Raw genomic sequence first — 112,907 nt, forward strand, 5'->3', positions numbered from 1 at the left:
ACTGGATGCAGTCGACGCACGCCGACGTGTATTTTCTGCAGGAAGCGATGGCGCGCCGCATGCCGCGCCCGGTGCTCGCGCCCGGCTTCGGCTCGCCGATGGACGACGCGGTCGACGACGTGTGGCACTGCCAGGCCACCGAGATCGCGCATGCGCTCGACTGGAAGATCGCACTGGGTCCGAATGTGTTCAAGCCGTCGTGGCGGCACGGCAATGCGATCCTGTCGCCGCACCCGCTCGACCTCGGCGGCCGCTGGGACATCTCCGCGCACCGCTTCGAGCGACGCGGACTGCTGGTCGCGCGCGCGACGCTCGCCGGCTCACGGCCCGTCACGCTGCTGTGCGCGCACCTCGCGCTCACGCGCGCGGCGCGACTGCGCCAGATGCACTGGATCGCACACTGGATCGTGCGCAACGCAGGCGACGGCCCGCTCGTGCTCGCCGGCGACTTCAACGACTGGCGCAACGATTCGGTCGCGCTGTTCGGCGAGATCGGGATGTCCGAGGTCGCGACGCTGCTCGGCCAGTCGGGCCGCACCTTCCCCGCGTTCTCGCCGGCGCTCGCGCTCGACAAGATGTTCGTGCGCGGGCTGACGCCGCTCGAATGGCAGGCGCCGTCCGGCGAAACCGCGTGGCTGTCGGATCACCTGCCGTATATCGCGCGCCTGCGCCTCGATCCGCAATAGCGCACAGCGCGCGCTACAGTAGCGGCTTGCCGTCTTCCGGCCTCGCCACCACGCCGCCATGACCTGCCTGCCGATCCTGCTGCAAATCGCCGTCGTCTATCTCGTCGCGGCGATCACGCCCGGCCCGAACTTCTTCATGATCTCGCAGCTGTCGCTCGCCGGGCGGCGCAGCCTGGGCGCCGCATCGGCGCTCGGTGTCGGCACCGCATCGGTTGCGTGGGCAACGCTCGCGATGCTCGGCCTCGCGGCCGTGCTGCACCAGGTCGAATGGCTGTACGAGACGACCCGGATCGGCGGCGCCGTGTATCTCGTGTATTTCGGCTTCAAGCTGCTGCGCTCGGGCGTGCGCCGCGATCCGGCGCCGGCCGACACGCCGGACGACGGCACGCCGCTGGCCGCGCCGCATGCGGGGGACTACCTGCGCGCGTATCGCAGCGGTCTGTTCACCTGCCTGACCAACCCGAAATCGTGCGCGTTCTGGACCAGCGTGTTCGCGGCGATGCTGCCCGCGCACGTGCCGCTGTGGTTCAACGGCGCGGTGCTGGTGACCATCGGCGTGCTGTCGGCGGGCTGGTATTCGTGCGTCGCGCTCCTGTTCGCGAGCCCCCGCGCGCAGCGCGGCTACCGGCGCGTGCGACGCCCGCTCGACGCGCTGTGCGGCGCCGCGCTCGTCGGCCTCGGCGCGAAGCTCGCAGCCGATCAATGAAAGGCTATTGAAATAATTCGTTGCGCCAAATCCGCGCAGCCGCGGGGGTCAAGCCCGCATCCGCCCCAAGCAGGGTAAAATAAGGGGTTCCTCAAACGTCTGTCATCGAGAAGGCGCGTGTCCGACGCGCCGGCCGGCCGATCCACGATCGGGCCGACGCACTCGGTTTTTTTGCCCGTTCTTGGGCCCGTTACACGCGTTCGCTACGCGCGTCCGTTTTCAAAGCCATGAGCAAATACGACACCGCCACCGTCCAATCCGTCCATCACTGGACCGACACGCTTTTCAGCTTCACCTGCACCCGTGAGCCGAGCCTGCGCTTCAACAACGGCGAATTCACGATGGTCGGCCTCGAGGTCGACGGCAAGCCGCTCGCGCGCGCCTACTCGATCGTCAGCCCGAACTACGAAGAGCATCTCGAATTCTTCAGCATCAAGGTCCAGAACGGCCCGCTGACGTCGCGCCTGCAGCACCTGAAGGTGGGCGACGCGGTGCTGATCGGCAAGAAGCCGACCGGCACGCTCGTCGCAGACAACCTGCTGCCCGGCAAGACGCTGTGGATGCTGTCGACCGGCACGGGCCTCGCGCCGTTCATGTCGATCATCCGCGACCCGGACATCTACGAACGCTTCGACAAGGTGATCCTGACGCACACTTGCCGCCTGAAGGGCGAACTGGCGTACATGGACTACATCAAGCACGACCTGCCGGGCCACGAGTACCTCGGCGACATCATCAAGGAAAAGCTCGTCTACTACCCGACGGTCACGCGCGAGGCGTTCGACAACGAGGGCCGGATCACCGACCTGATCGCGACGGGCAAGCTGTTCACCGATCTCGACGTGCCGCCGTTCTCGCCGGAAAACGATCGCGTGATGCTGTGCGGCAGCACCGCGATGCTGAAGGACACGACCGATCTGCTGAAGCAGGCCGGCCTGGTCGAAGGCAAGAACAGCGCGCCGGGCCACTACGTGATCGAGCGTGCATTCGTGGACTGATCGCCCCCCGAATTTGTGCCGCATCAAGAACCGGAGCGAAAGCTCCGGTTTTTTTTCGTCCCTGCTTGGCGAATTCGTAACAAACCGGGATCATTCCATCTCAAATAGTTACATTTGGATACGCGCAGGCACGCGCTTTCATGTCGGTTTTTTTCCTACACGACCTTCATTCCGATTATTCACATTTACCCTTAAATGTCCGCCCGACATGACTTTTTCCTAATTTTTGAGATATTATTCGGCCCGCGCGGTTGCTACCGGAACGACCATCCAAGGGTCGGAATCAAACGTTACGAGATGTAACTTTTGTTACCTGGACACAGGGCGATTCTCCGGCGGCGCCGTCATCGAAACGGCAGCCGACCCGCGCAGCCGGCCGGTGCCTGAACCGCTTTCCGACAACAGGGAGAGTCATGGATACGTCGCTCAACGCGCCCCCGGGCGCCCACGCCCCGTTGCCGTCGCGGCAGCTCGCGCATGGTTGCGCCGCGACTGTGCCCATGGCCGACGCCCTGCCCGAACACGATGCGTGCGACGCACGCATCGCGGCGCTGTCCGCACAACTCATGAACGCCGACGAAGCGGCCCGCCGCCATCTGGCCGGCGAATTGCACGACGGCCTCGGCGCCGAACTCACCGCTGCGCGTTTCGCGCTCGCCAACATTCACACGTGGCTACCGGCCGATGCGCCGGAAGGCTGCCTGCGCGCGCTCGAGCTTGCGCAGCGCGCGCTCGACTCCGCGACCGATGCGAATCGCCGGCTGATCGACGAACGCGGCACGCCCGCGCTCGACGGCGGGCTCGTCGGCGCGTTGTCGGCCTGGGTCGACAGCCACGCGGCACGCACCGGCCTGCGCACGAGCTTCGTGTGCTCGGCCGATGCACGGCTCACGCAACTCGCCGGCGCCAGCGCGCTCGCGATCTTCCGCGTCGCGCAGGAAGCGCTGTCGAACGTCGCGAGGCACGCGCGCGCCACGTCCGTCGATGTGAGGATCGAGACGAGCGGCACGTATCTGGCGCTGATCGTGACCGACGATGGGACCGGTTTCGCCCGCGGCCGCCGTGCCGGCCACGGCCTCGCCGGCATCCGCGCACGCTGCGAAGCGTTCTGCGGCAGCTTCGAAGCGGGCGCGCCGGCATCCGGCCGCGGCGCGCGCGTCGCCGCGCGCTTTGCATGGGAATCGCTGTTCGCGGTGCCAGCCGCGGCACGCCACGCGTCGCGTTCGTGAGGTCGTCATGAGCCTGAACATCCTGCTCGTGGACGATCATGCGATCGTCCGGCAAGGCATCCGCCACCTGTTGATCGACCGCGGCGTCGCGCGCGAGGTGATCGAGGCCGAAAACGGCAGCGACGCGATGGCCGCCGTCGATCGGCAGACGTTCGACGTGATCCTGCTCGACATCTCGCTGCCCGACACGAACGGCATCGAGGTGCTCAAGCGCATCAAGCGCAAGCTGCCGGGCACGCCGGTGCTGATGTTCTCGATGTACCGCGAGGATCAGTACGCGGTGCGCGCGCTGAAGGCCGGCGCAGCCGGCTACCTGTCGAAGACGGTGAACGCCGCGCAGATGATCGGCGCGATCCAGCAGGTCGCCGCGGGCCGCAAGTACGTGAGCCCGGCGATGGCCGAGGCGCTCGCCGAATACGTATCGTTCGAGAACGAGCCGCTGCCGCACGAGAAGCTGTCCGACCGCGAATACCAGACGCTCTGCATGCTGGCGTCGGGCAAGCGGCTCACCGACATCGCGAACACGCTGTCGCTGTCGGTGAAGACGGTCAGCGTGTACCGGTCGCGACTGCTCGAGAAGATGCGGCTGTCGAACAACGCGGAACTCACGTTCTACGTGATGAGCAACCATCTCGTCGACATGGCGCCCGCGTCGGGCGCCTGATTCGCCGAACCGCACGCCCCGGTATCGCGCGCCTCGCCGCCGGAACCGCATCGCGCCGGCCCCGGCCGCCGCGCGTTGCGCGCAAGCGCTTGTTTTATCTGACGATTCCATGCCGCGCCGCTGCGCCGCAGCGAGTCTTTCGCGCCAAATCGGCTAAAATTCCGGGTTTTCACTCAGTCAGCGTCCCGCGCTCGCGCGCGCTGGCGATCGATCCATCGCAATGTCCCTCTTCCGCAAGAAAAACGTCGATCGCATGATCGCCGGCGCGCACGGCGCCGGGCTCAAGAAAGCGCTCGGCGCGATCGACCTGACCTTCCTCGGCATCGGCGCGATCATCGGCACCGGCATCTTCGTGCTGACCGGCACGGGCGCCGTGCAGGCCGGCCCCGCGCTGATGCTGTCGTTCGTGATCGCCGCGATCGCGTGCGGGCTCGCGGCGCTGTCGTACGCCGAGTTCGCCTCGACGATCCCCGTCGCGGGCTCGATCTACACGTATTCGTACGCCACGCTCGGCGAGCTCGTCGCATGGATCATCGGCTGGGACCTGATGCTCGAGTACGGCCTCGCGGCATCGGCCGTGTCGGTCGGCTGGTCGGGCTACCTGCAGTCGCTGCTGCAGGGCTTCGGGCTCACGCTGCCGACCGTGCTGACCGCCGCCCCCGGCGCCGTGCCCGGCGTCGTCACGTGGTTCAACCTGCCCGCGTTCCTCGTGATGCTGGTGATCACGACGCTGCTGTCGATCGGCATCCGCGAGTCGACCCGCATCAACAACATCATGGTGTTCATCAAGGTGTCGGTGGTGCTGCTCGTGATCGCGGTAGGCGTGTTCCACGTGACGCCCGCGAACTGGAAGCCGTTCATGCCGCACGGCTGGAACGGCGTGTTCGGCGCGGCGGCCGTGATGTTCTTCGCGTTCATCGGCTTCGATGCGGTGTCGTCGGCCGCTGAAGAGGTGAAGAATCCGAAACGCGACCTGCCGATCGGCATCATCGCGTCGCTCGCGGTGTGCGCGGTGCTGTACGTGACGGTTGCCGCAATCGCGACCGGCATCGTGCCGTCGGCCCAGTACGCGAACGTGTCGCACCCGATCTCGTATGCGCTGCAGATCGCCGGCGAGAAGTGGGTCGCGGGCTTCATCGATCTCGGTGCGGTGCTCGGCATGCTGACCGTGATCCTCGTGATGAGCTACGGCCAGACGCGGATCATCTTCGCGATGTCGCGCGACGGGCTGCTGCCGGCGACGCTGTCGCGCGTGCATCCGCGCTACGCGACGCCGTTCCTGACGACCTGGCTCGTGGGCCTGTTCTTCGGCCTGATCGCCGCGCTCGTGCCGCTCAACGTGCTCGCCGAGCTGATCAACATCGGCACGCTCGCCGCGTTCTCGATGGTGTCGATCGCGGTGCTCGTGCTGCGCCGCACGCATCCGGACCTGCCGCGCGCGTTCCGCTGCCCGGGCGTGCCGGTGGTGCCGATCCTCGCGGTCGGCTCGTGCCTGTTCCTGATGCTGAACCTGCAGCCCGTCACATGGGCCGCGTTCGGCATCTGGCTCGTGATCGGACTCGTGATCTACTTCCTGTATTCGCGACACAACTCGAAGCTCGCCCGCGGTCACGCGGACTGACGCCCGGCGGCGACGCACGCTGCGTCGCCCCGCTCCCGCTCGACACGGCGCACCCGCCTCGCGGGCGCGCCGTTTGCTTTTTCGGCGCAGCGCACTACCCGCCCGCGCCGGCCGGACCCGCCGTCCGAACCGCCGCCGCCCGCTCCCCGGCGCCCGGCAAGCAGGGCCGCGGCAGGCGGTTCATAATGCGGCCAATCAATGAGGTAACGACGATGGAAAGTGTGGATCTCGACGTGTTGAAGTCGAGCGCGCGCTGGCTCGACGAAGGACGCCGCGTGCTGCTCGTGACGGTCGTGAAGACGTGGGGTTCGTCGCCGCGCCCCGAGGGCGCGATGCTCGCGGTGCGCGAGGACGGGCTCGTGGTCGGTTCCGTGTCCGGCGGGTGCATCGAGGATGACCTGATCGCCCGCGTGCATGCGAGCGGAATCGCGGCCGATGCGCGCCCGGAAGCCGTCAAATATGGCGTGACGGCCGAAGAGGCGCACCGCTTCGGGCTGCCGTGCGGCGGCACGATCCAGCTCGTGCTCGAGCCGCTCACGCGCGACAGCGGGATCGCCGCGCTCTGTGCGGAAGTCGAAGCCGGCCGCCTCGTCACGCGCACGATGACGCTCGCGACCGGCCGCGCATCGCTGTCGCCCGCGCAGGCGGCCGACGGCCTCGCGTTCGACGGCGAGCGGCTCGTGACGATCCACGGGCCGCGCTACCGGATGCTCGTGATCGGCGCGGGACAGTTGTCGCGCTATCTATGCCAGATCGCGGTCGGGCTCGACTACCAGGTGACGGTATGCGATCCGCGCGAGGAATACACCGACGCATGGGACGTGCCCGGCACGCGGGTCGTGCATACGATGCCCGACGATACGGTGCTCGACATGAAGCTGGATGCGCGTTCGGCCGTGATCGCGCTCACGCACGACCCGAAACTCGACGATCTCGCGCTGATGGAGGCGCTGAAGACGCCCGCGTTCTACGTCGGCGCGCTCGGCTCGCGGCGCAACAACGCGGCGCGGCGCGAGCGGCTGCTCGAATTCGACCTGAACGACGTGGAACTCGCGCGGCTGCACGGGCCGGCCGGCATCTACATCGGCAGCCGCACGCCGCCGGAAATCGCGATCTCGATCCTCGCCGAGGTGACGGCCGCGAAGAACAACGTATCGCTGCCGACGATCCTGCAGGTCGAGGGCGCGAAAGCCGCGCGCGAGATCGCGGCCAACAACGGCGCAACCTGCGGCCTCTGAGGTCGGCCGGCGCCGGCTTGCCGCCGCGCCGGACGCACGCTACGCGCCGGCAGTAAACCGGCGCGACTCATCCCGCGAACGAATCAGGCGAGGCCCGCGGCGAGTGCCGCGGCGACCGAACCGGCCACCAGCACGACGCCCACCGTGCGACGCTTGTTCAGCTCCGTCCACAGCAACACGCCCGTCAGCGACAACAGGATCAGCGACCCCGCGATCGTGTCCATCAGCAGCACCCAGCCGAGGCTCATCCCGACGCCGCGATGCAGGTTGTTCAGCGTCGTCAGGAACGTGTTGCCGGTGCGCTTCACCGACACATAGCCGTTACCGACCCAGTATTCGGCCTGCAGGTTCTGGTGCGGCCCGAACAGGCCCATCTGCCAGCGCTCCGGCTGCATCACGCGCTTGTCGCCCCACGCGACCGGCTGCGCCGGCTCCTTGCGCACCCGCCCCGGGCGGCCGTCGAAGCGCAGTTCTTGCTGCAACCACTTCGTCATCGCGGCGGGCGACTTCGGCACCGGGTCCGGCAACGCGATCTGCATCTGCTCGACCTGCGGCTCGCCGGTCGAGATCTTCATCGGCGGCGCGCGATGATTGAGCAGCACGCCCGTCACGCCGAATAGCAGCCCGAGCACCGCGCCCCATAGCCCAACCCAGCCGTGCACCTTGCGCAGCCATTTGATGAAGGTCGCCCGGCGCGAACGCTGGCGGCGGGCGGCCAGTTCGTCGTCGGTCAGCGGGCGTGCGGCGGGATGCAGCACGGTAATGCCCGCCTGCGGCGGGGCGATCGTTTCGGGCGCGTTCACGCGAAAGCTTCCATTCGTCCAAAGCAACGGGCGGCGCACGGAAATCGCGCACCGCCCGGGCAACATGAAAATGAGAATGGATATCATTACATAAACTGCGGCGGCACTCAATCCGCCCGAGCCGCTCGCGCGGGCGGGAAAATCCGGCGATAACCGATGAAGCGCGAAATTTTCACGCAGAACGCGAAAAATAGAAGAAAGATAGCAACAAAATACTTGCGAAAGACGAAGACAGCATTTCGCAAGAAATCGGGCCGCGCCGGGCGCTCAGCGGCGTAGCGGCGGCAGCGGAAAGCGTGGCGCGGCGTCACCCTGGCTGGCCTCGGGCCCGGCCTCGGCGCGATCGAGCGAATACAGCCACGCGAGCAGATCCGCGACGGCCTGGTAAAGCTGCGGCGGAATCCGGTCGTCGAGATCGACCTGCATCAGCAGCGACACCATCTCCGGCGCCGTATGCACGTACAGCCCTGCATCGTGCGCGCGCGCGACGATCATCTCGGCCAGCAGCCCATACCCCTTCGCGACCACGCGCGGGGCGGCATCGCCGCCTTTCGGATCGTAGACCAGCGCGGCTGCGCGCTTGCGGGACGTCATGCTCATCGCGGCAAGTCGTCGTCGAGGTCGGGCGTGCCGGCGGCCGCGCTGCGCGCATACGCGGCGGACGCCGCCTGTGCGATCAGCGGGTCGAAATCGTCCGGCTCGTCGTCGACCGCGCGGATCGACAGCCCGCCGAGTTGCAGCCCAGATCCCTCGAACCGTTGCCGCAGCGCGGCCTCGTTGCGCGTGAGACGGTCCGCGCCGGTCGAATTCGCGCGTAGCCGCGCGACGAGTTGCGCGCCGTTCAACACCAGTTCCGCATCGACGGTGCCGAGCGACGGCAACGTCAGCGTCAGCCGCGTGCGCCATGCGATGCCGTCGCCCGCGTCGTCGCCACGCGATGCGCGGCCGCCGTGCTCGTCGGGCTCGATCGTCCAGTCGAGGCGCGCGCCGGGCCATGCCTCGCCGCTCCAGCGGAATTGATCGGTCGCGAGCGCATCGAGCTGCTGCCTGACGATCGGCACGGCGTCCGGGTGCACGGAAGCCGCGGTCTGCGCCTGCGGGCCGGACGACGCGGCGGCCAGTTCGGCGCGCGCGGGCGTCCAGCGCAAGTCGGCATATTCGCCGAGCGGATCGGCGGCCATGCCGGCCGCGCCCGACGCCGCGTATTGCCGCGCGCCCGCGGCAGCGTTCTGCGCGGGTTCGTTCGGCATCGTGCCGCCCGGCTGTGCGGCGTTTCGGGTCGCGGCCGGCAGCGGCGAGCGCGCCGCGAGCAGTTCGTCGAGCACGTCGGACGCGTCGTGCTGCGCACCGTCCGCAACAGCCTGCCCGAGCGAGGCAAGCCGCGCCTGCGGTTCGCGCAGCAGCGCGGCGAGCGGACGCTGGCCGGCCAGCCATTGCGCGAGATGGGATTCGTAGAAGAGGCCGCTTTCGCTCACGGCCTGCGCGAGTGCGGCATGCAGCACTGCGACGGGCGGCGCCGCGGCGGTCGCGGCAGAAGTGGCAGCCGACGCGGCTGCACCGGACGCCGGCGGCGTTGCCGGATCGGTCAGCAGCACGGCAGGATCGGCCAGCAGCGGCGTTCGTCCGGCGACCACGGGGGTCGCGGCGCCACCCGCGCGCGAAATCGCATCGAGCACGAGCGCGACATCGGACAGCGCGGTTTGCGCGGAGGCCGGCGGCGCGGCAGGCGAGCCGTTCGCCGCGGACGTCGACGAGGCGCCGGTACCCGGCGTGCCGACCTGCGCGGTCGCGCCGCCGCCGGCGGGCGCCGACACGGTGCCGGTCAGCAGGCTGTCGAGGCGGCTCGCCAGCAGGGCGGCCGCAACGGAGTCGATACCGGTCATGATCGGAGCCTGCTCATCTCAGCCACCTCGTTGCGAATCCGGGCGCGCGGGAACCGCGGCCGCGGCCAACGAACGCTACCCGCGTGCGCGGTAGAGATCGGTCAATACCTTGGTCGAGCGCCGCGCCTCGAACAGCGCGGACAGCCGCGCGACTTCCGGGCTCGCGAGATCGCGGATCGCGGCGTCGTCGGCGAGGATGCGGCGGATCAGGCCGAGCTTGCGGCCGAGATCCGATTCGTCGAGCGTGACGCCCGGATCGGCCTCCTTCAGCCCGTCGACGAGTCGCAGGAATTCGGCCTGCAATTCCGGCAGCGCGCTCCAGTCCGCGCCGCGCGCGGCGCACAGCATCCGGCCCGACACGGCCGCGAGCGCCTCGTAACGCGCGAAATACTCGGCCTTGCGATTCATCGCGCCGCGCCCGCTGCCTGTTGCGCGGCCATGCGCGCGACTTCCGGCGCGATGCCCGTCCATGCTTCCTCGAGCGTCGCAAGCAGCCCGTCGACCTCGACCAGCATCGCGTCGCTCGCGTCCGCATTGGCCTGCAGCAGGCGCCGGCCGATATACGCGTACAGCGCGTCCAGACGCTCGGCGATCTCGCCACCCGCGTCGCGGTTCAGCGAAGCCTGCAGGCCGCTCTCGACGATCCCGATCGCCTTGCCGATCGCTTCGCCGCGGGCCGGCACATTGCCTTGCTGCAACTGCAGGCGCGCGAGCGCGATGGCCTGCCGCGCGCCCTGGTACAGCATCGCGATCAGCCGGTGCGGGGACGCGCCCATCACCCCCGTCTCGACGCCGACACGCGCGTACGCACTGGCTCCAGCGTGTCCTGGGGAAAACATGCGCTTCTCCTTTTGATGCGTTGACTATGCGGAGGCCGCCGCCCTGCATTGCACGGCGCGGCCATCTTCCGCAGTTATCGGAAGGAAATTGAAAAGCTTTAGGCGCACGGGCCGCCGGCCCGTCGACGCGGCCGGCCGGCGCGCGTCACACCGACATCTGCATGATGTCGTTGTAGGCGCTCACGAGCTTGTTGCGGACCTGGAGCCCGAACTGGAAGCCGATGTTGGCCTTCTGCATGTCGACCATCACGTCGTTCAGCGACACGTTCGGCGCGCCGACTTCGAACGCCTGCGCCTCGCCCAGCGCGTGCTGCTGGTCGCCGCTGATCTTGTCGAGCGATGCCTTCATCGCGCTCGCGAACGTGCCGGCGGTCGCGGCGCCGGAGCCGGCGAGCGCGGCCGTCGGGCTCGCGACCCCGCCTGACGCCTGCGCGGCCATCGCCTGCATCTGTTGCAACACCGATCCGATTCCGCTGACGTTGGCAGTCATGCTGTCCCCAGAATTAAGAGAAGAGACCCGGCGTGACCGGGCGATCCGCCGGCGCCGCACGACGCGCACCATGCCGGATCGCGAAAAAGGATAGCAGTGCACCGCGCGCCAAAGCCGCGAAAGTACGGGGGAAACCCCGCTCTTTTCGGTCGATCGGACGCCCCGCCGGATCACGATAATCGCATCGTGTCATTGTCCGTCCGCTCGTCCGAGCGGCTCAGTCGTCCCGCTCCGGAGAAACTCGTCGCATGGATTCGCAGGCCAATTCGCTGATCAACCCCGACGCCCGCGCAGGCCTCGCCAGCCCGGTGCCAGGCGCCACCGCGGCCGCCGCGCTGCCGGGGGCGGGCGGCGCTGGCGCGGACTTCGGGTTGGGCGGCTTCGCCGAACGCATCCCGGGCATCTCGCGGATGAAAGGCAACCCGAAGCTGCCGTTCGTGATCGCCGTCGCGTTCGCGGTCGCCGTGATCACCGCGCTCGTGCTGTGGAGCCGCGCGCCCGACTATCGCGTGCTGTACAGCAACCTGTCGGACCGCGACGGCGGCGCGATCATCACCGCGCTCCAGCAAGCCAACGTGCCGTACAAGTTCGCCGACGCCGGCGGCGCGATCCTCGTGCCGTCGAACCAGGTCCATGAAACGCGCCTGAAGCTCGCCGCGATGGGGCTGCCCAAGGGCGGCTCGGTCGGCTTCGAGCTGATGGACAACCAGAAATTCGGCATCAGCCAGTTCGCCGAGCAGGTGAACTACCAGCGCGCGCTCGAAGGCGAGCTGCAACGCACGATCGAGTCGATCAACGCGGTGCGCGGCGCGCGCGTGCATCTCGCGATCCCGAAGCCGTCGGTGTTCGTGCGCGACAAGGAAGCGCCGAGCGCGTCCGTGTTCGTCGACCTCTACCCGGGCCGCGTGCTCGACGACGGCCAGGTGCAGGCGATCACGCGGATGGTGTCGTCCGGCGTGCCCGACATGCCCGCGAAGAACGTGACGATCGTCGACCAGGACGGCAACCTGCTGACGCAGTCCGCATCGGCATCCGGCCTCGACGCGAGCCAGCTCAAGTACGTGCAGCAGGTCGAGGGCAATACGCAGAAGCGCATCGACGCGATCCTCGCGCCGATCTTCGGCGCCGGCAACGCGCGCTCGCAGGTCAGCGCGGACGTCGATTTCTCGAAGATCGAACAGACCTCGGAAAGCTACGGCCCGAACGGCACGCCGCAACAGGCCGCGATCCGCAGCCAGCAGACCAGCAGTGCGACCGAGCTCGCGCAGGGCGGCGCGTCGGGCGTGCCGGGCGCGCTGTCGAACACGCCGCCGCAGCCGGCTTCAGCGCCGATCGTCGCCGCCAACGGCCAAAGCGGGCCGCAGACGACGCCGGTCAGCGACCGCAAGGACCAGACGACCAACTACGAGCTCGACAAGACGATCCGTCATCTGGAACAGCCGATGGGCAACGTGAAGCGGCTGTCGGTCGCCGTCGTCGTCAACTACCAGCCGGTCGCCGACGCGAAGGGCCACGTGACGATGCAGCCGCTGCCGCCCGCGAAGCTCGCGCAGGTCGAACAGCTCGTCAAGGACGCGATGGGCTACGACGAGAAGCGCGGCGACTCCGTCAACGTCGTCAACAGTGCGTTCTCGAGCGCGAGCGACCCGTACGCCGACCTGCCGTGGTGGCGCCAGCCGGACATGATCGCGATGGCGAAGGAAGTCGCGAAGTGGCTCGGCATCGCGGTCGCCGCGGTGGCGCTCTATTTCATGTTCGTACGCCCGGCGATGCGCCGCGCGTTCCCGCCGCCGCAGCCGGTCGCGCCGGCGCTCGCGGCGCCGGACGATCCGGTCGCACTCGACGGCCTGCCCGCGCAGCTCGGCGCCGACGAAGCCGATCCGCTGCAGCTCGGCTTCGAGAACGAGAGGAACCGCCACGAACGCAACCTCGACTACGCGCGCACGATCGCCCGCCGGGATCCGAAGATCGTCGCCACCGTCGTGAAGAATTGGGTGTCCGATGAACGCTGAAGGTTTGACCAAGAGCGCGCTGCTGCTGATGTCGATCGGCGAGGAAGAAGCCGCCCAGGTATTCAGGTTCCTCGCGCCGCGCGAGGTCCAGAAGATCGGCGCCGCGATGGCCGCGCTGAAGAACGTCACGCGCGAGCAGGTCGACGACGTGCTGCAGGACTTCGTGAAGGAAGCCGAGGGGCACACCGCGCTGTCGCTCGACTCGAGCGACTACATCCGCTCGGTGCTGACCAAGGCGCTCGGCGAAGACAAGGCCGGCGTGCTGATCGACCGCATCCTGCAGGGCAGCGACACGAGCGGCATCGAGGGCCTGAAGTGGATGGACTCGGGCGCCGTCGCCGAGCTGATCAAGAACGAGCATCCGCAGATCATCGCGACGATCCTCGTGCACCTCGACCGCGACCAGGCGTCCGAGATCGCGTCGTGCTTCGCCGACCGGCTGCGCAACGACGTGATGCTGCGGATCGCGACGCTCGACGGCATCCAGCCGGCCGCGCTGCGCGAGCTCGACGACGTGCTGACCGGGCTGCTGTCCGGCAGCGACAACCTCAAGCGCAGCCCGATGGGCGGTATCCGCACCGCGGCCGAGATCCTGAACTTCATGACGAGCAACCATGAAGAAGGCGTGCTCGAAAGCGTGCGCCAGTACGACGCCGATCTCGCGCAGAAGATCATCGACCAGATGTTCGTGTTCGAGAATCTGCTCGACCTCGAGGACCGCGCGATCCAGATGGTGCTGAAGGAAGTCGAATCGGAAACGCTGATCGTCGCACTGAAGGGCGCGCCACCCGCGCTGCGCCAGAAGTTCCTCGCGAACATGTCGCAGCGTGCGGCCGAACTGCTCGCCGAGGATCTCGACGCGCGCGGCCCGGTGCGCGTGTCCGAAGTCGAGACGCAGCAGCGCCGCATCCTGCAGATCGTGCGCAATCTCGCCGAAAGCGGCCAGGTCGTGATCGGCGGCAAGGCGGAAGACGCGTATGTCTGATTCCAAGCGCGAGCGCGCCGGCACCCTCACCGCGTACCAGCGGTGGGAGATGACGTCGTTCGATCCACCGCCGCCCCCGCCGCCCGCCGACGATGCGGCAGCGGCGGCCGCCGCGCTCGCCGAGGAATTGCAGCGCGTGCGCGACGCCGCGCACGCCGAAGGCCATGCGACCGGTCACGTCGAAGGCCAGGCACGCGGCTACCAGGCCGGTTTCGAGCAGGGCCACGCGCAGGGTTTCGAGGCCGGCCAGGCCGAAGCGCGCGAACAGGCGGCGCAGCTCGCGGCCCTCGCCGCGTCGTTTCGCGAAGCCGTGTCGAACGCCGGGCACGATCTCGCGGCCGACCTCGCGCAGCTCGCACTCGACATCGCGCAGCAAGTCGTGCGCCAGCACGTGAAGCATGACCCCGCCGCACTCGTCGCGGCCGTGCGCGACGTGCTCGCCGCCGAGCCGGCACTGTCCGGCGCGCCGCATCTCGCGGTAAACCCGGCCGACCTGCCCGTCGTCGAAGCCTATCTGCAGGACGATCTCGATACGCTCGGCTGGAGCGTGCGTACCGATGCGTCGATCGAGCGCGGCGGCTGCCGCGCGCATGCGGCCACCGGCGAAGTCGACGCGACGCTGCCCACGCGCTGGCAGCGCGTCGCCGCCGCAATCGGCAAGGTGGGCGCGTGGTGACGCGTGTGCCCGAGTCGTTCGCGCACGACGGCATGACGCCGCTGGAGCGCGAACTCGCGCTCGCGTCGTTCGGCCCCGACGGCGCGCACGACCCCGCCCGCCATGCGAAGCCGCACGCGGGCAGCACGCCCGACGACGCGCCACGCGCACCGCACAATCCGCATCTCGCACAGTGGCGCTCGCACCTGAACGGGCTCGCCGAGCGTAGTCAGCGCGCGCTGCCGCTGCGCCCGTGCGGGCGCCTCACGCGTGCAGCCGGCCTCGTGCTGGAGGCGATCGGGCTGCGCCTGTCGGTCGGCGCCGAATGCACGATCGAATTGCCCCCAGGCAGCACGCTGCCGCACGCGGAAGCGGAAGTCGTCGGCTTCTCCGGCGACCGCCTGTTCCTGATGCCGACCACCGACGTCGCGGGCGTCTTGCCCGGCGCGCGCGTGTGGCCGCTCGAGAACGCGCCCGTCACCGACCCGCTCGCGGGCGCCAAGCGGCTGCCGGTCGGCTGGAAGATGCTCGGGCGCGTCGTCGACGCATCGGGCCGCCCGCTCGACGGCCTCGGCCCGCTCGGCTCGAACGCCGACGCACCGCTGTCGGCGCCGTCGATCAACCCGCTCGATCGCGAGCCGATCCACCACGTACTCGACGTCGGCGTGCGCGCGATCAACGCGCTGCTCACCGTTGGCCGCGGGCAGCGGATGGGGTTGTTCGCGGGCTCCGGCGTCGGCAAGTCGGTACTGCTCGGCACGATGGCGCGCTACACGAGCGCGGAAGTAATCGTGATCGGGCTGATCGGCGAACGCGGCCGCGAAGTGAAGGAATTCATCGAACAGATCCTCGGCGAGGACGGACTTGCGCGCTCGGTCGTCGTCGCGGCGCCGGCCGACGTGTCGCCGCTGCTGCGGATGCAGGGCGCGGCGTATGCCACGTCGCTCGCCGAGTATTTCCGCGACCAGGGCAAGCACGTGCTGCTGCTGATGGATTCGCTCACGCGCTACGCGATGGCGCAGCGCGAGATCGCGCTCGCGATCGGCGAGCCGCCCGCGACCAAGGGTTATCCGCCGTCGGTGTTCGCGAAGCTGCCCGCACTCGTCGAACGCACCGGCAACGGCCCCGAAGGCGGCGGCTCGATCACCGCGTTCTACACGGTGCTGACCGAAGGCGACGACCAGCAGGACCCGATCGCCGATTCGGCGCGCGCCATTCTCGACGGCCACATCGTGCTGTCGCGCGCGCTTGCAGAGGCCGGCCACTATCCGGCGATCGACATCGAGGCGTCGATCAGCCGCGCGATGACCGCGCTGATCGACGAAAAGCATCTCGACCGCGTGCGGCAGTTCAAGCAGATGCTGTCGCGCTACCAGCGCAATCGCGACCTGATCGCGGTCGGCGCGTACGCGCCCGGCCGCGACGCACAGCTCGACCGCGCGATCGCGCTCTATCCGCGCATCGAATCGTTCCTGCAGCAGGGCTTTCGCGAATGCGCGCCGTTCGCGTCCAGCCTCACCGCGCTCGATGCGCTGTTCGACGTATACGGAGGCTGACCCCGATGGCACACGGCTTTCCCCTTCAATTGCTGCTCGACCGTGCGCAGGAAGACCTCGACACGGCCGCGAAGCAGCTCGGCACCGCGCAGCGCGAGCGCGCCTCGGCCGCCGAGCAGCTCGACGCGCTGCTGCGCTATCGCGACGAATACCACGCGAACTTCGCGCAGTCCGCGCAGCACGGCATGCCGGCCGGCAACTGGCGCAATTTCCAGGCGTTCATCGATACGCTCGACACGGCGATCACGCAGCAGCGCAACGTGCTGGCCGCCGCCGAAGCGCGCATCGACGAAGCGCGCCCGAACTGGCAACAGAAGAAGCGCACCGTCGGCTCATACGAAATCCTGCAGGCGCGCGGCGTCGCGCAGGAAACGCAGCGCGAGGCGAAGCGCGAGCAACGCGACGCCGACGAGCACGCCGCGAAGATGCTGCGCATGCGGGCCGACGCGGCCCGATCGGCATAACCGTCCATCGCCTTCGAACGAGAGAATCGCCATGCCTCCCCTTCCCCTGCTCGGCGCGCTGATCGACACCGCGAGCGCCGCACTCGGCGCCGTCCGCGGCGCGGGTTCGTCCGCCGGCAACGATGCCGCGATCGCGCCGGCCGCCGCGCCGTTCGCGCAGACGCTGAAGCACAGCGTCGTCACGCGGCACGACACGGCGAACGGCAGCAAGCCGGATACCGCGACGAAACACGCGTCGTCGACGCCGGCCACCGGCACCAGGCATCCCGGCGATGACGACGACAAGTCCGCCGACGATGCGGGCACCGCCGACAATGGCGACGCCGCCGCGCTCGCCGCGGCCGCCGCCGTGCAGGCGCAGTTGCAGGCACGCGCGAACGACGGAACGCCGGCCAGTGCCGATGCAGCGACGGCCGCGGCGGCATCCGCTCAGCCGGACGCTGCAGGGCATGCAAGCCAGGATGCGACGGCCGTGCCGGCATCGGGCCGCGACGCGCTGCAGGCTGCGCTGGCGAAGCTGACCGGCGGCGCGGGCGCGATCGGGGCGAGCACGGCATCGGCGACGTCCGGATCGGCCGCCGCCGCACCGCTCGCATCGAAAGCGTCGGCGTTCGACCGCACGCTTGCCGACGCAAAAGGCGCATTCCCCGCGCAGCAGACACCCACGCAGGCCAACGCGCAGGCGCTGCAGGCCGCCGCGAGCGCCGAGCCGGCTGCGCATGCGCTGGCGCAGGCTGGCGACACCGCAAGCCCGAGCGCCGACGCGATGGCCGCGGCCGCCGCAACGGCTGCCGCCGGGGCGCAGTCCAACCTGCCGGCATCGCCGGCCGCGGGCGCGATCGCCGCAGCCAGCCCCCACGTGCTGTCGCCGCAGGTCGGCACTGCCGACTGGACCGACGCGTTGAGCCAGAAGGTCGTGTTCCTGTCGAATGCGCACCAGCAGAGCGCCGAGTTGACGCTGAATCCGCCGGACCTCGGCCCGCTGCAGGTCGTGCTGCGCGTCGCCGACAATCACGCGCACGCGCTGTTCGTGTCGCAGCATGCGCAGGTGCGTGATGCGGTGGAAGCCGCGCTGCCGAAGCTGCGCGAAGCGATGGAAACGGGCGGACTGGGCCTCGGCAGCGCGAGCGTCAGCGACGGCGGTTTCGCATCGCAACAGCAGAACGCGCAACAGAGCTTCTCCGGCGGCCAGTCGTCGCAGCGTGCACGCGCCGGATCGTCAGGCGTCGATGCACCGGCCGACGCCGTGCCAGCCGCAGCGGCCGCCGCAGCCGTGAGCCGCGTGGGCCTCGTCGATACGTTTGCCTGAACATCGCGCGCGCCGCGTGCCGGTGCGTGCCGCTCAGCGGCCGTGCACCGCCGCAGCCGCCTCGCCGCGCGGCACGCCGCCCTTGCGCGCCGCGACGATGAAGTCCGCCGCGCGTTCGCCGATCATCACCGACGGCGCATTCGTGTTCCCGCCGATCAGCGTCGGCATCACCGACGCATCCACCACGCGCAACCCTTCGACGCCGCGCACGCGCAATTGGGGATCCACCACCGCCCGCGCATCCGAGCCCATCCGGCAGGTGCCGACGGGGTGATAGATCGTGTCGGCATGCGCGACGATCGTCGCACGCAGCTCGGCTTCGCTCTGGTCCGCCCGCGTGTACAGCTCGCGCCCGCCCTGCGACGCGAGCGGCGCCTGCGACAGGATCCGGCGCATCGCCTGCGCGCCACGCACGAGCAGGTCCAGGTCGCGTGAATCGCTGAAAAAGCGCGGATCGATCAACGGCGCATCGCGCGCATCGCCGCTCGCGAGCGCGACCGTGCCGCGGCTGTACGGACGCAGCGCGCACACGTGCAGCGAATAGCCGAAACCCCAGTGCATCTTGCGGTTGTGGTCGTCGACCAGCGCCGTGCAGAAATGCAGTTGCAGGTCCGGACGATCGATCGACGGGTCGCTCTTGATGAAGCCGCCCGCTTCCGCGACGTTGCTCGTCATCATCCCCGAGCGGCTCGAGAAGTAGCGTGCGAGCGCCGGCGTCATCTTCGCGATCCCGCGCAGGCAAATGCCGACGAGCTGCGACGAATTCACGCGCGTGTTGATGATGAAGTCGATATGGTCGATCAGGTTCGTGCCGACGTCCGACGCATCCTGCACCACCGCGATCCCGTGCCGACGCAGCTGTTCGGCCGGACCGATCCCCGAGCACATCAGCAATTGCGGCGAATTGAACGCGCCGGCCGACAGGATCACTTCCGCGCGTGCACCGAGCGTCTCGACGCTGCCGTTGCGCGACACCACGACGCCCACCGCGCGCTTGCCGTCGAAGCCCACGCGCAGCACCGTCGCATCGGTGATCACGTTCAGGTTCGGCCGGTTGCGGCCGTAGATGTACGCCCGCGCGACGCTGCAGCGCGAACCGTCGCGATGCGTGACCTGATAGAAGCCGACGCCCTCCTGCGTCGCGCCGTTGAAGTCGTTGTTCAGCGGATAGCCGGCCGCGTGCGCGGCCTGGATGAATCGTTCGGAGAACGGATTACGAAAGCGCAGATCGGAGACGGTCAACGGGCCGTCCGCGCCGTGCCATGCATCGGCGCCGCGCTGGTTGCCTTCCGCGCGGCGGAAATACGGCAACACGTCCTGCCAGCCCCAGCCCGTCGCGCCGAGTTGTGCCCACTCGTCGTAGTCGCCCGGGTGGCCGCGCGTGTAGATCATCGCGTTGATCGCGCTCGAGCCGCCCATCCCGCGCCCGCGTGGCTGGTAGCCGCGCCGGCCGCCGAGCCCCGGCTGCGGCACCGTCTCGTAGCCGTAGTTCGTGCCGAGCTTGAACGGCACGAGCGCCGCGATACCCACCGGCATGTTCACGAGCAGATTGCGCTCCGTATGCGAGCCGGCCTCGATCAGCGCGATCGTCGCGTCGGGGCACGCATCGGCGAGGCGGCTGGCGAGGCTCGACCCGCCCGACCCTGCGCCAACGATGATGTAGTCGTATTGCATGTCACGTCTCCTTCGTGTCATGAACGGCACCCGGCGCGGCCGGCTCCGCTTGTAATGTTCGGGCATTGTAGGAATGGCCGTTGCGCGCGCGGCACGCGGATTCAAGAGCGATTCCTCTAAACGCCCGCGTGAACTAAATTTAAGATGTATCGATTCATTCGACGCGATGCACCGGCCGCGAGAAGCCGCGCCGTCGCGAAACTGGGGAGACGACGATGCAGCGCGAGGTTCTGCAGGCCGTGTGCCGACCGGGTCGCCCGGACGCACTGCGCGCAGCCCGCATTTCATTTCAAACGGCGGGCCATGCGGTGATGTCCGGCAACGCACGCGCGACCGATCGAAATCGAACGGCGCGCAGTGTCGCCGACCGTTTGGACGGCTTGTCGCACGCGCGGCGCCATGTGCCGGATTCTGCACGGCCGCGTGCATCGCGCCGCCCCGCTCGGGTGCATCGGCGTGCGTGCGCATCGCGGCATCGCACGCACGCCGGGCAGCGCATCGCGCCTCGCATGAGTGCTCCGCAACCCCGTTTCCGAATACAGACACCGTCGCGCGGATGCGACGCATGCCGCACACGGCAACCGGTTTCACACCGCGTATCGCATCCGGCCCCGCGCCGCGCGACGCGCGCCATCCCGATCCGCCCCGCCACGCTCGCCGAGCGGGCACGTGCGGCCTGACTGCTGGCCGACGCGCCACGCCCCACTGGAGGAGACGACATGAAAAACGACCTGCCCGAACTGGCCCCGCAAGCGCTACCGTCGCTAGACGCGCTGACGTCGCTGCTGCGCGATCAGCGCGCGGCCTACCTGCGCGCACCGTATCCGGAATGGGGCACCCGCGCGCAGCATCTGCGCGCGCTGCGCACGATGCTGATCGATCATGCGGATGCGCTCGCCGACGCGATCAGCGCCGACTTCGGTCATCGCGCGAAGCAGGAAGTGCTGCTGTCGGAAATCTGGATGGCGAAGGAAGAGATCGACGACGCGCTCAAGCACGGCAAGCGCTGGATGAAGCCGATCCGCAAGCCGATGAACAAGTGGCTGCGACCGGCGCGCGCGAAGGTACTGCCGCAGCCGCTCGGCGTGGTCGGCATCGTCGTGCCGTGGAACTACCCGGTGTTGCTGGCAGCAGGCCCGCTGATCTGCGCGCTGGCCGCCGGCAACCGCGCAATCGTCAAGATGTCCGAGCTGACGCCGCGCACGTCCGCGCTGTTCGAGCAGTTGATCTCGAAGACCTTCTCGCGCGATCACGTCGCGGTCGTGAACGGCGATGCGGAGATTGGCGCCGCGTTCAGCGCGCTGCCGTTCGATCACCTGCTGTTCACCGGCTCGACGAACGTCGGCCGTCACGTGATGCGCGCAGCGGCCGACAACCTGACGCCCGTGACGCTCGAACTCGGCGGCAAGTCGCCGGCCATCGTCGGCCCGAACGCGCGCTTCGACGCGGCCGTCGACGCGATCATCGGCGGCAAGACGCTGAACGCGGGCCAGACCTGCATCGCGCCCGACTACGTGCTGCTGCCGCGCGGCATGGAAGGCGCGTTCATCGAGCGCGCGCGGGCGCGCTTCGCGAAGCTGTATCCGGACCTGTCGGCCAACGGCGATTACACGACGATCGTGTCGCCACGCCATTACGCGCGGCTTCAGCAGCTCGCGACCGACGCACAGGCGGCCGGCGCGCAACTGCATCCGCTGACCGACACGCAGTCAGATCCCGCGTCGCGCCGCTTCGTGCCGTGTGCGCTCACGCACGTGCCGGCCGCGTCGCAGCTGATGCAGGAAGAAATCTTCGGGCCGCTGTTGCCGCTCGTGCCATACGAGCGCCTCGACGAGGCGATCGCATACGTGAATGCACGCCCGCGGCCGCTCGCACTGTATCTGTTCGACGAAGACGGCGGCACGATCGACCGCGTGATGCGCGAAACGATCTCGGGCGGCGTGACGGTCAATGAAACGCTGATGCACATCGCGTGCGGCAGCCTGCCGTTCGGCGGTGTCGGCGCAAGCGGAATGGGGGCATATCACGGCTACGACGGCTTCGTGACATTCTCGAAGATGAAGCCGGTGCTCACGCAGCCGCGCATGAACATGCGCGGGCTGATCGCGCCGCCTTATGGCAAGCGCTTCGCCGCGGTGATCAAGATGATGCTGAAGTTCTAGGTGGCGCGGGCCGCGCGCCACGCGCGGCGGTTCACCTGAAAATGCCGCGCGGCGAAGCTGCCGCGCGCGCCGTCACACGGGCCAGAGCGGCCCTTCCTGCATCGCGCCGATCTGCTCGCGCAGTTCGAGTACGCGTGCCTCCCAGTAGCGATGCGTGTTGAACCAGGGAAAGGCAGCCGGAAAGGCCGGGTCGTCCCAGCGGCGCGCAAGCCACGCCGCGTAGTGAATCAGCCGCAGCGTGCGCAATGCTTCGACCAGATGCAGTTCGCGCGGCTCGAATTCGCAGAAATCCTCGTACCCGGCGAGAAGGTCGGCGAGCGCACGCGACGCGCCTTCGCGATCGCCCGGCAGCAGCAGCCACAGATCCTGAACGGCAGGCGCCATCCGGCTATCGTCGAAGTCGACGAAATGCGGGCCCGCGTCGGTCCACAACACATTGCTCGGATGGCAATCACCGTGCGTGCGCAGCAGGCGGATTTCGCCCGCACGCTCGAACGCCGCTTCGACGCCTTCGAGCGCGAGCGTAACGGCCGTCTCGTACGCGGGCCGTACGTCGTCGGGAATGAAATCGTGCGCGAGCAGATAGTCGCGCGGCTCGTAGCCGAACGTGCGGATGTCGAGCACGGGGCGCGCGACATACGGCTGCGTCGCACCGACCGCATGGATGCGGCCGATGAAGCGGCCGAGCCATTCGAGCGTATCGCTGCGGTCGAGATCGGGCGCCCGCCCGCCGCGCCGCTCGAAGATCGAGAAGCGGAAGCCGTCGAACGCGTGCAGCGTGCGGCCGTCGAACGTGCGCGCCGGCACGGCCGGAATTTCGCGTGCGGCGAGCTCGGCGACGAACGCGTGCTCTTCCAGGATCGCTTCGTCCGACCAGCGCTCGGGCCGGTAGAACTTCGCGACGACCGGCGGGCCGTCTTCGATGCCCACCTGGTAGACGCGGTTTTCGTAGCTGTTGAGGGCGAGCAGGCGCCCGTCGGTACGCAGCCCGGACGGCATCAACACGCTGTCGAGCGCATCGAGCACGCACTCGGGCGTGAGGCCGGCGAACGGCGGGCCGGCGGGAGCAGCGGGGGCGGAAGTGACGTCTTTCATGCCCCGCATTGTGCCGTCAGCCGCGCCGAAAGACGAGCTTCCGGTGCGGCATGCACGCTCAGTGGATCGCGGCGCCGGCCGGCAGCACGGATTCGCCGGTGTCGATCAGGTCCTCGAGAAAGAACGGCTCGGTGTTGAGTTCTTTCGACTCGCCCGGCACGCCCGCGTACCAGGTCACCATGGCCATGTCGCCCAGAACGCGCTGAACGATGCCGCGCGCGCCCTTCGGCACTGCGATATGGGTAGTACAGACAATCGACCCGACATGCATGATGGTTCCCCACTCTTGAAACTTGAAACCCGGCCCGCTGGCGAGCCGGCAAATGCACGATCCGCGCCGCCCTCGCCGGGGTGTTGCGCGTATCCCATTGTTCACGGTTTATCGAAGCGCGAAAAGAAGAAGAAGCGGGTGAAGTGCCGCGAATTCGTCGAATGTCTCCAATCAACCACTGCGCCGCGCGTGCGCTTGCACGGGCGGACACCCCCATCATACCCTGTCGAATGTGACTGTCCGCCGAATCGGGCCAGCCGCCGCGCGGCGCGCACGCGCATTGCGCAACGGGCGTATCGTCTGCCCTTTGCCCGGCCGTCAGGAGATTTCGCGTGACCGCATCCAACGGAGCCACGCCCGCGGCCTCGCGCCGCGATGCATCCCCGCCCTATCTCGAACGTGGTTCGCGCAACTATTGGCGCGCGAGCGTCGCGCTGCTGTTCGCCGGCTACGCGACCTTCTCGCTGCTCTACTACGTGCAGCCGCTGCTGCCGGAATTCTCGAGCGCGTTCGGCGTGAGTCCCGCGCAAAGCAGTCTCGCGCTGTCGTTCGCGACGGGCGCGCTCGCCGTGGCCGTGTTCGTCGCGGGCTTCGTGTCCGAAGGGCTGAGCCGCCACCGGCTGATGACCGCATCGCTGATGCTGTCGTCGCTCCTCACGCTCGTCGCCGCGTTCGCGCCGCACTGGCACCAGATGCTGGTGCTGCGCGCGCTCACCGGGCTCGCGCTCGGCGGCGTACCCGCCGTCGGCATGGCGTATCTCGCCGAGGAAGTGCACCCCGACGGGCTCGGCCTCGCCATGGGACTCTACGTCGGCGGCAACGCGATCGGCGGGATGGCCGGGCGCGTGATCGCGGGCGTGCTCGCCGACCTGTTCACGTGGCGCATCGCGATCGGTGCGATCGGCGTGCTCGGCCTCGCCGCGACGCTCGCATTTCGCGCGTTGCTGCCGCCATCGCGCCATTTCACGCCGCGTCGCGGACTCGGCTTCGCGCAGCATCGCGCGGCGCTCGTCCGGCATCTCGCCGGCCGCCGCGAATTGCCCGTGCTGTTTGCAACGGCCTTCATCCTGATGGGCGGCTTCGTGACGCTGTACAACTACGTCGGCTATCGGCTCCTCGCGCCGCCGTATTCGATGAATCAGGCAACGATCGGCGCGATCTTCATCGTCTATCTGGTCGGCGTCGTCGCATCGCCGTGGTCGGGGCGGATGGCCGATTCGATCGGCCGCGGTCGCGTGCTGATCGCGAGCGTCGTCATCATGCTGGCCGGTGTCGCGCTGACGCTGCTGCAGCCCGTCGCCGCGATCGCGTTCGGCATCGCGTGCGTGACGTTCGGCTTCTTCGCCGGGCATTCGACCGCGAGCGGCTGGGTCGGACGCCTCGCGACGCAGGGCAAGGGGCAGGCCGCCGCGCTGTATCTGCTGTCCTACTATCTCGGTTCGAGCATCGTCGGCTCGCTCGGCGGACGCTTCTGGAGCGCGTACGGCTGGCCCGGCGTCGCGGCACTCGTCGCCATGCTGCTCGCGGTCGGGCTGGCGGCTGCCGCGTGGCTGCGCACGCGCGAACGCAGCGGCGCAGCGTGACGTCGTTCATGCACGCGCGTCGACGCATCGCCGGCAGTTGCGCCGGATAGCTACCTTGCGGTACCTTCGAAGCTCATTCGCGTTCAAGCGCATTTCGACACACGATGCATCCGCTCACGTCCGCTCTCGCAAAATCCCGGCCGCAGTTCGATACGCGGCCGCAGGCGTGCGCGCATCCGTCGGCCCCCCCACCTCCTGTCGCACCGCCGCTCGCCGGCGCCGCGCCGCCCCCGCCGGCGGCACGCGTCGGCTGATCAGCCGGCTTTCGTTTTCCGCTTTCCATTCGCCCGTTTGCGGCCGTTCGTGCGCGTCGACGCACGGTGCATTGCTGCGCGCGACGTGGAACGTTTCGATCCGTTCGACAGGTGGATTCACATGGTTTCGTTCAAACGCGCGCTCGCCGCGCATGGCGCGACGTCGCTCTTCGTGCTGCTGTGGAGCAGCGGCGCGATCTTCGCTGAACTCGGGCTGCGTCACGCATCCGCGTTCGTCTTTCTCACCGCACGCTTCGCGCTCGCGTCGCTCGTGCTGCTCGGGTTGGCTTGCATGCGCGGACGCTGGCTGCCGCCGCGCGGCGAGCGGCGCGTGGCCGCGCTGACCGGCTTGCTGATGATGGGCGGCTATTCGATCTTCTACTTGCTCGCGCTCGAGCGCGGAATCGCACCGGGCGTACTCGCGACGATCCTCGGTGTGCAGCCGATCCTCACGCTCGCGATCGTCGAGCGGCGCTGGCAGCCGATGCGCGTCGCGGGGCTCGGCCTCTCGCTGGCGGGCCTCGTGCTCGTCGTGTGCCGCGGCGTCGACGGCGCCGGGCTGTCGATCGCGGGCGTCGCCTGCGCACTCGCCGCACTCGTCGCGCTGACCGTCGGCTCGCTGCAGCAAAAGCGCGTGCGCACCGCTCCCGCCGACGTGCTGCCGCTGCAGAACGCGATCGGCCTCGCGCTATGCGCGGTGATCCTGCCGTTTCGGCCAATCTCGCTCGATGCGAGCTGGGCGTTCGTCGTGCCGCTGCTCTGGCTCGGCATCGTGATCTCGGTGATCGCGCAGTTGCTGTTCTACCGGTTGATGCAGCGCGGCGATCTCGTCAACGTGACGAGCCTGTTCTATCTCGTGCCCATCGTCACCACGCTGATGGACGCGGCCTGGCTCGGCAATCGTCCTGAACCGCTCGCGCTCGCCGGCATGGGCGCGATCGTCGCGGGGCTCGCGCTCGTATTCCGCACGCCGGCCGTTCGCGCACGTCCCGATCGCGCGTAAGCGTGCACGAGCCGCCGCGCCCGCGGGTGCGGCGGCTCGCGTCGGAGGTGTACGACATATGCGCGCCAAATGAAATGAATGTGAAAGACATGCGCAAGGCATTCGTCCGATTCGCGGGAAATATGCGAGATCCCCGGGGTTTTCCGCTGACTTTTAACGGTCTGGAGAGCGAAAAACGGCGCCGGGTTGCCTATACTCGAATTGCCCGCCTTGCTCGCAATCGAGGCGGCTCGACATTAGAAATACCCGGCAGGGAGCTGGAAGCGGCGCTGAAGCACCCACACCGGCCGACGCCCCACCGGGGTGGGGCCGAAGTAAGCGCTGAAGCGCCAACTCCGGCTGACACTGGAGACACGCATGACGACCTATTTCACGATCGGCGACTTCATCCTGTTGATTCCGATGGCGCTGGCCGGCGCGCTGTTCCTCGGCGCGGTGCCCTGCGCAACCGAATTCCGTCATAACCTGCTGCGCGTGCTGGGCGTCATTCTCGGCGTCGGCGTCGCGGTGTTGCTCGTCGAAGGCCTGCCTGCGCTGATCTAGCGGTGCAGCCGCGTGCAGTTCACGCCGCTGCACCGCAGCGACGTGACGGACTGCGTGCATCCGCGGCGATACGGCGCGCGATGGTTCGCACCCCGTATCGACTGCATCGATCACCGGTCAGATCGCCTGATCGGTGGACGGTTTTTCCCACAGATTGATGCCACCTTCGGTCGCGTAGCGATCGATTTCCGCGAGTTCGTCGGCCGTGAACGCGAGGTTCTTCAGCGCACCGACGTTTTCACGCACCTGCTCAGCCCGGCTCGCGCCGATCAGCGCGGACGTCACGCGACCATTGCGCAGCACCCATGCGAGCGCCATCTGCGCGAGACTCTGCCCGCGCCGCTCCGCGATACCGTTGAGCTTGCGTACATGCTCGAGGTTGTCCGCACTCAGGTGATCCTGCTTCAGCGAGCCGCCGCCCGGCTTGTTCACGCGTGCGTCAGCCGGCACGCCGTTCAGGTATTTCGACGTGAGCAGCCCCTGCGCGAGCGGCGTGAACGCGATGCTGCCCGTGCCGACGTCGTCGAGCGTATCGAGCAGATCCTCTTCGATCCAGCGGTTCAGCATGTTGTACGAAGGCTGGTGAATCAGCAGCGGCACCTTGTATTGCGCGAGCAGCGCAGCCATCTCGCGCGTCTTCGCGGCCGAATACGACGAGATGCCGATGTATAGCGCCTTGCCCTGCTGCACGGCCGATGCGAGCGCGCCGGCCGTTTCCTCGAGCGGCGTGTGCGCGTCGAAGCGATGCGAATAGAAGATGTCGACGTAGTCGAGGCCCATGCGCTGCAGGCTCTGGTCGAGGCTCGCGAGCACGTACTTGCGCGACCCGCCGCCGCTGCCGTACGGGCCCGGCCACATATCCCAGCCGGCCTTCGTCGAAATCAGCAGCTCGTCGCGGTACGGCCGGAAATCCTCCTTCAGCAGCCGGCCGAAGTTGGTTTCGGCGCTGCCATACGGCGGCCCGTAGTTGTTCGCGAGATCGAAGTGGTTGATACCGAGGTCGAACGCGGTGCGCAGGATGTCGCGCTGCGTCGCGATCGGCGTCGAGTCGCCGAAGTTGTGCCACAGGCCCAGCGACAGGGCGGGCAGTTTGAGCCCGGACTTGCCGCAGGTGCGGTACTGCATGTCGGCATAACGCTCGGAAGCTGCTTCGTAGGCCATGAGTCTGTTCCGTCAGGACGTCGGGGGAAGGGACGCGCGCCGCACGCGAACATCGCGCGCCGGCGGCGAGGAAAACGTACGACGGCTATGGTAGCGAACGCGGCGCGAGCGCGCACGGCGATGGACGCGGCCGCGCTCGTCGCCTACACTGCGGCGTCTCGAATCACGGTTACAGCGAGGTTGGTATGTCCCGGGTCATCTCGGTTGCGCTGCTCGTCGGCGGCGTCTTGCTGCTGTATTTCGGCGGCCAGTCGTTTCACTCGATCAACGACAACGTGTCGCGCTTCTTCACCGGCTCGCCCGCCACGAAGACGATCCTGCTGATCGTCGGCGGCGCCGTCGCCATGCTGATCGGCCTGATCGGGCTCGCGATGCCGGCCAACAAGCGCTGAGCGCTGCGCCACTGCGCAGCGGTCTGCGTCACGCAACGGCCCGCGTCACGCGATCCGGCCGCGCAAAATGCAACGGGCGGCCTGGCCGCCCGTTTCTTCATCCGCCGAGCCGCCGCGGCGCCCCATCGCGCGACCGCGCGGCCGAAACCGCTGCTAGAACTGCACTTCCGGCTTCGCCGCCGAACGCGTGCCCGGCAGCGGCCGGTTGCTCACGCCGTGATACGTGTACACGAGCGAGAACTTCACCTGGTCCGAACGGTTCTGCCCCGCCGAATGCAGCGTGTTGCAGTGGAAGAACACGACGTCGCCCGTCTGGAGCGGCGGGCAGGTTGCCGCGTCGATCATCTTCCGGTTTTCCGGCAGGTCGCTGCGGAAGAACTTCGCATTGTCGAACGCTTCCGGCCCGAATTCGGCCGTATGCGAGCCCGGCACCAGCCACAGCGCGCCGTTTTCGTTCGTTTCCGGCCCGAGTGCGAGCCACACCGACACCATGTCCGCGCGTTCGAACGACCAGTAACGGAAATCGCGATGCCAGCCGGTGAGGCTGCCGTACGCCGGGTGCTTCGTCATCATGCAGTTGTGATGCGCGCACGACAGAACCGGCTGCTCGCCGAAGTACTCGCGCATCCACGCGCCGATTTCGGGCGCGATCGCGCGCTCGGCGAACGCCGGATCGCGCGTGTACGCGTCGAGCAGCCGCCGCACCGTATGCCCGCCCGGCGCATGCTTCGACTCGGGCGCGCCCGGATAGCGCAGATCCGCCTCGAATTCGATCGGCTCCGCCGCTTCCTGCAACTGGCGCTCCGCGATGCGCTTGAGCGCCGCGCACTGCGCTTCCCCGACGAGGCCGCGCGCAACGACGAAGCCGCGTTCGCGCAATTCCGCGACTTGCGCGCGGATCGATTCCGACTGCAGTGGTGACGACATGGGATGCCAGACGTTTATTGTGTGAATGTGACGATTGTAAATCGGCGCCGGATGCCTCGAACAGCGCCATTGTCGTGCGCAGGGGCATGCCAATCGGCAATTTGATCTGGCTCAAGGGAACTGTGCGGCGCGGTGCGAGCCTCAACGACAGGCGGTATGCGGCACGCGCTTGCGGCACAAGGGTTTATCGCGACTTTTGCCCGTCATGAAACCCCTGTAGCCTGTCGCGGCCTGTCAATTCTGGCGGGCGCGGCGCGCAACGACTTTCGGTAAGATGCGTTGCGCCATCCGAGGCCGTTCATACCAGTGCGCTCTTAAGGGCGCCATCCATACAAGCGAAGCATCGTTCACATGCCATTCCGTCTGACTTCCCGTCTCAGCCGCGCCGCGAAGCGCGTCGTGCCGTCCGCTCCTGCCCGTTCGCTGCGCCACCACGGCACACGCAAGCAGGCGCTCGCCGAGCGCACGCACGCGCACAGCCGGCTGGACGGCATCCGCGCGTGGTTCCATGCGTTTTTCTCGATGGTGAGCACGCAGGCGTTCGCCCGCCGTGCCGGCCTGCGCTCGCTGCTGCAGAAGCCGTCATCGCTGCGCGCGCTCGCGCTGCGCCGCACGCTCGGCCCGCAGCGCCGCGTCAACCGCCCGCGCCGCCTCGCGGCGAGCACCGGGTGGTTCGGGTTCGGCGCACGCTGAAGCCGCGCCGCGGGCAGCGCCCGCGACGATCGCCGCGTTGCGGCGCTCGACACGCATGAAAAAACCCCGGCATGCCGGGGTTTTTTGTTTCAGGCGAACGACGCTTACGCGACGCGTGCCGTCGGCTCCACGCCGGCCGCTTCGGCCAGTGCGAGTGCCTTGTCGGTGGCTTCCCACGAGAATTCCGGCTCTTCGCGGCCGAAGTGGCCGTAAGCTGCCGTCTTCTCGTAGATCGGGCGCAGCAGGTCGAGCATCTTGATGATGCCCTTCGGACGCAGGTCGAAGTGCTCGCGCACGAGCTTCGTGATCACGGCATCCGACACGCGGCCCGTGCCGAACGTGTTGACCATCACCGAGGTCGGCTCGGCGACGCCGATCGCGTACGACACCTGGATCAGCGCGCGCGACGCGAGGCCGGCAGCAACGATGTTCTTCGCGACGTAGCGGCCTGCATACGCTGCCGAACGGTCGACCTTCGACGGATCCTTGCCCGAGAACGCGCCGCCGCCGTGCGGTGCGGCACCGCCGTACGTATCGACGATGATCTTGCGGCCGGTCAGGCCGCAGTCGCCCTGCGGGCCGCCGATCACGAACCGGCCGGTCGGGTTCACGAGGAACTTGATGTCGCCCTTGATCAGGTCCGCCGGCAGCGTCGGCTTGATGATTTCCTCGATCACGGCTTCGCGCAGCGCCGGCAGCTCGATGTCCGGTGCGTGCTGCGTGGACAGCACGACGGTGTCGATCGAATCCGGGCGGCCGTCGACGTAGCGAACCGTCACCTGCGACTTCGCGTCCGGGCGCAGCCATTGCAGGCGGCCGTCGCGGCGCAGGCTGGCCTGGCGCTCGACGAGACGGTGCGACAGGTAGATCGGCAGCGGCATCAGTTCCGGCGTTTCGTCGCATGCGTAACCGAACATCAGGCCCTGGTCGCCAGCGCCTTGATCGAGGTTGTCGTCATGCGCGCGGTCGACGCCTTGCGCGATGTCCGGCGACTGCTTGTCGTACGCGACGAGCACGGCGCAACCCTTGTAGTCGATGCCGTAGTCGGTGTTGTCGTAGCCGATGCGCTTGATGGTGTCGCGCGCGATCTGGATGTAATCGATGTTTGCCGTCGTGGTGATTTCACCGGCCAGCACGACGAGACCCGTGTTGCACAGCGTTTCAGCCGCAACGCGGGAATATTTGTCTTGCTCGAGGATGGCGTCGAGAATCGCGTCCGAGATTTGGTCCGCGACCTTGTCCGGATGGCCTTCGGAGACGGATTCGGACGTGAAGAGATAATCGTTTGCCACTTTTTCAGGCTCCTGTGTGGATACGGTTGGTTTCACGTAGCCAGCTTCGTTGGGCCTGAAGCGGCGACGCTTTAGCGGATTACCAGGACCGGGCAGCGCGCTTCGCGCCAGCCGGCTTCGCCCCGCAAGTTGTCAGTTAACTCGGCGAAGCCCGTATTATAGCGGCTTTCGTGAATTGTCACAGAGCGCCGCCCGTGCTGCATCGTCCGCTGTTCTACCCCCCTGTTCGCAACGTGCCGGCCAGCCGGCCCCACGGAGATTCCGCATGCTAGGCCGCCTCGGCACGCACCTCGCCATCGGCTTGCTGAAGCTGCTCGCCCTGCTGCCCTACGGCTTGACCGCACGGTTCGGCGACGGCCTCGGCTGGCTGCTGTACCAGATTCCCAGCCGGCGAAAGCGCATCGTACATATCAATCTGAAACTCTGCTTCCCCGACTGGAGCGACGAACGGCGCGAGGAAGTGGCAGGCCTGCATTTCCGCCACGCGATCCGCAGCTACGTCGAGCGCAGCGTCCAGTGGTTCGGATCCGAGCGCAAGCTCGCGAAACTGATCGAGGTCGACAGCGCGGTCGACCTCACCGATCCCGATCTGCCCCCGACGCTGTTCCTCGGCCTGCACTTCGTCGGCATCGAAGCCGGCTCGATCTGGCTGAACCGGTCGCTGCACCGCCGTTGCGGGTCGCTGTACCAGCCGTTCTCGAACGCGATCCTCGAGGAGGAGGCGAAAAAGGCACGCGGGCGCTTCGACGCCGAGATGGTCGGCCGCGCGGACAGCGCGCGCGTCGTGCTGCGCTGGCTGCGCGATCGCAAGCCGGTGATGCTCGGCGCCGACATGGATTACGGGCTGCGCAATTCGACGTTCGTACCCTTCTTCGGCGTGCCCGCCTGCACGCTGACGGCCGTCGGCCGGCTCGCGAAGACGGGCCGTGCGCAGGTCGTGCCGTTCATCGGCGAGGTGCTGCCGAATTACAAGGGCTACCGGCTGAAGGTATTCAAGCCTTGGGATCACTACCCGACCGGCGACGACGATCTCGACGCGCGGAGGATGAACGAATTCCTCGAGGAACAGATTCCGCTGATGCCCGAGCAGTATTACTGGGTCCACAAGCGCTTCAAGACCCGGCCGCCCGGCGAGCCGAGCCTTTATTGAGTCAATCGGGGCCGCGGGCGCGCCGTCAAACGCGCGCCTGCGCCCTCGCCACCTTCGGCACGCCTTTCGCGCGTGCCTGCCACAGATCGTAGGCTGACTGCTGCGCGAGCCACCGATCCGCCCGCCCGCCGTTTTCCTCGCCCAGCCACGCCTCGAGACGCAGCGCCATGTCAGGCGAGATGCCGGCATGGCCGTGCAGGATGCGCGACAGCGCCGCCCGCGTGACGCCGAGCTGCGCGGCGGCTTCGGTAACGGTCAGGCGGAGCGCCGGCAAAATGTCGTCACGCAGCGTTTCGCCCGGATGGGGCGGATTGAAGATGCGAGTCATGGCGTTGAATGACCTCAGTGATGGTCTTGATAGTTGACCAGGACGACATCGGGGCATCGAACCTGAACGTCAGGCGCCAGTTGACGCTCACGCTCACCGAGTAGTGACCCTCCAGCCCACCGGCGAGGCGGTGAAGGTGCCAGCCCGGGACGTTCATGTCGAGCGGCTGACTCGCGATGTCGAGACGGGCAAGCTGGCGCCGCAACCTCGGGACATGATCCGGCCGGATGCCCGCCTTGTTCCCGTTCATGAAAACCGCCTCCAGCCTCATGTGCTGCCATGACTTGATCATGGGCCTCCCGTTACTCGCGTGCGATATCGACGGCATGGCCCACATGGCGTAGAGCCAGACTCTACGAATCGCCTGATTGAGTCGTCAATTTGACCGGTACGAAAACACGCACCCGGTTCGTCCCGTGCGCAGGCAAAGCCCGGGCGCGTGCAGCCGGATTCACTCGCCCTGGCAACGCCCGCCGCACCACACACCTCAATCTGCCCATTCGTCGCCCGCGCAACCAGTCGGCCGATCGACCGACACCTTCCGGCTCCGCCGCCCGAACGACACCCGCCGCCCCGCCCGCGCAGGACGCCCCTGTCAGCTGCATGTATCATTTGCGGTTGAGATCGGCACGACGAACGAAGCCGCCCGCAATGGCGGCACGTCGCCGTCGTCGCGCCGACCGCCTTGTTCGCCATGGAATCCCGGACCCTGTGAAACTCTCGTTCACCAAGATGCACGGCGCGGGCAACGACTTCGTCGTGCTCGACGGCTATTCGCGCGCGTTGCCGCCGCTCACCGAAGCGCAAGTGCGCGCGCTCGCCAGCCGACACTTCGGCATCGGCGCCGATCAGTTGCTGCTCGTCGAAAAACCGACCATCGACGGCGTGGACTTCAAGTACCGGATATTCAATTGCGACGGCGGCGAGGTCGAACACTGCGGCAACGGCGCACGCTGCTTCGTGAAATTCGTCAGCGACCGCGGCCTGACCGACAAGCGCACCGTGCGCGTGCAAGTGATGAAGGGCCTGATCACGCTGACGATGCAGGACAACGGCGAAGTTGTCGTCGACATGGGCGCGCCCGTGTTTGCGCCGGCGCAGGTGCCGTTCGACGCGTCGGGGCTCGACGGCCGCACGGAAGGCCGCGACACGCTGTGGCCGCTCGACGTCGGCGGCCACACGCGCTGGATCTCGACGGTGACGATGGGCAACCCGCACGCAGTGCAGGTCGTCGACGACGCCGAAGCGTATCCGGTGCTCGAAGAAGGCCCGCTGATCGAGCGCCATGCACGCTTTCCGGAGCGCGTGAACGCCGGCTTCATGCAGATCGTGTCGCGCAACGAAGTGAAGCTGCGCGTATATGAACGCGGCGCGGGCGAAACGCTCGCGTGCGGCACCGGCGCGTGCGCGGCGGTGGCGGCCGGCATCCGGCGCGGCCTGCTCGATTCGCCGGTGACCGTGCACACGCACGGCGGCACGCTGACGATCGGCTGGGACGGCGCGCGCGACGAAGCCGCCGCGCTGATGATGGCCGGGCCCGCCGCGACCGTGTTCGAAGGCGAGATCGACCTGAACGTCTGACCCTTCAACGTCCTGATAACTGAACGCTCCCGTCACATGAACGATCGCGAAGTCGCCGACTACCTGCTCGCCAATCCCGAATTCTTCGCGCAACACGCGGAACTGCTCGCGACGATCCGTCTTGCGAACCCGCACGGCAAGGCCGCGATCTCGCTGCAGGAGCGGCAGATGGAAATGCTGCGCGACAAGAACAAGCACCTCGAGCGCCGGCTCGCGGAGCTGGTGCGCTACGGGCACGAGAACGACAGCCTGTCCGCGAAGTTCAGCCGCTGGACCGCCCGCGTGATCGCCGAGCGCGACCCGTACGCGCTGCCGCGCACGATCGCCGACGGCATATCCGACGTGTTCGACGTGCCGCAAACGGCGCTGCGCGTGTGGGACGTCGCCGACACTTACGCGCAGGCCGATTTTGCGCGCCAGGTCGGCGAGGAAGTGCGTCTGTTCACGAACGGCCTGTCGACGCCGTACTGCGGCGCGAACACCGGCTTCGAAGCGGCCCAGTGGCTCGCGCCCGCGGTGGTTCCGGCCGCGAACGCGGCGGAAGGCGGCGAAGCCGCGCCGGCGGGCGACGGCGCGGCCACGTCGGTCGCGCTGCTCGCGCTGCGCGCGCCGCTCGCCGGTGCAGACGCGCCCGCCTTCGGCCTGCTCGTGCTCGGCTCGCCCGATCCGCGCCGGTTCCACGACGGGATGGCCACCGATTTCCTCGCGCAGATCGCGACGCTCGCGAGCGCCGCGCTCACGCGCCTGCTGCCGCACTGACGCCGCACCCGCGATGACCGACGATCCGATCGCCGCCTACCTGTCGAATCTGAAGTACGTCAGGCAGTTGTCGGAACATACGCTGCGCGCGTATACGCACGAACTCGACGAACTGAAGAAGCTCGCGGCCGGCCGGCCGCTCGAAGCGCTGACGGCCGCCGACATGCGCGGCGCGGTCGCCCGCGCACACGCGGGCGGACTGTCCGCGCGATCGATCTCGCATCGGCTGTCCGCGTGGCGCGCGTTCTACCGCTGGCTCGCGCAGCGCATCGAGATGGCGGCGAACCCGGTCGCCGCGGTACGCGCGCCGAAACGCCCGAAAACCTTGCCGAAAGCGCTGTCGGTCGACGACGCATCGGCATTGATGGACGCGCCGCTCGCCAACACCACCGAAGGCATCCGCGATCACGCGATCCTCGAACTGTTCTATTCGTCCGGGCTGCGCCTCGCCGAACTCGTCGGGCTCGACGTGATGTACACGCAGGCCGACGGCTACCGGTCGACCGGCTGGCTCGATCTGGCCGAAGCCGAAGTCACCGTGCGCGGCAAGGGCAACAAGGAACGCAAGGTGCCGGTCGGCCGCAAGGCGATCGACGCGCTGAAGGCGTGGCTCGCGGTGCGCGGCGAATTCGTGAAGCACGACCCGCATCCGCTGTTCGTGTCCGTGCGCGGCAACCGGATGGCGCCGGGCGTCGTGCGCGAGCGCGTGAAGCGCGCGGCGCTCACCGCAGGCATCCCCGCCAACGTCCACCCGCACGTGCTGCGCCACTCGTTCGCGACGCACGTGCTGCAATCGAGCGGCGACCTGCGCGCGGTGCAGGAACTGCTGGGTCATGCGAGCGTCGCCGCGACACAGGTCTATACGTCGCTCGACTTCCAGCATCTCGCGAAGATTTACGACAGCGCGCATCCGCGCGCGAAGAAGCGCGACTGACGCGTCCCGTCTTACCCGCCGCGTACGGCGACCGGCACCGGCCGGCTTCGCCCGCAGCCCATTTCGATCCGATCATGCAAACCGTCACACTCAAACCGTCCAAGGAAAAATCGCTGCTGCGCCGGCATCCGTGGATCTACGCCAATGCGATTGATCGCGTCGACGGCAAGCCCGCGCCCGGCGCGACCGTGATCGTGCGCGCGCACGACGGCCGCTTCCTCGCGCGCGGCGCGTACAGCCCGCAGTCGCAGATCCGCGTGCGCGTATGGAGCTTCGACGAGAACGAGCCGATCGACCACGCATTCTTCAAGCGCCGCGTGCAGCGCGCGGTCGCGCACCGCACGACGATGGTGTCGGGCACGGGCGCCGTGCGGCTCGTGTTCGGCGAGGCCGACGGGCTGCCGGGGCTGATCGTCGACTACTACATTGCCGACACGGCCGAGCCGGGCGCCGCGCCGCGCGGCCAGCTCGTGTGCCAGTTCATGGCCGCCGGCGTCGAAGCATGGAAGGACGCGATCGTCGCCGCGCTCGGCAGCGCGACCGGTTGCCCGAACGTGTACGAACGCTCGGACGTATCGATCCGCGACAAGGAAGGGCTCGAGCAGACGACCGGCGTGCTCGCGGGCGACGCGCCGCCCGCGACGCTGATCTCGAACGAAAACGGTGTGCGGTATCACGTCGACGTGCCCAACGGCCACAAGACGGGCTTCTACGTCGACCAGCGCGACAACCGCGCGCTCGTCGCACAGTACGCGGCCGGCCGCGACGTGCTGAACTGCTTCTGCTACACGGGCGGCTTCTCGCTTGCGGCGCTCAAGGGCGGCGCGACGCGCGTCGTGTCGATCGACTCGTCGGGCGACGCGCTCGCGCTCGCGCGGCAGAACGTCGTGGCGAACGGTTTCGACGCCGAACGCGCGACCTGGCTCGACGCGGACGCGTTCAAGACGCTGCGCCGCCTCGTCGACGAGGGCGAGCGTTTCGACCTGATCGTGCTCGATCCGCCTAAGTTCGCGCCGACTCGCGACAGCGTCGACCGCGCGGCACGCGCCTACAAGGACATCAACCTGAGCGGCTTCAAGCTGCTGCGTCCGGGCGGCCTGCTGTTCACGTATTCGTGCTCGGGCGCGATCGACATGGATCTGTTCCAGAAGATCGTCGCGGGCGCGGCCGCCGACGCGAAGGTCGATGCGCGCATCCTGAAGCGGCTCGGCGCGGGCGTCGATCACCCGTTGCTCGCCGCATTTCCGGAAGGCGAGTATCTGAAGGGCCTGCTGTTGCAAATCGTCTGATCGCCCCGATCTACGCGCACACTCGCGTCCGGCGGCCGTTCCCGCTGGCGGATGCGCGCTCGCCCCTGTCGTCCGGACGACGGGCGCGGGCTTGACAGGTATGTTTCAATGGATGGTTGTGCGCCCCGGCTCGCGAGTCGACGGCGCGACGCACACATCCTGGTTTTGACCCCGATTCACGAACCACAGGCGACCGACATGGCCACTCCCGTCACCATCCTCACCGGCTTCCTCGGCAGCGGCAAGACGACGCTGCTCAAGCGCATCCTGAACGAACAGCACGGCATGAAGATCGCCGTGATCGAGAACGAGTTCGGCGAAGAGAACATCGACAACGAGATCCTCGTGCAGGACTCGAACGAGCAGATCATCCAGATGAGCAACGGCTGCATCTGCTGCACGATCCGCGGCGACCTCGCCCGCGCGCTCGGCGACCTGGCCGCGAAGAAGCGCGAAGGCAAGCTCGATTTCGACCGCATCGTGATCGAAACGACCGGCCTCGCGAACCCGGGCCCCGTCGCGCAGACCTTCTTCATCGACAGCGAAATCGCCGACGACTTCCTGCTCGACGCCGTCATCACGCTGGTCGATGCGAAGCACGCGAACGCGCAGCTCGACGAACACGAAGTGGTGCAGCGCCAGGTCGGCTTCGCCGATCGCCTGTTCATCACGAAGTCGGACCTCGTCGACGACCAGACCGTCGCGGCGCTCAAGCACCGCCTGATGCACATGAACCCGAAGGCGGCGATCAAGGTCGTGAATTTCGGCGAAGCGGACATCAAGGAAATCTTCGACCTGCGCGGCTTCAACCTGAACGCGAAGCTCGAGATCGACCCGGACTTCCTCGCCGAGGACGACCACGCGCACCATCACCACGACCATGATCACGATCACGCGCATTGCGACCACGATCACGGTCAATGCGCGCACGATCACGACCACGGTCACCACCACCATCACGCGCACCACGACGACAAGATCAAGTCGTTCGTGTACCGCAACGACCGCCCGTTCGACCCGAACAAGCTGGAAGACTTCCTCGGCGGCATCCTGCAGATCTACGGGGAACGGATGTTGCGCTACAAGGGCGTGCTGTACATGAAGGGGGTCGATCGCAAGGTCGTGTTCCAGGGCGTGCACCAGATGATGGGCAGCGATCTCGCCGCCAAGTGGCTGCCGGTCGAGAAGAAGACCAACAAGATGGTGTTCATCGGCGTCGACCTGCCGCAGGACCTGATCACCGACGGCCTCGACGCCTGCCTCGCCTGAGCATCCGGGCAAGCCCCGCGAGCCGCCCGCGCGGCCGCCTCGGCGAGTTGCCGGGGCCGTCGCGCGGTGCCTTTTCCGGGAAGGGTTTCGCCGTCATCGCTTTTTCGCGATTTGCGCGTTATATTTTCTAGATATTGGCGCAGCCGACGGGGATCGACCCGATACGGCGCCCGCTTGCGATTCAGTTACAATACGTGCCCGCTGGAGTACGGCAATAACAGGCCCGGTTCTTGCAGAACCATTACCCGGGCATCGCAACCGCGCCGGATCGCCCATCCATTACCCGGCCGCGGCCGAAGCGATCTGCCGCGCAGCACACCGGTTCGCCGCGCGCAAATCCGCGCCAGGCCTATCCTGGTATTTGAGAACCGGTTTTCCAGAGGCTTTCGGCCCCGCGGCGGCAAATCGCAAATGATTGCAAGCGCAGTTGCGGGTAATCCCAAAGTGCAGGCACTATCTCCGGATTTGCCGCACATTGAAGAAGCAAGCAGATGACGAAGAAACTCTTGACCGAAGCCGAAATCCTGAAGATGAGCGACAAGGATTACATGAATGAGGATCAGCTCGCCTTCTTCAAAAATCGGCTCGAACAGTTGCAGGCGGACATCCTCAAGAACGCAGGCCAGACGACCGAGAACCTGCGCGAGACGGTGATCGTGCCCGATCCCGCCGATCGCGCGACGATCGAGGAAGAGCACGCGCTCGAGCTGCGTACGCGCGATCGCGAACGCAAACTCCTCAAGAAGGTTCAGCAATCGCTCGCCCGCATCGATTCCGGCGACTACGGCTGGTGCGAGGAAACAGGCGAACCGATCGGCATTCCGCGCCTGCTCGCGCGTCCGACGGCCACGCTGTCGCTCGAAGCACAAGAGCGCCGCGAGCTGCGCCAGAAGCTGTTCGGCGACTGATCGAGCGGCGCTCCGCTCAAACACGCTGCTTCCCGAAAGCGCGCGGCCTGCCGCGCGCTTTTTGTTTTTCCGGCACCGGCCCTGGTGCCGGCCTGCCGGCGACGACGCGCGCCGGACGATTTGCATCCCCCTCTTGATATCCCGGCGGCCGCCCTAAAATGACACGGACGCGCGCCGGACCGCTTCCCGGCGCACTGCGATTCATGCGGCGGCGCCTCGCGCCGCCCGACTCTTCCCCGTTTTTCTCAAGGAACGCAGATGGAGCAATTTCACGGCACGACCATCGTTTCGGTCCGGCGCGGCGACAAGGTCGCGCTCGGCGGCGACGGCCAGGTAACCCTCGGCAACATCGTCATGAAGGGTGGCGCGCGGAAAGTGCGGCGGATCTACAACAACCAGGTACTGGTCGGATTCGCGGGCGGCACCGCCGATGCGTTCTCGCTGCTCGATCGCTTCGAGGCGAAGCTCGAGAAGCACCAGGGCAACCTGACCCGCGCGGCCGTCGAGCTCGCGAAGGACTGGCGTACCGACCGAATGCTGCGCCGCCTCGAGGCGATGCTGATCACGGCCGATGCCACCACCACGCTGGTGATCACCGGTAACGGCGACGTGCTCGATCCGGAGGGCGGCATCTGCGCGATCGGTTCGGGCGGCGCCTATGCGCAGGCCGCGGCCCGCGCGCTCGCGGAGAACACCGAGCTGTCGCCGCGCGAGATCGTCGAGAAGTCGCTTGAGATCGCCGGCGACATGTGCATCTACACGAACCACAACCGCATCATCGAAACGATCGAGTAAGGACCGCACCATGAGCACCATGACCCCTGCCGAGATCGTCTCGGAACTCGACAAGCACATCATCGGCCAGGCCAGGGCGAAGAAGGCCGTCGCGGTCGCGCTGCGCAACCGCTGGCGCCGCCAGCAGGTCGCCGACCCGCTGCGCCAGGAAATCACGCCGAAGAACATCCTGATGATCGGGCCGACAGGCGTCGGCAAGACCGAAATCGCGCGCCGCCTCGCGAAGCTCGCCGATGCGCCGTTCATCAAGATCGAAGCGACCAAGTTCACCGAAGTCGGCTACGTCGGCCGCGACGTCGACAGCATCGTGCGCGATCTGATCGAGATCTCGGTCAAGCAGACGCGCGAATCCGAGATGCGCAAGGTGCGCAGCAAGGCGACCGACCAGGCGGAAGACCGCATCCTCGACATCCTGCTGCCGCAGCCGCGTGCGGTGGGCTTCGGCGGCAACGCCGATCACGCGAACGACGACAACAACTCGACGCGCCAGACCTTCCGCAAGCGTCTGCGCGAAGGCCAGCTCGACGACAAGGAAGTCGAACTCGACCTCGAGCAGCCGTCGGCAGGCATGGACATCATGGCGCCGCCAGGGATGGAAGAGATGACCGAGCAGATCCGCTCGATGTTCTCGAACCTCGGCAGCGGCAAGAAGCAGCGCCGCAAGGTGAAGATCAAGGAAGCGCTGAAGCTGCTGACCGACGAGGAAGCGGCGAAGATGCTCAACGACGAGGAAGTGAAGACGAAGGCCGTGCAGAACGTCGAGCAGAACGGCATCGTGTTCCTCGACGAGATCGACAAGATCACGTCGCGCAACAACGAAGGCAGCGGCGGCGAAGTGTCGCGCCAGGGTGTGCAGCGCGATCTGCTCCCGCTCGTCGAAGGCACGACGGTCAACACGAAATACGGGATGGTGAAGACCGATCACATCCTGTTCATCGCGAGCGGCGCGTTCCATCTCGCGAAGCCGAGCGACCTGATTCCGGAACTGCAGGGCCGGTTTCCGATCCGCGTCGAGCTCGACTCGCTGTCGGTGAACGACTTCGAGGCGATCCTTGTCGCGACCGATGCGAGCCTGGTCAAGCAGTATCAGGCGCTGCTCGCAACCGAAGACGTGCAGCTCGAGTTCGCCGCCGACGGCATCCGCCGTCTGGCCGAGATCGCGTACTCGGTCAACGAGAAGACCGAAAACATCGGCGCGCGCCGGCTGTACACGGTCATCGAGAAACTGCTCGAGGAAGTGTCGTTCTCGGCAGGCAACCACGCCGGCGAGCGCGTGACGATCGACGCGAAGTATGTCGACCAGGCGCTCGGCCAGGTGTCGCAGGACGAAGACCTGTCGCGCTACGTGCTGTAACGTACGCGGCGGCGAATGCGCAACGGGCGGCCCCACGGGCCGCCCGTTTTCGTTGGTGCGGGCGACAGGCGCCGCCCCACCGTTTACTGGCGCACCGGCTTCTTCGCGAGCTTGCGCTGCAGCGTGCGGCGGTGCATGTTCAGCGCGCGCGCAGTCGCCGAGATGTTGTTGTTGTTCTCCGCCAGCACGCGCTGGATGTGTTCCCACTCGAGCCGGTCGACCGACAGCACGACCGGGTTCTCGAGTGCCTCGTCGGCCTGCACTTCGCTCGCGTTGGTCTGCAACGCAGCCAGGATCGACTCGATGTTCGCCGGCTTCGCGAGATAGTTGTCGGCACCTTCCTTCACGGCCTGCACGGCGGTCGCGATGCTCGCGTAGCCCGTCAGCACGAGAATCCGCGCGTCGGGCTGCAGGTCGCACAGCGGCGCGATCAGGCTCAGGCCCGAATCCTCGCCGAGATGCAGGTCGACGGTGATGAACTGGAACTTGCCGCCGGCGGCGAGCCGCAGCGCCACCTCCTTGTCGTGTGCCTGCTGCACCGCGTAGCCGCGGCGCTCGAGGCCGCGCGCGAGCGTACCCGCGAACACCTCGTTATCGTCGATCACCAGGAAATTGTTCTCGCTCATGTGGTTTCTCCGTCTACGTGTTGGTTGAGGCGGCAGGCGCCGCGATGTGCGTCACCGGCAGGCGCAACACCGCACGCGTGCCGCGGCCGGGAGCGCCGGCCTGGCGGCTGTCCGGTGTGGCCGCCGTGCGCTCGGCCGCGCGCTGCCCCGGTGCGGCAGAAGCATGGCCGTTCGCCGCGCTGCCCGCGCGCGCGGCGGCGCTTGCCGCGCGCGGTGCGACGTCGGACAGCTCGATCTCGCCGCCCAGGCGCACGGCCGCGCTGAATGCCAGGTACAGGCCGACCCCGTGCCCGCCCTGCGTGCTGTCGACCGGCATCGCGCCGAGCGATTCGCGCAGCGCGGCCGGAATGCCCGGCCCGTCGTCGCATACTTCGAATTCGATCTGTTCGGCCGACCGGTCGTTGTACGAGAGCCGTGCGGCCAGCGTCACGCGGTGCGGGCTGGCCCGCGCGGCGTTGTCGAGCAGGATCGTGAGGATCTGGCCGGCCGCGACCGTGTCGTCGAGCGCGACGCCCGACGGGCGTGCGCCGAGCAGCTCGAACTGCACGTGCGGATGCCGCAGCCGCCAGTGCTCGACGAACGTGTCGAGCCAGTCGCCCACCGGCTGGCGGCTCGCGGGCGCGCTCGCACGACTGCGCAGGCGCGCAAGCGCGGACGTGCAGAGTGTCATCTGCTCTTCGAGCACCTTCAGGTCGGCCTCATAGCGCGCGAGCCCCGGATCGGCACGTGCTGCGTCGCGCAATTCCTCGGCGAGCATCGCGATCGTCGACAGCGGCGTGCCCATCTCGTGCGCGACGGTAGCGGCCTGCACGCCGAGCGCGACCGCCCGCTCGTCGCGCAGCAGATGCGCCTGCGCTTCGCCGAGCGCCGCATCGCGCTGACGCAGCGCGTTCGACATGCGCGCGACGAACCAGGCGGTCAACCCGACGCTGACCATGAAGTTCACCCACATCCCGGTGCGGTAGTAGTCGAACAGGTTCGCCGGGTTGTCCATGTTGAGCGGCACCGAATCGAAGCCGAGTGCCGCGTAGCAGGCGACGGCGAACGCCGCGAGCCAGATCATCAGGTGCCACGGCAGCACGGCCGCCGCGATCGCGAGCGACGGCAGGTACAGCGACACGAACGGATTGGTCGTGCCACCCGACAGGAACAGCAGCGCCGACAGCGCACCGAGGTCGACCCATAGCTGGCCGAGCAGCTCGAAATTGGTCTCGGGCCGCGCGCGCAGCACCCGCACCCAGGTCAGCGCGTTGAAGACGACTTCGAGCACGATGACCATCAGCATCGCCGGCAACGGCAGATGCACGCCGAAATAGGTCTGCACGACGCCGATCGTCGCAAGCTGGCCGATGATCGCAAGATTGCGCAGCCAGAACAGGTGGCTGAGGTTGACGCGCCCGGTGGTGGTGATTCGTTGCATCCGGCCAGTTTACCCGTTTAGCGCCCGACGCCCCTCGCGGGGCCGGACCCTGGACGTTGCGCGCACGGGCCGCGACGCACCGGCGCCTCGCGCCGCGGGGATCCATCCGCCCACGGTCAGCCTGGCGCGCCGGCCATGCGCCGTACGATCTCGTCGGCGAGGCATTCCGGGCATCGGCAGCGCGCCCCGGCCGCGGGCGGCGCATCGCCGGGCAGCACCGGCATCGACGCGCACCAGCAGTCGAACGGCTGCGTGCGGGCGCCGCAGTCGAAGCCGCGCCCGCAGTGCGGGCAGCGCGCGCGGTGCGGGGCCGAACGGGCGGCGGCGGAATCAGTCATGGCGCAATCGCGGAAGCGGGCATGAAGTCGCCCTACGCGACAAGCATAGCGCGGCGCGCGGATTTTGCACGTCGGCCGGACGGCCGACGTGCCCCGACATCGCGCCGGGACGCGCGGCGCGCGGGCGCCGCCCGCGCTGCCGTCCGCATCGATGCCGCACACCCCGGCGCCATGGCCGGCGGGCCGCCGCGCGGGGTGCCCGGGCGGCCACACTCGCCTTCCGGCCGGCCCAAAAACCCGATGCTGCGCTGCGCCACTCCTGTACAATTCGCCCTGTTTCAACCGTTCCCAGCCAGAGCCGCCGCCATGTCCGAGCCCCTCGACCTCTCGCAGATCGCCCCCACGCTGAAAGCAGGAATCCTCGCCGAAGCGCTGCCGTACATTCGCCGCTACCACGGCAAGACCGTGGTGATCAAATACGGCGGCAACGCGATGACGGAAGAGCGGCTCAAGCAGGGCTTCGCGCGCGACGTGATCCTGCTGAAACTGGTCGGCATCAACCCGGTGATCGTCCACGGCGGTGGTCCGCAGATCGATCACGCGCTGAAGAAGATCGGCAAGGCCGGCACCTTCATCCAGGGCATGCGCGTGACCGACGAAGAAACGATGGAAGTCGTCGAGTGGGTGCTGGGCGGCGAAGTGCAGCAGGACATCGTGATGCTGATCAACCACTTCGGCGGCCATGCGGTGGGCCTGACCGGCAAGGACGGCGGCCTGATCCACGCGCGCAAGCTGCTGATGCCGGATCGCGACAACCCGGGCCAGACCATCGACATCGGCCAGGTCGGCGAAGTCGAGGCGATCAACCCGGCGGTCGTGAAGGCGCTGCAGGACGACGCGTTCATCCCGGTGATTTCGCCGATCGGCTTCGGCGAGGACGGTCTCTCGTACAACATCAATGCCGACCTCGTCGCCGGCAAGCTCGCAACGGTGCTGAACGCCGAGAAGCTGCTGATGATGACCAACATCCCCGGCGTGATGGACAAGGACGGCAACCTGCTGACCGACCTATCCGCGCGCGAGATCGATGCGCTGTTCGAAGACGGCACGATCTCGGGCGGCATGCTGCCGAAGATCTCGTCGGCGCTCGACGCCGCGAAGAGCGGCGTGAAGTCGGTGCACATCGTCGACGGCCGGATCGAGCACTCGGTGCTGCTGGAAATCCTGACCGAGCAGCCGTTCGGCACGATGATCCGCTCGCATTGAGCGCGCGCCGCCCGCCCTCCGTCTCCGGTCTCCCGGCGTCGCTGCGACGCCGGCGCATCTCCCGCAGCCGGCCGCGTGCCGGCACCCCCGTCTGGCTGTTCGATCTCGACAACACGCTTCACCACGCATCGCACGCGATCTTTCCGGAGATCAACCGTGCGATGACGCAGTACATCGTCGACGCCCTCGACGTCGAACGTGCCGAAGCCGACCGGCTGCGCACCGGCTACACGCAGCGCTACGGCGCGGCGCTCCTCGGCCTCACGCGCCATCATCCGATCGATCCGCACGATTTCCTGCGCGTCGTCCACACGTTTGCCGACCTGCCCGCGATGGTGCGTGCCGAGCGCGGTCTCGCACGGATCGTCGCCGCGCTGCCGGGCCGCAAGTTCGTGCTGACCAACGCACCGGAGAACTACGCGCGCGCGGTGCTGCGCGAACTGCGCATCGAGCGGCTGTTCGAGCGCGTGATCGCGATCGAGCACATGCGCGACCGCCGCACGTGGCGCGCGAAGCCCGACTACGCGATGCTGCGCCGGACCCTGCGTGCCGCGCACGCGCGGCTGGCCGACGCGATCCTCGTCGAGGATACGCGCAGCCACCTGAAACGCTACAAACGCCTCGGCATCGGCACCGTGTGGATCACCGGCCACCTGCCCGGCCATCTGCCGAACATCGGCCGACCGCATTATGTCGACCAGCGCATTCGTTCGTTAAAATCGCTCCGACTGGGCACACGATCGGGGCGACAGAAATGCAGCCGACTTACCCGCAGGACCAAGCCGTAACGAAAGACCAGGCCACACCGTCCCGCCCGCGCCCGAAGCCGGGCGAGCGGCGCGTGATGATCCTGCAGACGCTCGCCGAGATGCTCGAGGCGCCCAAGCGCGAAAAAATCACGACCGCCGCGCTCGCGGCCCGGCTCGATGTGTCGGAAGCCGCGCTGTACCGTCATTTCGCCAGCAAGGCGAAGATGTACGAAGGACTGATCGAATTCATCGAACAGTCGCTGTTCGGCCTCGTCAACCAGATCGTCGCGAAAGAACCGAACGGCGTGCTGCAAGCGCACACGATCGCACTGACGATGCTCAATTTCGCTGCGAAGAACCCGGGCATGACGCGCGTACTGACCGGCGAGGCGCTGGTCGGCGAGGATGAGCGGCTCACCGAGCGGGTCAGCCAGTTGCTCGACCGGATCGAGGCAACCATCAAGCAGTGCCTGCGGGTGGCGCGTACGGAAGCGAATGCACCGCAGGATGGCGCGACGACGCTCGTGCTCCCTGCCGACTACGATCCCGCCGCGCGCGCAAGCCTGCTCGTCAGCTACGTGATCGGTCGGTGGCATCGCTTCGCGAAGGGCGGGTTCCAGAAATCGCCCGGCGAGCAGGCCGATGCTCACTTGCGGCTGATCCTGCAGTAAGCGAACCGCCCGCGCCGCTGCGCGGCGCCCGGGGCCGGCGGCGCGTGAAATTGACCGACTTCCGCAACCGATTACTGGTAGCTGATGGTGAACGTCATGCGCGCTTTCGCTGCCCCGGAAGTGAGCGTCTGGGCGGTCTGAATGAAGCGTGCGCTCAACGGAATCGAGAAGAAGCCGTTGCCCGTCGTCCCGGCATACCACTGGTTCACGTTGCCCGCCGACGACGAATCCGGCCCGTAGCCGAGCAGCGTCGAATCCTTGAAGACCTGGATGCCGAGCCCCTTGGCGGCCGAATCCGGCGCAAGCGACAGCGTGTTCGACCTGTTTGACGGATTCGCGTTGTCCGTCAATGTCATGAAAATCTTCGACTGGGTATTCTCGGTGCCACCCGAGCACGTCAGGTTGATCGCGAACGGCACGAGTTTCGATACCGAGCCAATGCCCTTGAAGTCCTTCGTCGGATAGGTGCCGAGATCTACGGTTTGCGCGCCCTCCGTTGCTGCCTTACAGGTCGGTGACTTGACTTCCACGTCACCGTCGAATCGATAGCTCGCGCCCTGGAAGTCATAAAGCTTCCATCGGGCGAATTCGCCATTCAGGCTACCTCTGCCGGTAATGGGTCCCGTCTTGATGAACTCGATATCCAGCTCCATCGTGGAAGTGTGCCCGACACTCCCCCCCCACTGGACCTGATAGAGTACAGGTTGTGAAAAAGAAGTCGGGAAATACCCTTGTATCACCGGTGCCGAGTGCTTCAACTTCATGCCGACACCTTCCTTCGGCGTCTGATACAAGAAATTGCCCAGATAAGGATAAGTGCCCTCGGTCGTCAGACTGTTGAGATAGGTATTGCAGGTGAGTATGACGAGGGAACGGGGCGTCATCTGAAACCGGGTTACCTTCGCCAGCACACCGCCCACCGGGACATTCGGATCGAACGCGGGCAATCTGCTCGCATCGTAGAAAAGATTCACCGGAACGCTCTCGCCCGGCGGCGCCGTGCACTTGACGGCGGCATGAGCAACCTGGGAAATCGGTAACGTCGCCAATATCGCGAAAAGCCATTTGAATTGTTTCATAGGAAGTCCCGTCGAATTCGGTATTGAGTGAAAAGCGTATATCGGCAACATCTGGCCGCATGCGCCGGGCCATCGAGGTCGATACCCGCGCTCGGCCCTCGGCTTGAAGCGCCACCACGACCCATTCAGCGTGCACTTGTGCCCTTATCCATGCGTTGCGCGATTGGCGTGGCCCGCACCGACGGCTCACCTGCTTCGGGCGCCACGCACTGGGTGTCGATACGTTGATACCCATCCGCCTTCGAACCGGCATCGCGTATCGGCAGTTGATAGGCGATATGGCACAGCGTATCGGGCGTGTCTCCCCACTTGACCGTGAGCTCGCCACTGTCCTGCAGGCCGCGAACGAAGATCTTGCTGGCCTGGCCGACGGCGCCGACCGGATTGCCGGCTGCATCGACCACGCTCGAGCCGAACGGCAGCGGCTCGCCATTCGGCCGCAGCGCATGAATCACCGCGGAGCGGCCCGTTTCCGTCTCGTACTTCAGCATCACGACCGAGCCCGCGCGAGGCGCGACCTGCTGGCTTGTCGTCTTCAGTTCGACGTCCGTGGACAGCCCCTTCGGGTCGATCTCGACCAAATTCATGCTGTACGGCGTCAGGTAAGGCACGACGGCGTAGCCGCGGCTGTCGAGCTTGACCCCCGACGCGTTGAGTACGCGCGCGCCGCCGGCGCCCTTCGCCTCGATGACGCCGATCGTTTCGGACAGCGGTTGAGACAGCGTGACGCCCCCCGGGTGCGCGACGACGGCGCCGCGCACGCCGAACGAGCCTTGCGAGTTGCCGCTGCCCGACCCTGCGCTGGCCGACACGTCGGCCAACCGGCCGCGGTACAGCATGTTCGCGCTGCCCGACGTATCGCTCGAACCGTCTCCAGAACTGTGATTCAGGTTCACGCCATACGACAGGTTTCGGTCGACGCCCAGCGAACCCGACAGCATCGAGCGCACCTGCGTGCGGCCATTCGTGTCGTGCGACACGCTGGAGCTCATGGTCATCGGATACTGTCGGCCCAGCGGGATCGTGACACTCGCGTAGTACAACGTGCTTTGCTGGCCAAGCGCTGATTGCTGGCGGGTGGCCTGCAGGCTCAGGCTGACGTTGCGGAACGTGTTGCTGTAGCCGACCGAATAGTTGATGTCCGAACCGCCGCGGTTCCAGTAATTCACAGTCGAGGCGGTCAGCGACAGGTTGCCGCCGCGTTCGCCGAGTTGCTGCCCGAACGTGATCTGCGCGCGATTGCGCGGGCGCACGACGCTCTCGATACCGGTCGTCCCACGATCGGCGGCATCGCGCGCCTGCATCGCGGCGCCCAGGTCGAAAAAGCCGCCGGTCGAATAGCGATAAGCGGCGATCGAGATATTGGAACCCGTTTGCGGAACGTTCTTCGAATAGCTGATTCGCGCGCTGCCGCCCGTCATTCGGCCGGCGCCCGGCACGGTCGTGATCGCTTGCGTATAGTCGACGCCGATCGCGCCGATTCCCGTCGTGAGTACGCCGCCGACCATCGCGGAACCGTAGCCCTGCGCGATCGTCGCGCCAACGTAGCCGGTCACCGCATTCGTAAAGCCGCGCTGCCACGTGCCCTGCGTGAACCACGGGTTGCCCGAGGTCATCGTATCGCGCAAGGTCCCCGCCGTGATGCTATAGCGGCTGATGCCCGGGCGCAGCGACAACGGCACCGATGCATACGGCACCTTGAACGAATGCACACTGCCGTCCGATTCCGTTACTTCGACCGTCAGGTCGCCGCCGTAGCCGGTTGCGTACAGGTCGTTGATCTCGAACGCGCCGGGTGCGACCGTCGTATCGTAAATGATCGCGCCGTTCTGCTTGATCGTCACTTTCGCGTTGCTGTTCGCGACGCCGCGCACGGTCGGCGCGTACCCGCGCAGCGAATCGGGAAGCATCCGGTCGTCGGTCGAGAGCCGCACGCCGCGGAAGCCGACCGAATCGAACAGTTCGCCCGTCGTATACGACTCTCCGGCGATGAGTTGCGACAAGAGCGCCGGCACGTCGCGTTGCAGATACGTGTTCAGGCTCTGGTACTGCGCGTTGCCCTGCGAACTCCAGCTGTACGAGCCGTTGTGCCGGAAGTGCCACGCGCCGAGATTCACGCCCGCGTTCAGGCCGAGGTAGCCCTGGGTCTGTGTACCCGCGCCGCGATTGTTGTACGCGTAGACGTTCGCGTCGTAACCGAGGAACCCCGCGTTGACACCATCGCTCCAGAACTCGCGGCTCACGTAGCCGCGCGGGTTGCGGGACAGTGACGCCTGCTGAATGCCGAGGTCGAGGCGCTGCTCGCCGAAGTCGAGCGCGATCGTCGCGCCATCGACGATCCGTTCGAGCGGCAGGCACGCGCCCGGCGCGGCCAGCGCCTCGGCCGTCTCCGGTGCGAGCTTCGCCAGATCGATACCGACGCGGGTCAGCAGCAGCTTGTCGAAACACGCGCGGGCGTCGCCGCTGCGCGTCGTCTCGGACGCCTTGAAAGGCACGTCCGCGCGGCCGATCCAATTGTCGTTCACGTAGATGTCGACGTTGTACGTGCCGGGCAACACCGAGTTGCCCTTCTCGAAACGCGACAGGTCGTTCGTGATGCTGCTGCCGGACGGGAAGAAGCCCTGGTCGAATTCGACTTGGGCAATCGTCAACGGTGCACTGCCGGACTCGACCTCCGATGCCGCGGCGTGGCAGGCAGCCAGCGCGGACAGAACGGCCGCATACAGCGGCCGGAGGCGCGGCCCCCCGTAACGCGGATCAGGTTTTACGGTCTTCGTCATGGTGTTACGTACCTCGTGGCTCGGCGTGCCCGGCGAACGGGCGTCAAGCTCCGCCGGAAGCGCGTGCGCGTTTCCGGAGTCAGGAGTCGATTCGGCGGAAAAGAAGGCCGCGTCGGCGCGGCCGCGGGAGGAGGCCCCGGCGCACCGCCGGGCGCTGTGAATCAGCGCTGAGCAGGTGCGGCAAGCGAGCGCTTGCCCGGCACGCCAGCGCCGTAGTCATTGATGAACAGGTAGTCGACTTCGGCGGTCGCGTCCGGCTGGCGCTCCAGCTTGTCGATCGGGAATGTCTCCGACGCGAGCGGCGGGATGTAGCCGGAGCCGGCACCATAAGTGGTGCCGCCGCTCTTCAGCTTGACCTCGCCGAGGTTGACGAAGTACGGCGTCGGGTTTTCGCCCTTGAGCGCATAACCGTGCCCGTCCTTGGCCTGCACCACGGACCATTTCACCTGCTCGGGGGCCTCGAGCGGTTCGCCGGACAGGCCCTTCGGGCGGAACATCACCTTGATCCGCGTGCGAAACGCGAGTTGCAGGCGGTTCTCGCCGGCTTCTTCGTCGGTCGCCTTCGGCGGCACTTCGAGCACGTTCAGCCAGAACAGCGTCTCCCGGTCCTGCGCAAGCGGTTCCTTCGTATAGATCAACCGCAGCGTCTGTCCCTTCTTTGCATCGAGACGGAACATCGTCGGCGTCAACGTGAACGGCACGTCGATCTTGTCGGGAGCAGCTTGCGCGTCGCCCTTGTCGAGCCAGGTCTGGACGAGCGCAGGCCGATCGCCTGCATTCGTCAGCTTGATCGTCACTTCGCGCTCGCTGGCGCGAAAGATCACGCGCGTGTTGTCGATCACGACGCTCGCGTGTGCGCCACCGGCTGCTGCACCCGAGCCCAGCAGCATCGCGCAAATCATGCTTCTCCACAATTTATTCATATGGACTCCTATATTTGATGAGGCATTCGTACCTTTCCTGAGAAGCCGTCTCGCATGGCAACGAAACGACTTGAGAGGGGGGCACGGAGCGACCGGCTACTTCCGCCGGCCGCCCAGTCAACTGCTTAGTTGTACGCGATCGTGTAGTTCACGCGCGACTTCGCTGCGCCGGCCGTCGCGCCGCCGAGCGATTGATACTGCGCGTAGAACTGCAGATCGGCCTTGCCGGCGCTGATGTTGACCTTGTCGACGTTCTGCGAGCCGTTCGTGCCGGCCGCGTTGATCTTGTCGTAGGTGCTGTTGAGCAGCGCGATCTGGACGTTCGTCGCACCACCCGTGTCGACCTTCAGGTTGCCCGTGGTCATGTCGACCGTCGGCCCCGGCTCCAGGTATGCGCTGACGACGCCCGTATTCGGCTGGCATTCGGTGAGTGCCAGCTTGAACGCCTGGCGGCCTGCCCACGAACCGGCCGTGGCCAGCGTGCTCGTCGAAACGGTCGGCAGCGTGACGGTGAAGTCCTTCTCGCCACCGTTGATCTTGCAGGTAGCCGACGTCAGCGCACCGGTGAATTCGATCAAGCCGTCGGCCGCGTGCGCAGCCGGTGCGAATGCGGCGATAGACGCAGCGGCTACCACCGTCGAGAGAATTGCTTTTTTCATTTCGATCATTACCGTAAAAGTTAAAGGTCATTTGAAATGTTCTGCGCCGTTTTACGGGTTAATTCTTCATTCCCGTCATGTGCAGCGACATCTCATGGCAAATTTTGCGGCAAATTACATCCAAATTACATTTGATGTAGTCCGAATATCACCCTGAATTAGATAGTACAAGTACTAAATACAAGCAATCGATCCAGGGATTTGCCGAAATGTCATGGAGCGTTAACATTTGAAGCGCCGTGCAGTCGGAAATTTCACGACTGCGTCGCTATTCCCCCCCTGCATGCGCGCCGAAAAATTGGCGCGTCGCGCCCGCAGCCGCGCCACAACGGATGCGGGGCCGGCCTCGGCACCTCCCGCCAGCGAGTATTTCCTCGGCAAGGTGCGACTTCACCCATACGCCATCGATATCAATTGTGCGGCGCCCCGAAGTACTGCGATGCCGAATTACCAGATATCGCGCCGATCATCGAATGCACGACAAATTCGAATTCGTCTCATTTCACCCCTCGCCGCAAAAAGATAAATTGCACCCATCCAATCTATATCGAGGTAAGGCAGATGAATTTGCGGTTTCCGTCATTCGACCGTCTGCGCCCCACCGAGCGCATCATCCGGTCCGCATTGCTTGCGGGCGCGGTCATCCCGCTACCGTCAGTGGCACAGGTGCCTGACGTCGGCGACCAGCAGCGCGCTGAGGGAATCGCGCTCGAAGTCTCACCGGGCGACTATTCGACACGCGGCAACAACAAGCCCGTATTCGTTGCCATCGATGGCGGCACGCTAACCACGGCGGGCAAGACCCGCCTGTTCTCGTTCGGCCACGGTTCGGCCGGCGCCGCCGCCGAAGGCCCCGGTTCCCGCATCGAGCTGCGCGATGCGGAAATCCGCACGCGCGGCATTTTCGCAACCGGTATCGACGCGCGCCGGGGCGGCAGCGTGCTGGCATCGCATATCTCCGTCGACACAGACAACGACAGCGCACACGGTGCGTACGTGGATGGCGCCGGCAGCCGCATCGACCTCGCCGACAGCCTGATCGTCACGCGCGGACGCGAGGCTCACGGCATCGCCGTGCACTATGCGCCGGGCGCCGTCGTCAACGTCGATGCCACGCGAGTCCTCACGGGCGGCGAGTTCTCGTACGGCGCGTTCGTCAGCGACGACGGCACGCGTGCGACGTTCACGCGTACCGAGGTCCATACCACCGGCGATTACTCGTCGGCCCTGTTCATGCCCGGCGCATCCACGGCGACCTTCAACGGCGCTCGCCTGCAGACTGACGGCTTCGCCGCCCTCGGCGTGGACACGCGCAAGGGCAGCGTCGAGCTCACTAGTACGCAGGTGTTGACGCAGGGCCGCAGCGCACATGGTCTCTACGCGTCGAAGGAATACACCGAAACACCCGTCGTGCGGGCGACCGATACACATGTCGAGACGACCGGCGCCAAGGCGGTCGGCGCCATCGCACGACTCGGCGGCCGGATCGAACTCCGGCAGAGCAGCATCAGCACGCACGGCAATCAAGCCTATGCCGTCCTGTCGGGCGGCGCCGGCTCCATCGCGTCGCTGACCGATACCGTCGCCTTCACCACCGGAGAGGAGGCCAACGCACTCGACATCGGATACGGCGGCCGGGTCGACATGCTGCGCTCGGATGTCCTCACGAAGGGGGAACGCGCGTGGGGAGCCAGCGTGCGCGGCGCCACGCTGAATGTCGACGGCGGCTCGCTCGTCAGCGAGCGGCACGGCGCGCTCGAAGCGTCCAACGCCACCCTCTCGCTGACCAATGGCGCTCGCGTGGCGGGCGGCAACGGCACGCTACTGTCGGTCATCGCACAGTCCGACGCGCCGGTCCGCCTCTCGCTCGACACCGGCTCCCGTGCCGAAGGCGACATCGTCAACCATCCGACCGACGACGGCAGCCCGACGCATGCCGTAACCGACGTCAAGCTCGCGAATGGGTCCGCGTGGACCGGCGCGACCGATGTCGTCCGCGCGCTGTCGCTGGACACGAACAGCCGCTGGGCCGTCACCGCCGATTCGACGGTCGGTTCCATCTCGCTGAACGATTCGACGATCGCATTCACCGATCCGGCTGCCGGCGCGCCGGCGACGCCGCGCACGCTGGTCGTGACGGGGGACTACGCCGCCCGCAACGGCAGGCTGGTCCTGCACACAACGCTGCAGGACGATGCATCGCCCACCGACCGGCTCGTGATCGACGGCGGCCATGTATCGGGCGACACCGGCATCGTCGTCAAGCGTTCCGGCGGTGACGGTGCGCCGACGACCATCGGCATTCCGCTCGTCGAAACCCGCAATGGCGGCACGACCGACGCGTCGGCCTTCACGCTCGACTCGGCGTCGGACGGCTACCGGAAAGGCTTCGGCACGTTGTCGGCCGGCGGCTACGACTACATGCTCAAACGCGGCGGCGACGGCGGGCAGAAGGAAGACTGGTATCTCGTCTCCGCAGCCAAACCCGTACCGCCGGAGCCACCCGGGCCGGTCGATCCCGATCCGTCGGTCAAGCCGGAGATCACGCCGCCGCCCCGCGCGGTCGCCCCCGAACCGGACGCCTATCTGGCCAACGCCGACGCGGCATCGACGATGGCGATCCATACGCTGCATCAACGTGAAGACCGCTCGTTGCGGACCGACGCCGTTGCTGCCGGCCCGCTCGACGGCGCGGTCTGGCTGCGCGCGGAGGGCCAGATGACGTCGATGTCGGGGGGCAGCCGCAGCGTGTCCGGCAACGGCCGCCTGGTTCATGCGGGCGCCGACCTGTTTCGCTTCAGCGACGGTCGCGGCGGCAGCGTACGCGTCGGCGCGATGGGCATGTACGGCAGCCAGACGAACTGGTCGACCCGGCCGCTGTGGAACGCGACCGAACAGCGCATGGCGAACGCCACCGCGCGCGGCAGCGTGTCCGGCTACAACGTCGGGGTATACGGCACGTGGTACGGCAGCCGCGACATCCTGTCCGGCCCGTACGTCGATGCGTGGTTCATGTATGGCGCATATGCGAACAGCGTCGGCGGCAGTCTGGCCGCCGATTCGTACCGGTCGCGCACCCTCACGGGCTCGCTCGAAACGGGCTATTCAATGCCGTTCTACGAGCGCGGCGACTCGCGCTTCTTCGTCGAACCCGAAGTGCAGTTCGTCGTATCCGACTACCACGCGGACGCACACGCCGCGCCGGGCGGCCGGATCGACGGTCAAGGCGCGACCGACGTGCTGACCCGCGTCGGCGTGCGGGTGCACGGCGTCACCGCGATGCCGCATGGGCGCGAGCTTCGACCGTTCGTCGAAGCGAACTGGTGGCATGGCCCGGGGTCGCGCGCGCTCACGCTCGACGGCAATGCGTTCTCGTTCAGCGTGCCGCGCGACCGGGCAGCCGTCCGGATCGGCGCAACCGGCCAGTTGAGCCGTCGCTTCTCGGTATCGGCGAGTGTCGGCGTGGAAGGCAATCTGTCCGACTACTCGGTCGTTCGGGGGCAGCTCTCGGCAAAATACCGCTGGTAGGCCAGGCAGGCAGACGGCGGAGCGCGAAATCCGCGCCCCGCCGAATTCCGCTATACTTTGCCGACTTGCCGCCTCGTTGGCGGCAGGTCGGAAGCGCGCCGATTTGCTGACTCGATTGCGGGCGCGCGAACCGGCCGGGGCCTTGATCTGTCCTTGTCCCGGAGGTTCACTACAAATGCGGCTAAAGAGGTCGTCAGCCGCGCACCTTCGACTCCGCGCATCGCCGACACCCGTTTAGCCGCCCAGTCATAAGGCGGAACGAATGGAATCGATCGGCATCGTCGCTCCACAGACCATGCACTTCGCCGAACCGCTGCGCTTGCAAAGCGGCAGCGCGCTCGGCAACTATCAGCTCGTCGTCGAGACGTACGGCGAGCTCAATGCCGCACGCTCGAACGCGGTGCTCGTCTGCCACGCGCTCAACGCGTCGCATCACGTCGCCGGCGTCTATGCGGACGATCCGCGCAGCACCGGCTGGTGGGACAACATGGTCGGCCCCGGCAAGCCGCTCGACACCAACCGTTTCTTCGTGATCGGCGTGAACAACCTCGGCTCGTGCTTCGGCTCGACCGGCCCGATGAGCATCGATCCGTCATCCGGCAAGCCTTACGGTGCGCGGTTCCCGGTGGTCACCGTCGAGGACTGGGTGCATGCGCAGGCGCGCGTCGCCGACGCATTCGGCATCGAGCGCTTCGCCGCGGTGATGGGCGGCAGCCTCGGCGGGATGCAGGCGCTCGCGTGGAGCCTGATGTATCCGGAGCGCGTCGCGCACTGCATCGACATCGCGTCGACGCCGAAGCTGTCCGCGCAGAACATCGCGTTCAACGAGGTCGCACGCTCGGCGATCCTGTCCGATCCCGACTTCCACGGCGGCGACTACTACGCGCACGGCGTGAAGCCGAAGCGCGGCCTGCGCGTCGCGCGGATGATCGGCCACATCACCTATCTGTCCGACGACGACATGGCCGAGAAATTCGGCCGCGCGCTGCGCCGCGCGGACGGCGCGCTCGACGCGTACAACTTCAGCTTCGACGTCGAGTTCGAGGTCGAGTCGTACCTGCGCTACCAGGGCGACAAGTTCGCCGACTACTTCGACGCGAACACATACCTGCTGATCACGCGCGCGCTCGACTATTTCGATCCGGCCAAGGCGTTCGACGGCAACCTGACCGCCGCGCTCGCGCAGACGCAGGCGAAATACCTGATCGCGAGCTTCTCGACCGACTGGCGCTTCGCGCCGGCCCGCTCGCGCGAGATCGTGAAGGCACTCCTCGACAACAAGCGCACGGTCAGCTACGCGGAAATCGACGCGCCGCACGGCCACGACGCGTTCCTGCTCGACGACGCGCGCTATCACAACCTGATCCGCGCGTATTACGAACGAATCGCCAACGAGGTGGGAGCATGAACCAGCAAGCGCTGAATTCCCTGTCCGCACGCGCGGACTTCCGCACGATCGCGCGCTGGGTCGAACCGCGTTCGACCGTGCTCGACCTCGGCTGCGGCGACGGCTCGCTGCTCGCACTGCTGATGGAGGAGCTGGACGTGACCGGCTACGGAATCGAGCTGAACGACGCTGGCGTGCTCGCGAGCGCCAAGAACGGCATCAACGTGATCCAGCAGAACCTGGAGGACGGCCTGCGCCTGTTCGAGGATCACAGCTTCGACATCGCGATCCTGTCGCAAACGCTGCAGACGATCCACCAGACGGCCGCGATCCTGCGCGAGACCGCACGCGTCGGCCGCGAATGCATCGTGTCGTTCCCGAACTTCGGCTACTGGCCGCACCGGCTGTCGGTGCTGCACGGCAGGATGCCCGTGTCGAAATCGCTGCCGTACCAGTGGCACAACACGCCGAACGTGCGCGTGCTGACGATCAAGGATTTCGAGGCGCTCGCGCCCGAAGTCGGCGTGACGATCCTCGACCGCGTCGTGCTGCACGAAGGCCAGCCGATTCGATGGGGAGCGAACTGGCGTGGTAGTCTTGCTGTCTACCGCGTCAAGCGCAGCTGAGCCGGGAGTCCGTTGACGGACGCCGGGCCCGGCCCGCGCCGCTCCCTCCGCCGCGCGCTGCCGCCGCAATCAGTCAACGCTACCCAGTTCCTGTCCATGTCGAAAACGCCACACGAGGCGCCCGCACTCACCGCTCACGAGGACCACCCCGGCTGGCGCGCCTATCTGAACACGCACATGCTGATCTGCGTGTTCCTCGGCTTTACGTCGGGGCTGCCGCTCTTCACGCTCGTCTACCTCGTGCAGGCATGGCTGCGCTCCGAGGGCGTGAACCTGAAGGAAATCGGCCTGTTCGCGCTGATCCAGTTCCCGTATACGTGGAAGTTCCTGTGGGCGCCACTGATGGACCGCTACATCCCGCGCCTGCCCGGCTGGCGGCCGGGCCGCCGGCGCGGCTGGATGCTGCTCACGCAGGTCCTGGTCGCCGGCGCGATCGCCACGCTCGGCTTCGTGTCGCCGCGCGATTCGATCTGGACGGTCGCCGCGCTCACGACGCTCGTCGCGTTCTTCGGCGCAAGTTCCGACATCGTGATCGACGCATACCGCCGCGAACTGCTGCGCGACACCGAGCAGGGCCTCGGCAACGCGGTGCACGTGAACGCGTACAAGCTCGCCGCGCTGATCCCCGGTTCGCTGGCGCTGATCCTGTCCGATCACATGCCGTGGGACGTCGTGTTCGCGATCACCGGCGCGTTCATGCTGCCGGGCATCCTGATGACGCTGCTGGTGCGCGAACCCGAAGTGATCGGCACGCCGCCGCGCAACCTGCGCGACGCGATCGTGCTGCCGTTCCGCGAATTCATCCAGCGTGACGGCTGGGCCGGCGCGCTGCTCGTCATCGCGTTCATCTTCCTGTTCAAGATCGGCGACACGATGGCGACCACGCTGTCGACGTCATTCTTCCTCGACATCGGCTTCACGCGCACCGAGATCGGCATCGTCGCGAAAACCACCGCGCTCGTCGCGAGCGTCGCCGGCGGCATCATCGGGGGCGTGTGGCTCGTGAAGATCGGGATCGGCCGCGGGCTGTGGATCTTCGGCTTGCTGCAGATGGTGTCGACGCTCGGCTTCGCATGGCTCGCGCAACTCGGCCCCGGCTCGCCGGTGCTCGCGGTGCTGTACGACTTCACGGTAGCGACGAGCCACGCGATCGCGGCCGGGCTGTCGGTGTTCGGCATCGCCGTCATGCCGCAATTCAGCCCGATGACGGTCGCGCTCGCGATCGTCTACGGCTTCGAAACCTTCACGACGGGCCTGACGATGGCCGCGTTCGTCGCGTATATCGCGAGCACGACCGATCCGCGCTACACGGCCACGCAGTTCGCGTTGTTTACGAGCCTCGCGTCGGTGCCGCGCACGCTCGCCTCGGCCGCGAGCGGTTTCATCGTCGCGAAGATCGGCTGGTTCGATTACTTCATCGTGTGCACCGCGCTCGCGATCCCCGGCATGCTGCTGCTGTTCAAGATCGCGCCGTGGAACGGTACCGCGCGCGACGGCGAGGCCAGCCGTGCGCAATGATCGACTGCACGACCTGGCACGCGTCGCCGCGTCGCTGAGCGTCGGCATCGCCGCACTCGCGGCGGGAAACGCGCATGCGGCCGACGCAAGCGCGACCTCGGCAGACTCTGCACCGGCCACCGTGCCGGCTTCGCCGTCCACGCCGGCGGCGCCCGTTACACCGTCCGCGGCCGAAGCCGCGCAACCAACCGGTGCGGCCGCGTCCACGAAAGCCTATACGCCGACCCCGCAGCAAGTTCGCTACGGCAACGCGATCGCGTTCCGCACGCTGATCCCGTCAACGCTGCTCGAACAGCTCACCGCGACCGAATACACGCAAATCGTGCAAGCGGCCGCCGACAGCGGTCGCCTCCTGCCCGCGAACCAGCCGCGCGTGAAACGCCTGCGCGCGATCGTCACGAAGCTCGCGCCGTATTCGGTGAAGTGGAACGATCGCGTGAAGAACTGGGCGTGGGAGGTCAATGCGATCCGCTCGCGCGACATCCGCCTCACCTGCCTGCCGGGCGGCAAGATCCTCGTGTACGGCGGGATGCTCGACCGCGTGCGCCTGAACGACGACGAATTAGGCGTGCTGCTCGCGCATGGCATCGCGCACGCGCTGCGCGAACACGCGCGCAGCAATTTCAGCACGACGTCGCAAACCTCGCTGCGCGCGGCCGCACTGCCGCCGCTGTTCGGCGTCGGCGATCCGCTGCCGCAGGCGCTGAACCTCGGCGCACGCCTGCAGACGCTGCGCTACGACCCGACCGACGAAACCGAAGCCGACGTGATCGGCGGCGACATCGCCGCACGCGCGGGTTTCGATCCGCGCGCGGCAATCACGCTGTGGGACAAGCTCGTGGCGGCGACGCGCGCGGACAAGGCGACGGGCTTCATCTACCTGCACCCGTACAGCGCCACGCGGCGGCAGGATCTGCTGAACCGCCTGCCCGACCTGATGCCGCTATACGCGAAAGCGGTCGGCAAACGCGTCGACACGCTGCCCGACTATGCGGGCATCAGCGCGCAGCGGCGCAAGGTCGTGCGGCGCTGAGCGCCGCATCCGGCGACCGGGACTACGCGCGGACGACCGATTCGAACGGCCGGCTTCCGGCGCCGCTTTCGCGCATCGCACGCACTTCGTCACCCGGGCTGCGGCCGAACAGCCGCTTGAACTCGCGGCTGAACTGCGATGCGCTCGCATAGCCGACCCGCGCGGCGGCAGCCCCCGCCCCGACGCCGTCCTGCACCATCATCAACCGCGCCTGGTGCAGGCGTGCGGCCTTCACATATTGCATCGGCGATGTCGCGGTCACATGCTTGAACTGCGCGTGGAACACCGCGAGGCTCATGCCGGCCTCGCGCGCAAGCGTCTCGACGTCGAGATCGGCCGTCAGGTCCGCATGGATGCGTCGCAGCGCCTTCGCGATGCGGCCGAAATGATGCTGCTGAACGAGCGCCGCGCGAATCGCGTCGCCCTGCGCGCCGGTCAGCACGCGATACGCGATCTCGCGCATGATCGCCGGCCCGAGCACGCACGTGTCGTGCGGCGACGCGAGCGCTTCGAGGAGGCGCACCACCGCGTCGGCAAGCGGCGCATCGAGCGGTGTCGAGTAGAGGCCGTGCGGCTCGCTGACCGCGGCGCCGAGCGTCTCGTCGAGCAGGATCGCGAGTTCGGCGATCACCGCGAGATCGACGCGGATCGAGATCGCGAGAAACGGCTCGTCCATGCTCGCGAAGGTTTCGCATTCGAACGGCAACGGCACCGACAGCACGAGATACTGCTGCGCGTCGTAGACGAACGAACGCTCGCCGAGATAGCCGAGCTTGCGGCCCTGGCACACGACGATGATGCTCGGTTCGTACAGCACCGGCATGCGCGGCACCGGCCGGCTCACGCGGATGAAGCGCACGCCGTCGAGCGCCGCCAGCGTGTCGCCCTCGTTCGGTGCGAGACGCGCATGCAGCTCGATCATGCGGCGCCGCACGCGGTCGCCCGAGTCGTCGAAAAGGGGCTGGAAGCTCATCGGCGTCGTCCTGTCCTGCAAGAGAATCTGGCTCGCAATGTAGCACCCTGAAAGCGTTTTGACGGCCGTTCGCGTGCAATTCGAGAGGAATAGGCAAATCTTCGAGACCTTCGTGTATTTCGCGCCGGCCGCGCGCTGCTTACGATGGGCACCTGTCTCGCCGCGCCGCCACATGGTGCGGCGGCAGTCTGTTTCGCCGGATGTTTTCCCGGACAAGGAGCCCCCTGCATGAGCACAACTTACGCTTACGCGGCGACCGACGCGCAGTCGCCGCTCGCCCCGTTCGAATTCCAGCGCCGTGCGCTGCGCGACCTCGACATCCAGATCGAGGTACTGTACTGCGGCGTTTGCCACTCCGACCTGCACCAGGCCCGCAACGAATGGCGCAACACGATCTACCCGGTCGTGCCGGGCCATGAAATCGTCGGCCGCGTGACCGCGACCGGCCCGCAGGTGTCGCGCTTCAAGGTCGGCGAGCTGGTCGGCGTCGGCTGTCTCGTCGACTCGTGCCGCACCTGCCCAAGCTGCGAGGAAGGCCTCGAACAGTATTGCGAGAACGGCTTCGTCGGCACCTACAACGGTCAGGATCGCGTGACCGGCGACGTCACGTACGGCGGCTACTCGACGCAACTCGTCGTCGACGAGGCGTTCGTGCTGCGCGTGCCGGAGACGCTCGACCCGGCCGGCGCCGCGCCGCTGCTGTGCGCGGGGATCACGACCTATTCGCCGCTGCGCCAGTGGAACGTCGGCCCCGGCAAGAAGGTCGGGATCGTCGGCCTCGGCGGGCTCGGCCATATGGGCGTGAAGCTCGCACGCGCGATGGGCGCGCACGTCGTGCTGTTCACGACGTCGCCGTCGAAGATCGAGGACGGCAAGCGGCTCGGCGCGCACGAAGTGGTGATCTCGAAGGACGAAGCGCAGATGAACGCGCACCTGAACAGCCTCGACTTCATCCTGAACACGGTCGCCGCGCAGCACGACCTGAATCCGTTCCTGCACCTGCTCAAGCGCGACGGCACGATGACGCTCGTCGGTGCGCCGGAGCACGACCATCCGTCGCCGCAGGTGTTCAACCTGATCTTCAAGCGACGCCGCCTCGCGGGCTCGCTGATCGGCGGGATCGCGGAAACGCAGGAAATGCTCGATTTCTGTGCGGAACACGGGATCACGTCGGACATCGAAACGATTCCGATGCAGCAGATCAATGCCGCTTACGAACGGATGCTGAAGAGCGACGTGAAGTACCGGTTCGTGGTGGACATGGCGTCGCTCAAGCAGTAAGCGACGCGCCAGACGAAACGGGCCGCATGTTCGACATGCGGCCCGTTTTGCATCCGGCGACCGAAGGGTTCGACTGCGGTGCGCGTCATGCCGCACCGCGTCGCATCGCGTCGACGATTACGTCTTGTAGTCGTAATCCACCGTCAGCGGCGCGTGATCGCTGAACTTGATGTCCTTGAAGATCGCCGTGCTCTTGGCGGTGCCGGCCACGCCCGGCGTCGCGATCTGGTAATCGATCCGCCACCCGACGTTCTTCGCGTATGCCTGGCCGCGGTTGCTCCACCACGTGTACTGCTCTGCGCGCGGGTCGAGCGTGCGGAACACGTCGACATAGCCGACGTCGTCGAACAGTTGCGTGAGCCACGCGCGCTCTTCCGGCAGGCAGCCCGAATTCTTCTGGTTGCTCTTCCAGTTCTTGATGTCGATTTCCTTGTGGACGATGTTCACGTCGCCGCACAGGATCACCTCGCGCTTTTTCTTCAGCTCGGCCAGGTGCGGCATGAACTCGTCCATGAAGCGGTACTTCGCCTGCTGGCGCTCTTCGCCGCTCGAGCCGGACGGCACGTACACCGACACGACCGACAGTTTGCCGTAGCGCGCCTCGACGTAACGCCCCTCGGCATCGAATTCGCTGCTGCCGAAGCCGATGATCACGTCATCGGGCTCGTGGCGGCTGTACACGCCCGCGCCGCTGTAGCCCTTCTTCTCGGCGTGGTGGAAATAGCTCCTGAAGCCGTGCGGCTCGACGAATTCGGCCGGCAGGTCGTCGGCCGACACCTTGATTTCCTGCACGCACACGCAGTCGGCGTTCTGCTCGCCGAGCCATTCGAAGAAGCCCTTCTTCGCGGCGGAGCGGATGCCGTTCAGGTTGGCGGTAATCACTCGCATCATGTCGGGTTCCGTTGTTCAGTTCAGTTCGATGTTTTTTACAGGATCGCAGCCTAGCGGATCTTCACACCGTCGAGCTCCGGCTTCGGCGGCGGGAATTCGAGCTTCATGTCGGTCATCGTACGCAGCAGCAGCTCGGCGATCATCACGTTGCGGTGCGTCTTCGAGTTGGCCGGAATCACGTACCACGGCGCATGCTCGGCCGACGTCGCGGCGAGCGCGTCGCGGTATGCCGACTGGTACGCGTCCCAGTGCTTGCGCGCGTCGAGATCGGAGATGTCGAATTTCCAGTGCTTGGTCGGATCGTCGATGCGCGCCTGCAGCCGCTCGCGCTGCTCGTCCTTCGAGATGTGCAGGAAGCACTTGATGATCGTCGTGCCGTTCTCCGCCAGCATCGTCTCGAAATCGCGGATCTGCCGATAGCGGCGCTCGCATTCCTTGTCGTCGATGAGATCGAGCACGCGCGGCACGAGCACGTCTTCGTAGTGGCTGCGGTTGAAGATCGCGAGTTCGCCCGCGGCCGGCACCTGCGCATGCACGCGCCACAGGAAGTCGTGCGCGGCCTCGATCGGCGTGGGCGCCTTGAACGGCACGATGCGCAGGCCAAGCGGATCGACGTCGCGGAACACCGCGCGCACGGTGCCGTCTTTGCCGCTGGTGTCCATCCCTTGCAGCACGAGCAGCACGCGCTTCTTCTGCTGTGTGTGCAGGCGCTCCTGCTGCACGTCGAGCTCCGTCGACACGGCGGTGAGCCGTTCGCGGTCGGCGTCCTTCGAACCCGACGAGAACGGCTTCGCGGCCGGATCGAACGCATCGAGCTTGAATCCGGCAGCTTCCTTCTCTCGCGTGCTGTACGGCACGCGAAAATCGTCGAGCGACGGTTGTTTCGCCATTCGTTCCTCCGTTGGACGGTGTGGTGCACACGTGCACACGATAACGCATGCACCAAAACGACGGGCCGCCCCGAACAGGTTCGGCGGCGGCCCGTCGTCAAGCGCGGTTCAGGCGCGCGCCCATGTTCAGCCGAGCTTCTTCTTCAGCAGTTCGTTGACCTGCTGCGGATTGGCCTTGCCCTTCGTCGCCTTCATGGCCTGGCCGATCAGCGCGTTGAACGCCTTTTCCTTGCCCGCGCGGAATTCCTCGACCGACTTCGCGTTCGCCGCGAGCACCTCGTCGATGATCGCTTCCAGCGCGCCGGTGTCGGAGATCTGCTTCAGGCCCTTCGCGTCGATGATGCGGTCGGCCGCGCCTTCGTCGGTCGCCTTCTCGTCCCAGATCGTCGCGAAGATTTCCTTCGCGATCTTGTTCGAGATCGTGCCGTCGGCGATGCGCTGCAGCACCAGCGCGAGCTGGGCGGCCGAGACCGGAATCGCGTCGATCTCGATGCCGTCGCGATTCAACTGCGACGACACGTCGCCCATCAGCCAGTTCGCGGCGATCTTCGCGTTCGCCGCGCCGGCCTTCGCGACCACCGCCTCGAAGTACGCGGCCATCGCCTTGCTCGACGTCAGCACGCCCGCGTCATACGCGGACACGCCATATTGCTCGACGAAGCGCTGCTGCATCGCGGCCGGCAGCTCGGGCATCCCGGCCTGCACGCGTTCGACCCAGTCCTGGCCGATCACGAGCGGCATCAGGTCGGGATCGGGGAAGTAGCGGTAGTCGTGCGCGTCTTCCTTGCTGCGCATCGAACGCGTCTCGCGCTTGTCCGGATCGTAGAGGCGCGTTTCCTGCACGACTTCGCCGCCATCCTCGATCAGCTCGATCTGGCGACGGACTTCGTAGTTGATCGCTTCCTCGAGGAACCGGAACGAGTTCAGGTTCTTGATCTCGGCACGCGTGCCGAACTTCTCCTGGCCGACCGGGCGCACCGACACGTTCGCGTCGCAGCGGAACGAGCCTTCCTGCATGTTGCCGTCGCAGATGCCGAGCCACACGACGAGCCCATGCAGCGCCTTCGCGTAGGCGACGGCCTCGGCCGCGCTGCGCATTTCCGGCTCGGTGACGATCTCGAGCAGCGGCGTGCCCGCGCGGTTCAGGTCAATCCCCGTCATCCCGGCGAAGTCTTCATGCAGCGACTTGCCCGCATCTTCCTCGAGGTGCGCGCGGGTCAGGTTGACGGTCTTTTCGTACGCTTCCTTGCCGGCTTTTTCGTTGGCGGGCACCTGGATCGTGATCTGGCCACCCTGCACGACCGGAATCTCGTACTGGCTGATCTGATAACCCTTCGGCAGATCGGGGTAGAAATAATTCTTGCGCGCGAAGATGCTACGCGGCGCGATGGTCGAGCCGATCGCGAGGCCGAAGCGGATCGCGCGCTCGACCGCGCCGCGGTTCAGCACCGGCAGCACGCCCGGCAGCGCCAGGTCGACCGGGCAGGCCTGCGTGTTCGGCTCCGCGCCGAACTGCGTCGATGCGCCGGAGAAAATCTTCGAGACGGTCGACAGTTGCGCGTGCGTCTCGAGACCGATGACGACTTCCCATTGAGTAGCCATATGCTTACACCCCTGCCGGAACTTGCTTGTGCCAGTCGGTCGCGCGCTGGAACGCGTCGGCGACCTGCAGCATCCGGGCTTCGTTGAAATAGTTGCCGATGATCTGCAGGCCAACCGGGCGCTTCGCGTTCGCCCCGGCGCCGAAGCCGCACGGCACGCTCATGCCGGGCAGGCCGGCGAGGCTCACCGACAACGTGTAGATATCCGCGAGATACATCTGCACCGGATCGTCGCCCTTCGCGCCGAGATCCCATGCGACCGTCGGCGAAGCCGGGCCCATGATGACGTCGCAGGACTTGAACGCTTCCTGGAAGTCCTGCGCGATGATGCGGCGGATCTTCTGCGCCTGCAGGTAGTACGCGTCGTAGTAGCCGTGCGACAGCACGTAGGTGCCGACGAGAATCCGGCGCTTCACCTCAGGGCCAAAGCCTTGGGCGCGCGACTTCTTGTACATGTCGAGCAGGTCGCCGTACTGCGCGGCGCGATGGCCGAAGCGCACGCCGTCGAAACGCGACAGGTTCGACGAGGCTTCAGCCGGTGCGATCACGTAGTACACGGGAATCGACAGTTCCGTCTTCGGCAGCGACACGGGCACGAGCGTCGCGCCGAGCGCTTCATACTGCTTGAGCGCCGCGTCGATCGACGCGCGCACGTCGTCGGCGAGACCATCGCCGAAATACTCGTTCGGCAGCCCGATGCGCAGGCCCGCGAGCGGCTTGCCCGCATCGTTGCCGGCCGCCCACGGCTGGCCGAGGTGGCGCGTGAAATCCTCGTCGTCGCGCTCGAGGCTCGTCGAATCGCGCGCGTCGAAGCCGGCCATCGCGTTCAGCAGCAGCGCGCAGTCCGACGCGCTCTGCGCCATCGGGCCGCCCTGATCGAGCGACGACGCGAACGCGATCATCCCGTAGCGCGACACGCGGCCGTAGGTCGGCTTGATGCCCGTCACGCCCGCGAACGACGCGGGCTGGCGGATCGAGCCGCCGGTGTCGGTGCCGGTCGCGGCCGGCGCGAGGCGCGCGGCGACGGCGGCCGAGCTGCCGCCCGAGCTGCCGCCCGGCACCGCGCTGGTGTCCCACGGGTTCTTCACCGCGCCGAACGCCGAGTTCTCGTTGGACGAGCCCATCGCGAACTCGTCCATGTTGGTCTTGCCGAGCGTGACCATGCCGGCCGCCTGCAGGCGGGCGACGACGGTCGCGTCGAACGGGCTCTCGTAGTTCGCGAGCATCTTCGAGCCGGCGGTCGAGCGCCAGCCGCGCGTGACGAACACGTCCTTGTGCGCGATCGGCAGGCCGGTCAGCGCGCCGCCCGCGCCGCGCGCGAGTTCGGCGTCGGCGGCCTTCGCCTGTGCGAGGGTCAGATCGGCGTCGACATGGACGAACGCGTTCAGGTCGCGAGCCGCGTCGATCCGTTTCAGGTAGAGCTGCGCGAGCTCGACGGCCGAGCATTCCTTGGCGGCGAGCGCGGCGCGCAGTTCGGTCAGGCTTTTTGCGTGCATTGAGTGGTTTTCCTGGGAATTCTGGGTCGCGCGCGGCGCAGGGCCGGCGCGCTTGTCAGCGAATGCTTACTCGATCACCTTCGGCACGAGATAGAGGCCGTCCTGGACGGCCGGCGCCGGACGCTGGTTGTCGTCGCGATTGACGACTTCCGTCACGGCGTCGTCGCGCAGGCGCTGCGCGACTTCCTGGATCTGTTCGATCGGGTGGGCGAGCGGCGCGATGCCGGCGGTGTCGACCGCCTGCATCCGCTCGACGAGGCCGAAGAATTCGTTGAGCTGGCCGAGCGTATGCTCGGCGTCGGCGTCGGCCATTTCGAGTCGCGCCAGGTGCGCGATGCGTTTCACATCGGTCAGGGTCAGGGCCATGCGATCACCGGAAAAACAAGACTGCGCAGCGCCTCGAAAACAGCGCTGCGGCGGGGGGTTGGAGGGTGCGATCCCACCCTCAAAAATCGGGGCCGAAGCGGCAAAAATACCGACCGTTTCGATTCAAATACCGTGAAATTATAAGGTATCATTACGCGTTCGACCCAAACCCGGCAGCCTTTTCCCGCACCGTTTCGCCCCGCTTCGGCAAGCCGTGCGTGCTTCGTGCGCCCCCGGTAGACATCACTCGCAGCTTCGTGCGCCGCGGCGGCCGCTTCCGCCACGCTTCCCGAGGCTGTTATTTTTTCCGCTGCCGCCCTCAGCGCTCGCTATGCAGGGCCGGCCCAGAGCGAAACAGGATTCTGAATGTTCGGTTTTTTGCGCAGCTACTTCTCCAACGATCTCGCGATCGACCTCGGCACCGCAAACACCCTGATCTACATGCGCGGCAAGGGCATCGTCCTCGATGAGCCGTCCGTCGTGTCGATTCGCCAGGAAGGCGGCCCCAACGGCAAGAAAACGATCCAGGCGGTCGGCAAGGAAGCCAAGCAGATGCTCGGCAAGGTACCGGGCAACATCGAGGCGATCCGCCCGATGAAGGACGGCGTGATCGCCGACTTCACCGTCACCGAGCAGATGATCAAGCAGTTCATCAAGACGGCGCACGAATCGCGCATGTTCTCCCCGTCGCCGCGCATCATCATCTGCGTGCCGTGCGGCTCGACCCAGGTCGAGCGCCGCGCGATCAAGGAAGCGGCGCACGGCGCCGGCGCATCGCAGGTCTACCTGATCGAGGAGCCGATGGCGGCCGCGATCGGCGCGGGCCTGCCGGTGTCGGAAGCCACGGGCTCGATGGTCGTCGACATCGGCGGCGGCACGACCGAAGTCGGCGTGATCTCGCTCGGCGGCATCGTGTACAAGGGCTCGGTGCGCGTCGGCGGCGACAAGTTCGACGAAGCGATCGTCAACTACATCCGCCGCAACTACGGGATGCTGATCGGCGAACAAACCGCCGAAGCGATCAAGAAGGAGATCGGCTCCGCGTTCCCGGGTTCCGAAGTCAAGGAAATGGAAGTGAAGGGCCGCAACCTGTCGGAAGGCATTCCGCGCAGCTTCACGATCTCCAGCAACGAAATTCTCGAAGCACTGACCGACCCGCTGAACCAGATCGTGTCGTCGGTGAAGATTGCCCTCGAGCAGACGCCGCCGGAACTCGGCGCCGACATCGCCGAGCGCGGGATGATGCTGACGGGCGGCGGCGCGCTGCTGCGCGACCTCGATCGCCTGCTCGCGGAAGAAACCGGCCTGCCGGTGCTCGTCGCCGAAGACCCGCTCACGTGCGTCGTGCGCGGCTCGGGCATGGCGCTCGAGCGCATGGACAAGCTGGGCAGCATCTTCTCGTACGAGTGATGGCTTAAGCAGTCCCGTTTGATATGACGCACCCGCGGCGTGGCCGGATCGCTCGTTCAGAACGAACCGCCACGCCGTTTGCGCGTCTGAGCATTATCTAACCGATCGCCACGCGCCCGGCGCCGACCATGGAATACAGTCCGCCGCCCCTCTTCAAGCAAGGTCCGCCCGCGCTCGCGCGGCTCATCTTCTTCGTTGCACTCGCCATCGCGCTCCTCGTATCGGACGCGCGCTTCAGCACGCTCGAAATCGTCCGCGGCGTGCTGGGCACCGTGCTGTACCCGCTGCAGCGCGCGGCGCTCGTGCCGCGCGACCTGTTCATGGGCGCGGCCGACATCGCCGTCACGGGCGCATCGCTGCGTCACGAGAACGACGCGCTGCGCAAGCGCAACCTGCAGCTGTCCACGCAGGCCAACCAGGCCGCCGTGCTCGCGCAGGAAAACGTGCACCTGCGCGCGGTGCTCGAGCTGCGCCAGCACATCGCGACGCAATCGACGCCGGTCGAGATCCAGTACGACACCAGCGACCCGTTCACGCAGAAGATCGTGATCGGACAGGGTTCGCAGCAGGGCATCCAGGACGGCGCACCGGTCGTCAGCGAGGACGGCGTGATCGGCCAGGTCACGCGCGTGTTCCCGTTGCAGGCCGAAGTCACGCTGATCACCGACCGCGACCTCGCGATTCCCGTGCAGGTGCTGCGCACCGGCCTGCGCAGCGTGATCTACGGCACGCCGAAGGGTGACTCGCTCGACCTGCGCTTCGTGCCGACCAGTTCCGACCTCCTCGTGGGCGACGAACTCGTCACGAGCGGCCTCGACGGCGTCTACCCGCCGGGCCTGCCGGTCGCGAAGGTCGTGCGCGTCGACAAGCTCGCCGACACCGCATTCGCCCGCGTGACCTGCGCGCCGATCGCCGCCGTGCGCGGCGCGCGCCAGATGCTCGTGCTGCACTACCAGAACGACGTCCCGCCGCGCCCGGCCGATCCCGATCCGGCCGCCGACAAGAGCGCGAAGGGCGCCAGGAAGGGTGCGAAGGCCGCTGCCAAGAACGAGAAGGCCGACGCGAACGCGAAGCCGGCCGTCGCGGCCGCACCCGGCGCGAAACCCGCGCCTGCCGCTCCGGTCAGGCCCGCTGTCGCGCCTGCGAAGCCCGCGGCCGAATCAGGAGCCCAGCGATGAATCGCCCGCAATACATCCTGCAGCCGGTCAACCCGTACTTCATCGTCTTCAGCCTCGCCGCCGCGTTCCTGCTGAACCTGATGCCGTGGGGCCGCCTGCCCGGCGTGCCCGACTTCGTCGCGCTCGTGCTGCTGTTCTGGAACATTCACCAGCCGCGCAAGGTCGGAATGGGCGTCGCGTTCGCGCTCGGCATCCTGATGGACGTGCATGACGCGGGGCTGCTCGGCGAGCATGCGCTCGCCTATACGCTGCTGTCGTACGGCGCGATCACGATCCACCGGCGCGTGCTGTGGATGCCGATCGGCGTGCAGGTGCTGTACGTAACGCCGCTGCTCGTCGTCGCGCAGCTCGTGCCGTTCGTGATCCGCCTCGTGATGGGCGCCGCGTTCCCCGGCTGGCGCTATCTGGTGGACGGCTTCGTCGAGGCCGCGCTGTGGCCGATCGCGAGCCATCTGCTGCTGATGCCGCAACGCCGCCCGGTCGATCCGGACGATACGCGCCCCATCTGAGCCGCGCCGCCAGGACCGACCTTGAATACCCGCCGCCCCCACGCCCGCCGCGCGCCGCGCTCCGGGGCCGCCCCTCGCCCGCGCCCGCTCGCCGCGCACGGGCCGGATCGAACCTAACCGCATGACCGAATTCAACGACACCCAGCAACAGCTCTCGAGGTTCCGCCTGCGCGTCGCGGCGGCGGGCGTGTTCGTGTTCGTCTGCTTCGGACTGCTCGCGAGCCGCTTTTTCTACCTGCAGCTGTTCCAGCACGGCAAATACGCGTTGCAGGCCGAGGAAAACCGCATCTCGGTCGCGCCGATCGTACCGAACCGAGGGATCATCACCGACCGCAACGGCGTCGTCCTCGCGAAGAACTATTCGGCGTATACGCTCGAAATCACGCCGTCGAAGCTCGACGACACGCTCGAGAACACGATCGACAAGCTGTCCGAGATCATCCCGATCGATGCGCGCGACCGCCGCCGCTTCAAGAAGCTGCAGGAAGACTCGAAGAACTTCGAGAGCCTGCCGATCCGCACGCGCCTGACCGACGCGGAAGTCGCGCGCTTCACCGCACAGCGCTTCCGCTTCCCCGGCGTCGACGTGCGCGCGCGGCTGTTCCGCCAGTACCCGCTCGGCATGACGGCCGCGCACGTGATCGGCTACATCGGCCGGATCTCGAAGCGCGACCAGGATCGCATCGACGCGATGAGCGACGAGAACGACAGCGATCAGGAAAATTACGACCCGCGTCGCGATGCGAACAACTACAAGGGCACCGACTACATCGGCAAGATTGGTGTCGAGCAGAGCTACGAGACCGAGCTGCATGGCCTGACGGGCTTCGAGGAAGTCGAGGTGACGGCCGGCGGCCGGCCGGTGCGCACGCTGTCGCGCACGCAGGCGACCCCCGGCAACAACCTCGTGCTGTCGCTCGACATCGGGCTGCAGCAGGTCGCCGAGCAGGCGTTCGCAGGCAAGCGCGGCGCGCTCGTCGCGATCGAACCGAAGACGGGCGACGTGCTCGCGTTCGTGTCGTCGCCGAGCTTCGATCCGAACTCGTTCGTCGACGGCATCGACCAGCAGACCTGGGACGAGCTGAACAACTCGCCCGACAAGCCGCTCCTGAACCGCCCGCTGCACGGCACCTACCCGCCGGGCTCGACCTACAAGCCGTTCATGGCGCTGGCCGGCCTGACGCTCGGCAAGCGCACGCCGGGCTGGGGCTTCCAGGATCCCGGCTACTTCACGTTCGGCGGCCACACGTTCCGCAACGACGTGCGCTCGGGCCAGGGCTGGGTCGACATGAACAAGGCGATCATGGTGTCGAACGACACCTACTTCTACATGCTCGCGCGCGACCTCGGCGTGAACGCGATCGCGAACTTCATGAAGCCGTTCGGTTTCGGCCAGATCACCGGGATCGACATCCAGGGCGAGGCGCGCGGGATCCTGCCGTCGACCGACTGGAAGAAGAAGGCGTTCAAGAAGCCCGCACAGCAAAAGTGGTTCGACGGCGAAACGATCAGCCTGGGGATCGGCCAGGGCTACAACTCGTTCACGATCCTGCAGCTCGCGCATGCGACCGCGACGCTCGCGAACAACGGGATCGTGATGAAGCCGCACCTCGTGAAGGAAATCGAGGATCCGATCACGCGGGCACGTCACCTGACCGTGCCGAAGGAAAGCGAAGTGATCCCGCTCAAGCAGTCCGACATCGACGTCGTGAAGCGCGGGATGGAGAACGTGGTCGAAAACCCGTCAGGCACCGCGTACAAGGTGTTCCGCGGCGCGCAATACCAGGCTGCCGGCAAGACCGGTACCGCGCAGGTGTTCTCGCTGCAGGGCTCGAACTACAAGGGCCACCTGCTCGCCGAACACCTGCGCGACCACGCGCTGTTCATCGCGTATGCGCCGGTCGACCATCCGCAGATCGCCGTGGCGCTGGTCGTCGAAAACGGCGGCTGGGGGGCGCAGGCCGCGGGCCCGATCGCGCGCCGAGTGCTCGACTTCTATCTCATCGACCGCCAGAACCCGCAGAGCGAATCGGCCGCCGTGGCCGCCGCCGCCTCGGCGACCGAGCCGGTGAACGCACCGGTGATCGGCGATGCATCGAAGCCCGCCGTCGTCGCGGCCGGCTTCACCGCACTGCCGCAACCGGTCCCGCCGAACCCGGCCAGCTCGGCGAACGCCGCATCGGCGCCCGACGCGGCGTTCGCCGCGCAGCCGGCCGACGCCAGCGCCGCCGCGCCGATGGCCGCGAGCCTGCCGCCGATCCGGCGCCCGCATCGGCCGCGCCGGCCCGCCAGCGACGCGCAACCGGCTGCCACCGTGCCGCGCGACGACAACTACCGTGCGACGGCCTCCGCGAAAGCGGCGACCGCCGGCACCTCTCATTAACGGAGAAAGGCATGCAATTCGACAAGCGCGCCTGGCTCGACAAGATCAAGCAGATGTTCGCGGGCTTCGACCGCCCGCTCGCCCTCATCGTGTTCCTGCTGCTGTGCGTGGGCATTGTCACGCTGTACAGCGCGGCGATCGACATGCCGGGCCGCGTCGAGGACCAGCTGCGCAACATCATGCTGACGTTCGTGCTGATGTGGGTGATCGCCAACATCCCGCCAACGACGCTGATGCGTTTCGCGGTGCCGCTCTATACGTTCGGGGTCGCGCTACTCGTTGCGGTCGCGCTGTTCGGGATGACCAAGAAGGGCGCGAAGCGCTGGCTGAACGTCGGCGTCGTGATCCAGCCATCCGAAATCCTAAAGATCGCGACACCGCTGATGCTCGCGTGGTATTACCAGCGCCGCGAAGGCGGGCTGCGCTGGTACGACTTCGTCGCCGCGTTCGGGATTCTGCTGGTGCCGGTCGCCCTGATCGCGAAGCAGCCCGACCTCGGCACGGGCCTGCTCGTGTTCGCCGCCGGTTTCTTCGTGATCTATCTCGCGGGCCTGTCGTTCAAGCTGATCGTGCCGGTACTGATCGCGGGCGTGATCGCGGTCGGCTCGATCGCCGTGTTCGAGCAGCGCATCTGCCAGCCCGACGTGCAGTGGCCGCTGATGCACGACTACCAGAAGCATCGCGTGTGCACGCTGCTCGACCCGACTTCCGACCCGCTCGGCAAGGGCTTCCACACGATCCAGGCCGTGATCGCGATCGGCTCGGGCGGCGTGCTCGGCAAGGGCTACCTGAAGGGCACGCAGGCGCACCTCGAGTTCATTCCGGAAAAGCACACCGACTTCATCTTCGCGGTGTTCTCGGAAGAATGGGGGCTCGTCGGCGGCCTCGTGCTGCTGACGCTCTACATGGCGCTGATCGCGCGCGGGCTCTATATCGCCGCGCAGGGCGCGACGCTGTTCGGCCGCTTGCTCGCGGGCTCGCTCACGCTCGCGTTCTTCGTCTATGCGTTCGTCAACATCGGGATGGTGAGCGGTGTGCTGCCCGTCGTCGGCGTGCCGTTGCCGTTCATGAGCTACGGCGGCACCGCACTCACGACGCTCGGCATCGCGATCGGGATGATCATGAGCGTCGGACGACAGCGGCGGTTGATGAAGACCTGACGACACGGCGCGGCGCGCAGCCGCCTGCTGTCGCGGCAATGAAAAAACGGCGCCCCGTGGCGCCGTTTTTCGTCGGGAAAGTCGAAACCGGACGCGGTCACGCCGTGCGGCGCGCGCTCATTGCGGCGTCTCGTGCGGGCTCCCTTGGTCCGCGCCCGATGCCGGCCCCTGCGTCTTCAGCCGTGCACTCAGCTCCTTGAATTTCAGCTCGGCCGTCTCGTCGCCCTGTGCCGCCGCCGCCGCGTAATACGCGCGCGCGATGTTCAGGTTCTGCGTGACGCCGTCGCCACCGCGCTCGTAGAACGACGCGGTCACGTACTGCGCGGTCGGCTCGCCGGCGTCCGCCGCGAGCTTGTACCACTCGAACGCCTGCCGGTTGTCGCGCGGCGTGCCGCGCCCGTCGAGGAACTGGTTCGCGAGCGACAGCTCGGCCTGCACATGCCCCTGCTTCGCCGCCCGCAGGAACCAGCGGTGCGCTTCGACCGGGTTGCGCGCAACGAACTCGCCGTCGTCGAACATCCGCCCGTACACGTACTGCGCGTGCGACATGTTCGCGTCGGCCGCGCGCTTCAGCCAACGCAACCCTTCCTCGACGTTCGCTGTCACGCCGACGCCGGTGAGCAGCATCATCGCGTAATTGAACTGCGCGAGCCGGTCGCCGCGCTCTGCCGCGTCGTGGAACTGCACCAGCGCCGCGCGATAGTCGCCGGCGTTGTAGTCGGCGACCGCCGATTGCGTCTCGTGCGCCGGATCCGGTTGAGCGCGTGGCGCATTCTGCGCGACCGCGGCGACGCACACGGCCCACAGCCCGAGCAGCATACCGATCCGCCCGTACGCAGCGATCGCACCGGCTGCACACCGCGCACGTATGCCGCCCACGCCATCGCCCGCACTCATGATCGCACCTCCTGCAGTGCCTGCCGCGTCGCGCGCAGCAGCCACGTCACGTCGGCCGACAGCGTGATCATCCGGTAGCCGGCCTCGCGGTACTGGCGCGCGCTCGCCGTATCGCCCGCGAAGATGCCGACCGCGACGCCGGCCTGCTTGCCGGCCGCGAGCACCCGCGCCATCGCGGTTTCGACGTCCGGGTGGCGACTGTCGCCGAGATGCCCGAGGCTCGCCGCGAGATCGGCCGGCCCGATGAACAGGCAGTCGACACCGGGCGTCGCGGCGATCCGCTCGACTTCGTCGACGCCGCGCGCCGATTCGATCTGCACGATCACCGCGACCTGCGCGTTCGCCGTCTGCAGGTAATCGCGACGCATCCCGAATGCCGCCGCGCGGACCATCCCGGCGACGCCGCGCAGCCCGTCCGGGGAATCGGGCGACGGAAAGCGAGTGAGCCGCACCGCATGCGCGGCGTCGTCAGGCGTCTCGACACAAGGAAACATCAGCGTGCGCGCGCCGGCGTCGAGCGCGCGCTTCACGAGCCACGGCTCACGCCCCGGCACGCGCACGACGGGCTCGCTCGGCAGATGCGCGGCGGCCAGCGCACGCAGCTGCGACGCGACGTCGCGGCTGTCGTTCGGCGCATGCTCCATGTCGATGCAGAGCCAGTCGTAGCCGGCGTGCGCGAGCGCTTCCGCGGCCGAGTCGCAGCCGAGCGACAGCCACAGTCCGTACAGCGGCTCGTCGCCGTCATGCAGACGTTGCTTGAGGGAATTGGTGAGCGTGCTCATCGATACGGCCTCCTGGCGGACAGGCAATCGAACGGAACAGGCAACAAGGAAGACGGCCGGGCGACAGTGGCCGATCGCGGGGCGCAACGGACAGCGCCACGCAACGATCATAGCGCGCCGCCGGGCGAAATGTGGGAAGACACGTGAAGCAGGCCCGATCGGGCGCCGCAGGGCAGGCAACCGCCGGCCGGCCGCCGCGCGAATGCGCGGGCCGGCGCCGCGGCATCAGCGGGCCGGTTCGCGCTCGACGTCGGCCCAGCAGTTCGGCGTTTCGTACAGGCGCACGCGCTCCAGGCGCAGGTTCACTCCGTAGTGCGCGTCGTACACGTTCGCGAGGATGTCGAACGCGATCGCCGCGAGGTTCTCGACGGTCGGGATCCGGTCGATCACGACCGTCTTGTGGTCAGCCATCTGCTCGAGGAACGAGCGCACGACTTCGTCGCGCGCATAGACCAGGAACGCATGGTCCCACTTGTTGACGAGGTGCTCGACCGCGAGCGCCTTCACGTCGGCGAAATCCATCACCATGCCGCGGTCGGGCGCCCCCTCGGTATCGACGAGATCGCCGCGCAGCGTGACTTCGAGCACGTAGCGATGACCGTGCAGGTTCCTGCACTGGCTGCGGTGATCGGGAATGCGGTGGCCCGCGTCGAATTCGAGTTTTCGGGTAATCAGCACGATGTCAAAGGCCGTGGCTCAGGGAATGTTCAGATATTTGTGGGTCTGCATCGACAGCCGCCACTGCGGATGCCGCTTGCACCAGTCGATCGCGAGCTTCGTATTGATGTCGCGCGACGGGCCGTCCATCGGCTGCACCAGAAAATACTCGAAATCGAGCTTCGCGTAGTCGGCGAGCCGCTGGTTGTCCTGCGGGATCACGACCTTCAGTTCGTTGCCCTTCGTGACGACGAGCGGCGCGTCGGCCTTCGGGCTCACGCAGATCCAGTCGATCGTCTCGAGCACCGGCAGCGAGCCGTTGGTTTCGATCGCGATCTCGAAGCCCGCCGCGTGCAGCGCGTCGACGAGCGGCGGGTCGAGCTGCAGCATCGGCTCGCCGCCGGTGCAGACGACGAAGCGATGCGCCTCGCCGTGCGGCCACAGGCCGGCGATCGTCGCGACGAGCGCTTCGGCATCCTTGAACTTGCCGCCGTTCTCTCCGTCCGTGCCGACGAAGTCGGTATCGCAGAAGCGGCACACGGCGTCCGCACGATCTTCTTCGCGGCCCGACCACAGATTGCAGCCGGCGAACCGGCAGAACACGGCCGGACGGCCGGCGTTCGCGCCCTCGCCCTGCAACGTGTAGAAAATTTCCTTGACCGCGTAAGTCATCGTGCTTCGTCCGGCTCGCGCCGCTCGTTGTCGATCAGAATCGGTTATCGATGAAGCCCTGCCGGCGCATGTGCGTCACAGCGGCGCTTCGGTCACCCGCTCGCCCTTCAGGTAAGCCTCGTAGCCGCGCTTGCGCAGCTTGCAGGCCGGGCACTCGCCGCAGCCGAAGCCCCAGTCGTGCAGTTCCGCGCGCTCGCCCACGTAGCACGTGTGCGTCTCGACACGGATCAGCTCGACGAGCGCCTCGCCGCCGAGTTGTTCGGCGAGCTGCCAGGTCTGCGCCTTGTCGAGCCACATCAGCGGCGTCTCGAGCACGACACGCGTGTCCATCCCGAGGTTCAGCGCAACCTGCAGCGCCTTCATCGTGTCGTCGCGGCAGTCGGGGTAGCCTGAGAAATCGGTCTCGCACATCCCGCCGACCAGCACGCGCAGCCCCCGGCGATAGGCGATCGCAGCGGCGATCGTCATGAACAGCAGGTTGCGGCCCGGCACGAACGTGTTCGGCAAGCCGTTCGCCGCGGTCTCGATCTCGATCGAGCGCGTCATCGCGGTATCGCTGATCGCGCCGAGCACCGACAGGTCGATCATGTGATCGTCGCCGAGCCGGTCCGACCATGCGGGAAACTGATGCTTCAGCGCTTCGCGCACGCCTTCGCGACATTCGAGTTCGACGCGGTGGCGCTGGCCGTAATCGAAGCCGAGCGTCTCGACCGTCTGGTAGCGCTCCAAGGCCCAGGCCACACAAGTGGCCGAGTCCTGTCCGCCGGAAAACAACACGAGCGCGCCGTCTTTAGCGTCTGTCCGAATCACCGTGATACTCCGTGAATGTGTAGGCTCGCGTCGCGCTGCGCCCCGGGGCCGACTGCCGCCGGGCGGCCCGACGCGTGCCGGCCTGCGCCGGCTCGACCAGTATAGGCAGCGCGGTCGGCCGCGAACGCGGCACAGCGCTTATACCGCCCATCGCGCGGCATCGTTGCCGCGCCTCACGGCAGCGCCTGCGGGCAACCAGCCGTACGCGTAAAGCAAGGCGCTAAGTCATTGAGCGGGCACGGATTTTATCACGCCCCCACAAATGCTGCCGGGCAGGCTTCCGACGACACGCGATACCCACCACAAACGAAAAACCCCAAGAACCTTCCGATTCTTGGGGTTGGAACTGCTGGTGGCCTGGGACGGAATCGAACCATCGACACGCGGATTTTCAATCCGCTGCTCTACCAACTGAGCTACCGGGCCAACGAAGAAGAGAAAGTATATCCAGCCTGACTCACTCGCGCAAGTGCTTTCGCAAAATATTTTTATACGGCGCCTTCCGACGGCTTCTTGCCGAGCTCGACGCCGAGCTGCTTGAGCTTGCGATACAGGTGCGTGCGCTCGAGGCCGGTCTTCTCCGCGACGCGCGTCATGCTGCCGTTCTCACGCGCGAGGTGATACTCGAAGTACGCGCGCTCGAACGCGTCGCGCGCTTCGCGCAACGGGATGTCGAACGGGATCGCGGCCGTCTGGCCCGCAACGCCGAGTGCCGCGGCCATGTCGTCGCCGAGCGTCGGCAACGCAGCCGCGGACGCCACGGCTGCCGGGCCCGCGGACTGGCCGCCGCCGGCCTTCAGCGCCGCGTTGGCGGACACGGGTGCCGCGCCGCGCGCGAGACCGTGCTCGACGGACTTCAGCAGCTTCTGCAGCGCGATCGGCTTCTCGAGGAAATCGAGTGCGCCGATCTTCGTCGCTTCGACGGCGGTGTCGATCGTCGCGTGCCCGGACATCATGATCACGGGCATCGTCAACAGGCCCTGTGCCGCCCACTCCTTGAGCAGCGTGACGCCGTCGGTATCGGGCATCCAGATATCGAGCAGCACGAGATCGGGCGCCTGATTCAGACGGTACTCCCGCGCGGCCTGCGCGTTCTCCGCCGCCTCGACGACATGTCCTTCATCGCTGAGGATCTCCGAGAGCAATTCCCGGATGCCCATTTCATCATCTACCACCAGGATGGTTGCCATTTACGCTGCCTTTGTCTGCACACTTGCTTTTGTCTTGGCCGGGGCCGCCCCGCCCTGCACGCCAGAGTCGGCGCCTGGCGTATCGCTCGCCATCTGCAGGAACAGAATCGACACCTGCGCACCCTCGACGGTCTCGCCGTGCATGCGATTGCGCAGATCGATACGCGCGCCGTGCTCGTCGACGATTTTCTTGACCGTGGCCAACCCGAGCCCCGTGCCCTTCGCCTTCGTCGTGACGTAAGGCTCGAACGCGCGCGTCAGGATGCGTGCCGGAAAACCGGGCCCGTTGTCGGACACGGTAAGACGTACCGCGACGCGCGTTTTGCCCTCGGCGTCGGGATCGCCATATTCTACTGTCTTGGTTTCGATCAACACACGCGGATGCGCGACTTCCGCGACCGAATCCTGCGCGTTCTGCAGCAGGTTGTGAATCACCTGGCGCAGTTGCGTCGCGTCGCCGCGTATCACCGGCAGCGACGGTGCGAGCTCGGCGACGATCGCGCTCTTGCCTTCGCCGACGCCGTACAGCCCGAGCACCTCGCTCGCCAGTTCGTTCAACTGCAGGTTCGACAGCACCGCCGGCGGCGTGCGCGCGTACTCGCGGAAATCGTCGACCATCCGCTTCATCGCGGCCACCTGGTTGACGATCATCGTCGCGCCGCGCTTGAGCACGTCCGCGTCGTGCGGCGCGAGCTTGTCGGACAGCTTCATCTGCAGCCGCTCGGCCGACAGCTGGATCGGCGTCAGCGGGTTCTTGATCTCGTGCGCGAGCCGGCGTGCGACTTCACCCCATGCGACCGAGCGCTGCGCGGAAATCACGTCGGAGATGTCGTCGAACACGACGACGTAGCCGGACGTCTGCGGATCGTCCGCCTCGCCCTCGACCGTCGATACGAGCCGCGTGCCGCGCACGAGCAGCGTCAGCGGATCGGCTTCGCCGGGCACCTCGACCGCGAACTGCTGCTGCCAGTGGCCGCGATCGCCGCTGCCGCCGTCGGATGCCGCCTCGCGATCGGCAAACGCCTTGCGCACCATCGCGCCGAATTCCGCGACGACGCCGATCCGGTCGAGCGCCGTGCCGATCATCGAGTTGAACGGCTGCCGGAAGATGCGCTCGGCGCCGCGGTTGGCCGTCGTCAGCCGGAACTGGCGATCGAGCACGAACACGCCGGCCGTCAGGTTCGCGAGAATGCTCTCGAGATACGTCTTCGAATGCTCGAGCGCGACCCGGTTCTTCTCGACCGCGAGCCGCGCCTCGGACAACTGGCGTGTCATCGCGTTGAACGACTGCGTGAGGAAGCCGAGCTCGTCGCGCGTCTTGATTTCGCGCTTCGGTGTGTAGTCGCCTTCCGTGATCTCCTTGGTGCCCTGCGCGAGCAGGAACAGCGGCCGCGCGAGCTGCTGGCCGAGCGCGAGCGCGAGCATCATCGCGATGAAGGTCGCGAGGAACAGCGCGAGCGTCAGCGTGCCGATGTACATCTTGCGCAGGCCGGTGCGGCCGAGCGATTTCTCCTGATACTCGCGATACGCGCGCTGCACCGCGTCCGCGTTGTGCGCGAGCGTCGGCGGCACCGGTTGCGTGAGCTGCAGGAACCGCTCGGCCGGCTGCAGCAGCGACGTCGTCGCGTCAGGAATCGGCCTCACGACGCGCAGCCGCAACGCGCCCTTCGCGCCATGCGCCTGCGGGTCGCCGTCGACTTCGCCCTCGATCGCCGCGTACACGCCGTGTTCGCGCGCCTGGCTCAGCATCAGCGAGGTCGGCAGGTCGTCCGGAATCAGCGCGGCGAAATTGCCCGACGCCTGCGCGACGATGTGCAGGTCGGGCGCGGCGCCCGAGCCGCCGCGGCTCGGTTCGACGATGGTCGCGTCCTGCACGCCGAACTGGTCGCGCAAGCGCAGCAGCGTGAGCGTCGTGCCGTTCGTGTTCGCATCGACGCTCGCGAGCTGGTCGGTCATCAGCCGCGCCTTCGTCTGCAGATCGGACAGCGACGCGTCGAGCATCCCGCGGCCGAGGTTCAGGCCCGCCGTCAGTGCGGTCTCGACGTTCACGTCGAACCACGACTCGATACTGCGCGACACGAACTGGTACGACACGATGTAGATGATCCCGCCCGGCACCACGCCGACGAGCGCGAAGAACACCGCGAGCTTCGCGAGCAGTCGCGTGCCGAACTTGCCCTTCCTCAGGCGCACGACGATCATCCCGATCAGCCCGAGCACCACGAGCAGGAACACGAGCGCGACGACGATGTTCATCGCGTACAGCCACGAGTAGTAGCGGTCGAAGAATTCGGTGTTCGCGCTCGCGGCCGCGAGCAGCACGAGCAGCAGCAGTGCGGTGATCGCGACGGTCGATACGATCACGCGAACGAGGAGGCTCTTCCCGCTGGCCGCGCGGCGCACTTTATTTAGCACGTTCGGTCACCGTGAAGTTGAAGCGCTTCCAGTCCGACCCGAGCGTCCAGTCGCGGTTGTTCACCGCATCGACCTGGAACGGCTTCGGCATCAGCGCGGTATCGAGCTGCATCCGCACCGATGCCGTGTAGGTTTCACCGCCGCGCACCTGGTTGCGGTCGATCACGTGCCACGACGTGATGTGCCTGACGACCGCGAGCGCGTCTTTCAGCGACGGGAAGCCGAGCTGCAAGCCGCCCGTCGACACGCGATATTCGCGCGTGAGCGGCTGGAACGACAGGCGGATCGTCTGCGACACCGACACCGGCTGCTCGTCGAACCAGTACCAGCGCGCGCGGCTCAGTTCGAAGTCGGTCGTGAAGTACAGCGGGATGCCCTTGTTGACGGCATCCTCGAGGTTCGGATTCAGCTCGAAATCGAAGCGGGCATCGAGGCTCCAGCCGCTTCCGTCGGCCTGCAGCGACGCGCGCTGCACGGCGATCGATTCGGCATGCGCCGGCCGAGCGACAGTCAGGCACAGCGCCAGCACGGCCATCAGGACGGCAGCGAGCCGAAGTGGAAAAAGGTGTTTGATCGTCACCGTTTCTGAAACCGCGCGTAGAAAAATCCGTCGTGATCGGTGTTCTGGTCGAGTGCGCCGGCCGCCCCGCCGCGCACGCCGCCCGGCAGCAGTTGGCCGGGCGCGTCCAATCGTACCGCATCTTCACAGGCCGCTTCAAACCAGCGCGCCTGCAATTCGCCTTCTTCGGGAAAGATCGAACAGGTCACGTAGAGCAGTTCGCCGCCCGGCTTCACGAGCGGCCACAGCGCCGACAGGATGCGGCGCTGTTCCACGACGAGCGCCGCGATGTCGGCTTCGCGGCGCAGCCAGCGGATATCGGGATGGCGACGCACGATGCCGGACGCCGAGCACGGCACGTCGGCGAGGATGCGATCGAACGGACGGCCGTCGTACCACGCTTGCGGTGCGCCCGCATCGCCGACGCGCACGTCCGCCGTGAGCGACAGGCGCGCGAGGTTCTCGCCGATGCGCGCCGCGCGCGTCGCATCGCTTTCCAGCGCGACGACGTCCGCGTCAGCCAGTTCGAGGATATGACCGGTCTTGCCGCCCGGTGCCGCGCACGCGTCGAGCACGCGCATGCCGTCGCGCGCACCGAGCCATTCGGCCGCGAGCTGCGCGCCGGCATCCTGCACCGACACGACGCCGTCGGCAAAACCCGGAATGCGGTCGACCGGCAGCGCCGACGCGAGCCGCACCGCATGGCGGCCGATCGCGGTCGCTTCGATCCCGCCGGCGCGCAGGGTATCGAGATACGCGTCGACGCTCGAGCGGCGAGCGTTCACACGCAGCGTCAGCGGCCCCTGGCGCTCGCCGGCCTCGAGGATCGCCTGCCACGTGTCGGGCCATGCACGCTTCACCGCGTCGACCCACCACGTGCGGTAATTCCAGCGCGCAACCGGATCGCCCTGCAGCGCCGCAACGAGCGCGCCTCGCTCGCGCAGGAATCGACGCAGCACCGCGTTGACCATCCCCTTCGCGAATACGTATTCGCGTCGCCCGCCGATCACCGTCACGGCCTGGTCGACGATCGTGAACGCCGGATACGCCGCCGCGTCCTCCGGATCGAGCAACAACGCGAGCGCGCCGGCAAGCACCGCGTGCACATGCGCGGGCGGCGCCTTGCTGACGAGCTTGCCGATCAGCCAGTCCGCGCTGCCCAGACGACGCATCGTTCGATACGCGACGTCCTGCGTCGCGCCGCGCGCCAGCGCCTGCGCGCCGGCCGGCATCTGCGCGAACACCGCGGCGAGTGCCTCCGGCAGCGCGGTGCCGCGCCGCACCGCGTCGACGGCCTGCGCGGCCGCGTCGAGCGCGAAGCCCAGCGAATCGGGCGCGAGGTGCAGCGCGGACAGACGCGCAGGGCGGCCGGCGGTAGACGGAGCGGAAGAACGGGTTCGTGTCATCGGAGCAAAATCGGCAAACGGGGCGCGGCAGGCGGCGAGGCCACTACGGCCGCGTGGCCGCGCGATCCCAAACCGCGCATTGTATCGTGCGGTCCATGCGGCCCCTTTACGGGGCGCGTAAATGAAACGCCCCGCAGCGCGGGGCGTGCGGGGCGATGCGTGAAGTACGACGAGGCTTAGTCGAAACGGCCGGTACGGGCCATCTCCATCAGGCGCGCGATGCGCTCCTCGGTGGCCGGGTGCGTGGAGAACAGGTTCTGCAGGCCGCCGCCGTGCAGCGGATTCATGATCATCATCTGGGCGGTGGACGGATGCGCTTCAGCCGCCTGGAACGGGATGCCGGCCGCATAGCGATGGATCTTGTCGAGCGCGGTGGCGAGCGACTGCGGATCGCCGGAGATCTGCGCGCCGCCGCGGTCGGCCTCGAATTCCCGCGCACGCGAGATCGCCATCTGGATCAGCGCACCGGCGATCGGTGCGAGCAGCGCGACCGCGATCCCGGCGATCGGATTGGCCGGCCGGCCGTTCTCGTCGCGACCGCCGAAGAACATCGCGAAATTGGCCAGCGCCGAAATCGCGCCCGCCATCGTCGCGGTGATCGTCGAGATCAGGATGTCGCGGTGCTTCACGTGCGCGAGCTCGTGCGCCATCACGCCGCGCATTTCGCGCTCGGACAGCACGCGCAGGATGCCCGTCGTCGCGGCGACCGCCGCGTGCTCGGGGTTGCGGCCTGTTGCGAACGCGTTCGGCGCATCTTCGTTGATCAGGTAGACGCGCGGCATCGGCAGGTTCGCGCGCGTGGCCAGCTCGCGCACCATCCGATAGAACTGCGGCGCCGTGTTCTCGTCGACTTCCTGCGCGTTGTACATGCGCAGCACCATCTTGTCCGAGAACCAGTACGAGAAGAAATTCATGCCGAGCGCGAACAACAGTGCGATCGTCATGCCGCGCGAGCCACCGATCATGCCGCCGATCACGATGAACAGGGCCGTGATCCCGGCCATCAGCATCGCCGTTTTGACCCAATTGAACATACCCACTCCTTATCCGTCAGGGGACCGCCGCATATCAACAGGCACGGCGAGAAATTGTAAGCGATTTGTTAGATAAGGTCTTGCCGGAAAAATTCAATTTCAGCGTTGCGACGCGGCCAGCCGCAGGCCAAGGCCGACGAACGCACTGCCGACCGTGCGGTCGAGCCACTTCTTGACGCCCGGCTTGCCGGAAAAGCGCTGTGTGACGCTGCCGGCGACCCACGCGACGACGCTGGTCCAGATGGTACTCATCACGACGAACACCGACCCGAGGGCCAGGAACGCCAGAGCCTTGTGCGGGCTGTCGGCCGACACGAACTGCGGGAAGAACGACACGAAGAACAGCACGACCTTCGGATTCAGCACGTTGGTCCAGAAACCCTGCATGAACAGCTGGCGCAGCGGCTTCGCGGCAGTGGCCCGCGCATCGGCATTCGCCGGCGCGGCCGCCTGCTTCGTGACGATCATGCGCACGCCGAGGTAGATCAGGTAGGCGGCACCGACCAGCTTGATCACCGTGAACGCGGCGGCCGACGCCGCGAGCAGCGCGGTCAGCCCGAATGCGCATGCAAGCGCGTGCACGCAGCAGCCGGCCGAGATGCCGAGCGCCGACATCAGCCCCGCGCCGCGGCCCTGCGCAACGCTGCGGCCGACGATATACGCGGTATCCGGGCCGGGCGTGACGTTCAGCAGGAAAACCGCGAGCACGAAGAAACCGAAATGGGTGATGCCAAACATGAAAACCTCAAAACCGAAAAGCGCAGGGAAATTCTACGCGCGCCGGCCGCGCCGCGCGACTCGGCCATCCGGCCGATTGTGCGCGGCCGGCACACCGTGTCGAATGGCACTCAGGCCGCGTCGGGCAACGTGAAACGCTGGCCGGCAGCGAGCGGTGAACCGGCCAGGAATTCGCGCGCCGGCAGCCGCTTGCCGCCCGGCTTCTGCAGTTGCGTCACGCGCAGCGCGCCGCTGCCGCAGGCGACGATCACGCCTTCCGGGGCGGCTTCGACGATCGTGCCGGGCGCCGCATCGCCGCGTGCTGCCACGGGCTCGGCCGCCCAGAGCTTGATTGCCGCGCCATCGAGCGTCGCGACGCCGCCCGGGAACGGATCGAACGCGCGCACCTGGCGCGCGAGCACATCGGCCGGCTTGCGCCAGTCGAGCACCGCTTCGTGCTTGCCGATCTTCTCCGCGTAGGTTACGCCGTCGGCCGGCTGCGGCGTGGCGGGCAACGCCCCGTCACGCTCCAGCCGCACGAGCGCGTCGACGATCAGCCGCGCGCCGTCGGCGGCCAACCTGTCGTGCAGCGTCGCGGTCGTATCGTCGGGTGCGATCGCGATACGCGCTTCCTCGATCATCGCGCCGGTGTCGAGGCCGACATCCATCTGCATCAGCGTGACGCCCGTCTCGGCGTCGCCGGCCTCGATCGCGCGGTGAATCGGCGCCGCGCCGCGCCAGCGCGGCAGCAGCGACGCATGAATATTGATGCAGCCCGCGCGCGGAATATCGAGCACTTCCTGCGGCAGCAGCAACCCGTATGCCGCGACCACCATCACGTCGTGCGGGGTCGCGCGCAGCAGCTCGATCGCGTCGGCGGCTTCCTGCGGGTACTTGCCCACGCGGCGCAGCGACGGGGGCTGCGCGACGGGCATCCCGTGCTCGACGGCATAGCGCTTCACCGCGCTCGCCTGCAGTTTCATCCCGCGCCCGGCAGGGCGATCGGGCTGGGTGAGCACGAGCGGCACCGGAAAACCGGCCTCGTGGATCGCGGCGAGTGCAGCCGCGGCGAATTCCGGCGTGCCGGCAAAAATCACGCGCAACGTATGGGTCATGACAGCATTCGGGAGGGCTTGGCGAACGCGCGTTACATCGCGCGTTCGAGTTTTTTCATCTTCGTCTTGATGCGGGTCTGCTTCAGCGGCGACAGGTATTCGACGAACACGCGCCCCATCAGGTGATCCATCTCGTGCTGCACGCACACGGCCAGCAGGCCCTCGCAGTCGAGCTCGAAGGTCTCGCCCTGCTCGTTGAGCGCACGCACGCGCACGTGGTCGGGGCGCTCGACTTCGTCGTAGATACCCGGCACCGACAGGCAGCCCTCTTCGTACACCTGCTTGGCGTCGCTCGACCAGACGATCTCGGGATTGATGAACGCGCGCAGTTCGTTCTTCTCCTCGGAGACGTCAATCACGATCACGCGCTCGTGCACGTCGACCTGCGTGGCCGCCAGGCCGATGCCCGGTGCTGCATACATGGTTTCGGCCATGTCGGCGACGAGCTTGCGGATCCGGTCGTCGACCTTGTCGACGGGCTTGGCGACCTTGTGCAGCCGCTTGTCGGGGTAATGAAGAATGTTCAGCAAAGCCATGGTGTTCGGTATTCGGTGGAGCGGCGTGCCGCATCGGCCATCCGGCCGGCTGGCGCCGCCGCCGGGATGCAATGAAGATGAGGCGAACGAGCGGCATATCAATGCCGCGGGTCAAGCCTCCTGCAATCGGCCGGACGCCTGTGCGCGCGGCCCTGTCGAGTATTTCGGATGATGAAAATTTTATCATGGCGCCACGTCGTTCGCTGGACGTCGCATTCGAGGGGAACCTCATGTCGCCGCAAGCGCTGACCACTTCCGCGCTGCGCGCGTGGCTTCAACTCGCGCATGCGCCGGGCCTCGCGCCGCCCGTGCTGCAGATTCTGCTCGATACATTCGGCACGCCCACGGCACTGCTGCATGCGTCCAACGACGCCATTACCGCGGCGAGTAGCGCCGCTGCCGCGCAGGCGGTACGCGCAAGCGAGCGGGACGATCTCGACGCGCGCACCGACGCCGCGCTCGCGTGGCTCGATGCGCCGGGCAACGCGATCGTCACGCTTACCGATCCCGCGTACCCGGCGCGGCTGCGCGACCTGCACGATCCGCCGCCGCTGCTATATGTAAAGGGCCGGCTCGACCTGCTGCATGCCCGCGGCCTTGCCGTGGTCGGCAGCCGCCACGCCACACCGCAAGGGCTCGCCGACGCGACGCGCTTCGCCCGCGCGTTGTCCGATGCAGGGCTCGTGATCGTTTCCGGCCTCGCGCTCGGCATCGACGCGGCCGCGCATCGCGGCGGGCTCGACGGCTGCTCCGGCACGACAGCGGTGATCGCGACCGGCGCCGATCTCGTCTACCCGGCGCGGCACCGCGCACTCGCCCACGAAATCGCCGCACACGGCACGATCGTGTCGGAATGGCCGCTCGGCACGCCCGCACGGGCGTCGCATTTCCCGCAGCGCAACCGGCTGATCGCCGCGCTCGGGCTCGGCGTGCTCGTCGTCGAAGCCGCGCCGCGCTCCGGTTCGCTGATCACCGCGCGGCTCGCAAACGAGCTGGGCCGCGACGTGTTCGCGATGCCCGGTTCGATCCATGCGCCGCTCGCGCAGGGCTGCCATGCGCTGATTCGCGACGGCGCGAAGCTCGCCGCGACGCCGCTCGACGTGCTCGAGGAATACGGGCTGGATGAGCCAGGGACTCAGGCTCGGGCTCACGCCGCCGACGGCGCAGCGAGCTCCGTGAATCCGGGCACGATCCCGGGCGCCAGCGATGAATCCTGCAATGCCGGCAGGCGCGCGAGTGCACATCCTGTACAAGCAGCGTCGGTCGATCCAGCGGCGGCCGCCCGGATCGAAGCCGCGCCGCCTGAGTCTCCGGCAGAGCGATCGGTGCTCGTCGCCCTCGGATACGGCCCCGTTACTTACGAATGGCTCGCCGAGCACACCGGCCTGTCCGACGACGTGCTGCATGGGTCGCTGCTCGCGCTCGAGCTGGCCGGTCGCATCGCGAGCGCCCCCGGCGGACGCTTCGCGCGGCTTGATGCGGCGCCCACCCCGCCTGCGTCCGGCGTGCTACATTCCCCGGCATAAGGGCGGCCGCGCCGCCGACGATCTCCAAGGAATTCCATGCCTGCGCTGAATCTCGACACCGATGCCGATCGGATCGCCGAGCGCCTCGCCGATCCCGACACGCTACTGGTCGCCTGCCTGTGCGCCGAATGGTGCGGTACGTGCCGCGACTACCGGACGGCCTTCGACCAGCTCGCCGACGCCCATCCCGATGCCTGCTTCGCGTGGATAGACATCGAAACCCACGCCGACCAGTTCGACGATCTGGACGTCGAGAATTTCCCGACCATCCTGATCGAGGACGCCAACACCGCGCGCTTCTTCGGCACGGTGCTGCCGCACGCGGCGATCGTCGAACGGATGCTGTCCGACCTGAGTGCGGTGCCCGGCACGCCGCACGCACCGAAATTGCGCAACGTCCTGAACGTCGAGGCGTGAACCGCGCACCGGCCGGGCGGCTTTTCGTGCCGTTGCACGCGCCGCCGCGCCGGGCGCTTGCCGCCGTTGCAGCCCCCCTCTATGATGGGCCGCTTTTTACACGCCGCGCCGCCCTCGCTGCGGCGTGTGCTATAAAGCCGTCGTAAAAGGGACCCACACCGGCGAACCCGGTCTACCAACACACACCTGTCATGTCCAAAGCACTGATCATTGCGGAAAAGCCTTCTGTCGCGAACGACATCGCACGCGCTTTGGGCGGCTTTACCAAGCATGACGAATACTACGAGAGCGACGAATTCGTCCTTTCGTCCGCGGTCGGCCACCTGCTGGAAATTGCCGCTCCTGAAGAGTACGAGGTCAAGCGCGGAAAATGGAGCTTCGCCCATCTCCCCGTCATCCCTCCGCATTTCGACCTCAACCCGATCGCAAAAAGCGAATCGCGGCTGAAGGTCCTCACCAAGCTGATGAAGCGCAAGGACGTCGATCGCCTGATCAACGCATGTGACGCGGGGCGCGAGGGCGAGCTGATTTTCCGCCTGATCGCGCAGCACGCGAAGGCGAAGCAGCCGGTCCAGCGCCTGTGGCTGCAATCGATGACGCCGCAGGCGATCCGCGACGGTTTCGCGAACCTGCGCAGCGACACGGACATGCAGCCGCTCGCCGACGCCGCTCGCTGCCGCTCGGAAGCCGACTGGCTCGTCGGGATCAACGGCACGCGCGCGATGACCGCGTTCAACAGCAAGGGCGGCGGTTTCTTCCTGACGACCGTCGGCCGCGTTCAGACGCCAACGCTGTCGATCGTCGTCGAACGTGAAGAGAAAATCCGCCGCTTCGTCCCGCGCGACTACTGGGAAGTGAAGGCCGAATTCGCATGCGCGGGCGGCTTCTATGAAGGCAAGTGGTTCGACCCGAAATTCAAGCGAGACGAATTCGATCCGGAAAAGCGCGACTCCCGCCTATGGAGCCTGCCGGCCGCCGAGACCATCGTTGCCGCGTGCCGCGACCAGGTCGGCACGGTGTCCGAGGAATCGAAGCCGTCGACGCAACTGTCGCCACTGCTGTTCGACCTGACGAGCCTGCAGCGCGAGGCGAACAGCCGCTTCGGCTTCTCGGCAAAGAACACGCTCGGTCTTGCACAGGCGCTGTATGAAAAGCACAAGGTGCTGACGTACCCGCGTACCGACGCGCGCGCGCTCCCGGAAGACTACATTTCGACGGTGCAGTCCACGCTCGAGATGCTCAAGGAGAGCCACAACTACCTGCCGCATGCGAAGCAGGTGCTCGACAAGGGCTGGGTGAAGCCGAACAAGCGGATCTTCGACAACTCGAAGATCAGCGACCACTTCGCAATCATCCCGACGCTGCAGGCACCGAAGTCGCTGTCCGAGCCCGAGCAGAAGCTGTACGACATGGTCGTGAAGCGCTTCCTCGCGGTGTTCTTCCCCGCCGCCGAATTCCGCGTCACGACGCGGATCACCGAAGTTGCCGGCCATCACTTCAAGACCGAAGGCAAGGTGCTCGTCGAGCCGGGCTGGCTGCAGGTGTACGGCCGCGACGCCGAAGGCGCAGACGCGAACCTCGTGCCGGTGCAAAAGGACGAGAAGGTCAAGACCGACGAGATCGCTGCAGTCGCACTCGTGACGAAACCGCCCGCACGCTACTCGGAAGCAACGCTGCTGTCCGCGATGGAAGGCGCGGGCAAGCTGGTCGAGGACGACGAGCTGCGAGAAGCGATGGCCGCGAAGGGTCTCGGCACGCCGGCGACGCGCGCGGCGATCATCGAAGGCCTGCTCGGCGAGAAATACCTCGTGCGCGAAGGCCGCGAGCTGATCCCGACCGCGAAGGCATTCCAGCTGATGACGCTGCTGCGCGGGCTCGGCGTGAAGGAACTGACCGCGCCCGAACTCACCGGCGAATGGGAATACAAGCTGTCGCAGATGGAGCGTGGCAACCTCGGGCGCGACGCATTCATGCAGGAAATCGCCCGCATGACGCAGCAGATCGTCAAGCGCGCGAAGGAATACGATTCCGACACGATCCCCGGGGATTATGCGACGCTCGAGACGCCGTGCCCGAACTGCGGCGGCCAGGTGAAGGAAAACTACCGCCGCTTCGCCTGCACGAAGTGCGAGTTCTCGATCTCGAAGATTCCGGGCAGCCGGCAGTTCGAGATCGCGGAAGTCGAAGAGCTGCTGCGGGAGAAGACCATCGGCCCATTGTCCGGCTTCCGCAGCAAGATGGGCCGCCCGTTCTCGGCGATCCTCAAGCTCTCGTTCGACGACGAGACGAAGAACTACAAGCTCGAGTTCGACTTCGGCCAGGACCAGGGCGGCGAGGAAGGCGAAGCGCCCGACTTCTCCGCGCAGGAGCCGGTCGGCGCGTGCCCGAAGTGCAAGGGCCGCGTGTTCGAGCACGGGATGAGCTATGTGTGCGAACACTCGGTCGCGAACCCGAAGACGTGCGACTTCCGCTCGGGCAAGGTGATCCTGCAGCAGGAAATCGCGCGCGAGCAGATGGCCAAGCTGCTCGCCGACGGCCGCACGGATCTGCTGCCGGGCTTCAAGTCGTCGCGCACGGGCCGCAACTTCAAGGCGTTCCTCGTGAAGCAGCCGGACGGCAAGATCGGTTTCGAGTTCGAGAAGAAGGAGCCGAAGGCGGCAGCCGCGAAAAAGACAGCGAAATCGGCAGCGAAGGATGCAGAAGCCGTGACGGAAGGCGCAGAAGAGAAACCGGCACCGGCCCGCAAGACCGCCGCCCGCAAGACGACGGCGCGCAAGACGGGTTCGTAATGGCGACCTGATCGCCGGGGCTTCCCCGGTGCATCACACGCCGTCAGACGGCGCAAAAAAACGCGGATCGATCGCTCGATCCGCGTTTTTTCTTTGTGCCGACGGCAATCGTTGTCCGGCGACGCGCCGTTACAGCGGCGACGGCACCGCCACGCGCGGGCGCAGCGAACGCGCGAGACGCGGCTGCAGGTTCGGGTCGGTCGATTCGGCCGGCTCGGCACGCATTTCCACACCGATCGGCGCAGGCGCAGCACCCTGCGAAGCCCATTGTTCGCCCATCATCGCGTCGGTCGAGTGGCTGAAATGCTCGACGAGATGATCGATGAACGTGCGGACTTTCGCGGGCAAATGGCGCCGGCTCGGATACGCAATGTTGATCTCGACCTGCGGCAGCCGGAAATCCGGCAGCAACCGCACCAGCGCACCACGGGCGATGTCGCCGCCGATCAGGTAGCTCGGCAGGATCGCGACACCCATTCCGAGCAGCGCGAACTGGCGCAGCATCGCGGTGTTGTTCGCGACGATCACGTTGGTCGGCCGCACGCGCACTTCGCCGTCCGGCCCCGTGAACACGCGCTCGTCGCCCCAGTATTCGGCCGGCAGGCTCAGAGCCGGGTGCTCGGCGAGTTGCTCCGGATGAGTCGGCACGCCGTGCTTTTCCAGATAGCTCGGCGTCGCACACACGGTCATGCAGCCCGTAGTCAGTCGCCTCGTGACGATGCTCGCGCTGCGCATCTGGCGCGTGACGACGATGCCGACATCGAAACCTTCCTCGACGAGATCGACCTGGCGATCGACCAACGTCAGATCCGGCACCACTTTCGGGAAATTCTCGGTGTACGACTGCAGGACGGGCGCGAGGTTATGCAGGCCGAATACCACCGGCGCGACGATGCGCAACGTGCCGACCGGCTCGTGGTTGCGCGCGACGACCATCTGTTCGACATCCTCGAGTTCATCGAGAATCTGGCGCGCCCGCTCCAGATAGACTTGGCCCGACTCCGTCAGCGAAAGGCTGCGTGTGGTGCGATTCAGCAAACGCGTACCGAGACGGCCTTCCAGGTCAGCGACGTGACGCGTCGCGACCGCGTTCGAGATATCCATTGCACTTGCGGCCCGCGCGAAACTACCGAGATCCGCAACCTTGACGAACACGCGCATCGACTGCAAATGATCCATAAACGACTCCTGCCGCTGTTACAACTTCAAAAAGTTGAAGCAAATGCGTAATTCTCCTACGACAGCGAAAAAGATGCAGAGTTGCCTAACGAGACCGTGAAACGAGATAAAAACAGTCAAAAATCCTCACCTGTTGCGGATAATTGATCCAATTATTCTGATTGCAGCAACAATTGGGTGAACCTCGTCGGGGAAACGGTCGAATCAGGAAAGACGTGTTTGATGCGACACAGCAGCGCACCCGGCGGCATCGCACGGAAGCGGCGCCGGATCAGGCCGGCGCCAATTGCGGCGGAGCGTAACAACCTGTTAAAAAGACACCACGGAGCACGCCGACGTAGCATCATGTCGGCCCCGGCCGGGCGGGGCGAGTGCGCGACGCGCGCCGCCGCCACCGCCGCCGCTTTCAACGCGCGATTCCCGCTGACCATGAAAATTGCCATCCTCGACGACTACCAGGACGCCGTCCGCAAGCTGAACTGCTTCGAGATGCTTGCCGATCACGACGTGAAGGTCTTCAACAACACGGTGCGCGGCCTGGGACAGCTCGCGAGCCGTCTGGCGGAAGTCGAGGCGCTCGTGCTGATCCGCGAGCGCACGCCGATCACGTCGCAGTTGCTCGCGAAGCTGCCGAATCTGCGCATGATCAGCCAGACCGGGCGCGTGTCGAGCCACATCGACCTCGAAGCCTGTACCGACCGCGGCATCGCGGTGCTCGAAGGCACTGGTTCACCGGTCGCGCCGGCCGAACTCACCTGGGCGCTCGTAATGGCCGCCCAGCGCCGCATTCCGCAATACGTCGCGAACCTCAAGCAGGGCGCATGGCAGCAGTCGGGCCTGAAGACGTCGGCGATGCCGCCGAACTTCGGCCTCGGCCAGGTGCTGCGCGGCCAGACGCTCGGCATCTGGGGCTACGGCAAGATCGGCCGGCTCGTCGCCGGCTACGGCAAGGCATTCGGGATGAACGTGCTGATCTGGGGCCGCGAGCATTCGCTCGAGGCCGCGCGCGCCGACGGCTACGCGGCTGCCGAAAGCCGCGAAGCGCTGTTCGAGCAGAGCGACGTGCTGTCGCTGCACTTGCGGATGCACGACGACACGCGCGGGATCGTCAAGCAGGAAGACCTGATGCGGATGAAGCCGACGTCGCTGCTCGTCAACACGAGCCGCGCGGAGCTGCTCGAGGAAAATGCACTCGTCAACGCGCTGTCGCACAATCGTCCGGGGATGGTCGCGATCGACGTGTTCGAGAGCGAACCGATCCTGCAGGGCTACAGCCTGCTGCGGATGGAAAACGTGATCTGCACGCCGCACATCGGCTACGTCGAACGCGAAAGCTACGAACTCTATTTCAGCGCGGCATTCAAGAACATCCTCGCGTTCGACCAGGGCGACATGTCCAGCGTCGCGAACCCGGAAGCGCTGACGCCGATCCGCAAACGCTGATCCGCGCAGCGCGGGCCGCGCATGGCGCGCGGCCCGCTTCTCCGTTTCTTTCTTCAGGCGGCCACGCGGCCGCGCGTCATCGCGTCGACGCGCGCAAGAAAATGCTCGCCGTCACGCCGTCCGAGGTCGTACGCATGCCGCATCTGCGACGGACTCGTGTAATCCCAGCTCGAAATCGGCACCTTGCTCGACGGCTGCACGTACAGCCGCCGCTGGTCGCCGTGCGCGACAGTGAACATCTGCGGACGCGGATACAGCCGCGTGACCAGCACCAGCACATCGCCCGGCGACGGGTCGAGCGCGCCGACCGGCACGTTGTCGACCATCCCGCCATCGAGCACGGGCCGCCCGCCGCGGCGCAGCACCGGCGTGAACGGCGGTGTGCACGACGACTGCAGGATCAGGTCGGCGAGTTCGTCGACAGTCGCACAGGCCTGCGCGCGCACGAACTCGGGACGAAAGCCGAGCGTGCGGCCGAGCGTCGGGTGCAGCGTCTTGCGCACGTATTTCTCGATGTTGTACGCGACGAGGCCCGCCGCGACCGCGCTGCGCGCGCCAAGCCAGCGCGGCACGTGCGACACGCCGATGCGGATCTCCGGTGCGTCGGCGAGCTGCGGGAACGGATCGCCGTAGATGTCGAGCAGCGCCTGGCGGTAGATCCGGTAATGCGGAAACACGGGCTCGCGGCTGAACAGGTTGCCCCAGTACGCGTTCTTGCGGTTGTGGCGCAGCGCTTCCTCGTAATAGCGCATCACCCACGCGGCATCGCGCGTATACAGCATGCAGGCAGTGGCGGCGCCGGCCGAAATGCCCGCGATCACGCGCGGGCGCAGCCCGAGCGCCGGCTGCGCGACGTCCCAGAAGCCGGCCTGCCACCAGCAGCGATTGCCGCCGCCCGCAAAGACGATCTGGTCGAACATCGCGCCGCTCAGCTGACGAGCGCGTAGGTCGACGTCGCGTGAACGGCCATCTTGCCGTCCTCGTCGAACAACTCGATTTCACCGAACACGAGGTTGCGGCCCATCCGCAGCACGCGCGCAGTGACGAGCACGTCGCCCTTGCGCACCGGACGCATGAAGTTGGTGTTCAGCGAAACGGTCGTCATCGGCCGGAACTCGCCGAGCGCGGCCGAGATCGCGACCACCATCGCCGTGTCGGCCGCAGCCGTGAACACCTGGCCGCAGATGATGCCGCCCGAATGACGGAATTCGCCGGAAAACGGCAGACGCATCGTGACGGTGTCGTCGCCGATCGATACGGGGACCAGACCGAGCGAGCGAACCCATGGGGCCAGCAGGCGATCGAGCAATTCGCGGACTGCGTTTTCGTCCATCTTCGGATGTCCAGAAAACGTTGCGCGACCGCCGCGCAACGCGTGTGGACGTCATCATACCGGGACCGCGCCGATAGCGATGGCTCGTTACCGCGCTGACAGCTGCCGTTGTCGTGACGAAATTTTTTGAGGAAATTTGCAGAAAGGACTTGCCAAGGGCGAAATACCCGGGCATAATCTTTCTTCTGTTGGGGGCGTTAGCTCAGTTGGTAGAGCAGCGGACTCTTAATCCGTAGGTCGAGTGTTCGAGTCACTCACGCCCCACCAGGAATTTCAAAGGCCGGTTAGCGCAAGCTAACCGGCCTTTTTCCATTTCCGCTGCCGACTCGCCCCGCCTGCATCGCGGTATCCGGCCGCATGCCTCTCCCGCACCGTTTCCGCTAGAATCGTCCGACAAATATCACACGACCGGCATCGCGATCGCCGTATCGCTGTCGGCACTGAGAGAGCATGGGACGTCAAACATGGAATCATGTGAACGAGACCGGACCATTCAGAGGGCATGGTCACGCCGGCAGCAGCGCGCAAGTCGACGCGCGCCCCCCATCCGAACGCATCCGGATCCGTCGCACAACGCGCGCAGCGAATCCGGTCATGCCACGTAAGGACACGCTCGTCGCGTTTGCACTCGGCGTTGCACTGCTCACGCTCGCAGCCGCGCTCGCCGTCACGGCCAGCAGCACGGCCGGCCAGCTGGTTCGCACACCGGGCACGGTCGTGCGCATCGTGCAGGACAGCGACGCGATGCGCGCGTACCGGCCGATCGTCGCCTACCTCTCGAACGACGGCCAGCGCCGCGAAGTCGCCGGCAATACCGCGTCGAGCGTCCCTGCGTACGACATCGGCGAAAGCGTCGACGTCCTGCTCGACCCCGCCCATCCCGGGCGCCCCGCCCTGATCGACGATTTCGCGCAACGCTGGTTTCCGGCTGCCGTGCCTGCGCTGCTCGCGGTCGTGTCGCTCTCGATCGGCAGCCTGCTGTACGTAAACGAGCGCCGCAACCGGCCGTCCGGCGCCCTGCCGCGCCGCGCCGCCGGCAAACCGGTGCGGCGCCGCTGGAACATCGCGGTCGTGCTGATCCCGATCGCGATCGGCACCGGCCTTCTGGCGGGCGCAGGCGCCGCGGGCCTGCGCCAGTGGCAGATCGCCCATCGTTACGCACGCTCGATCGGCCACGTCGTCGAGGTGGCCGGCACCGCACGCTCGTCGCTCCGTTCGGCGATCGTCGCGTTCACCACCGACAGCGGCCGTCCGATCACGTTCACGCAAGGCCCGGCGTCATCGTTCCTGGGGCTGCATGAAGGTGACGCGGTCAACGTGCTGTACGACCCCGTCACGCCGGAGCAAGCGGTCGTCGACCGGTTCTGGGATCGCTGGCGCGTCGCGGGCATCCTGTTCGCGATCGGCGCGCCGCTCTTCGTTGCCGGGCTGTTCGTCGCCGCGAGGCTGTGGCCCGAGCATCGGCTGCACGAAGTCGCCGAATGACGAATACGGAGCCGGGCCGGTAAACCGGCGCGGTTCCTGCTTCACCGCTCCCTGAACGCCTCCACCTTCGCGCGATTGCCGCACGTGCGCATGTCGCACCACCGTCGTCCGACGCCTCGGCCGCGATCGACGAAGAACCAAGTACAGCGGCCGCACTGCCGAACGCGCGCGAAATCGTCGCCGCGCAGCAGATGCTCGAACCCGAGCGCGGCCGCATCGAGCCAGCCAGACGCCGCACGCGCATCGGGCCGCCAGGCGAAGCGGCCGTCGATCGCGTCGAATGTGCTGCGCCCGATCGCATCGCGAATCGCCTCCGTGAGACGGTGCACCGCTCGCGCGCCGGCACTGCCGCCGTCGCCGGCCGTCAGATGCGCGAGCGCGACATAAGCGTCGTCGCGAAAACAGCGCAGCGAGGCGAGCTCGTCCACACCATCCTGCCGGGGGTGACTCAGAAACCGCGTCAGGTCCGCCTCCGTCAGCAAGCCCGACTTCCCGGCCCACGCGCGCACGACCGGCCAGTCGACGAACTTGTCCTCGTCGCGCGTCTTGCCCGTGTCGGCTACCGTGTTCAGGAAGTCGAGCGCCGGATGGCCGCCGACGAAATCGGCCGCGCTCCATGCATGCGCCTGTCGCTCAGGGTCGTATCGAGTAACCATTTATTTTCACCTATCGGTTTCACATCCGAACAAACCGGCGTAACCTATTAACAACCAAAACAGGTTAGCACGGAGATGCCGATGCTCGAACTTCCGAACCGCTTCGATTTCGCAGGCCACCGGATCGCATGGGGAACGCTCGGCGAAGGGCCGCCGCTGGTGCTCGTTCACGGCACGCCGTTTTCGTCGCAGGTGTGGCGACGCATCGCCCCGTGGCTCGCGCGGCGCCATCGCGTGTTCTTCTACGACCTGCTCGGCTACGGTCAGTCGGACATGCCGGATGCGGACGTATCGCTCGGCCGGCAGAACGCGCTGTTCGGCGCGATGCTCGACGCATGGAACATCGTTCGCCCGCGCGTGCTCGCACACGACTACGGCGGGGCAACCGTGCTGCGTGCGCATTTCCTCGACGGCATTGCGTATTCCGACCTGACGCTCGTGAACCCGGTCGCGATCGCGCCGCAAGGCTCGCCGTTCGTGCGGCACGTCGCGCAGCATGAAGCCGCGTTCGCCGGCCTGCCGGCCTATGCGCATCACGCGCTCGTGTCGGCCTATATCGGCAATGCGGTCGCGCGGCCGTTGAGCGACGACGTGCTGTCGATCTACCGTTCGCCATGGCTCACGCCCGCCGGCCAATCCGCGTTCTATCGGCAAATCGCGCAGATGCGCCAGCGCTACGTCGAGGAAGCCGAAGCCCGTTATGCGCGGCCGGACTTTCCGGTACGCATCGTGTGGGGCGAGGACGACGGATGGATTCCGCTCGAACAGGGGCAGGCACTCGCCGATCGCATCGCGGGCGGCAAGCTGATCCGCGTACCACGCGCGGGGCACCTCGTTCAGGAGGATGCGCCGGAAGCGATCGTCGCGGCGGTGCTAGACGGGCACACGCGCGGTTGATCGCCGCCGCTGCCGCGCGGCACGTCAGAGGGCCGGCGCGCCTTGCGCGAGCGTCGCGACAAACTTCGCGGTGCGCGGATCGCGCGGCCGGCCGAACAACTCGTGCGATGCACCGGCTTCGACTACGCGGCCTTCCGCGAGAAACACCGCATCGTGCGCAACCGATGCGGCCAGACGCAGATCATGCGTGGCCATCAGCATGGTCGTGCCTTCGCGCGCGAGCTGGCGCAGCACCTCGACAACTTCGACGGACAGCTCGGGATCGAGCGCCGACGTCGGTTCGTCGCACAGCAGCACCTGCGGCGACGGCGCGAGCGCACGCGCGATCGCGACGCGCTGCTGCTGCCCGCCCGACAACGTAGCGGGCCACGCGTCGGCCTTGTCCGCGATGCCGACCTTGTCGAGCAACGCGAGCGCGCGTTCACGTGCCTGCTCGCGCGGCCAGCGCTGCACGGTCACGAGCCCTTCCATCACGTTCTGCACGACGCTCAGGTGCGGAAACAGCTGGAAATTCTGGAACACCATGCCGGTCTGCCGCCGCACCGCGAACACAGCGTCGCGCGACAGCCGGTGCTCCGCCGTGAATTCGATGCGTACGTCACCGACCGCGAGCGTGCCTGTCTCCGGCACTTCGAGCAGGTTCACGCAGCGCAGCAGCGTGCTCTTGCCGCTGCCGGAAGGCCCGATCAGCGCCGTCACGCTGCCGGGCTGCAATGCGAGGTCGATCGCGCTCAACACGCGATGCGCGCCGAACGACTTGTCGATGCGTTCGAGACGAATCATCGCAACTCCGCGTGAAACAGCGCGTGACGGCCGAAACGGAGTTCGAGGCGACGTTGCAGCGTGGACAGCACCGAGCTGAACAGCAGATAGATCAATGCGGCTTCGGTGTAGAGGATCAGCGGCTCGTAGGTCACGGCCGCGATGCGCTGCGCGGCCTGGAAGATCTCCGGCACGGTCAGCACGGCCGCGAGCGACGTGTCCTTCACGAGCGAGATGAACGAATTCGACAGCGCAGGCAGCGCGACGCGCGCGGCCTGCGGCAGGATCGCGCGGCGCAGCGCCTGCGCGCGCGTCATCGCCATCGAATATGCGGCTTCCCATTGCCCCTTCGGGATCGATTCGATCACGCCGCGAATCACCTCGGCGTTGTACGCACCGACGTTCAGCGAGAAGCCGATCACGGCGGCGGTCAAAGGATCGAGCACGATGCCGACGTTCGGTAATCCGTAGAAGATCACGAACAACTGCACGAGCAGCGGCGAACCGCGAAACAGCCAGATGTAGAAGCGTACGCCGGCCTGCGCCCAGCGCGGCCCGAACAGGCGCGCGAGCGCCGCGCCGAACGCCAGCAGCAGCCCGATGGCGAACGACACGAGCGTGAGCGGAACCGTGAACACGAGCCCCGCGACGAGCAGGGGCCGCAGCGATTCCGCCATCAAGTGCAGCCAGGGCGGCATCGTTCAGCCTCGCATCACGGCTGCGACAGGTCGCGGCCGAAATACTTCTGCGAGATCTTCGCGTAGGTGCCGTCGGCCTTGATGTCCGCGAGCGCCTTGTCGATCGCGGCCACCAGCGCGGGGCTGCCCTTGCGCAGCAGCACGCCCGAGGCATCGCCGGCGCCGGTCGTGTCGGTCGCCGCGATCTTCAGTTTCGCATCGGGCTTGTGCTTGCGGAAATCGAGGTACGACAGCGAGTCGTTGATCGTCGCGTCGACGCGCCCCGAGCTCAGCAAATCGATCGACTCGTTGAAGCCCTGCACCGGCACCACGTCCGCGCCGTGCGCGGCCGCGAGCTTGCCGAAATTGCTCGTCAGCGTGTTCGCGGATTTCCTGCCCTTCAGATCGTCGAACGAGCGGATCGACGTGTTGTCCGCGCGCACGATCAGCACCGCGTGCGACGTGATGTACGGCGTCGAGAAATCGTATTTCGCCTTGCGCGCCTCGGTGATCGACACTTCGTTGACGACCGCGTCGTAGCGGTTCACGTCCAGGCCTGCGATCAGCCCGTCCCACTTGCCCTCGACGAATTCTGGCTTCACGCCGAGCCGCTGCGCGATCGCGGTCGCGATGTCGACGTCGAAGCCGGTCAGCTTGCCCGTCGCGTCGTGATACGTGAACGGTGCATACGTGCCTTCGGTGCCGATCCGGAACACGCCGGCCGACTTGATCTGCGCCAGGTCGTCGGCAGCGAGCGCACTCGTGGCCGCGACGGCCTGCAGCATCGCGACGACCAGGATGGAGCGGAGGATTTTCATGATGCGGACCCCGAATGATTGAAGGGAGTGATCCCGCCGGCGCACGTGCGCCGTTCGAGAGGTCCGCGAATTCTACCGATGCGGGCAAGCCCGGCAAAAACGCAAATCGGCTAACGATATGAGCCGATCGAATAACGCCCGCACCGGCCGTGAAACCGGTGCGGGCGCGAATGTCGACACATTACGTGCGACTTACCACGGCAGCGAATAGGTCTTCGTATTCGTGAAGCTCTTCATCGCTTCCTGCACGCCTTCCTTGTAGCCGAGACCCGAATCCTTCACGCCGCCGAACGGGGTCAGTTCGAGCCGGAAGCCCGGCACCTCGCGCACGTTCACGCTGCCGACTTCGAGCTCCGTGATGAAGCGCGTGATGCTGTCGAAGCGGTTCGTGCAGACCGACGACGACAACGCATAGTCGGTGCTGTTCGACATCCGGATCGCCTCGTCGATGTCGCGAAAGCGCATGATCGGCGACACGGGCCCGAACGTCTCGTACTTCACGAGCGGCATGTCCGGCGTCACGCGATCGACGACGGTCGGCGAATACAGCGCGCCGTCGCGCACGTTGCCGACCAGCAGGCGCGCGCCGCGTGAAATCGCATCGTTCACCTGCTGCTCGCAGAACTTCGCGGCCGCTTCGTCGATCACCGTGCCCATGTCGACCGACGGATCGGCCGGGTTGCCGTACGCCCACGCGCGGGTCTTCTCGACCACCAGCTCGGTGAAACGATCGGCCACCGCCTCGTGCACGAGCATCCGCTTGATCGCGGTGCAGCGCTGCCCCGAGTTCTTGTACGAGCCCGACACCGCAAGCGTGCTCGCCTCGTCGAGATCGGCATCCTCCATCACGATGATCGGGTCGTTGCCGCCGAGCTCGAGTACCGCGCGCCGGTAGCCCATCCGCGACGCGATCGACTTGCCGATCGACACGCCGCCGGTAAACGTGATCAGGTCGATCGCCGGGTTCGTGATCAGTTCGTCCGCGATTTCCTTCGGGTCGCCGGTAATCACCTGCAGCATCTGCGGCGGCAGGCCCGCTTCGTACAGGATGTCCGCGAACAGGTAGCACGACAGCGGCACCTTCTCCGATGGCTTCACGACGATCCGGTTGTTGGTCGCGACCGACGGCACGACCTTGTGCGCGACCTGGTTCATCGGATGGTTGAACGGCGTGATCGCGGAAATCACGCCGAGCAGCGGCTCGCGCTGCGTGTATACACGGCGCTTCTTGCCGTGCGGCGTCAGGTCGCACGAGAAGATCTGCCCGTCGTCCTTCAGCACTTCACCCGCGCCGAACGTGAGTACGTCGGCGACGCGCCCCGCTTCATACGTCGAATCCTTGATGCACAACCCGGCTTCGGCCGTGATCAGCTCGGCGATCTCGGCGGTGCGCGCACGCACGATGTCGGCCGCACGGCGCAGGATCGCCGCCCGCTCGTGGCGCGTGAGCGACGGCCGGTACGCGCGGGCGACCGCGAATGCGCGCCGCACGTCGTCGAGCGTCGCCTTCGGCACGGTGCCGACGAGCGAGCCGTCGTACGGGTTTCGTATCTCGATCACCGCGTCGCGATGGATCCGTTCACCATCGATTCGCAGTGCTTCACGATGAAGCGCGCGAACATCCGTCGATGCTGCAATGGCGTTCATGAGTGTCTCCCTGGCGGATACCTGCGTATCACTGCAGATGGTTGAGCGCGATGTCGATGATGTCGAAGTTGCGCAGCCGCGCGCGGCCCGAGACGTCGGTCGCGACCGGCTTGCTGAAGATCAGCGGCACGATCTGCTCGGATAGCCCGCCGTGCGAGCGCAGCGGCACGTCGAGGCCGGACAGGTCGTGCTTGATGCGGCGCGTGCCAAGCACGACGTCCTGCTGCGAGATCACGATCAGGTCGCCCATCCGCGCCGGCGGCAGCTCGAACCGCGCGCAGCCTTCGGCCCCCGTCAGCACGACCTCGATGCCGTCCACCGCGGCGAGCCGCGCGCGCAGCGCGTCGGCATCGGCGGAATCCGGCACGTAGACCGTCGCGAACGAGCCGAGCGCGCCATGGTGAACGACGTACGGATCGGTGATCGGCAGGATCACGCGCGCCGCATCGTGGCCGAGCCACTCGTCGAACAGCTCCTGCAGGTAGATCACGTTCGGCTCGCCGGTCTCGCCGTCGTGCTTCGCGTTCATCCCGTGGTCGGCCGTGATCGCGACGATCGCGCCGAGTTCGTCGAGGCGCTTCAGGTACTTGTCCATCATCTGGTAGAACGCGTTCGCGCCGTCCGTGCCGGGTGCGCACTTGTGCTGCACGTAGTCGGTGGTCGACAGGTACATCAGGTCGATCGGGCGCGTCTCGAGCAGGCGCACGCCGGCCGCGAACACGAATTCCGACAGGTCTGCGCTGTACACGCTCGGCACCGGCTTGCCGACCAGTTCGAGCACGTTGTCGATGCCGTTTTCCTCGATGCTCGCCTCGTCGGCCTTTTCCGACGAGAAGCAGATGCCCTTGAGCCCCTTGCCGAGCAGGCGGCGCAGCTTGTCCTTCGCGGTGACGACCGCGACGCGCGCGCCCTGTTCCGCGAAGGTCGCGAGCACGGTGGGCGCGACGAGGTACTTCGGATCGTTCATCAGCACCTCGGCGCCGGTGTCGCGATCGTAGAAATAGTTGCCGCTGATCCCGTGGATCGCCGGCGGCACGCCGGTCACGATCGACAGGTTGTTCGGGTTCGTGAAGCTCGGCACCACGCACTCGCCCTTGAGCGCCGTGCCCGGCTTCAGCAGCGTGCGCAGGAACGGCGCAACGCCGGCCTCGGCCGCCATCTCGAGATATTCATAGGCGCAGCCGTCGACGCAGACGACCACCACGGGCCGGCTCATCCAGTTGTAGCGACGGCCGTTCACTTCCACGGATACAGGCGTTTCAGTCATGACGTTCAGTCCTTTCGGTTCGAAGGGGGTTGAGCTGTCGGCGCCCGCGCCGCGCCGAGGAGGTGTTTTCCATGCTTGACATTAAAATTGATGATTTGTAGATTGTCAACAACATGCAGAGAACAAAAAGCAAACCACGGAAGCACGAGGAAGTACGAAGAGGGCTGGTCTCCACTCATCCGCCGCGTGCCGCGGCGCCATAGTCAAGGGGTCTGAAGATGAACGAAGTGCCGGTACACAAGCGTTTGAACGGATGGGCGACGGGCGCGGCGCGTCTTGCGCTTGCCGCCGTGGTCGCGCTCGGCGCGGCGCAGGCGGCGCACGCGAAGACTTCGCTGCTCGTCTACACCGCGCTGGAAGACGAGGCGATGAAGCCCTACAAGGACGCGTTCGAGAAGGCGAACCCCGGCGTCGAGATCCGCTGGGTGCGCGACTCGACCGGCTCGGTCACCGCGAAGCTGCTCGCCGAAAAGAACAACCCGCGCGCGGACGTCGTGCTCGGCCTCGCCGCATCGAGCCTCACGCTGCTCGACTTGCAGGGGATGTTGATGCCGTACGCACCGAAGGGCTTCGACCAGCTCACGCGCAAGTACAGCGACGCGAACACGCCGCCGCACTGGGTCGGCATGGACGTATGGGGCGCGACGATCTGCTACAACCGCGTCGCCGCGCAGGCGAAGAACATTCCGAAGCCGACGTCGTGGGAAGACCTGACGAAACCGATCTACAAGGGCGCGATCGTGATGCCGAGCCCGGTGTCGTCGGGCACCGGCTATCTCGACGTCACGGCGTGGCTGCAGACCTTTGGCGACGACCGCGGCTGGAAATTCATGGACGCGCTCGACAAGAACGTCGCGCAGTACGTGCACTCGGGCTCGAAGCCGTGCACGCTCGCCGGCACCGGCGAGTTCCCGATCGGCATCTCGTTCGAATTCCGCGGCCACGAACTGCAGGCGCAGGGCGCACCGATCGACCTGGTGTTCCCGAAGGAAGGCCTCGGCTGGGACATGGAAGGCACGGCGATCATGAAGACGACCAAACAGCCGGACGCCGCGAAGAAGCTTGCCGACTTCATGGCGAGCAAGGAAGCGAACGAGATCACCGCGCGCTGGTGGGCGATCGTCGCGTACCCGGGTGTCGCGCGCAAGCTCTCCGGCATCCCCGACAACTATTCGGACCTGCTCGTGAAGAACGACTTCGTGTGGTCCGCGAAGAACCGCCTGTCGATTCTCGACACCTGGCAGAAGCGCTACGGGGCGAAGGCGCAGCAATGACCCGGCAGTAACGCCGCACCCGGCAGCGGGGCCGCGTCGCGCGCCGCCCCGCATCCCTTCCCATCGTCGTATCCGGGCCGCCGGCGGGCCGCCCGCAGCGTGGAGGCGTGCATGGCACCCTATCTGAGCGTAGAACGCATCGAAAAGCGGTACAACGACACACAGGTCCTCACCGACATCAACCTGAGCGTGATGAAGGGCGAGATGATCTGCTTCCTGGGGCCGTCCGGCTGCGGGAAAACCACGCTGCTGCGGATCATCGCGGGGCTCGAGGCGCAAAACGCCGGCCGCATCATGCAGGACGGCCGCGACATCTCGCGGCTGCCGCCGCAACTGCGCGACTACGGGATCGTGTTCCAGTCGTACGCGCTGTTTCCGAACCTCACCGTCTACGACAACGTCGCGTACGGGCTCGTGAACCGCAAGATGAAGCGCGAGGTGATCCACGAGCGCGTGCACACGCTGCTCGCGCTCGTCGGCCTGCCCGACAGCCATCGCAAGCATCCGGGTCAGTTGTCCGGGGGCCAGCAGCAGCGCATCGCACTCGCGCGCGCCCTGGCGACGTCGCCCGGCCTGTTGCTGCTCGACGAACCGCTGTCGGCGCTCGACGCACGCGTGCGCGTGCGGCTGCGCCAGGAGATCCGCGCGCTGCAGCAGCGGCTCGGTGTGACGACGATCATGGTCACGCACGACCAGGAAGAAGCGCTGTCGATGGCCGACCGCATCGTCGTGATGAACCACGGCGTGATCGAGCAGATCGGCACGCCGCTCGAAATCTATCGGCAGCCCGCGTCGCCATTCGTCGCGGACTTCATCGGCCGCGTCAACACGATTCCCGCTGAAGTCGCGCAGGACGGCACGCTGCGCGCCGGCGGCGTCGGCTTCGACTGCCGGCATGGCGTCACCCGGCCAGCGCAGGGCACGGCCGTGTCGGTCTACGTGCGCCCCGAGGATCTGCGCATCCGCATTCCGGGCGAGACGGCCGACAACGTGCTGGCCGGCCGCGTCGAGAAGCTCGAATTCCTCGGCGCATTCTGCCGTGTGAGCTTCCGGATCGACGGGCTCGACGGCCAGGAGATCGTCGCCGACCTGTCGTATCACGACGTCGATCGCACCGGCGTGCAGGCCGGCGCGCGGGTCGACCTCGCGCTCGATCGAGAGCATGTGCGCGTGTTTCCGAGTGCGAAGGAGCGACTGCAATGAGCGCCGTCCTCACCGAACGCCGCCGCAGCGCGGCCGCCCCCGCCGACGTGCGGCAGATCACGCACTGGCACGACCGCGTCGCGCAGCTCGCGCTCGTCGCGATGGCCGCGCTGATGTCGCTGTTCCTGCTGCTGCCGCTCGCGCTCGTCGTGCAGAAATGCTTCGTCGATGCGGACGGGCACTTCGTCGGCGCGCACAACTTCGTCGAGTATCTCGAGGACAGCGGCGTGCTGCGCTCGATGCTGCATTCGCTGACAGTCGGCGCACTCGTCACGGCAATCGTCGTGCCGATGGCGTTCACGTTCGCGTATGCGCTGACGCGCTCGTGCATGCCGCTGAAGCATGCCGCGCGCACGATCGCGCTGCTGCCGCTGCTCGCGCCGACGCTGCTGTCCGCCGTGTCGTTCATCTACTGGTTCGGCAACGCGGGGCTGCTCAAACCGCTGCTGCACGGCCATTCGATCTACGGGCTGCCGGGCATCGTCGCAAGCATGGTGTACGCGTCGTTCCCGCACGTGCTGATGATCCTCGTCACCGCGCTGTCGCTTGCGGACGGTCGGCTCTACGAGGCCGCCGACGCGATGGGCACGAGCCGCACGCGCAAGTTCTTCACGATCACGCTGCCCGGCGCGAAGTACGGGCTGATCAGCGCGACGATGGTCGCGTTCACGATGTGCATCAACGACTTCGGCGTGCCGGTGGTGATCGGCGGTTCGTACAACGTGCTGTCGACCGACATCTACAAGCTGATCATCGGGCTGCAGGACTTCAACCGCAGCGCGGTCGTGAGCCTGATGCTGCTGTGCCCGGCGCTCGTCGCGTTCGGCGTGGACTACTTCATCCGCCGCCGCCAGCAGTCGCAGCTCGGCGCGCGCTCGACGCCGTACCAGCCGAAGCCGTCGCGCGGCTTCGACGCCGCGATGCTCGCGTACTGCGCGCTGGTGTGCGCGTTCTTCATCGCGGTGGTCGGCATCTCGGTGTTCGCGTCGTTCGTGAAGTTCTGGCCGTACCAGATGAGCCTCGGGCTGCAGCACTACAAGATGGGGTTGATCGGTGCCGGCATCTTCGACGCGTACAAGAACAGCCTGCGGATGGCGGCAACCGTCGCGCTCGGCGGCACGATCGTCGTGTTCGGCGGCGCCTACCTGATCGAGAAGACGCGCGGCGCGCGCTGGCTGCGCGGCTTCATCAGCCTGTGCGCGATCCTGCCGATGGGCGTGCCCGGCCTCGTGCTCGGCATCAGCTACATCTTCCTGTTCAACGCGCCCGGCAATCCGCTGAACGGGCTGTACGGGACGCTGTGGCTGCTCGCGATCGTCACGGTCGTCCACTACTACGCGTCGAGCCACCTGACCGCCGTCACCGCGCTGCGGCAGATCGACAGCGAGTTCGAGGCCGTGTCGGCGTCGCTGAAGGTGCCGTTCTACAAAACCTTCGTGCGCGTGACCGTGCCCGTATGCCTGCCCGCGATCCTGCTGATCGCGCGCTACCTGTTCGTCAACGGGATGACGACCGTCTCCGCCGTCGCGTTCCTCTATTCGCCGGACACGCAACCCGCATCCGTCGCAATCCTGAACCTCGACGACGCGGGCCAGATGGGACCGGCCGCCGCAATGGCGACGCTCGTGCTCGCGACCTCGTCGCTCGCGTGCGTGCTGTTCGCCTGCATCTCGCACCGTCTGTTGCGCCGCACGCAGGCCTGGCGCAATCCGCATCGCCGTTGATCCATTAGCCGCATTCACGTGACGTCCCGACTTCACCCAGGAGACACCATGACGCTCGCCACCCAGCCCATCTTGCTCACCCCCGGCCCCCTGACGACCTCGGACCGCACGCGCGACGCGATGCTGCGCGACTGGGGATCGTGGGACAGCGACTTCAATGCGATCACCGCACGGCTGCGCGAGCGGCTGCTGCAGATCGTGCACGGCGAAGGCACGCACGAATGCGTGCCGCTGCAAGGCAGCGGCACATTCTCGGTCGAGGCGGCCATCGGCACGCTCGTGGCACACGACGGCCACGTGCTGGTGCCGAACAACGGCGCGTACTGCCAGCGCCTCGCGAAGATCTGCCGCGTGCTCGGCCGCCAGCTCACGACGATCGACTACAGCGAGGACCGCCGCGTCGATCCGGCCGACGTCGAGCGCGCGCTCGCCGCCGATCCGACCATCACGCACGTCGCGCTCGTGCACTGCGAAACCGGCGCCGGCGTACTGAACCCGCTGCACGACGTCGCGCAGGTCGTCGCGAAGCACGGCCGCGGGCTGATCGTCGATGCAATGAGCTCGTTCGGCGCGATCGACATCGACGCGCGCACGACACCGTTCGACGCGGTGATCGCCGCGTCCGGCAAATGCCTCGAAGGCGTGCCGGGGCTCGGCTTCGTGATCGCGAAGCGCAGCACGCTCGAACGTTGCGAAGGCAACAGCCATTCGCTCGCGATGGACCTGTACGACCAGTGGGTGTACATGCAGCGCACGACGCAATGGCGCTTCACGCCGCCGACGCACGTGGTCGCGGCGCTCGACGCCGCCGTTGCGCAATACGTCGACGAAGGCGGCCTCGCCGCGCGCGGGGGCCGCTATCAGCGCAACTACCGCGCGCTGATCGACGGGATGCTCGCACTCGGTTTCCGGCCCTTCCTCGATCCGGCGATCCAGGCACCGATCATCGTCACGTTCCATGCGCCGGACGATCCGAATTACGACTTCAAGCGCTTTTATCAGGAGGTCAAAAAGCGTGGGTACATTCTGTATCCGGGCAAGCTGACCGAAGTCGACACGTTCCGCGTCGGCTGCATCGGCCACTTCGGCGAAGCCGGCATTCCGGGCGCCGTCGCCTCGATCGCCGACACGCTGAAGGCGATGGGCGTGCGCCGCGTATCCGCCGAAGCAGCCGCCTGAACGCGCTGTACCGGGCCGCACGGCGGCGCACGGCTTCCCGCCGCGCGTCGCCATGCGTTGGTTTCGCTTTCGTTTTTCTCCCCCGTGCGCGGCACGGCAGACCGACTTCTACTGGCACGACACCCGATGCGACCCTTCTGGATCGAACAAGCACTGTTCAATGACGGCGATCTCGCACCCGCCCTGCAGGACGCGACGCAGGCCGACGTCTGTATCGTCGGCGGCGGCTTCACGGGACTCTGGACCGCGATCCAGGCAAAGCAGCAGAACCCTGCGCTCGACATCGCGATACTCGAGGCCGACCTGTGCGGCGCCGGCGCGAGCGGGCGCAACGGCGGGTGCCTGCTCACGTGGTCCGCGAAATTCCTGACGCTGCGGCGGCTGTTCGGCGAAGCGGAGGCGATCCGGCTCGTGAAGGCGTCGGAAGCGGCCGTCCAGCACATCGCCGACTTCTGCCGTGCGCACGGCATCGATGCCGAGCTGCGGCTCGACGGCACGCTGTACACCGCCACATCCCGCGCGCAGGTCGGCACGCTCGCGCCGGTCCTCGACGCGCTCGCCGCGTGCGGGATCCACAGCTACGAGCCGCTGCCGGCAGCCGAAGTCGCGCGCCGCTCGGGTTCCGCGCGCAATCTCGACGGCGTGTACTCGCCGATCGCCGCGACCGTGCATCCGGGCAAGCTGGTGCGCGGGCTGCGCCGCGTCGCGCTCGCGATGGGGATCCGGATCTACGAGCGCACGCCGCTCGTCGACTTCACGGCGGGGCAACCGGCCGTCGTGCGCACGCCGTCCGGCAGCGTGCGCGCGGGCAAGCTGGTATTCGCGATCAATGCGTGGATGGCGAGCCGCTTCCCGCAGTTCGAGCGCACGATCGCGGTGGTGTCGAGCGACATGGTCATCACCGAGAAATGCCCGGCGCTGCTCGAGCAGACCGGGCTCGTGGACGGCGTGTCGGTGCTCGATTCGCGGATCTTCGTGTACTACTACCGCACGACCGCCGACGGCCGGCTGATGCTCGGCAAGGGCGGCAACACGTTCTCGTGGCGCAGCCGCATCGCGCCGGTGTTCGACCGGCGCTCGCCGTACGAGGCGCAGCTCACGCGGAGCCTGCGCGAATTCTTCCCGTCGCTCGCGGGCGTGCCGGTCACCGCGAGCTGGAACGGCCCGTCGGACCGCTCGGTGACGGGCTTCCCGTTCTTCGGCCGCCTCGACGACGCGCCGAATGTGTTCTACGGCTTCGGCTATTCGGGCAACGGCGTCGGGCCGACCTACATGGGCGGGCAGATTCTGTCGTCGCTGGTGCTCGGCCTCGACAACGCGTGGACGCGCAGCCCGATCGTGCGCGGCCCGCTCGGGGCTTTCCCGCCGGAGCCGATTCGTTATGTCGGCGCGCACATCGTGCGCAACGCGATCCGCCGCAAGGAACGCGCGGAGGACGAGAGCCGGCAGCCGGCGATGGTCGACACGTGGCTCGCGAAGTTTGCGAGTGCGGCAGGGAAGGCAGACAAGGCGTGATCACTAGTGCGCCGGCGACTCGCACGCCGAACATCATCAACTTCGAACCGACGGCCGTCAGGCGCCGCCAGACAAGCAGGGCCGTGCAAACCGGCGACTCAACAACGAAAATGATCCACGGCCGCCCCGCCCTTGCGTCGCCATGTGCAGGACAAGTCACGCAGCCGCTCACGCGCGAGCTTTCTCTCGCGCCGCCTTGCCCGTTGCGGGCAACCCCTGTTCGTGCGTGCGGCGCATCCGCGCGAGACCGTGCGCGACGTGCTCGCGCACGAGCGCAACCGCCTTCTCCTCGTCGCCGCCGGCGAGCGCCTGCACGATCTTGTCGTGCTCGGCCGCCGACACCGCGATCGCATCCTCCTCGGCTTCGATCGCGGCCTGGCGCAGCAGCCCAAGCTGGCGCACGAGCCGGCGGTAGGTATCGGTGAGATGCGTATTGCCGACACCGACCACCATCGCATCGTGGAACTGCACGTTCAGCTCGGTATAGCGCGTGACGTCGTGCGTCTTCGCCGCATCCTTCATCGACTGGATGATGCCCTTCAGCACCTTCAGCGTATCGGGCGAAATGCGCTTCGCGAGCGCACGCGCGACCGATTCGTCGAGCATCGCGCGAACTTCGTAGATCTCCTCGGCTTCGCGCAGCGGCACGATGCGCACCGTCACGCCGCGGTTCTTCTCGTTGCGCAGCAGCCCGGCCTGCTCGAGCGCGCGGAATGCCTCGCGCACGGGGCCGCGCGACACGTTCAGCCTGGTCGCGATATCGACTTCGTTGAGTTTCTCGCCAGGTGCATACTCGCCTGACACGATCGCGCGCTCGAGCATGTCCTGGACAATCATCGCAAGCGACTGGCTTTGCAGGAGTTCGATGGCGTTGAGCGCGTTCAGGGCAGTCATGGTCGGCAGGCAGCAAAGCTGCGAATGAAAACGAGGGCGCCATATCGGCGAATGATCCTTGTATACCCTCGCTCCGATACATTGTCAACAGTTTTCAGTTTCCAAAAACCAATCCCGCGTGCCGGAATGCGAACGGAACCGATCGGCACGCGTGGTAACGCGCTTCGGCGGACGGCCCCGCCGAAGCGCGCAGCACCTGCCTGCCGTCAGGCCGTCTGCTTGACCGGCCCCGGATCGCTCTGGCTCGGCCGGCCCGTCTCGACGTGGCCCGCGAAGCGGCGCATGACCTTGTCGTCGCCGCCGCGCAGCGTCGTCGCGGTGATCGTCAGATCGTACCAGCCGTGGCTCGACGACAGCTCGAAGTGATCCTCGATGCGCTCGCCCGGCGCCAGCGTGTAGCTGCGCGCATGCGCGTGGCTGTACGCGTTGTCGACCACCACGCTGCAGCTCGCGCGGCCGCTGTTGCGCAGTTGCAGGTACACGTGGCGGTTGCGCACGTCGTAGCCGATCTTCGCTTCCGGGTTCGCGTGGCGGGCGTCAGCAGCCAGCCGCGTATTGCCCTGGAATTCGCACAGATAGCCGTTCGGGCCGTACGCGGCGAGATGGTAGTCGCCGCCCGCGGCCGACGTGCTCCACGTATCGGCGAATCGGTCGTGCGACGACACCGCATAGCGGCGCGGCGGCGTCGCCGGATTGCGGCGGTCGTACACGTAGAACGCGGCGCCCGCATCGCCCGAGTTCGCGAAATCGAGCGACACGCTGTCGTCGCGGCCGTTCACGCGGGCATGCACGAACAGCTCGTACGGCAGCGCGCGTGCCGGACGCGTGCCCGCTTCCTGCGCCGGCATCGACTGCTGCGCGGGCACCTGGTACGCCTGGCCGGCCGTCGCGATGTGCTGCGGCACCGTGAAGCTCACCGTGCGCGTGTCGGGGCGCGCGGAGAAGTCGAACGCCGACGTGAGGTCGCCGCAGATCGACCGGCGCCATGCGCTGATGTTCGGCTCCTTCACGCCGAAGCGCGCTTCGAGGAAACGCAGCACCGACGTATGGTCGAACGTCTCCGAGCAGACCCAGCCGCCCTTCGTCCACGGCGAAATGATGATCAGCGGCACGCGCGGCCCGAGGCCGATCGGCTGGATGCCGCCCGGGTCCGCACCCGGCACGAGCGGGCTCATCTCGCCCGGGTACTTGTTCAG

105 protein-coding genes and 2 tRNA genes (2 of these 107 cut by a window edge) are annotated in these 112,907 nt (G+C 67.0%); 54 read left to right on the forward strand and 53 right to left on the reverse strand.

Annotation, left to right across the window (positions count from 1 at the left end; translation table 11 throughout):
- From DIE13_RS16290 to DIE13_RS16320, 7 genes are all read left to right on the forward strand, one after another.
- A protein-coding gene (locus tag DIE13_RS16290) for an endonuclease/exonuclease/phosphatase family protein (protein WP_124828138.1) crosses the window boundary here: on the forward strand, positions 1-686 show its 3' portion. 130 nt of this gene lie to the left of the window's left edge; the window shows 686 of its 816 coding nt (coding positions 131-816); the start codon falls outside the window, past its left edge; it ends in the stop codon at positions 684-686.
- Between the two features lie 58 nt (positions 687-744).
- Positions 745-1,392 carry a LysE family translocator gene (locus tag DIE13_RS16295; protein WP_124828139.1) on the forward strand — a complete coding sequence of 216 codons (648 nt, stop codon included), beginning with the start codon at positions 745-747 and terminating at the stop codon, positions 1,390-1,392.
- Positions 1,393-1,619: 227 nt separating this feature from the next.
- The gene (locus tag DIE13_RS16300; protein WP_124828140.1) at positions 1,620-2,390 is read left to right on the forward strand and encodes a ferredoxin--NADP reductase; all 771 of its coding nucleotides are present in this window, start codon (positions 1,620-1,622) and stop codon (positions 2,388-2,390) included.
- 413 nt (positions 2,391-2,803) lie between these two features.
- The gene (rqpS, locus tag DIE13_RS16305) at positions 2,804-3,619 is read left to right on the forward strand and encodes a quorum system sensor histidine kinase RqpS (protein WP_124828141.1); all 816 of its coding nucleotides are present in this window, start codon (positions 2,804-2,806) and stop codon (positions 3,617-3,619) included.
- A 7-nt stretch (positions 3,620-3,626) separates the two neighbouring features.
- Positions 3,627-4,283, forward strand: coding sequence for a response regulator transcription factor RqpR (gene rqpR / locus DIE13_RS16310; RefSeq protein WP_124828142.1), 657 nt, complete (start codon positions 3,627-3,629; stop codon positions 4,281-4,283).
- Positions 4,284-4,503: 220 nt separating this feature from the next.
- Entirely contained in the window at positions 4,504-5,904 is a 1,401-nt protein-coding gene (locus DIE13_RS16315) for an amino acid permease (protein WP_124828143.1), read from the forward strand.
- Between the two features lie 212 nt (positions 5,905-6,116).
- Positions 6,117-7,142 (forward strand): XdhC family protein, encoded by a 1,026-nt coding sequence (locus DIE13_RS16320; RefSeq protein WP_124828144.1) that lies wholly within the window; start codon positions 6,117-6,119, stop codon positions 7,140-7,142.
- Between the two features lie 83 nt (positions 7,143-7,225).
- Here DIE13_RS16320 and DIE13_RS16325 read toward each other — a convergent pair whose 3' ends face one another.
- From DIE13_RS16325 to fliE, 6 genes are all read right to left on the reverse strand, one after another.
- Entirely contained in the window at positions 7,226-7,945 is a 720-nt protein-coding gene (locus DIE13_RS16325) for a PepSY-associated TM helix domain-containing protein (RefSeq protein ID WP_124828145.1), read from the reverse strand.
- Between the two features lie 267 nt (positions 7,946-8,212).
- Positions 8,213-8,545: an EscU/YscU/HrcU family type III secretion system export apparatus switch protein gene (locus DIE13_RS16330; RefSeq protein WP_124828146.1), complete on the reverse strand. Its 333-nt coding sequence runs from the start codon at positions 8,543-8,545 to the stop codon at positions 8,213-8,215.
- On the reverse strand, positions 8,542-9,828 hold the full coding sequence (locus DIE13_RS16335) for a flagellar hook-length control protein FliK (protein WP_124828147.1): 1,287 nt from the start codon (positions 9,826-9,828) through the stop codon (positions 8,542-8,544). The genes DIE13_RS16330 and DIE13_RS16335 overlap by 4 nt, the downstream gene beginning before the upstream one ends.
- A gap of 75 nt (positions 9,829-9,903) precedes the next feature.
- Positions 9,904-10,236, reverse strand: coding sequence for a flagellar protein FliT (locus DIE13_RS16340; protein WP_124828148.1), 333 nt, complete (start codon positions 10,234-10,236; stop codon positions 9,904-9,906).
- Positions 10,233-10,667 carry a flagellar export chaperone FliS gene (gene fliS, locus DIE13_RS16345; protein ID WP_124828149.1) on the reverse strand — a complete coding sequence of 145 codons (435 nt, stop codon included), beginning with the start codon at positions 10,665-10,667 and terminating at the stop codon, positions 10,233-10,235. The genes DIE13_RS16340 and fliS overlap by 4 nt, the downstream gene beginning before the upstream one ends.
- Positions 10,668-10,812: 145 nt before the next feature.
- Positions 10,813-11,157 carry a flagellar hook-basal body complex protein FliE gene (gene fliE / locus DIE13_RS16350; RefSeq protein WP_096508364.1) on the reverse strand — a complete coding sequence of 115 codons (345 nt, stop codon included), beginning with the start codon at positions 11,155-11,157 and terminating at the stop codon, positions 10,813-10,815.
- A gap of 248 nt (positions 11,158-11,405) precedes the next feature.
- Between fliE and fliF the strand changes: the two genes are divergently transcribed.
- The 6 genes from fliF to DIE13_RS16385 are packed head-to-tail and all read left to right on the forward strand — an operon-like array spanning position 11,406 to position 18,138.
- Positions 11,406-13,169, forward strand: coding sequence for a flagellar basal-body MS-ring/collar protein FliF (gene fliF, locus DIE13_RS16360; RefSeq protein ID WP_124828150.1), 1,764 nt, complete (start codon positions 11,406-11,408; stop codon positions 13,167-13,169).
- A complete protein-coding gene (gene fliG / locus DIE13_RS16365) occupies positions 13,159-14,154 on the forward strand; it encodes a flagellar motor switch protein FliG (protein WP_124828151.1) in 996 nt (331 codons plus the stop codon). Before fliF ends, fliG begins: the two co-directional genes overlap by 11 nt.
- Positions 14,147-14,830, forward strand: coding sequence for a flagellar assembly protein FliH (gene fliH, locus DIE13_RS16370; protein WP_124828152.1), 684 nt, complete (start codon positions 14,147-14,149; stop codon positions 14,828-14,830). Before fliG ends, fliH begins: the two co-directional genes overlap by 8 nt.
- Entirely contained in the window at positions 14,824-16,365 is a 1,542-nt protein-coding gene (fliI, locus tag DIE13_RS16375) for a flagellar protein export ATPase FliI (RefSeq protein WP_124828153.1), read from the forward strand. Before fliH ends, fliI begins: the two co-directional genes overlap by 7 nt.
- 5 nt (positions 16,366-16,370) lie before the next feature.
- Positions 16,371-16,829, forward strand: a complete 459-nt coding sequence (gene fliJ, locus DIE13_RS16380) for a flagellar export protein FliJ (RefSeq protein WP_124828154.1) — start codon at positions 16,371-16,373, stop codon at positions 16,827-16,829.
- A gap of 31 nt (positions 16,830-16,860) precedes the next feature.
- Complete coding sequence (locus DIE13_RS16385) at positions 16,861-18,138, forward strand: flagellar hook-length control protein FliK (RefSeq protein ID WP_124828155.1); 1,278 nt, start codon at positions 16,861-16,863, stop codon at positions 18,136-18,138.
- Between the two features lie 33 nt (positions 18,139-18,171).
- Here DIE13_RS16385 and DIE13_RS16390 read toward each other — a convergent pair whose 3' ends face one another.
- On the reverse strand, positions 18,172-19,812 hold the full coding sequence (locus DIE13_RS16390; protein WP_124828156.1) for a GMC family oxidoreductase: 1,641 nt from the start codon (positions 19,810-19,812) through the stop codon (positions 18,172-18,174).
- 719 nt (positions 19,813-20,531) lie between these two features.
- Between DIE13_RS16390 and DIE13_RS16400 the strand changes: the two genes are divergently transcribed.
- Positions 20,532-21,974, forward strand: a complete 1,443-nt coding sequence (locus DIE13_RS16400; RefSeq protein WP_124828157.1) for a coniferyl aldehyde dehydrogenase — start codon at positions 20,532-20,534, stop codon at positions 21,972-21,974.
- 72 nt (positions 21,975-22,046) lie between these two features.
- Here the strand turns inward: DIE13_RS16400 and DIE13_RS16405 are convergent, their stop codons facing one another.
- Entirely contained in the window at positions 22,047-23,069 is a 1,023-nt protein-coding gene (locus tag DIE13_RS16405) for a serine/threonine protein kinase (RefSeq protein WP_390679281.1), read from the reverse strand.
- Positions 23,070-23,127: 58 nt separating this feature from the next.
- A complete protein-coding gene (locus tag DIE13_RS16410) occupies positions 23,128-23,340 on the reverse strand; it encodes a hypothetical protein (RefSeq protein ID WP_011886311.1) in 213 nt (70 codons plus the stop codon).
- Positions 23,341-23,672: 332 nt separating this feature from the next.
- Here DIE13_RS16410 and DIE13_RS16420 point away from each other — a divergent pair, with 332 nt between their 5' ends.
- The 3 genes from DIE13_RS16420 (at position 23,673) to DIE13_RS16430 (ending at position 26,723) form a co-directional block, all read left to right on the forward strand.
- Entirely contained in the window at positions 23,673-24,923 is a 1,251-nt protein-coding gene (locus tag DIE13_RS16420) for an MFS transporter (protein WP_124828160.1), read from the forward strand.
- A gap of 375 nt (positions 24,924-25,298) precedes the next feature.
- On the forward strand, positions 25,299-26,180 hold the full coding sequence (locus DIE13_RS16425) for a DMT family transporter (protein ID WP_124828161.1): 882 nt from the start codon (positions 25,299-25,301) through the stop codon (positions 26,178-26,180).
- A 357-nt stretch (positions 26,181-26,537) separates the two neighbouring features.
- Positions 26,538-26,723 (forward strand): hypothetical protein, encoded by a 186-nt coding sequence (locus DIE13_RS16430; RefSeq protein ID WP_011353526.1) that lies wholly within the window; start codon positions 26,538-26,540, stop codon positions 26,721-26,723.
- Between the two features lie 117 nt (positions 26,724-26,840).
- On the opposite strand, the gene mgrA is transcribed toward DIE13_RS16430, so the two are convergent.
- Positions 26,841-27,884, reverse strand: coding sequence for an L-glyceraldehyde 3-phosphate reductase (gene mgrA / locus DIE13_RS16435; RefSeq protein WP_124828162.1), 1,044 nt, complete (start codon positions 27,882-27,884; stop codon positions 26,841-26,843).
- 185 nt (positions 27,885-28,069) lie between these two features.
- On the opposite strand from mgrA, the gene DIE13_RS16440 reads away from it, so the two are divergent.
- Positions 28,070-28,276, forward strand: coding sequence for a DUF3185 family protein (locus DIE13_RS16440; protein WP_124828163.1), 207 nt, complete (start codon positions 28,070-28,072; stop codon positions 28,274-28,276).
- Positions 28,277-28,429: 153 nt separating this feature from the next.
- Here the strand turns inward: DIE13_RS16440 and DIE13_RS16445 are convergent, their stop codons facing one another.
- Positions 28,430-29,203: a phytanoyl-CoA dioxygenase family protein gene (locus DIE13_RS16445; RefSeq protein ID WP_124828164.1), complete on the reverse strand. Its 774-nt coding sequence runs from the start codon at positions 29,201-29,203 to the stop codon at positions 28,430-28,432.
- 351 nt (positions 29,204-29,554) lie between these two features.
- Here DIE13_RS16445 and DIE13_RS16450 point away from each other — a divergent pair, with 351 nt between their 5' ends.
- Positions 29,555-29,896, forward strand: coding sequence for a hypothetical protein (locus DIE13_RS16450; RefSeq protein ID WP_124828165.1), 342 nt, complete (start codon positions 29,555-29,557; stop codon positions 29,894-29,896).
- A gap of 104 nt (positions 29,897-30,000) precedes the next feature.
- Here DIE13_RS16450 and metK read toward each other — a convergent pair whose 3' ends face one another.
- Positions 30,001-31,188: a methionine adenosyltransferase gene (gene metK / locus DIE13_RS16455; protein WP_040128500.1), complete on the reverse strand. Its 1,188-nt coding sequence runs from the start codon at positions 31,186-31,188 to the stop codon at positions 30,001-30,003.
- Positions 31,189-31,453: 265 nt separating this feature from the next.
- Between metK and lpxL the strand changes: the two genes are divergently transcribed.
- On the forward strand, positions 31,454-32,338 hold the full coding sequence (lpxL, locus tag DIE13_RS16460; RefSeq protein WP_124828166.1) for a lauroyl acyltransferase LpxL: 885 nt from the start codon (positions 31,454-31,456) through the stop codon (positions 32,336-32,338).
- A 25-nt stretch (positions 32,339-32,363) separates the two neighbouring features.
- Here the strand turns inward: lpxL and DIE13_RS16465 are convergent, their stop codons facing one another.
- The gene (locus DIE13_RS16465) at positions 32,364-32,666 is read right to left on the reverse strand and encodes a HigA family addiction module antitoxin (RefSeq protein WP_124828167.1); all 303 of its coding nucleotides are present in this window, start codon (positions 32,664-32,666) and stop codon (positions 32,364-32,366) included.
- On the reverse strand, positions 32,620-32,916 hold the full coding sequence (locus DIE13_RS16470; RefSeq protein ID WP_390679286.1) for a type II toxin-antitoxin system RelE/ParE family toxin: 297 nt from the start codon (positions 32,914-32,916) through the stop codon (positions 32,620-32,622). Before DIE13_RS16470 ends, DIE13_RS16465 begins: the two co-directional genes overlap by 47 nt.
- Before the next feature lie 461 nt (positions 32,917-33,377).
- Between DIE13_RS16470 and dapF the strand changes: the two genes are divergently transcribed.
- The 8 genes from dapF to hslU all read left to right on the forward strand — a co-directional run bounded on the left by dapF (position 33,378) and on the right by hslU (position 41,555).
- The gene (dapF, locus tag DIE13_RS16480; RefSeq protein ID WP_124828169.1) at positions 33,378-34,247 is read left to right on the forward strand and encodes a diaminopimelate epimerase; all 870 of its coding nucleotides are present in this window, start codon (positions 33,378-33,380) and stop codon (positions 34,245-34,247) included.
- 36 nt (positions 34,248-34,283) lie between these two features.
- A complete protein-coding gene (locus DIE13_RS16485) occupies positions 34,284-35,006 on the forward strand; it encodes a DUF484 family protein (protein WP_096508385.1) in 723 nt (240 codons plus the stop codon).
- 13 nt (positions 35,007-35,019) lie between these two features.
- A complete protein-coding gene (gene xerC, locus DIE13_RS16490) occupies positions 35,020-35,940 on the forward strand; it encodes a tyrosine recombinase XerC (RefSeq protein ID WP_124828170.1) in 921 nt (306 codons plus the stop codon).
- 74 nt (positions 35,941-36,014) lie between these two features.
- Complete coding sequence (locus DIE13_RS16495) at positions 36,015-37,229, forward strand: class I SAM-dependent rRNA methyltransferase (RefSeq protein ID WP_124828171.1); 1,215 nt, start codon at positions 36,015-36,017, stop codon at positions 37,227-37,229.
- 198 nt (positions 37,230-37,427) lie between these two features.
- Complete coding sequence (locus DIE13_RS16500) at positions 37,428-38,498, forward strand: CobW family GTP-binding protein (RefSeq protein ID WP_124828172.1); 1,071 nt, start codon at positions 37,428-37,430, stop codon at positions 38,496-38,498.
- 491 nt (positions 38,499-38,989) lie between these two features.
- Complete coding sequence (gene dksA, locus DIE13_RS16510) at positions 38,990-39,406, forward strand: RNA polymerase-binding protein DksA (RefSeq protein WP_006477498.1); 417 nt, start codon at positions 38,990-38,992, stop codon at positions 39,404-39,406.
- Positions 39,407-39,664: 258 nt separating this feature from the next.
- Positions 39,665-40,201, forward strand: coding sequence for an ATP-dependent protease subunit HslV (hslV, locus tag DIE13_RS16515; protein ID WP_006760749.1), 537 nt, complete (start codon positions 39,665-39,667; stop codon positions 40,199-40,201).
- 10 nt (positions 40,202-40,211) lie between these two features.
- Positions 40,212-41,555, forward strand: coding sequence for an ATP-dependent protease ATPase subunit HslU (hslU, locus tag DIE13_RS16520; RefSeq protein ID WP_124828173.1), 1,344 nt, complete (start codon positions 40,212-40,214; stop codon positions 41,553-41,555).
- 83 nt (positions 41,556-41,638) lie between these two features.
- Here hslU and DIE13_RS16525 read toward each other — a convergent pair whose 3' ends face one another.
- From DIE13_RS16525 to DIE13_RS16535, 3 genes are all read right to left on the reverse strand, one after another.
- Positions 41,639-42,181: a response regulator transcription factor gene (locus DIE13_RS16525; RefSeq protein WP_124828174.1), complete on the reverse strand. Its 543-nt coding sequence runs from the start codon at positions 42,179-42,181 to the stop codon at positions 41,639-41,641.
- 13 nt (positions 42,182-42,194) lie between these two features.
- The gene (locus DIE13_RS16530; protein ID WP_124828175.1) at positions 42,195-43,601 is read right to left on the reverse strand and encodes an ATP-binding protein; all 1,407 of its coding nucleotides are present in this window, start codon (positions 43,599-43,601) and stop codon (positions 42,195-42,197) included.
- Positions 43,602-43,717: 116 nt separating this feature from the next.
- Positions 43,718-43,939: a cysteine-rich CWC family protein gene (locus DIE13_RS16535; RefSeq protein ID WP_124828176.1), complete on the reverse strand. Its 222-nt coding sequence runs from the start codon at positions 43,937-43,939 to the stop codon at positions 43,718-43,720.
- Between the two features lie 306 nt (positions 43,940-44,245).
- On the opposite strand from DIE13_RS16535, the gene argB reads away from it, so the two are divergent.
- Genes argB through slmA form a run of 3 tightly spaced genes read left to right on the forward strand, consistent with a single transcriptional unit; the run spans position 44,246 to position 46,565 of the window.
- Complete coding sequence (argB, locus tag DIE13_RS16545; RefSeq protein WP_124828177.1) at positions 44,246-45,145, forward strand: acetylglutamate kinase; 900 nt, start codon at positions 44,246-44,248, stop codon at positions 45,143-45,145.
- Positions 45,142-45,933: a pyrimidine 5'-nucleotidase gene (locus DIE13_RS16550; protein ID WP_124828178.1), complete on the forward strand. Its 792-nt coding sequence runs from the start codon at positions 45,142-45,144 to the stop codon at positions 45,931-45,933. The genes argB and DIE13_RS16550 overlap by 4 nt, the downstream gene beginning before the upstream one ends.
- Positions 45,900-46,565, forward strand: coding sequence for a nucleoid occlusion factor SlmA (gene slmA, locus DIE13_RS16555; RefSeq protein WP_124828179.1), 666 nt, complete (start codon positions 45,900-45,902; stop codon positions 46,563-46,565). The genes DIE13_RS16550 and slmA overlap by 34 nt, the downstream gene beginning before the upstream one ends.
- 71 nt (positions 46,566-46,636) lie before the next feature.
- On the opposite strand, the gene DIE13_RS16560 is transcribed toward slmA, so the two are convergent.
- The 4 genes from DIE13_RS16560 to DIE13_RS16575 form a co-directional block, all read right to left on the reverse strand.
- Positions 46,637-47,644, reverse strand: a complete 1,008-nt coding sequence (locus DIE13_RS16560; protein ID WP_175751049.1) for a fimbrial protein — start codon at positions 47,642-47,644, stop codon at positions 46,637-46,639.
- Positions 47,645-47,769: 125 nt separating this feature from the next.
- Positions 47,770-50,424: a fimbria/pilus outer membrane usher protein gene (locus DIE13_RS16565; RefSeq protein ID WP_124828181.1), complete on the reverse strand. Its 2,655-nt coding sequence runs from the start codon at positions 50,422-50,424 to the stop codon at positions 47,770-47,772.
- A gap of 161 nt (positions 50,425-50,585) precedes the next feature.
- On the reverse strand, positions 50,586-51,347 hold the full coding sequence (locus DIE13_RS16570; protein WP_124828182.1) for a fimbria/pilus periplasmic chaperone: 762 nt from the start codon (positions 51,345-51,347) through the stop codon (positions 50,586-50,588).
- A 125-nt stretch (positions 51,348-51,472) separates the two neighbouring features.
- The gene (locus tag DIE13_RS16575; RefSeq protein WP_124828183.1) at positions 51,473-52,006 is read right to left on the reverse strand and encodes a fimbrial protein; all 534 of its coding nucleotides are present in this window, start codon (positions 52,004-52,006) and stop codon (positions 51,473-51,475) included.
- A gap of 561 nt (positions 52,007-52,567) precedes the next feature.
- On the opposite strand from DIE13_RS16575, the gene DIE13_RS16580 reads away from it, so the two are divergent.
- From DIE13_RS16580 to DIE13_RS16600, 5 genes are all read left to right on the forward strand, one after another.
- Positions 52,568-55,534, forward strand: a complete 2,967-nt coding sequence (locus DIE13_RS16580) for an autotransporter outer membrane beta-barrel domain-containing protein (protein WP_124828184.1) — start codon at positions 52,568-52,570, stop codon at positions 55,532-55,534.
- A 262-nt stretch (positions 55,535-55,796) separates the two neighbouring features.
- Positions 55,797-56,942, forward strand: coding sequence for a homoserine O-acetyltransferase (locus tag DIE13_RS16585; RefSeq protein WP_124828185.1), 1,146 nt, complete (start codon positions 55,797-55,799; stop codon positions 56,940-56,942).
- Entirely contained in the window at positions 56,939-57,547 is a 609-nt protein-coding gene (metW, locus tag DIE13_RS16590) for a methionine biosynthesis protein MetW (RefSeq protein WP_034179337.1), read from the forward strand. Before DIE13_RS16585 ends, metW begins: the two co-directional genes overlap by 4 nt.
- A gap of 96 nt (positions 57,548-57,643) precedes the next feature.
- The gene (locus tag DIE13_RS16595) at positions 57,644-59,065 is read left to right on the forward strand and encodes an AmpG family muropeptide MFS transporter (protein WP_124828186.1); all 1,422 of its coding nucleotides are present in this window, start codon (positions 57,644-57,646) and stop codon (positions 59,063-59,065) included.
- Positions 59,055-60,098 carry a M48 family metallopeptidase gene (locus DIE13_RS16600; RefSeq protein WP_124828187.1) on the forward strand — a complete coding sequence of 348 codons (1,044 nt, stop codon included), beginning with the start codon at positions 59,055-59,057 and terminating at the stop codon, positions 60,096-60,098. Before DIE13_RS16595 ends, DIE13_RS16600 begins: the two co-directional genes overlap by 11 nt.
- Before the next feature lie 22 nt (positions 60,099-60,120).
- Here DIE13_RS16600 and DIE13_RS16605 read toward each other — a convergent pair whose 3' ends face one another.
- Entirely contained in the window at positions 60,121-61,071 is a 951-nt protein-coding gene (locus tag DIE13_RS16605; protein WP_124828188.1) for an AraC family transcriptional regulator, read from the reverse strand.
- Between the two features lie 228 nt (positions 61,072-61,299).
- Between DIE13_RS16605 and DIE13_RS16610 the strand changes: the two genes are divergently transcribed.
- Complete coding sequence (locus DIE13_RS16610) at positions 61,300-62,352, forward strand: NAD(P)-dependent alcohol dehydrogenase (protein ID WP_124828189.1); 1,053 nt, start codon at positions 61,300-61,302, stop codon at positions 62,350-62,352.
- A 117-nt stretch (positions 62,353-62,469) separates the two neighbouring features.
- Here DIE13_RS16610 and DIE13_RS16615 read toward each other — a convergent pair whose 3' ends face one another.
- The 5 genes from DIE13_RS16615 to gatC all read right to left on the reverse strand — a co-directional run bounded on the left by DIE13_RS16615 (position 62,470) and on the right by gatC (position 67,596).
- Complete coding sequence (locus DIE13_RS16615) at positions 62,470-63,243, reverse strand: exodeoxyribonuclease III (RefSeq protein WP_124828190.1); 774 nt, start codon at positions 63,241-63,243, stop codon at positions 62,470-62,472.
- A gap of 50 nt (positions 63,244-63,293) precedes the next feature.
- Positions 63,294-64,133 (reverse strand): polyphosphate kinase 2 family protein, encoded by an 840-nt coding sequence (locus DIE13_RS16620; RefSeq protein ID WP_124828191.1) that lies wholly within the window; start codon positions 64,131-64,133, stop codon positions 63,294-63,296.
- A gap of 126 nt (positions 64,134-64,259) precedes the next feature.
- Positions 64,260-65,735 carry an Asp-tRNA(Asn)/Glu-tRNA(Gln) amidotransferase subunit GatB gene (gene gatB / locus DIE13_RS16625; protein ID WP_124828192.1) on the reverse strand — a complete coding sequence of 492 codons (1,476 nt, stop codon included), beginning with the start codon at positions 65,733-65,735 and terminating at the stop codon, positions 64,260-64,262.
- Between the two features lie 4 nt (positions 65,736-65,739).
- A complete protein-coding gene (gatA, locus tag DIE13_RS16630) occupies positions 65,740-67,230 on the reverse strand; it encodes an Asp-tRNA(Asn)/Glu-tRNA(Gln) amidotransferase subunit GatA (protein WP_124828193.1) in 1,491 nt (496 codons plus the stop codon).
- Between the two features lie 66 nt (positions 67,231-67,296).
- On the reverse strand, positions 67,297-67,596 hold the full coding sequence (gatC, locus tag DIE13_RS16635; RefSeq protein ID WP_096508406.1) for an Asp-tRNA(Asn)/Glu-tRNA(Gln) amidotransferase subunit GatC: 300 nt from the start codon (positions 67,594-67,596) through the stop codon (positions 67,297-67,299).
- 366 nt (positions 67,597-67,962) lie between these two features.
- Between gatC and DIE13_RS16640 the strand changes: the two genes are divergently transcribed.
- The 5 genes from DIE13_RS16640 (at position 67,963) to rodA (ending at position 74,236) form a co-directional block, all read left to right on the forward strand.
- Positions 67,963-69,006, forward strand: a complete 1,044-nt coding sequence (locus tag DIE13_RS16640; RefSeq protein WP_004189550.1) for a rod shape-determining protein — start codon at positions 67,963-67,965, stop codon at positions 69,004-69,006.
- Between the two features lie 128 nt (positions 69,007-69,134).
- Positions 69,135-70,184 carry a rod shape-determining protein MreC gene (mreC, locus tag DIE13_RS16645; protein ID WP_124828194.1) on the forward strand — a complete coding sequence of 350 codons (1,050 nt, stop codon included), beginning with the start codon at positions 69,135-69,137 and terminating at the stop codon, positions 70,182-70,184.
- Positions 70,181-70,693, forward strand: coding sequence for a rod shape-determining protein MreD (mreD, locus tag DIE13_RS16650; protein ID WP_009687274.1), 513 nt, complete (start codon positions 70,181-70,183; stop codon positions 70,691-70,693). Before mreC ends, mreD begins: the two co-directional genes overlap by 4 nt.
- Before the next feature lie 121 nt (positions 70,694-70,814).
- Complete coding sequence (gene mrdA, locus DIE13_RS16655) at positions 70,815-73,076, forward strand: penicillin-binding protein 2 (protein WP_124828195.1); 2,262 nt, start codon at positions 70,815-70,817, stop codon at positions 73,074-73,076.
- Between the two features lie 11 nt (positions 73,077-73,087).
- Positions 73,088-74,236: a rod shape-determining protein RodA gene (gene rodA, locus DIE13_RS16660; protein ID WP_124828196.1), complete on the forward strand. Its 1,149-nt coding sequence runs from the start codon at positions 73,088-73,090 to the stop codon at positions 74,234-74,236.
- A 117-nt stretch (positions 74,237-74,353) separates the two neighbouring features.
- Here rodA and DIE13_RS16665 read toward each other — a convergent pair whose 3' ends face one another.
- The 14 genes from DIE13_RS16665 to def form a co-directional block, all read right to left on the reverse strand.
- The gene (locus DIE13_RS16665) at positions 74,354-75,133 is read right to left on the reverse strand and encodes a tetratricopeptide repeat protein (RefSeq protein WP_124828197.1); all 780 of its coding nucleotides are present in this window, start codon (positions 75,131-75,133) and stop codon (positions 74,354-74,356) included.
- Entirely contained in the window at positions 75,130-75,915 is a 786-nt protein-coding gene (locus DIE13_RS16670; RefSeq protein WP_124828198.1) for an HpcH/HpaI aldolase/citrate lyase family protein, read from the reverse strand. The genes DIE13_RS16665 and DIE13_RS16670 overlap by 4 nt, the downstream gene beginning before the upstream one ends.
- A 225-nt stretch (positions 75,916-76,140) precedes the next feature.
- Positions 76,141-76,593, reverse strand: a complete 453-nt coding sequence (gene queD / locus DIE13_RS16675) for a 6-carboxytetrahydropterin synthase QueD (protein ID WP_098550281.1) — start codon at positions 76,591-76,593, stop codon at positions 76,141-76,143.
- An 18-nt stretch (positions 76,594-76,611) separates the two neighbouring features.
- Entirely contained in the window at positions 76,612-77,244 is a 633-nt protein-coding gene (queE, locus tag DIE13_RS16680; RefSeq protein WP_124828199.1) for a 7-carboxy-7-deazaguanine synthase, read from the reverse strand.
- Between the two features lie 75 nt (positions 77,245-77,319).
- Complete coding sequence (queC, locus tag DIE13_RS16685) at positions 77,320-78,054, reverse strand: 7-cyano-7-deazaguanine synthase QueC (protein ID WP_124828200.1); 735 nt, start codon at positions 78,052-78,054, stop codon at positions 77,320-77,322.
- Between the two features lie 350 nt (positions 78,055-78,404).
- A tRNA-Phe gene (locus DIE13_RS16690) sits at positions 78,405-78,480 on the reverse strand.
- A gap of 62 nt (positions 78,481-78,542) precedes the next feature.
- Positions 78,543-79,244, reverse strand: a complete 702-nt coding sequence (esaR, locus tag DIE13_RS16695; RefSeq protein ID WP_124828201.1) for a response regulator transcription factor EsaR — start codon at positions 79,242-79,244, stop codon at positions 78,543-78,545.
- Positions 79,245-81,659 (reverse strand): sensor histidine kinase EsaS, encoded by a 2,415-nt coding sequence (gene esaS, locus DIE13_RS16700; protein ID WP_124828202.1) that lies wholly within the window; start codon positions 81,657-81,659, stop codon positions 79,245-79,247.
- Positions 81,649-82,239 (reverse strand): DUF4390 domain-containing protein, encoded by a 591-nt coding sequence (locus DIE13_RS16705; protein ID WP_124828203.1) that lies wholly within the window; start codon positions 82,237-82,239, stop codon positions 81,649-81,651. The genes esaS and DIE13_RS16705 overlap by 11 nt, the downstream gene beginning before the upstream one ends.
- The gene (gene rsmB / locus DIE13_RS16710; RefSeq protein WP_124828204.1) at positions 82,236-83,624 is read right to left on the reverse strand and encodes a 16S rRNA (cytosine(967)-C(5))-methyltransferase RsmB; all 1,389 of its coding nucleotides are present in this window, start codon (positions 83,622-83,624) and stop codon (positions 82,236-82,238) included. The genes DIE13_RS16705 and rsmB overlap by 4 nt, the downstream gene beginning before the upstream one ends.
- A 176-nt stretch (positions 83,625-83,800) precedes the next feature.
- Positions 83,801-84,658, reverse strand: coding sequence for a zinc metalloprotease HtpX (gene htpX / locus DIE13_RS16715; RefSeq protein ID WP_096508459.1), 858 nt, complete (start codon positions 84,656-84,658; stop codon positions 83,801-83,803).
- Positions 84,659-84,757: 99 nt separating this feature from the next.
- Positions 84,758-85,396 carry a LysE family translocator gene (locus DIE13_RS16720; protein ID WP_124828205.1) on the reverse strand — a complete coding sequence of 213 codons (639 nt, stop codon included), beginning with the start codon at positions 85,394-85,396 and terminating at the stop codon, positions 84,758-84,760.
- A 110-nt stretch (positions 85,397-85,506) separates the two neighbouring features.
- Positions 85,507-86,490 carry a methionyl-tRNA formyltransferase gene (gene fmt / locus DIE13_RS16725; RefSeq protein ID WP_124828206.1) on the reverse strand — a complete coding sequence of 328 codons (984 nt, stop codon included), beginning with the start codon at positions 86,488-86,490 and terminating at the stop codon, positions 85,507-85,509.
- A gap of 32 nt (positions 86,491-86,522) precedes the next feature.
- Positions 86,523-87,026, reverse strand: a complete 504-nt coding sequence (gene def, locus DIE13_RS16730; protein ID WP_107310502.1) for a peptide deformylase — start codon at positions 87,024-87,026, stop codon at positions 86,523-86,525.
- A gap of 185 nt (positions 87,027-87,211) precedes the next feature.
- Between def and dprA the strand changes: the two genes are divergently transcribed.
- The 3 genes from dprA to DIE13_RS16745 all read left to right on the forward strand — a co-directional run bounded on the left by dprA (position 87,212) and on the right by DIE13_RS16745 (position 91,758).
- Complete coding sequence (gene dprA, locus DIE13_RS16735; RefSeq protein WP_233409931.1) at positions 87,212-88,552, forward strand: DNA-processing protein DprA; 1,341 nt, start codon at positions 87,212-87,214, stop codon at positions 88,550-88,552.
- A gap of 36 nt (positions 88,553-88,588) precedes the next feature.
- Positions 88,589-88,969, forward strand: coding sequence for a thioredoxin family protein (locus DIE13_RS16740; RefSeq protein ID WP_124828208.1), 381 nt, complete (start codon positions 88,589-88,591; stop codon positions 88,967-88,969).
- A 191-nt stretch (positions 88,970-89,160) separates the two neighbouring features.
- The gene (locus DIE13_RS16745) at positions 89,161-91,758 is read left to right on the forward strand and encodes a DNA topoisomerase III (protein ID WP_124828209.1); all 2,598 of its coding nucleotides are present in this window, start codon (positions 89,161-89,163) and stop codon (positions 91,756-91,758) included.
- 129 nt (positions 91,759-91,887) lie between these two features.
- Here DIE13_RS16745 and DIE13_RS16750 read toward each other — a convergent pair whose 3' ends face one another.
- Together DIE13_RS16750 and DIE13_RS16755 are read right to left on the reverse strand one after the other, a co-directional pair.
- Complete coding sequence (locus DIE13_RS16750; RefSeq protein ID WP_124828210.1) at positions 91,888-92,937, reverse strand: LysR family transcriptional regulator; 1,050 nt, start codon at positions 92,935-92,937, stop codon at positions 91,888-91,890.
- 152 nt (positions 92,938-93,089) lie between these two features.
- A complete protein-coding gene (locus DIE13_RS16755) occupies positions 93,090-93,380 on the reverse strand; it encodes a hypothetical protein (protein ID WP_124828211.1) in 291 nt (96 codons plus the stop codon).
- On the opposite strand from DIE13_RS16755, the gene DIE13_RS16760 reads away from it, so the two are divergent.
- Positions 93,367-94,380 carry a D-2-hydroxyacid dehydrogenase family protein gene (locus DIE13_RS16760; RefSeq protein ID WP_124828212.1) on the forward strand — a complete coding sequence of 338 codons (1,014 nt, stop codon included), beginning with the start codon at positions 93,367-93,369 and terminating at the stop codon, positions 94,378-94,380. The genes DIE13_RS16755 and DIE13_RS16760 overlap by 14 nt on opposite strands.
- A gap of 53 nt (positions 94,381-94,433) precedes the next feature.
- On the opposite strand, the gene DIE13_RS16765 is transcribed toward DIE13_RS16760, so the two are convergent.
- Together DIE13_RS16765 and DIE13_RS16770 are read right to left on the reverse strand one after the other, a co-directional pair.
- The gene (locus tag DIE13_RS16765; protein WP_124828213.1) at positions 94,434-95,300 is read right to left on the reverse strand and encodes a patatin-like phospholipase family protein; all 867 of its coding nucleotides are present in this window, start codon (positions 95,298-95,300) and stop codon (positions 94,434-94,436) included.
- 8 nt (positions 95,301-95,308) lie between these two features.
- The gene (locus tag DIE13_RS16770) at positions 95,309-95,713 is read right to left on the reverse strand and encodes a PaaI family thioesterase (protein ID WP_124828214.1); all 405 of its coding nucleotides are present in this window, start codon (positions 95,711-95,713) and stop codon (positions 95,309-95,311) included.
- A gap of 191 nt (positions 95,714-95,904) precedes the next feature.
- Between DIE13_RS16770 and DIE13_RS16775 the strand changes: the two genes are divergently transcribed.
- Together DIE13_RS16775 and DIE13_RS16780 are read left to right on the forward strand one after the other, a co-directional pair.
- A tRNA-Lys gene (locus DIE13_RS16775) sits at positions 95,905-95,980 on the forward strand.
- 327 nt (positions 95,981-96,307) lie between these two features.
- Positions 96,308-97,198: a DUF3592 domain-containing protein gene (locus DIE13_RS16780; RefSeq protein WP_390680294.1), complete on the forward strand. Its 891-nt coding sequence runs from the start codon at positions 96,308-96,310 to the stop codon at positions 97,196-97,198.
- A gap of 41 nt (positions 97,199-97,239) precedes the next feature.
- On the opposite strand, the gene DIE13_RS16785 is transcribed toward DIE13_RS16780, so the two are convergent.
- The gene (locus DIE13_RS16785; RefSeq protein WP_124828216.1) at positions 97,240-97,854 is read right to left on the reverse strand and encodes a CGNR zinc finger domain-containing protein; all 615 of its coding nucleotides are present in this window, start codon (positions 97,852-97,854) and stop codon (positions 97,240-97,242) included.
- Positions 97,855-97,935: 81 nt separating this feature from the next.
- Here DIE13_RS16785 and DIE13_RS16790 point away from each other — a divergent pair, with 81 nt between their 5' ends.
- Positions 97,936-98,751, forward strand: a complete 816-nt coding sequence (locus DIE13_RS16790) for an alpha/beta fold hydrolase (RefSeq protein ID WP_124828217.1) — start codon at positions 97,936-97,938, stop codon at positions 98,749-98,751.
- A 24-nt stretch (positions 98,752-98,775) separates the two neighbouring features.
- Here the strand turns inward: DIE13_RS16790 and DIE13_RS16795 are convergent, their stop codons facing one another.
- From DIE13_RS16795 to phnA, 5 genes are all read right to left on the reverse strand, one after another.
- A complete protein-coding gene (locus DIE13_RS16795) occupies positions 98,776-99,534 on the reverse strand; it encodes an amino acid ABC transporter ATP-binding protein (RefSeq protein WP_124828218.1) in 759 nt (252 codons plus the stop codon).
- Entirely contained in the window at positions 99,531-100,211 is a 681-nt protein-coding gene (locus tag DIE13_RS16800) for an amino acid ABC transporter permease (protein WP_124828219.1), read from the reverse strand. Before DIE13_RS16800 ends, DIE13_RS16795 begins: the two co-directional genes overlap by 4 nt.
- Before the next feature lie 14 nt (positions 100,212-100,225).
- Positions 100,226-101,008 carry an amino acid ABC transporter substrate-binding protein gene (locus DIE13_RS16805; protein ID WP_124828220.1) on the reverse strand — a complete coding sequence of 261 codons (783 nt, stop codon included), beginning with the start codon at positions 101,006-101,008 and terminating at the stop codon, positions 100,226-100,228.
- A gap of 192 nt (positions 101,009-101,200) precedes the next feature.
- Positions 101,201-102,655, reverse strand: coding sequence for a phosphonoacetaldehyde dehydrogenase (gene phnY, locus DIE13_RS16810; protein ID WP_124828221.1), 1,455 nt, complete (start codon positions 102,653-102,655; stop codon positions 101,201-101,203).
- Between the two features lie 28 nt (positions 102,656-102,683).
- On the reverse strand, positions 102,684-103,922 hold the full coding sequence (gene phnA / locus DIE13_RS16815; RefSeq protein WP_124828222.1) for a phosphonoacetate hydrolase: 1,239 nt from the start codon (positions 103,920-103,922) through the stop codon (positions 102,684-102,686).
- A 218-nt stretch (positions 103,923-104,140) separates the two neighbouring features.
- Between phnA and DIE13_RS16820 the strand changes: the two genes are divergently transcribed.
- The 5 genes from DIE13_RS16820 to DIE13_RS16840 all read left to right on the forward strand — a co-directional run bounded on the left by DIE13_RS16820 (position 104,141) and on the right by DIE13_RS16840 (position 110,817).
- Entirely contained in the window at positions 104,141-105,196 is a 1,056-nt protein-coding gene (locus DIE13_RS16820) for a putative 2-aminoethylphosphonate ABC transporter substrate-binding protein (RefSeq protein WP_124828223.1), read from the forward strand.
- Between the two features lie 111 nt (positions 105,197-105,307).
- Positions 105,308-106,399: a putative 2-aminoethylphosphonate ABC transporter ATP-binding protein gene (locus DIE13_RS16825; protein WP_124828224.1), complete on the forward strand. Its 1,092-nt coding sequence runs from the start codon at positions 105,308-105,310 to the stop codon at positions 106,397-106,399.
- On the forward strand, positions 106,396-108,123 hold the full coding sequence (locus DIE13_RS16830) for a putative 2-aminoethylphosphonate ABC transporter permease subunit (protein WP_124828225.1): 1,728 nt from the start codon (positions 106,396-106,398) through the stop codon (positions 108,121-108,123). Before DIE13_RS16825 ends, DIE13_RS16830 begins: the two co-directional genes overlap by 4 nt.
- A 48-nt stretch (positions 108,124-108,171) precedes the next feature.
- Positions 108,172-109,302 (forward strand): 2-aminoethylphosphonate--pyruvate transaminase, encoded by a 1,131-nt coding sequence (locus DIE13_RS16835; protein ID WP_124828226.1) that lies wholly within the window; start codon positions 108,172-108,174, stop codon positions 109,300-109,302.
- 126 nt (positions 109,303-109,428) lie between these two features.
- A complete protein-coding gene (locus DIE13_RS16840) occupies positions 109,429-110,817 on the forward strand; it encodes an FAD-dependent oxidoreductase (RefSeq protein WP_124828227.1) in 1,389 nt (462 codons plus the stop codon).
- A gap of 168 nt (positions 110,818-110,985) precedes the next feature.
- On the opposite strand, the gene DIE13_RS16845 is transcribed toward DIE13_RS16840, so the two are convergent.
- Both DIE13_RS16845 and DIE13_RS16850 read right to left on the reverse strand, forming a co-directional pair.
- Entirely contained in the window at positions 110,986-111,711 is a 726-nt protein-coding gene (locus tag DIE13_RS16845) for a phosphonate utilization associated transcriptional regulator (RefSeq protein WP_124828228.1), read from the reverse strand.
- Between the two features lie 206 nt (positions 111,712-111,917).
- Positions 111,918-112,907 carry the 3' portion of a phosphocholine-specific phospholipase C gene (locus tag DIE13_RS16850; protein ID WP_124828229.1) on the reverse strand. It continues 1,182 nt past the right edge of the window, so the window shows 990 of its 2,172 coding nt (coding positions 1,183-2,172); its start codon lies beyond the right edge, outside the window; it ends in the stop codon at positions 111,918-111,920.

The organism is Burkholderia sp. Bp9016, from assembly GCF_003857765.1.
GTDB lineage: Bacteria > Pseudomonadota > Gammaproteobacteria > Burkholderiales > Burkholderiaceae > Burkholderia.

What these genes read in the sequence shown, in the direction of transcription:
- DIE13_RS16295 (WP_124828139.1), top strand. Translation starts at nt 745, where the DNA reads ATGACCTGCCTGCCGATCCTGCTGCAAATCGCCGTCGTCTATCTCGTC.
- DIE13_RS16300 (WP_124828140.1), top strand. Translation starts at nt 1,620, where the DNA reads ATGAGCAAATACGACACCGCCACCGTCCAATCCGTCCATCACTGGACC.
- rqpS (WP_124828141.1), top strand. Translation starts at nt 2,804, where the DNA reads ATGGATACGTCGCTCAACGCGCCCCCGGGCGCCCACGCCCCGTTGCCG.
- rqpR (WP_124828142.1), top strand. Translation starts at nt 3,627, where the DNA reads ATGAGCCTGAACATCCTGCTCGTGGACGATCATGCGATCGTCCGGCAA.
- DIE13_RS16315 (WP_124828143.1), top strand. Translation starts at nt 4,504, where the DNA reads ATGTCCCTCTTCCGCAAGAAAAACGTCGATCGCATGATCGCCGGCGCG.
- DIE13_RS16320 (WP_124828144.1), top strand. Translation starts at nt 6,117, where the DNA reads ATGGAAAGTGTGGATCTCGACGTGTTGAAGTCGAGCGCGCGCTGGCTC.
- DIE13_RS16330 (WP_124828146.1), bottom strand. Translation starts at nt 8,545, where the DNA reads ATGAGCATGACGTCCCGCAAGCGCGCAGCCGCGCTGGTCTACGATCCG.
- DIE13_RS16335 (WP_124828147.1), bottom strand. Translation starts at nt 9,828, where the DNA reads ATGACCGGTATCGACTCCGTTGCGGCCGCCCTGCTGGCGAGCCGCCTC.
- DIE13_RS16340 (WP_124828148.1), bottom strand. Translation starts at nt 10,236, where the DNA reads ATGAATCGCAAGGCCGAGTATTTCGCGCGTTACGAGGCGCTCGCGGCC.
- fliS (WP_124828149.1), bottom strand. Translation starts at nt 10,667, where the DNA reads ATGTTTTCCCCAGGACACGCTGGAGCCAGTGCGTACGCGCGTGTCGGC.
- fliE (WP_096508364.1), bottom strand. Translation starts at nt 11,157, where the DNA reads ATGACTGCCAACGTCAGCGGAATCGGATCGGTGTTGCAACAGATGCAG.
- fliF (WP_124828150.1), top strand. Translation starts at nt 11,406, where the DNA reads ATGGATTCGCAGGCCAATTCGCTGATCAACCCCGACGCCCGCGCAGGC.
- fliG (WP_124828151.1), top strand. Translation starts at nt 13,159, where the DNA reads ATGAACGCTGAAGGTTTGACCAAGAGCGCGCTGCTGCTGATGTCGATC.
- fliH (WP_124828152.1), top strand. Translation starts at nt 14,147, where the DNA reads ATGTCTGATTCCAAGCGCGAGCGCGCCGGCACCCTCACCGCGTACCAG.
- fliJ (WP_124828154.1), top strand. Translation starts at nt 16,371, where the DNA reads ATGGCACACGGCTTTCCCCTTCAATTGCTGCTCGACCGTGCGCAGGAA.
- DIE13_RS16385 (WP_124828155.1), top strand. Translation starts at nt 16,861, where the DNA reads ATGCCTCCCCTTCCCCTGCTCGGCGCGCTGATCGACACCGCGAGCGCC.
- DIE13_RS16390 (WP_124828156.1), bottom strand. Translation starts at nt 19,812, where the DNA reads ATGCAATACGACTACATCATCGTTGGCGCAGGGTCGGGCGGGTCGAGC.
- DIE13_RS16400 (WP_124828157.1), top strand. Translation starts at nt 20,532, where the DNA reads ATGAAAAACGACCTGCCCGAACTGGCCCCGCAAGCGCTACCGTCGCTA.
- DIE13_RS16405 (WP_390679281.1), bottom strand. Translation starts at nt 23,069, where the DNA reads ATGAAAGACGTCACTTCCGCCCCCGCTGCTCCCGCCGGCCCGCCGTTC.
- DIE13_RS16410 (WP_011886311.1), bottom strand. Translation starts at nt 23,340, where the DNA reads ATGCATGTCGGGTCGATTGTCTGTACTACCCATATCGCAGTGCCGAAG.
- DIE13_RS16425 (WP_124828161.1), top strand. Translation starts at nt 25,299, where the DNA reads ATGGTTTCGTTCAAACGCGCGCTCGCCGCGCATGGCGCGACGTCGCTC.
- DIE13_RS16430 (WP_011353526.1), top strand. Translation starts at nt 26,538, where the DNA reads ATGACGACCTATTTCACGATCGGCGACTTCATCCTGTTGATTCCGATG.
- mgrA (WP_124828162.1), bottom strand. Translation starts at nt 27,884, where the DNA reads ATGGCCTACGAAGCAGCTTCCGAGCGTTATGCCGACATGCAGTACCGC.
- DIE13_RS16440 (WP_124828163.1), top strand. Translation starts at nt 28,070, where the DNA reads ATGTCCCGGGTCATCTCGGTTGCGCTGCTCGTCGGCGGCGTCTTGCTG.
- DIE13_RS16445 (WP_124828164.1), bottom strand. Translation starts at nt 29,203, where the DNA reads ATGTCGTCACCACTGCAGTCGGAATCGATCCGCGCGCAAGTCGCGGAA.
- DIE13_RS16450 (WP_124828165.1), top strand. Translation starts at nt 29,555, where the DNA reads ATGCCATTCCGTCTGACTTCCCGTCTCAGCCGCGCCGCGAAGCGCGTC.
- lpxL (WP_124828166.1), top strand. Translation starts at nt 31,454, where the DNA reads ATGCTAGGCCGCCTCGGCACGCACCTCGCCATCGGCTTGCTGAAGCTG.
- DIE13_RS16465 (WP_124828167.1), bottom strand. Translation starts at nt 32,666, where the DNA reads ATGACTCGCATCTTCAATCCGCCCCATCCGGGCGAAACGCTGCGTGAC.
- DIE13_RS16470 (WP_390679286.1), bottom strand. Translation starts at nt 32,916, where the DNA reads ATGAACGGGAACAAGGCGGGCATCCGGCCGGATCATGTCCCGAGGTTG.
- DIE13_RS16485 (WP_096508385.1), top strand. Translation starts at nt 34,284, where the DNA reads ATGAACGATCGCGAAGTCGCCGACTACCTGCTCGCCAATCCCGAATTC.
- xerC (WP_124828170.1), top strand. Translation starts at nt 35,020, where the DNA reads ATGACCGACGATCCGATCGCCGCCTACCTGTCGAATCTGAAGTACGTC.
- DIE13_RS16495 (WP_124828171.1), top strand. Translation starts at nt 36,015, where the DNA reads ATGCAAACCGTCACACTCAAACCGTCCAAGGAAAAATCGCTGCTGCGC.
- DIE13_RS16500 (WP_124828172.1), top strand. Translation starts at nt 37,428, where the DNA reads ATGGCCACTCCCGTCACCATCCTCACCGGCTTCCTCGGCAGCGGCAAG.
- dksA (WP_006477498.1), top strand. Translation starts at nt 38,990, where the DNA reads ATGACGAAGAAACTCTTGACCGAAGCCGAAATCCTGAAGATGAGCGAC.
- hslV (WP_006760749.1), top strand. Translation starts at nt 39,665, where the DNA reads ATGGAGCAATTTCACGGCACGACCATCGTTTCGGTCCGGCGCGGCGAC.
- hslU (WP_124828173.1), top strand. Translation starts at nt 40,212, where the DNA reads ATGAGCACCATGACCCCTGCCGAGATCGTCTCGGAACTCGACAAGCAC.
- DIE13_RS16525 (WP_124828174.1), bottom strand. Translation starts at nt 42,181, where the DNA reads ATGAGCGAGAACAATTTCCTGGTGATCGACGATAACGAGGTGTTCGCG.
- DIE13_RS16530 (WP_124828175.1), bottom strand. Translation starts at nt 43,601, where the DNA reads ATGCAACGAATCACCACCACCGGGCGCGTCAACCTCAGCCACCTGTTC.
- DIE13_RS16535 (WP_124828176.1), bottom strand. Translation starts at nt 43,939, where the DNA reads ATGACTGATTCCGCCGCCGCCCGTTCGGCCCCGCACCGCGCGCGCTGC.
- argB (WP_124828177.1), top strand. Translation starts at nt 44,246, where the DNA reads ATGTCCGAGCCCCTCGACCTCTCGCAGATCGCCCCCACGCTGAAAGCA.
- slmA (WP_124828179.1), top strand. Translation starts at nt 45,900, where the DNA reads ATGCAGCCGACTTACCCGCAGGACCAAGCCGTAACGAAAGACCAGGCC.
- DIE13_RS16560 (WP_175751049.1), bottom strand. Translation starts at nt 47,644, where the DNA reads ATGAAACAATTCAAATGGCTTTTCGCGATATTGGCGACGTTACCGATT.
- DIE13_RS16565 (WP_124828181.1), bottom strand. Translation starts at nt 50,424, where the DNA reads ATGACGAAGACCGTAAAACCTGATCCGCGTTACGGGGGGCCGCGCCTC.
- DIE13_RS16570 (WP_124828182.1), bottom strand. Translation starts at nt 51,347, where the DNA reads ATGAATAAATTGTGGAGAAGCATGATTTGCGCGATGCTGCTGGGCTCG.
- DIE13_RS16575 (WP_124828183.1), bottom strand. Translation starts at nt 52,006, where the DNA reads ATGAAAAAAGCAATTCTCTCGACGGTGGTAGCCGCTGCGTCTATCGCC.
- DIE13_RS16580 (WP_124828184.1), top strand. Translation starts at nt 52,568, where the DNA reads ATGAATTTGCGGTTTCCGTCATTCGACCGTCTGCGCCCCACCGAGCGC.
- DIE13_RS16585 (WP_124828185.1), top strand. Translation starts at nt 55,797, where the DNA reads ATGGAATCGATCGGCATCGTCGCTCCACAGACCATGCACTTCGCCGAA.
- metW (WP_034179337.1), top strand. Translation starts at nt 56,939, where the DNA reads ATGAACCAGCAAGCGCTGAATTCCCTGTCCGCACGCGCGGACTTCCGC.
- DIE13_RS16595 (WP_124828186.1), top strand. Translation starts at nt 57,644, where the DNA reads ATGTCGAAAACGCCACACGAGGCGCCCGCACTCACCGCTCACGAGGAC.
- DIE13_RS16605 (WP_124828188.1), bottom strand. Translation starts at nt 61,071, where the DNA reads ATGAGCTTCCAGCCCCTTTTCGACGACTCGGGCGACCGCGTGCGGCGC.
- DIE13_RS16610 (WP_124828189.1), top strand. Translation starts at nt 61,300, where the DNA reads ATGAGCACAACTTACGCTTACGCGGCGACCGACGCGCAGTCGCCGCTC.
- DIE13_RS16615 (WP_124828190.1), bottom strand. Translation starts at nt 63,243, where the DNA reads ATGATGCGAGTGATTACCGCCAACCTGAACGGCATCCGCTCCGCCGCG.
- DIE13_RS16620 (WP_124828191.1), bottom strand. Translation starts at nt 64,133, where the DNA reads ATGGCGAAACAACCGTCGCTCGACGATTTTCGCGTGCCGTACAGCACG.
- gatB (WP_124828192.1), bottom strand. Translation starts at nt 65,735, where the DNA reads ATGGCTACTCAATGGGAAGTCGTCATCGGTCTCGAGACGCACGCGCAA.
- gatA (WP_124828193.1), bottom strand. Translation starts at nt 67,230, where the DNA reads ATGCACGCAAAAAGCCTGACCGAACTGCGCGCCGCGCTCGCCGCCAAG.
- gatC (WP_096508406.1), bottom strand. Translation starts at nt 67,596, where the DNA reads ATGGCCCTGACCCTGACCGATGTGAAACGCATCGCGCACCTGGCGCGA.
- DIE13_RS16640 (WP_004189550.1), top strand. Translation starts at nt 67,963, where the DNA reads ATGTTCGGTTTTTTGCGCAGCTACTTCTCCAACGATCTCGCGATCGAC.
- mreC (WP_124828194.1), top strand. Translation starts at nt 69,135, where the DNA reads ATGGAATACAGTCCGCCGCCCCTCTTCAAGCAAGGTCCGCCCGCGCTC.
- mreD (WP_009687274.1), top strand. Translation starts at nt 70,181, where the DNA reads ATGAATCGCCCGCAATACATCCTGCAGCCGGTCAACCCGTACTTCATC.
- mrdA (WP_124828195.1), top strand. Translation starts at nt 70,815, where the DNA reads ATGACCGAATTCAACGACACCCAGCAACAGCTCTCGAGGTTCCGCCTG.
- rodA (WP_124828196.1), top strand. Translation starts at nt 73,088, where the DNA reads ATGCAATTCGACAAGCGCGCCTGGCTCGACAAGATCAAGCAGATGTTC.
- DIE13_RS16665 (WP_124828197.1), bottom strand. Translation starts at nt 75,133, where the DNA reads ATGAGTGCGGGCGATGGCGTGGGCGGCATACGTGCGCGGTGTGCAGCC.
- DIE13_RS16670 (WP_124828198.1), bottom strand. Translation starts at nt 75,915, where the DNA reads ATGAGCACGCTCACCAATTCCCTCAAGCAACGTCTGCATGACGGCGAC.
- queE (WP_124828199.1), bottom strand. Translation starts at nt 77,244, where the DNA reads ATGACTTACGCGGTCAAGGAAATTTTCTACACGTTGCAGGGCGAGGGC.
- esaR (WP_124828201.1), bottom strand. Translation starts at nt 79,244, where the DNA reads ATGGCAACCATCCTGGTGGTAGATGATGAAATGGGCATCCGGGAATTG.
- rsmB (WP_124828204.1), bottom strand. Translation starts at nt 83,624, where the DNA reads ATGACACGAACCCGTTCTTCCGCTCCGTCTACCGCCGGCCGCCCTGCG.
- htpX (WP_096508459.1), bottom strand. Translation starts at nt 84,658, where the DNA reads ATGTTCAATTGGGTCAAAACGGCGATGCTGATGGCCGGGATCACGGCC.
- DIE13_RS16720 (WP_124828205.1), bottom strand. Translation starts at nt 85,396, where the DNA reads ATGTTTGGCATCACCCATTTCGGTTTCTTCGTGCTCGCGGTTTTCCTG.
- fmt (WP_124828206.1), bottom strand. Translation starts at nt 86,490, where the DNA reads ATGACCCATACGTTGCGCGTGATTTTTGCCGGCACGCCGGAATTCGCC.
- def (WP_107310502.1), bottom strand. Translation starts at nt 87,026, where the DNA reads ATGGCTTTGCTGAACATTCTTCATTACCCCGACAAGCGGCTGCACAAG.
- dprA (WP_233409931.1), top strand. Translation starts at nt 87,212, where the DNA reads ATGGCGCCACGTCGTTCGCTGGACGTCGCATTCGAGGGGAACCTCATG.
- DIE13_RS16740 (WP_124828208.1), top strand. Translation starts at nt 88,589, where the DNA reads ATGCCTGCGCTGAATCTCGACACCGATGCCGATCGGATCGCCGAGCGC.
- DIE13_RS16745 (WP_124828209.1), top strand. Translation starts at nt 89,161, where the DNA reads ATGTCCAAAGCACTGATCATTGCGGAAAAGCCTTCTGTCGCGAACGAC.
- DIE13_RS16750 (WP_124828210.1), bottom strand. Translation starts at nt 92,937, where the DNA reads ATGGATCATTTGCAGTCGATGCGCGTGTTCGTCAAGGTTGCGGATCTC.
- DIE13_RS16760 (WP_124828212.1), top strand. Translation starts at nt 93,367, where the DNA reads ATGAAAATTGCCATCCTCGACGACTACCAGGACGCCGTCCGCAAGCTG.
- DIE13_RS16755 (WP_124828211.1), bottom strand. Translation starts at nt 93,380, where the DNA reads ATGGCAATTTTCATGGTCAGCGGGAATCGCGCGTTGAAAGCGGCGGCG.
- DIE13_RS16765 (WP_124828213.1), bottom strand. Translation starts at nt 95,300, where the DNA reads ATGTTCGACCAGATCGTCTTTGCGGGCGGCGGCAATCGCTGCTGGTGG.
- DIE13_RS16770 (WP_124828214.1), bottom strand. Translation starts at nt 95,713, where the DNA reads ATGGACGAAAACGCAGTCCGCGAATTGCTCGATCGCCTGCTGGCCCCA.
- DIE13_RS16780 (WP_390680294.1), top strand. Translation starts at nt 96,308, where the DNA reads ATGCCACGTAAGGACACGCTCGTCGCGTTTGCACTCGGCGTTGCACTG.
- DIE13_RS16785 (WP_124828216.1), bottom strand. Translation starts at nt 97,854, where the DNA reads ATGGTTACTCGATACGACCCTGAGCGACAGGCGCATGCATGGAGCGCG.
- DIE13_RS16790 (WP_124828217.1), top strand. Translation starts at nt 97,936, where the DNA reads ATGCTCGAACTTCCGAACCGCTTCGATTTCGCAGGCCACCGGATCGCA.
- DIE13_RS16795 (WP_124828218.1), bottom strand. Translation starts at nt 99,534, where the DNA reads ATGATTCGTCTCGAACGCATCGACAAGTCGTTCGGCGCGCATCGCGTG.
- DIE13_RS16800 (WP_124828219.1), bottom strand. Translation starts at nt 100,211, where the DNA reads ATGCCGCCCTGGCTGCACTTGATGGCGGAATCGCTGCGGCCCCTGCTC.
- DIE13_RS16805 (WP_124828220.1), bottom strand. Translation starts at nt 101,008, where the DNA reads ATGAAAATCCTCCGCTCCATCCTGGTCGTCGCGATGCTGCAGGCCGTC.
- phnY (WP_124828221.1), bottom strand. Translation starts at nt 102,655, where the DNA reads ATGAACGCCATTGCAGCATCGACGGATGTTCGCGCGCTTCATCGTGAA.
- phnA (WP_124828222.1), bottom strand. Translation starts at nt 103,922, where the DNA reads ATGACTGAAACGCCTGTATCCGTGGAAGTGAACGGCCGTCGCTACAAC.
- DIE13_RS16820 (WP_124828223.1), top strand. Translation starts at nt 104,141, where the DNA reads ATGAACGAAGTGCCGGTACACAAGCGTTTGAACGGATGGGCGACGGGC.
- DIE13_RS16825 (WP_124828224.1), top strand. Translation starts at nt 105,308, where the DNA reads ATGGCACCCTATCTGAGCGTAGAACGCATCGAAAAGCGGTACAACGAC.
- DIE13_RS16830 (WP_124828225.1), top strand. Translation starts at nt 106,396, where the DNA reads ATGAGCGCCGTCCTCACCGAACGCCGCCGCAGCGCGGCCGCCCCCGCC.
- DIE13_RS16835 (WP_124828226.1), top strand. Translation starts at nt 108,172, where the DNA reads ATGACGCTCGCCACCCAGCCCATCTTGCTCACCCCCGGCCCCCTGACG.
- DIE13_RS16840 (WP_124828227.1), top strand. Translation starts at nt 109,429, where the DNA reads ATGCGACCCTTCTGGATCGAACAAGCACTGTTCAATGACGGCGATCTC.
- DIE13_RS16845 (WP_124828228.1), bottom strand. Translation starts at nt 111,711, where the DNA reads ATGACTGCCCTGAACGCGCTCAACGCCATCGAACTCCTGCAAAGCCAG.